The organism is Streptomyces sp. NPDC028289 (genome assembly GCF_055565975.1).
This window is the reverse complement of sequence record NZ_JBVHTI010000001.1, coordinates 281,625-396,612: the sequence shown is the minus strand read 5'-3', so window position 1 is coordinate 396,612 and position 114,988 is coordinate 281,625. Positions and strand designations below refer to the sequence as shown.

Below are 114,988 nucleotides of genomic sequence, written 5' to 3'. Positions count from 1 at the left end.
CGCTGGTAGTTGGGCAGCCCCTCCAGGAACAGGATCCGGTCGGTGAGCACCTCGGCGTGCTTCATCTCGTCGAACGACTCGTGCCGGGTGTACTTCGCGAGCTTGTACCAGCCGAAGTTCTCCTGCATCTTCGCGTGCAGGAAGTACTGGTTGATCGCGGTGAGCTCACCGGTGAGCTGCTCGTTGAGGAATTCGATGACCTCGGGGTCGCCCTGCATCGCAGAGGCTCCTTCCACGGACTGGGGTGTTTGCGGCGCATGATTGCACCGGCATAGAAGATCGTCCAGTAAGTGCGTACTTAGTAAGTAAGTGGATGCATGGCGCCAGTTGACCGATTTGTCGATCTCCGGTGGGTCTGCCTGGTCAGATGCACTGCCCGTGGTCTGTCAGGATGGAAGGCATGGGTCATCCGGTGGAGCGCGCGTCTCGGGAAACCGCGGGAGCCGCGCTTCCGCCGGGACAGCGGCTGCAGCGCGGCTGGCCGGTCACGCACTACGGCCCGGTGCCCAGGTTCCGGCCCGAGCGCTGGGAGTTCCGGGTCTTCGGCGCCACCGCCGACGGGGGCGCGCACATCTGGAACCACGAGCAGTTCACGGCCCTGCCGTACACCACCGTGGTCGCCGACCTGCACTGCGTGACGAAGTTCAGCATGCTCGGCGCGGAGTGGGGCGGGATCCCGGCGCGGACCGTCCTGGAGATCGCACCGCCCGCTCCCGAGGTCACCCATGTGATGGTCTGGGCGGAGTACGGCTTCAGCTCCAACCTGCGCCTCGCGGACTTCGCCGCCGAGGGCACCCTCTTCGCCACCCACAAGGACGGTGAACTCCTCACCGCCGAGCATGGGTTCCCGGTCCGCCTGGTCGTCCCCCACCTGTACGCCTGGAAGGGCCCCAAGTGGGTCCGTGGCGTCGAGTACATGACCGCCGACCGCCGCGGCTTCTGGGAGGAGCGCGGCTACCACAACATCGGCGACCCCTGGAAGGAACAGCGCTACTCCTACCAGGAGGGACCTGGGGACGGCCCGGAACTCTGAGCCGCCGGTGACGGGGCCGGCTCAGCTCTCCCGGAGCCGCTTGAGGCGCTCGACGTCGGCCGCGTGCCCCTCCTTGCCGCCGGGCGTCTCGATGACCAGCGGTACGCCCGCGGTCGCCGGGTGGGTCATCAGCGCGCGGAACGCGTCCTCGCCGATGTGCCCGGCGCCGATGTTCTCGTGCCGGTCCTTGTGCGCGCCCACCACGTCCTTCGAGTCGTTGGCGTGGATCAGCTTCAGCCGCCCCTCGCCGACGGTCGACACGAGAAGGTCCAGCGTCCGGTGCATCCCGCCCGGCCCGGTCAGGTCGTGGCCGGCGGCGAAGATGTGGCAGGTGTCCAGGCAGACACCCAGCTTCGGATGGGCGTCCAGCGCCTCGAAGTACGGGCCGAAGTCCCAGGTCCGGGAACAGAGGGACGCGCCCTGTCCGGCGGTGGACTCAAGGAGCAGGAACGGGTCGTCGTCGTGGGTCAGCTCGTCGAGCAGCGGCAGCAGACGCGTCCGTACCTGCTTCAGCGCCACGTCCCGGGCCCGGCCGCCGGTCGCGCTCCCGGTGTGCACCACCACCCCGAGCGCCCCGATCTCCCGGCCGCGCCGCAGGGAGTGCCGCAGCGACTCCACCGACCTGTCCACGGTCGCCTCGGTGTGCGAACCGAAGTTGATCAGGTACGGAGCGTGCACATACGCCGGGATCGACTCCTCCGCGCAGGCCGCACGGAACGCCTCGTCCTGCTTCGGGCTGCCCGCGGGGGTGGCCCAGCCGCGCGGGTTGGCGACGAAGACCTGCACGGTCTCGGCCTTCAGCTCACGGGCGTACGACAGCCCCACGGAGTGCAGACCGCCGGCCACCGGGACGTGGCCGCCGACGGGGTTGCGGGCGGGACCTGACTGCTGACTCTTCACCCGTCAAGGGTGTCACGGCGCGGCCCGCACCCGGTCAGCGGATGGTGATCGTGATCGTCGACCCCTTGGGCGCCTGCTCGCCGGCGTCCACCGACTGCTTCTTCACGGTGTCGCCGAACAGCCCGAGCAGCCCCCGGTCCTCCTTGACCTGGAAACCGGACTGCTCCAGCAGCTTGGTCGCGTCGTCGACATTGGCCCCGACCACGTTCGGTACCTCGACCAGCTCCGGGCCCTTGGACAGCGTCAGGGTCACGGTGTCGCCCGCGGCGGCCTGGGCGTCGCCCGCCGGGGTCTGCCGTGCGACCTGCCCCTGGTCGTACTCGGAGTTGACCTCGGTGGCGGACACCGTCACCTTCAGCCCGGCCTCCTGCAGCTCCTGCCGGGCGTCGTCCAGGTCGTCGCCGGTGACGTCCGGGACGTCGACCGGGGCACCCTTGCTGACGACGAGCGCGATCGCGGTCCCCGCGTGCCGCTTCGCACCCGCCCCCGGATCGGTCGAGATGACCGACCCCTTGGCCACGTCCTCGCTGAACTCCCGTGTCACCATGCCCGGTTCGAGCCCGTCGGCGGTCAGCAGCAGCCTGGCCCTGGCCAGCGTCCGCCCCTGCACGTCCGGCACGTTCACCGTCTCCGGGCCGTCGGAGATGGTGAGCTTCACCGAGTCGTTGCTGCGGATCCGCCTGCCGGCCGCCGGGTCGGTGCTGATCACCGTGCCCCGCTTCACCGTGTCGCTGTAGGCGTGCTCGACCGAACCGACGTCGAGCCCGGCCTCCTTCAGCCGGGTGGTGGCCTGCGCCTCGGTCTTCGACAGCAGCGGCGGGACCTTGGTGAACTGCCCGGAGTTGATGTACCAGACGCCGACGCCGGCGCCGAGGGCGATCAGTACGGCGACGACGAGCGACACCAGCCCGCGCCGGGACCGACGGCCCCCGCGCCGCCGGTCGGATGGGGGTGCCCCAGCGCGAGCGAAGCCGAGCGTGGGGGAGGGCGGTGCCTCGAACCTGCTGGTCCGCAGCACCCCCGCGTCCTCCTCGTTGACGGGCAGCGGCCGGGGCACCGTCAGCGACCGGGGTATGACACTGGTCCGGTCCTCGCCGATGTCGTGCGCCTCGGCCAGCGCCTGCGGCGGTACGGCGTCCAGCTGCTCGGCACGGAGCGCGCTCCGAGTCTCCCGCAGCAGGGCGAGCAGCGCGACCGCGTCGTGCGGGCGGACCCCGGGATCACGGGCGGTGCCGAGGGCGACCAGCTCGTCCAGCTCGTAGGCCAGCCCCGGCACCATGGCGGACGGCGCCGGCACGTCCTCGTGCAGGTGCTTGTAGAGGATCACCGCGGGCGAGTCCGAGTCGTGCGGCTTCTGCCCGGTGAGCATCTCGTACAGCACGACACCGCACGCGTACACGTCGACGCGCGGATCGGCGGCCCCGCTCTCGACCTGCTCGGGCGCGAGGTACGACACGGTGCCCAGCACGGCGCCGGTCGTACTGGTGACGGTGTCCACCGACCGCACCAGACCGAAGTCCGCGACCTTGACCCGCCCGTCGTCCCCTATCAACACGTTCTCGGGCTTCATGTCCCGGTGCACGAACCCGGCCCGGTGTGCGGCGCCCAGCGCGGCGAGCACCGGCTCCAGGATGTCCAGCGCGGCCCGCGGCTGCAGCGCGCCGCGCTGCACCAGCACGTCCCGCAGAGTGCAGCCGGCCACGTACTCCATGGCGAGATACACGTACGACCGGTCGGCCCCCTGGTCGAAGACCTGCACCACGTTGGGGTGGGCCAGCCGGGCGACCGACTTGGCCTCCCGGATGAACCTCTCGACGAAGGACGCGTCGGCGGCGAGCGCCGGGTGCATCACCTTCAGCGCGAGCACACGGTCCAGACGGACGTCCAGGGCCCGGTAGACCGTGGCCATCCCGCCGACGGCGATCCGTGCGTCGACGCGATACCGGCCGTCGAGCACCTGCCCGACAAGGGGGTCCTGAAGGGTCGTATCCACCCCGCGAGTGTACGAGCACCGACTGACACCCCCACAGGTGAGACCGCTCTCCCGGGGGACTTGCAGCGCACCTGTGACGGTTCACACCTGGCTGAAATATGCACCCACTCACCCCGCAGCCGCCGACGGCGACCGGCCCCCACAGGACAGCCCCGCTTCTCAGCACACAGTTTCGGGTGGTGCGTGGGTGGGAGAAGAAGGCGGGAGCGGCCCGACGTTCAGAACGCAGGGCGCTCTGGGTCCAGCACGGCCAGGCCCTCCGCGGGAGACGACGCCTCCGCCAGGTACCGACGGGGAATCCGCCCCGCCAGCCGGGCCAGCCGCCCCGCCTCCACCCCGGCCCGCATGGCGTGAGCCATCCGCTCGGGATCCTGCGCCCGCGTCACCGCCGACGCCAGCATCACCCCGGCACACCCCAGCTCCATCGCCAGCGCCACGTCCGACGCCGTACCGGCCCCCGCGTCCAGGATCACCGGCACCCGCGCGTGCTCGACGATCAGCTGGAAGTTGTGCGGGTTGCGGATCCCGAGCCCCGACCCGATCGGCGACCCGAGCGGCATCACCGCGGCGCACCCCACGTCCTCCAGTTTCCGGGCCAGCACAGGATCGTCGTTCGTGTACGGCAGCACCGTGAACCCGTCGTCCACCAGCGTCTCCGCCGCGTCAAGCAGCTCGACCGGGTCCGGCAGCAGCGTCCGCTCGTCGGCGATGACCTCCAGCTTGACCAGATCGGTCCCCAGCGCCTCCCGCGCCAGCCGTGCCGTCAGCACCGCCTCGCCCGCGGTGTAGCACCCGGCCGTGTTGGGCAGCACCCGGATCCCGAGCCGGTCGAGCACCGACAGCACGGAGCCCCGTACCCCCGGGTCCACCCGCCGCATCGCGACCGTGGTCAGCTCGGTCCCGGACGCGACGAGCGCCCGCTCCAGCACCTCCAGGCTGGGCGCGCCCCCGGTACCCATGATCAGCCGGGACGAGAACGTCGTATCCCCGAGGACGAAGGGATCGTCGGCCATGGCGCTCAGCCTCCCTGCACGGCGGTCAGGACTTCCACCCGGTCGCCGTCGGCGAGCCCGGTCGTCGCCCACTGCCCGCGCGGTACGACGGTCTCGTTGACGGCCGCGGCCACCCCGGACGGCGCCGCCGTGAGGGACCGCACGAGCGAGTCGAGAGCGGTGCCCGGGGCGATCTCCCGGCGCTCCCCGTTGACGGAGATGGTGACGGAGAGGTTCATGCGGTCTGCTCCACAAGTTCGCGGGGGACGGGGCCGAATCGCCTCGGCGTGAACGGACGGGCCTCCGCCGGCAGCTCGCCGCCGGCCAGCAGCTCCGCCATGACGTCTCCGGTGACCGGCGTGAGCAGCACCCCGTTGCGGTAGTGCCCGGTGGCCAGCAGCAGTCCGTCGAGGCGGGTCGGCCCGAGCAGCGGCGCGTTGTCGGGGGAGCCGGGGCGCAGTCCGGCCCGGGTCTCGGTCAGGGGCAGCTCGGTGATCCCGGGCACCAGCTCGTGCGCGTCGCGCAGCAGCTCGTACACCCCGCCCGCCGTCACGGTCGTGTCCCAGCCCAGCTCCTCGCTGGTCGCGCCGACGACCAGCTCGCCGTCGTCCCGGGGCACCAGGTAGACGTTCCCGCCGCGCACCACGGCCCGTACGGTCCGGCTGAGGAACGGCGCGTACCGGGCGGGCACGGTCAGCCGCAGCACCTGCCCCTTCACCGGCCGTACCGGCGGCAGCACGTCGTCGGGCACACCCGCCAGCCGCCCGCTCAGGCTGCCGCCCGCGAGCACCACCTGGCCGGCGCCCAGCGCCTCACCCGCACGGGTGCGGACACCGGCGGCCCGTTCCCGTACCACCTCCAGGCGCTCGGCCCAGTCGCGGTGGAACACCACCCCGGACCGCTCGCACGCGGCCACCAGCGCGGCCGCCAGCCGGCGCGGGTCGATCTGGTGGTCGCCGTCGGCCCGCAGCCCGCCGCGCACACCCGGCGCGAGCATCGGCTCCAGGCGCCGGCACTCCCGCCCGGACAGCCACTCGGACTCCAGGCCCGACTGCTGCTGGAGGGCGTGCAGCTCGCGCAGATGGGCGCGGTCGTCGGCGTCCAGCGCGACCGCGAGGGTGCCGCAGCGCCGGTAGCCGAGGTCGTGGCCGGTGAGCTCGGTCAGCTCGGCGGCGAAGTCGGGATAGCGGCGCGCGGAGGCCAGGTTGAGCCCCAGCAGGGTCTGCTCGCCGTAGTGCAGCTCGGTGACGGCGGCCAGCATCCCGGCCGCGACCTGCGCGGCCCCGCCGCCGGGCTCGGGGTCGGCCACGGCGACGGCGAGCCCGCGCTGGGCCGCCCGCCAGGCCGTGACCAGGCCGATGATTCCGCCCCCGATGACGAGGACGTCGGACGTACGTGAGGACATGGGCGTCCAGCCCCTCCCTTCGCCGGCATGACCCGGATCAGGTTCGTACGGTCGGAGGCCGCCAGCCTCCCTCTCAGCCCGGTGCGTCCGGGCTCCCGCGTGTGCTTCCCCGCCACCCTAGCCCGCGGCGCTCCGCCCCGGTAAGACGGCCTCGGACGGCACTGCGGACGGCACTGCGGACGGCGCTGTGGACAGTGCTGTGGAACAGGTCACTCGCCACGACCCCTGACTGACTCTTTGTCAGTTGTCTATCGTTCTTGTCTATGGTGATCAGGTGAGCGAGCAGACGCAGCGACGGAGCACGTCACAGACGCGGCGCGTGGTCGTCGTGGGCGCGGGGATGGCCGGGGTGCAGACCGCCGTCGCCCTGCGGGAGCAGGGGTTCACCGGGACCGTCACGCTGATCGGCGCCGAGCCGCACCAGCCGTACGACCGGCCGCCGCTCTCCAAGGCCGTGCTGCTCGGCAAGTCGGAGGGCTCCGCCTTCGAGGTGGACTTCGAGGCGCTCGGCATCGAGCTGGCGCTCGGCCGCGAGGCGCTGGGCGTGCGCACCACCGACCACGAGCTGGACACCGAGGCCGGCCCGGTGCCCTACGACGTCCTGGTCCTCGCCACCGGTGCCGAGCCGATCACGCTGCCCGGCACCGAGGGCGTGCCCGGCGTCCATCTGCTGCGCACCCTGGACGACGCCGAGCGGCTGCGGCCCGTGCTCGCCCGGCAGCACGACATCGTGGTCGTCGGCGCGGGCTGGATCGGCGCCGAGTTCGCCACCGCGGCCCGCGAGGCCGGCTGCGCGGTCACCGTGGTCGAGGCCGCCGACCGCCCGCTCGCGGGAGCGCTTCCCGCCGAGGTCGCCGCGCCGATGGCCGCCTGGTACGCGGACAGCGGCACCGACCTGCGCACCCACGCGCGCGTGGCGGGCGTCGAGCCCGGCGCGGTGGTGCTCGACGACGGCTCGCGGCTGCCCGCGGGCGCCGTCGTGGTCGGCATCGGCGCCCGCCCCGCCACCGCCTGGCTGGCCGGCTCCGGCATCGGGCTGGGCCCGCACCACGAGGTGCTCGCCGACGACCGCCTGCGCACCAGCGCCCCCGACGTCTACGCGGTCGGGGACTGCGCCTCCTTCCCGTCCGGCCGCTACGCCGAGCGCCTGCTCGTCCACCACTGGGACAACGCCCTCCAGGGCCCGCGCACGGTCGCCGCCAACATCCTCGGCGAGACCGACGCCGTCTACGACCCGGTCCCGTACTTCTGGTCCGAACAGTTCGGCCGCTTCGTCCAGTACGCCGGCCACCACGCCGCCGCCGACCACCTGATCTGGCGCGGGGACCCGACAGGGCCGTCCTGGAGCGTCTGCTGGCTCCGCGAGGGCCGCCTGGTAGCCCTCCTGGCGGTAGGCCGCCCCCGCGACCTGGCCCAGGGCCGCCGCCTGATCGAGGCGGGCCGTCAGATGGACCCGGAGGCCCTGTCCGACCCGGCCCGCCCTTTGAAGAACGCCACTGCAGCGCCCCTTTAGGGGCGCGGGGCTCTGACATGTGCGGCTCCGCCGCGCGGGCGTGATCAACCCCCAACGGCGCCGCACCCGAAACAACCACCCATCGCGCCCGAACCAGCAGACCGCCTACCCTTGACCCCGTGACCGAGATTGACACGAAGATCGATGCTCTCGTCCCCGCCTGGCTCACCCTCCCCGACATCGCAGAGATGATGGACGTCGAGGTGACGCGCGTGCGGCAGCTGGTCAAGGAGGGCCAGCTCATCGCCGTCCGCCGCGGTGAGAACAGGGCGCTGCACGTCCCCGCCGCCTTCATCGACGGGGACAAGGTCGTCAAGGGCCTGTCCGGGACCCTGACGCTCCTGCGGGACGACGGCTTCACGGACGAAGAGATGCTGGAGTGGCTCTTCACTCCCGACGCGACCCTGCCCGGCACCCCCGCGCAGGCGCTCAGCGAGAATCGCGGCACGGAGGTGAAGCGCCGCGCCCAGGCGCTCGCCGTCTGAGGCAGCCAGTACCGACACAACGGGGGACCACCGATGACCGACACCGCCCGCGCCCAGCTGGCCGACGCCCGGCTCTACCTGTGCACGGACGCCCGTAAGGAGCAGGGCGACCTCCCCGGGTTCCTGGACGCGGTCCTGGCGGGCGGTGTCGACATCGTGCAGCTGCGCGACAAGGGCATGGAGGCCGCCGAGGAGCTGGAGCACCTCGCCGTGTTCGCCGACGCCTGCGCCCGGCACGGCAAGCTGCTCGCGGTCAACGACCGCGCGGACGTGGCCCACGCGGCCGGTGCCGACGTGCTCCACCTGGGCCAGGGCGACCTGCCGGTCCCGGCCGCCCGGGCGATCCTCGGCCCGGACGTCCTGATCGGCCGCTCCACGCACGCCGAGTCCGAGGCCGCCGCGGCCGCCGTGCAGGACGGCGTGGACTACTTCTGCACCGGCCCCTGCTGGCCCACCCCCACCAAGCCCGGCCGCCCCGCCCCCGGCCTCGACCTGGTGCGGTACACCGCCGCCCTGGGCACCGACCGCCCCTGGTTCGCCATCGGCGGCATCGACCTCGGCAACCTCGACCAGGTGCTCGACGCGGGCGCCCGCCGGGTGGTCGTGGTCCGCGCGCTCACCGCGGCCGACGACCCGGGCGCGGCGGCTGCCGAGTTCGCGAAGCGGCTGCGGTCGCTGTAACGCCGGCGGCAGCGGCAGCGGCAGCGCGGTGCCCGGCTGTCCGGAAACTTGTCCAGTATCCGGACACGAGGTCCGTAAGAGGCCGACAATTAGGGCAAATATCCCGAGTGCGGTTGGGTGACCGCCCGCCCCTGACTAACCTGCGGGTATGGCCCTCGGAACCGCATCCACCAGGACTGACCGCGCACGCACCGTGCGCGACATGCTCGCCGGCGGCAAGACCACGTACTCGTTCGAGTTCTCGGCGCCGAAGACCCCGAAGGGCGAGCGGAACCTGTGGAGCGCGCTCCGGCGGGTCGAGGCGGTCGCCCCCGACTTCGTCTCCGTGACCTACGGCGCCGGCGGTTCCACCCGCGCGGGCACGGTCCGGGAGACCCAGCAGATCGTCGCGGACACCACGCTCACCCCGGTCGCCCACCTCACCGCGGTCGACCACTCGCTGGCCGAGCTGCGCAACATCATCGGCCAGTACGCGGACGCCGGGATCCGCAACATGCTCGCCGTGCGCGGCGACCCGCCCGGCGACCCGATGGGGGAGTGGGTGGCGCACCCGCACGGCCTGACCTACGCGGCCGAACTGGTCCGTCTCATCAAGGAGTCGGGCGACTTCTGCGTGGGCGTCGCCGCCTTCCCGGAGATGCATCCGCGCTCCAGCGACTGGGACACCGACGTCCGGCACTTCGTCGACAAGTGCCGCGCGGGCGCCGACTACGCCATCACGCAGATGTTCTTCCAGCCCGAGTCGTACCTTCGCCTCCGCGACCGGGTCGCCGCGGCCGGTTGCGAGACCCCGGTGATTCCGGAAATCCTGCCCGTCACCAGTGTGAAGATGCTGGAACGGCTGCCCAAACTCAGCAACGCGGCCTTCCCGGACGCCCTGAAAGAGCGGATCCTCACAGCGAAAGACGATCCGGCGGCGGTACGCTCCATTGGCATCGAACACGCCACGGAGTTCTGTGCGCGGCTGCTGGCCGAGGGAGTGCCAGGACTGCACTTCATCACGCTCAACAACTCCACGGCGACGCTCGAAATCTACGAGAACCTGGGCCTGCACCATCCCCCGCAGGCCTAGACCGGCCGCACCGGAGTACGACACACTGCGTAGCGGGCACAGGGAGAGGGGCGTACATGGGCTGGACGGTCCTCTACGTAGCGTTCGGCATCGTCGCGCTGTGGTTGCTCGGCGAGGTACTGCTGCAGTACAAGGCGCGGCTGCGCTGGCGGCTGCTCGCCTTCGTCGGCTTCCTCGGGGTCGTCTTCGGTGTCCTGATCCCGTCGGTCATCGTGATCGGCGTGGGTGCGATCGCCTTCGCGGTCGGCCAGACCTACGTCACCCTGTCGTTCCGCCGCGGCTTCGAGGCCGGCTGGGCGGTCAAGCGTCCCGGTGCGGACGGTGACGGCGTCGACCTGACCAAGCGCCGCCGCGGCGAGCCGGACGAGGACCCGGGTCTGGAGGCCACCGACCCGGACGCGGCCGACGCCGCCTACGCCGAGCAGCGGGGCGCCTACGCCACGGCCGACGGCACTCCGTCCTACAGCGGTGACGAGTACGACCGCGACGACGTCTTCACCCCGGCGGCCCGCACCATGGAGCCCGGCGCGGCCGAGTCCACCGCGGTGTACGAGCCGCAGCCGATGCCCGACGACACCGGCTCCTACGGCGTCTACCGCGACTCCGGCTACGCCGCCACCGGCGAGCAGCAGGCCGCCTACGCGACCGCCGGCCAGGACCAGGCGTACGCCGCCCAGGGCACCGACCAGAACTACGCCTACGACTACTCCGGCTACGGCCAGCAGCAGTACGGCTACGACACGAGCGGCGGCCAGCAGCAGTACGCCAACTACTCCGACCCGTACATCGGCAACCAGACCTACGGCGGCGGGTACGACCAGTCGTCGTACGGCACCCAGCAGTACGACCAGCAGGGCTACGCCCAGGGCCAGTACGGCGACGGCACCGGCGGCTACGGCGAGACCCCGGCGGGCGGTGTCTGGGTCCCGCAGCAGCGCGCCGACGAGACCTACGGCGGCGAGCTCCCGCAGGAGCAGCAGTACCCCTACCAGGGCGACGGGCAGGGCCAGGGGCAGCAGCAGGGCCACACGGGCAACGGGTACGACGAGCAGTACCGTTTCTGAAGCCTTCCCGCTGCACCCGGCTCACTGCGAGCCGCGGAACTCCGGCCCCTCCACGATCAGCCCGGCCACCAGCGCGCCCGACATGCCCGCGTGCGGGAGCCCGCCACCGGGGTGCGACCAGCCGCCGGCGGTGAACAGGCCCGGTAGCGCAGTGGTGTTGGACGGATGCAGCACGCCCTCCGCCGCGGCCAGCGCAGGCGGCGGAACCGCACCGCCCAAGGCGCCGGTCTCCCGCTCGGTGTCCACGGGCGTACGGACCTCGCGCCACAGCAACCGCTCGCGCAGCCCCGGCACGGCACGTTCGGTGGCGGCCACCACGCGGTCCGCGAAGGCGTCGGCGGCCCCCGGAGCGGCCCAGTCGTACCAGGCCGCCGACGGCACCGTGGCCGTCACCACCACGGACTCGTGCCCCGCGTCGGGACGCAGGGCCGGGTCGTCCGGCCGGTCCACGACGACCGTCGGCCGGTCGGGCAGCTCCCCGTGCCCCAACATGTCCAGGTCGCCCTCGGCGTCGGGGCCGTGCACCACCGTGCGGTGCACGGCGGCCGGCTCCCGCGCACCGCGCAGCGCCAGACACACGACCACCCGGCCCAGGTATCGGTCCTCGGGTTCCGGGCGCACGTCCTGCGCGCGGTACAGCTCCCTGCCCGCGACCAGGCCGCCCAGCCGCCACGGCCCCGTACCGACGACGAAGTCCGCCTCCACCACCGTCTGGTCGGCCAACTCCACCCCGGCCGCCCGGCCGTCCTTCTCCAGGACCCGTACGACCTCGGTGCCGAAGACGAACTCGACCCGCCGCTGCACACACCGCTCGTACACCGCGCGGGCCAACTCCCTTGTGCCGCCCCGCACGTACCAGGTGCCGAAGGCGTGCTCCAGGTACGGCAGCACGGCCGCGCTCGCCGGGGCGATCCCGGGATCGATGCCGTGTGCGAGCGCGTAGCCGTCCAGCAGCTCTCTCAACCGCGGGTCGCGCAGCTCCCAGGCGCCGATCTCGTAGAGCGTGCTCGCCCGACGCGTGCGCAGCAGCTTCTTGTGCGGGACCGCCGGGTACGGCTCGCGCTCGGCGAGCACCTGCCAGTTCGGCCACAGCGGCTCCTCCAGGAGCGGGCGCCGGGTGCGGTCCCAGGCCTCCCGGGCCCGCACCAGGAAGTCGCCCCAGCGCTGCCCCGCACCGGCGCCGAGGGCCTCGTCCAGGGCGGCCACGACGCCCGCGCGAGACGCGTTCGGCAGCGACACCTCCGTGCCGTCCGCGAAGACGTGCCGGGCCGACGGGTCCACCTGGACCAGCTCGACGCAGTCCTCCAGCGGCTCCTTGCCGGTCTTGACGAACAGGTCGCGGTAGACCGCGGGCAGCGGCAGCAGCCCCGGGCCGGTGTCGAAGGCGAACCCGCCGCGCTCGAACCGGCGCACCCCGCCGCCGTAGGTCTCCGTACGCTCGTACACCGTCACCCGGTGGCCCGCGACGGCCAGCCGGGCGGCCGCCGCCATGGCGCCCATCCCGGCGCCGATCACCGCAATCCGTCCCATGCCCGCGACTTTATCGACCGCCACCGACAGTCCGGTCCGGCGGGCCGTCAGCCGGGCGGCCGTCCCACCTGCGCCGCGAGGCGCCGTTCCTCCCGGCGCTGGGCCCGGCGGCGCCAGAAGCGCCGGATCCGGGAGACCAGGAACACCAGCACGATCAGGCCGGTCGCCAGCAGCACCGCGGCGATGATCGCCGCCGCCAGCGGGTGGAACATCGCGAACGACACGATCCCGGCGACCCCGAGATCCTCGGCGAAGCTCAGCACGATGTTGCTGAACGGCTCCGGCGAGGTGTTGACCGCCATCCGGGTCCCGGCCTTCACGGTGTGGCTGGCCAGGGCAGTGGAACCGCCGACCAGCCCGGCCACCACGTCGTTGACCGAGCCGCTGTGCCCGGCGAGCAACGCGCCGACCCAGGCGCCCGCCACCGGGCGGACCACCGTGTGTACGGAGTCCCACACCGAGTCGACGTACGGGATCTTGTCGGCGACCGCCTCGCACAGGAACAGCACACCCGCGACGATCAGCACCTCGGGGCGCTGCAGCGTCTCGGGGACGTCGTCGCTCAGGCCCGTCGCGCCGAAGAGGCCGAGCAGCAGCACCACCGCGTAGGCGTTGATTCCGCTGGCCCAGCCGCTGGTGAAGACCAAGGGGAGTACCGACACGGACGCGATCGTAACCAGTCGGCGGCCGTGCGTCCTGGGCCTTGGTGCGCAGACCTGAGTACACGTACCTAGGAGGCGAGTTGAGTACGCGCGCGGATGGGCCGCGACCTGCGTGAACGAGAGAGTGGAGGCACGGAAAGGGGCGCGGGGCCCGGCACCGCCGACACGGGGCGGCGGAACGGCACCTTCGCCCTTGACCGCTCCTTCCGCCGATTCGCGTCGGCGGAAGCGAGACACGGGGGAGAGGGGACCCGGGGGACGACGGGAAACCGGGGGAGCACGGGGGAGCACGGAAGGCGCCGGTCCGACGGCGGCCCGCGGGGGACGCGGCCGCCGGCGGCCGGCGCTTTCGCACGCCCACGCGCGCGTGCCGGTCCCGGAAGGGCTCAACCCTTCCCGCTCACCCGCCCCTGCAGGAGCCGGGACAGCGCCGCGTGGACGTCGTCCAGGGAGCGCTCCGGCTGGAAGGACTTCCAGTCCAGCGCGGCCACCAGCACCATCCCGACCAGTGCGGCCGCCGTCAGCTGGACGTCGATCTCGTCGCTGAACTCGCCGTTCTCCACGCCCTCGCGCAGCACGCCCTCGACGACCGCGACGGCCTGCTGCCGGACCACCATCAGCGTCGACTGCCAGGCCCGGTTGGTGCGCCACAGCTCCGCGACGTAGAGCTGGGTGAAGGCCGGGTAGCGGTCGATGAAGACGAGGCCCGCGCGGACCATCGCGTCCAGCGCGTCGACCCGGCTGCCGCCCTCCCGCGCGGTCTGCTCGGCGGCGTCCTTCAGGGAGGCGGTGAGCAGGCCCACGCCGTGCCGCAGCAGCTCCTCGAAGAGGACCGACTTGCTCGCGAAGTTGTAGTAGACCGTGCCCTTCGCGACGCCTGCCCGTTCGGCGATCTCGTCCACCGTGGTGGCCGAGAAACCCTGCTCGGCGATGAGCGTGACGGCGGCCTCGTAGAGCTTCTGCCGGGTGGCCTCACGGCGTGTGCTGCCGCCCGTGGTGCTGCTGCTTTCCATGGTCCTGATTCTCACAGGAACGGCGGCCCCCGCGGGCACGGAAGAAGAGGTCATCGATGCCTCACAGGCTCAGCTCGGGATGCAGGCGGTCCAGCGTCCACACCTGGCGGCGCCGGGCCGAGAGCGCGGTGAGCGCCAGGGCACCCGCCGTGAAGGCCACCAGGACGGCACAGGCCTGCCACACCGGTCCCAGACCGCCGCCCGTGATCAGCCGCCGCAGCGCCGACACGACATAGCTCATCGGCAGGAACGGGTGGATCGCGTTGAAGAAGCCCGGGCTGGTCTGCACGGGATAGGTGCCGCCCGCCGAGGTGAGCTGGAGCATCAGCAGGGCGAGGACGAGGATCCGTCCCGCCGCCCCGAAGCGCGCGTTCAGCCACTGCACGATCGCCGCGAAGCAGGCCGCCACCAGGAACAGGAACCCGACCGTCCCGGCCGCGCGGACCATCTCCAGGCCGATCGCCCAGTGCAGTACGGCCATCAGCGCGGCCGTCTGCAGCACCCCGACCGCGACCACCGGCAGCCAGCCCGCCAGCGCGATCCGCCAGGCCGCCGAACCGGCCGCCAGGGCACGCCGGTTGAGCGGCTGGATCAGCATGTAGGCCACCATCGCGCCGACCCACAGGGAGAGCGGGATGAAGTACGGGGCGAACCCGGTGCCGTAGTTGGGCGCCTTGTGCAGGTCGTGCGAGGCGAGCTGGACCGGGTCGGCCATCACCCCGGTGCGCTCGTCGCGGTCCTGCTTGTCGTAGTCGGGGATCTTCGCCGCGCCGTCGTGCAGGCCGCCGGCGAGCGTGTTGGACCCGTCGGCGAGCTTGTACATCCCGCCGTCGAGGTCGTAGGCGCCGGACTCGAGCCTGCCGAGGCCGCTGTCGAGGCCGGTGGCGCCGGTGACGGCCGTGCCGAGTCCGGTGTGCAGCTTCGCGGCGCCCGCGGCCACCCGAGCCGCGCCCTCGTTCAGCCTGTCGATCTTCTTGACGGCGTCGGCGACGTCCTCGGCGAGGTGCGGGGCGCGGTCGGCGAGGGCCCGCGCCTGGGTCTGGAGCGTGCCGAGGTTCGCGTCGAGCGTCTTCAGGTCGCCGTTCTGGTCGGCGATCAGCGTGTTCAGGTCGTCGGCGACGGCGGCCACGTCGTCGGCCGCGTCCCTGGCCTTCTTCAGGTCGGGGCAGACCGGGTCGGTCAGCAGGTCCGCCGAGCAGCGCGCCGCGTAGACCTGGTCCAGGGTCTCGGCGGCCGCGTGGGCGGTCTTCGCGGCCGCCGGAGCGGTCTTCACCAGGACGCCCAGGTTGTCGCGGACGGTCTGTGCCGAGTCGGCGACCAGCCGGGCGGTGTCACCGATGGTCTTCTCGTTCTGCGCCAGGTACGGGCCGACCTTGCCGTAGACCCCGTCGACCCGGTCCGCCAAAGCCTGGGTGCCGTCGGCGACCTGCCGCGAGCCGTCCTCCAGCGTGCCCGCGCCCGTGTCCAGCTTCCGGATCCCCTTGGCGAGCTTCGCGCTGCCGGTCCTGGCGTCCGTCAGGCCGTTCGCCAGGTCCTTCGACCCCTTCTCGGCCTTCCCGATGCCGCCGGCGAGGGTGTCGGCGCCGTCGGCGGCCTTCACGGTCTGCCCGTGGATGTCGGCGAACGAGACGAAGATCCGGTCCAGGAAGGACCGGGACGCCTTGGTGGACGCGGCCGAGCGCACCTCGTTGAAGACCGTGCGGGAGATCTGCCCGACGATGTAGTTGTTCGCGTCGTTCGTGCGCACCTGGAGCGCGCCGGTCTGCGGGGAGTCGCCCGCGCTGGAGGCGATGCGCGCGCTGAAGTCGGCAGGCACGGTCAGCGACAGGTAGTACGTGCCGTCCTCGACGCCCCGGCGGGCCTCGGCGGCGCTCACCTCGTGCCAGTCGAAGCTCTTGCTGTCCCTGAGCCCGGCCACGATGTCGTCGCCCGCGGTGACCCGCTTCCCGCTCGCGGTCGCCCCCTTGTCGTCGTTGACGAGCGCCACGGGGACGCGGTCGAGGCGGCCGTAGGGATCCCAGAACGACCACAGGTACAGCGCGCCGTACAGCAGCGGCAGCACCAGCAGGGCCACCAGGGCGGCACGGGGCAGCTTCCCCCGTCCGAAGCGCCTGAGCTCAAGCGCGGCCAGTCGCGGCGAGCGCATCGCCGGCCTCCTCGTCTTCCGACTCTTCCGACGCTTCCGACTCTTCGGAGGTCTCCGTCGCCCCGGTGCTTCCGGTGCGCACGACGACGGCCCCCGTCATCGCCTGTCCGCACACCGCCACCACCGTCGTCCCGGCCTCGGCGATGGACGCCAACAGCGCCCGCACCTGGTCCCGTTCGGACTCCGACAGCTTCAGGTCCGCGTCGTCCACGGCCAGCAGCCGCGGCTTCCCGACCAGCGCCAGCGCCACGGACAGCCGCAGCGCCTCGATCCGCTCCAGATCCCGTACGGCGGTCCGGGCGCCCTTGGGCAGCGACTCCAGGTCGAGCCCGGCGGCGGCCAGGGCGTCGTCGATCCGGTGCTGTGCCCGCGCCCTGCGCTCGGTGCGCGGCCGCACCAGATCGCGCAGGGAGTCGCCGAACCGGCGTTGCAGCAGGGCCCGTTCGCGCAGGTGCTCGCCGACGGTCAGGGCGGGTTCGAGGTCGGTGACCCCGGCCACGTTGGCCACCGCGCTGACCCGCCGTACCGCCGCGAGCTGCTTGGGCAGCCGGGCCGCGCCGACCGTCGCGGTGCCCTCGGTGGCCTTCATCCGGCCGGTGAGCGCGAGCAGCAGACAGGTGCGGCCGGAACCGGACGGCCCCTCCACCGCGATCAGCGCGCCGGGCCCGGCGTCCAGGGAGATCCCCCGGAACGCCCAGCCCCGCGGCCCCTTGAGCCCGAGGCGCTCGGCCGTGACAGGTACGCCGTGCACAGGTTCCCCCCTGCATTCTCTTCGGAAGCGGGCATTCTTTTGAACTGACTGGTCAGTGCAAAAACTACTCCGAACCTACGATCGAAGCAAAACCCCAGGTCAGAACGGACTGTCAGTGCCATACCCCACGATGGGCACATACGGCACCCCGTGTGAGGGCGCCGTCACTCAGACGACAGGAGGTTCGTCATGGCCAACTCGTCAGCGTCCGCCGCCCACCGGCGCCGCGCCACCGGCCCTGCCCCCTCACTGACCGGCCCGGCGAGCGATGTGCACCCCGTGCTCCGCCGGGCCACGGCCCCGCCCGCCGCCCTCGACCTGCTCACCCAGGCCCGCGCCGCACTGGACGAGGCCGAACTGCTCGACACCCCCAACGAGCGCTACGCGACAGCCCACCTGGCCGCCCTGCGCACCGCCGCGGCCGTGCTCGCCGCCCGCGCCCGCCCCGAGACCTCACCCCGGCGCCGGGCGCGGATCCGCAGTGCCTGGGAGGTGCTCCCCGAGGTCGCGCCCGAGCTCACCGAGTGGAGTGCCCTGTTCGCCTCCGGCGCCGCCCGCCGGGCCCGCGCCGAGGCCGGCATCCAGGGCGCGGCGGGCCGCCGGGACGCCGACGACCTGATACGGGACGTGGCGATGTTCCTCCGGATCGTCGAGCGGATGCTCGTCCTCCAGCCGGTCCTGCCGCAGCCGCGCCGGCAGGACGGGGAGCGGCCGGCCGGTGCCCCGGGAAGGGAGCTGCCCGACGCGGGATGACCAGGCAAGGCGGCGAAGGCATCGGGCGGCGGAGGCAATAGGGTGGAGAGCGCCTGAAGCCTTCCCTCCTCCCGCATCCCGGGCCCGGGAAGGCACCGAGTTCGCGCCGCCGGGCAACAGGCGGTGCCGCGCCGAGGAGTCAACTGCCGTGCCGGACCCCACTCGACCCCGCGCTTCTCTCCGTACCGCCGTGGTCTGGGAGGTTCTTCAGGACGCCCTCGACCGCCGGGTCAAGGCCACCGGCCGGGACGCGCTGGACGTCCTGGACACCGGCGGCGGCAGCGGCAACTTCGCCGTCCCCCTGGCCCGCCTCGGCCACCGCGTCACCGTCGTCGACCCCAGCCCGAACGCGTTGTTCGCGCTGGAGCGCCGGGCCGCCGAGGCCGGCGTGGCCGACCGGGTCAAGGGCGTCCAGGGTGACGTCCTCGGCCTGTTCGACGTGGTCGAGCGCGGCGCCCATGACGTGGTCCTCTGCCACGGCGTCCTGGAGCACGTCGACGACCCGGCCGAGGGCGTGCGCAACACGGTGGCCGCGCTGCGCACCGAGGGCGTCCTCAGCCTGCTCGCCGCCGGGCTCGGCGGGGCCGTGATCGCCCGCGCCCTCGCCGGGCACTTCACGGAGGCCAAGCAGGCGCTGGAGGACCCCGACGGGCGCTGGGGCAGCGGCGACCCGATGCCGCGCCGCTTCACCGCCGAGCAGCTCACCGGCCTGGTCGAGGGTGCGGGCCTGGCCGTGACCGCCGTGCACGGTGTGCGGGTCTTCGCCGACCTGGTCCCCGGGGTCCTGGTGGACACCGAGCCGGGCGCCCTGGACGCCCTGCTCAAGCTGGAGGCCGCCGCGGCCGAGCTCCCCGCCTTCCACGCCGTCGCCACCCAGCTGCACGTGCTCGGCGAGACACCGGGTGCCGCAGAGGTCTGAGATTCTCCTGAGACGAGCCCCCTGATCAGGGGCTCGACAGCGGATGGAGTACGCCACAGGCCCCCCGATCGAGGGGTTTGCGCCGTATGATCGAGGGAGACCAACCCGGCATGACGGGTCGGCCGCCGGGGAATGGAAGCCTCAGCGAGCCGGGACTGCCATGGCGGGTTCCGGTTGGCCAATTGGCCTAGAGGGGCGGGTTTCACGGGGGCGATTCCCTGCCTATCCTGAAGGGACCCCCCGGGTCGCCCCGGCGACTGCACGATGAGGAGGACGCCGTGCCGCTCTCGGAGCACGAGCAGCGAATGCTTGAGCAGATGGAGCGAGCGCTGTACGCCGAAGACCCCAAGTTCGCGACAGCGCTTGAGGGAAGCGGCCTGCGGACGTACACCCGGCGCCGGGTCTACCAGGCGGTGGCCGGCTTCCTCGTGGGTATCGCGCTCCTCATCGCCGGAATGGTCGTCCAGCAGGTCTGGGTCAGCGTGGTGGGATTCCTCGTCATGCTGGGCTGCGCGGTCCTCGCCGTCACCGGCTGGCGCAAGGCCCCCAAGCCCGGCGAGCAGCCCGCAGGCCCGCAGGCCCGCCGCCAGGGCCGGCCGAAGCGTTCCATGATGGACCGCATCGAGGAGCGGTGGCAGCGCCGCCGCGACGAACAGGGCCGCTGACGGCTTCGCCGGAGGGGCCGACGGGCTAGACAGAGCGTGACTGAGGGGTGACCATCGGCTGGTGGTCACCCCTCAGGCCTTGTTCGGTCGGCCGGAGCCGAGGACACCTTGCTGCGGGCCGTGAGTCACTGCGGGCCGGTGGGGGAGGCACCCTGCAAGCGCCGGTAAGCGACCCGACCCCCCGCGCGCCAGCCCCCCCCGTCAGCCCTCCTGCTCCGACGGCTTTCGCAGGGTCGGCCTGGCCGCGGCCAGCCGATCCCGCAGCCGGGACCGGGCTGCCGACGCCGCCCACACCGCGCGCACGCTGGACCGCGGAGCGAACAGCGCCCGCAGGCGCGCGGGCACACCGACCGTGCCGTTGAACGCGGCCGTCACCCGGCGGACGTCGTCCGCGAGGCCCGCCGCCGGCCGCGGCCGTGGCGCGTACAGCACCTGTTCGACCGCGTCCGCCACCCGGTGCACCGAGGCCGCGGTGGCCGGATCGAGACGGCCGAGCCGGACGATCCGGGCGGCCGCGTTACGCGGGGTCTGCGACTCGTCCGGCAGGATGCCGAAGTCCCAGGCGGTGTCGGTCAGTTCCAGCCAGACCGCCAGCGTGTGCGCCGCCACACCCTGGGGCGTACGGTCGTGCGCCCCGAGCCGGCGCGCCCGTGCCCGCTGCCGGTACAGCATCGGCGACAGCGGCACCGCCAGTACCGCGAGACCGCCGAGCGCCCACAGGGCCAGCTGCCACCACGGCGGCCCGCCGTCGCCGCTCGGCACCGCGGCCGCCGCGGACGGGCTGGCGCAGGCGTCCTGCCTGCGCAGCTGCGGCGTGCAGCTCTCGCTCTGCGAGGCCGAGGCCGAGGGCGCGGCCGAGGTGCCCTTGGAGGGCAGGGTCTCGTCCGGCAACGAGGAGCCGGGCGTCTGCGACACCGTGTACGACGGGGTCGTGCCCCGGGTCGGGGTCGGCTCGAAGCGGGTCCAGCCCACGCCCTCGAAGTACAGCTCCGGCCAGGCGTGCGCGTCCTTCAGGCCCACCGACACCGTGCCGTCGGCCTGCGGGGTGCCCGGTGCGAAGCCCACCGCGACCCGGGCCGGGATGCCCAGCGTCCGGGCCATCGCGGCCATCGCGAAGGAGAAGTGCACACAGAAACCGCGCTTCTGCTTCAGGAAGTTCGCGATCGCGCCCTCGCCCCGGCCGACCTCCACCTGGGTGTCGTACTGGAAGCCGCCCGTCACCGCGAAGTAGTCCTGGAGCTTGACCGCCTCCTCGTAGTGGTTCGCCGAGCCCGCGGTGACCTCCTTCGCCGTCTGCGCCACCACCGACGGCAGCGAGGAGGGCACCTGGGTGTACTCCTTCTTCATGGCCGCCGACGGCTCCGGCGCGGCGGCCAGCTGCTCCGCCGTCGGCTGCACGTCCAGGCTGGTGACCTGGTAGGTCTCACCGCGCGTGTTCTGCCCGTGGTCGCCGACGAGGGTCATCCCGACCGGCTCGTAGCGCCAGGTGCCGGCCACCTTCACCCCGCTCGGCGGGTACGGCATCGGCAGCCAGTCCTGGGCGTACCAGTCGGCGGCCGCGATCGTCGACTTCACCGTCGTCCGCCTGACGTCGGCGCCCAGGCCGGCCGGGGTCGGGAACGTGCCCGGCACGCTGGTGATGTGCCGCTGGGCAGGCTTCCAGGTGGTGCCGTCGAAGTCGTCCAGGGAGACGATCCGCAGGTACAGGTCGGAGACGTCGTCGTTGCTGGTCCGCACGGACAGCACCTGGCGGTCCTCGTCCACGTTGAGGCTGTCCCGCAGCGACACCAGCGGGTTGACCGCGGAGATCGTGCCGCCGTTCCCGTTGCCCACGCCGACACCGGTGCCGGCGCCGTCCAGCAGGCCGCCCTGGATCGAGGGCATCGCGAACGGCACGAACAGGGCGACGCCCAGCACGGCGAAACCGATCCGGCGCCCGGTGCGCACCGGGGCCACCGCACCGCTCTCCTGGCCGCCCGGGGCGCGCGCGGCCCCGCCGAACACCCGGCCCCACTGGGAGAGCCGGTCCCGGCCCTCGGCGAGCAGCAGCATCAGATAGCCGGCCGCCGCCACCAGGAACCACAGCCAGTCGGTCGGCCCGTCGGAGAGCCCCGCCGCCACCGAGTACAGCGCGAGCAGCGGCAGCCCGGCCGGGGCCGCGCTGCGGAAGGTCACGGCGAGGGTGTCCACGACCAGCCCGACGACCAGCACCCCGCCGATCACCATCAGCCGGATGCCGGGCGTCAGCGGCGCGGGTATCGCGTACCGGCTGACGTCGTCCGAGCCCTGCTGCAGCAGGTCGCCGAGGTACCGGAAGGTGTCCGGGCCGGGGATCAGCCCGGCGATCGCGTGACTCCGGGCGAAGACCACGGTCAGCATCAGCAGGGTGGCCAGGGCCTGCGCGGCCACGGTCAGCGACCGGGCCAGCGGCACCCGCCGGGCGGCCGCACCCACGCCCGTCTGGACCGCCAGCAGGAACGCCGCCTGGAACAGCCAGGTCACCGGGGAGACCAGCGGCAGCAGGGCGCAGGAGGCCATCAGCGTCGCCGCCGCCGCGGTGAGGGCGAGCCGGGCCCGTCCGCTCATCGCCGTGCCTCCCCGCCCAGCGCGGCCAGCCCGGCGCGCTCCCGGTCGGCCTGCCGCCACAGCTCGGCCACCGAGGCGCCGCGTGGCACGCTGACGGCCGTCCAGCCCGACTCGCGCAGCATCCGCAGCCGCTCCTCGTGCGCGTTGCCGGGGGCGGGCACGTCGGTCGGCTCCCTGACCCAGGTGTCCGGGTCCAGCACGAAGGCCACGGCGCCGCCGCTGCGCTGGCGCATCTTCACGGCCACTGTCGCCTGTTCCTCGTCGAGGTCGCCCAGGAAGGCCACCAGCAGCCCCTCGTTCCCGCCGCGCAGCACGTCGTAGGCCCGGGACAGGCCCGTGCCGTCCGAGTGGTCGATCACCGCCAGGGTGTCCATCATCAGCCCGGCCGCCTCCGCCGACTCCTGGCCGGTGCCCGCGAAACCGTCGGCGCCCTCGCCGGGCACCGAGTTGCCGGTGTCCGTCAACAGCCGGACCGAGAAGTTGCGTTCGAGCATGTGGACCAGGACCGAGGCGGCACCGGACACCGCCCATTCGAACGCCGAGTCGGGGCCCGCTCCTTCGTAGGCGCCGCCCCGGGTGTCGAGGAGCACCGTGCAGCGGGCGCGCTGCGGCTGCTCCTCGCGGCGCACCATCAGCTCGCCGTAGCGGGCGGTGGAGCGCCAGTGCACCCGGCGCAGGTCGTCGCCGTAGCGGTAGCCGCGCGGGATCACGTCGTCCTCGCCGGCCAGGGCCAGCGAACGCTGCCGCCCGTCGCCGTACCCCTTCGCCTCGCCGCTGAGCCGGATCGGCGGCAGCGGCTCGACCTTCGGGATGACCGTCAGGGTGTCGAACGTCGAGAAGGAGCGGGTCAGTTCGCACATGCCGAACGGGTCGGTCAGGCGCAGCTGGAGCGGGCCCAGCGGATAGCGGCCGCGCAGGTCCGAGCGGACCCGGTAGGACACCTCGCGGCGGCCGCCCGGCTCCACCCGGTCCAGGACGAAGCGGGGGCGCGGGCCGAGGACGTAGGGCACCCGGTCCTGGAGCATCAGCAGGCCGGTGGGCAGCCGTGAGACGTTGTCCATCCGCAGATGGACCCGGGCCTCGCTGCCGGCCGGCACCCGCGCGGGGGAGAGCCGGCGGCTGCCCGCCACCCGGTAGCGGGTGCGGTAGAGCACGGCCGCGCAGATCAGCGGCAACACCGCGAGCAGCAGCCCGACCCGGCGCAGGTCGGCCTGGCCGAGGATGTACGCGCAGATCACCGCCGCGATGCCGGCCGCGAGGAAGGACCGGCCGCGGGTGGTCAGCCCGGCCAGGGCCGTGCGGATCCCGCCCGTCTCCTCGCGGCCGGCCTCCGCCGGGGTGCCCATCACAGACTCCGCGGGGGCTGCTGGGGGTACGCCGGCACGCCGCGGCCCAGACCGCCGAAGCCGGTCTGCTGCTGGGGGGCGGCGGGGACCGGGGTGGACTGCAGGATCTCCTGCACGACCTGCTCCGCGGTGCGCCGGTTGAGCTGGGCCTGGGCGGTGGGCAGCAGCCGGTGCGCCAGGACCGCCACGGCGAGCGCCTGCACGTCGTCCGGCAGCGCGTACTCCCGGCCGCTCAGGGCCGCGGACGCCTTCGCCGCGCGCAGCAGGTGCAGCGTCGCGCGCGGGGAGGCGCCGAGTCTGAGGTCGGGGTGGGTACGGGTGGCGGCGACCAGGTCCACCGCGTACCGGCGGACCGGCTCGGCGACATGGACCCCGCGCACGGCCTCGATCAGCTTCACGACGTCATGGGCGTGCGCCACCGGCTGGAGGTCGTCGAGAGGGTTGACCGCGCCGTGGATGTCGAGCATCTGCAACTCGGCCTCGACACTGGGGTAGCCCACCGAGACGCGGGCCATGAAGCGGTCGCGCTGGGCCTCGGGCAGCGGGTAGGTGCCCTCCATCTCGACCGGGTTCTGGGTCGCCACCACCATGAACGGACTGGGCAGTTCGTAGGTCTGCCCGTCGATGGTGACCTGCCGCTCCTCCATCGACTCCAGCAGCGCCGACTGGGTCTTGGGCGAGGCGCGGTTGATCTCGTCGCCGATCACGATCTGCGCGAAGATCGCACCCGGCTTGAACTCGAAGTCCCGGCGCTGCTGGTCCCAGATGGACACGCCGGTGATGTCCGACGGCAGCAGGTCGGGCGTGAACTGGATACGCCGCACCGTGCAGTCGATGGACCGCGCCAACGCCTTCGCCAGCATCGTCTTGCCCACGCCCGGGACGTCCTCGATCAGAAGATGTCCCTCGGCGAGCAGCACGGTCAGCGAAAGCCGTACGACCTCGGGCTTGCCCTCGATCACACCCTCCACCGAACTGCGGACCCGCTCCACAGTGGCGGTCAGATCAGTGAGGCTCGCTCGATCGTCATAGGTCGTCACCCGGCCCTCCTCGGCCCGTTATTGCCCGGCCGGCGCGTCGTCTCGCACAACCGGCCCACCCCGAATCACGGACACCACGCGTGAATGGTTCCGCGCGACGTCTCACACCGCATTCTTGCTGCCGTTACCGATTCGTGTCACTCGCCTGTGGACAACTGCCCGCAGTATGTCGGTCTTGCGGCCTTTCGACCGCCTATTCGACAGCGGGCCGACAGCCTGAGGCGGGCCCGTTCCGGGGTGCGCGGTCTGCTCGGCGGGCCGAAGCGTCGCGTCGGCGCGGGGAAGGGCGGGGCAGGGCGGGGAAAGAGGAGGCGGGCCCGGCTGCATGTGGTGCGGGCAGCCGGGCGCGGGGATCCGGTCAGGCCGGGTCGATCTCGCGGAGGAGGCCGGTGCGGACGTCGAAGACGAAGCCGCGCACGTCGTCGGTGTACTGCAGGAACGGCGAGGTGCGCACCCGCTGCATGGACTGCCGGACGTCCTGGTCGACGTCCCGGAAGGACTCCACCGCCCAGGCCGGGCGCTGGCCGACCTCCATCTCCAGCTCGGTGCGGAAGTCCTCGGTGAGGGCCTCCAGGCCGCAGCCGGTGTGGTGGATCAGCACGATGCTGCGGGTGCCGAGCTTGCGCTGGCTGATGGTGAGGGAGCGGATCACGTCGTCGGTGACCACGCCGCCGGCGTTGCGGATGGTGTGGCAGTCGCCGAGCTGCAGGCCGAGCGCCTTGTGCAGGTCGAGGCGGGCGTCCATGCAGGCCACCACGGCCACGTGCAGCACGGGCCGGGCGTCCATGCCGGGGTCGGTGAAGGCGGACGCGTAGGTCCGGTTGGCGTCGACCAGGCGATCCGTCACGGTGCCGTCCGTGGTTATGGCGCCTTCGGATCCAGTGGGAACTGCTGCGGAAGTCGTCATAGTCATGACGTTACTGGTCACGCGTGGTCACGGCCTCCTGTGAGAGGGGACAAAGAACGTCATCGTGGCTTGTTGTGAGCTAACCCACACGGAGGGCAAACCAGGGCCGCACGGGTGATTCCCGATGAATCCCCGCCCCGGCCCGGACGCCGTACGCGCCGCGCAGGCCGGTTGATTGACCGCGCGACACGGTGGACTAAAGTGACGCGAAGCGGGAGGCGAGACTCTCCCCGCTGGTGAAATCCCCTGGAGACCCCGGCACGGTGCCCGGACCGTCTCCCCACGTGCGCGGTGCGCGTACCGAGCGGGCGGGGACCCGGCGGTGCGTCCCCCGTGCCGGACCTGAGAGGCCCCCTTGAGCCAGAGTCGACACGTCCCGGTGATGCTCCAGCGGTGCCTGGATCTGCTGGCACCCGCCCTGGAGCGGCCGGGCAGCGTGGTCGTCGACTGCACCCTCGGCCTCGGCGGCCACAGCGAGGCGCTGCTGACCCGTTTCCCCGAGGCCCGCCTGGTCGCCCTGGACCGCGACAAGGAGGCCCTGCGCCTGTCCGGCGAGCGGCTCGCCCCCTTCGGCGACCGCGCCACCCTGGTGCACGCCGTCTACGACGAGCTCCCCGCCGTACTCGAACGCCTCGGCATCGCGCGCGTGCAGGGCGTGCTCTTCGATCTCGGCGTCTCCTCCATGCAACTCGACGAGGCCGGCCGGGGCTTCGCCTACGCCCAGGACGCGCCCCTGGACATGCGCATGGACCAGACGACCGGCATCAGCGCCGCCGAGGTCCTCAACACCTACCCGGCCGGCGATCTCGTCCGCGTCCTGTTCCAGTACGGCGAGGAGAAGCAGGCCAAGCGGATCGTCTCGGCGATCGTCCGGGAGCGCGCGAAGGAGCCGTTCACCAACAGCGCCCGGCTCGTCGAGCTGATCCGGGACGCGCTGCCGCAGGCCGCCAAGCGCACCGGCGGCAACCCGGCCAAGCGCACCTTCCAGGCGCTGCGCATCGAGGTCAACGGCGAACTCGCGGTCCTGGAAAGGGCGATCCCGGCCGCCGTGAAGGCCCTCGCGGTCGGCGGCCGGATCGCCGTACTGTCGTACCACTCGCTCGAGGACCGCCTCGTCAAGCAGGTGTTCGCGGCCGGCGCCGCCACCACCGCGCCGCCCGGGCTGCCGGTCGTGCCCGAGCAGTACCAGCCCCGGCTCAAGCTGCTCACGCGCGGTGCCGAACTTCCCACCGAGGAAGAGGTCGCCGAGAACCGCCGGGCCGCTCCGGCGCGTCTTCGGGGAGCCCAGCGCATCAGGGAGGAAGCCGAGTGAGCGAGCGGGGTTCGCGGACCCACCGGAGGACACGTGAGTAGGAAACCCGAGCTGCGGGGGCGGGCGGCCCGGCTCGCCCGGCTCTTTCCGGCCGGCCGTGCCCACCAGGCCGCCCGCACCCCGTTCGTCCTGCTCGTCGTCCTGCTCCTCGGCGGCGGCCTGATCGGCCTGCTGGTGCTGAACTCGGCGCTCAGCGAGGGCTCGTTCAAACTCGACGACCTGCAGAAGCAGACGAAGAACCTCACCGACGAGGAACAGGCGCTGCAGCGGGACATCGACGCCTACTCCGCTCCCGACGCCCTCCAGCGCCGCGCCCGCGAGCTCGGCATGGTCCCCGGCGGCGACCCGGTCTTCCTCGGCCCGGACGGCACCGTGAAGGGCGTCCCCAGCCCTGCCGCCCTCCGGCAGACCACCGCGCCGCCCGCCCCCGAGGCGCTCGGCACGCCGTCCGCCACCGGACCCGCCCCGACGCCCGCCGGCTCCGCGTCGGTGACGGCACCGGCGGCCTCCGCGCCGGTGACGCCGTCCGAGCCGACCCCCGCCCCGGCCCTCACGCCCGGAACGCCCCCGACCACGACCCCCGGCAGGTGACGGAAGTGCCAGACACTTCTGGAAACAGGCAGCCGCCGCGCCGCCGCGTGCCCGGCCCCGCCAAGCCGCCCCGCCCCCGGGACCCCAGGGGTGCAGTCCGGAGCCGGTCCGCCCCCGGTCCCGGCGCGCGCCCGGTCCGCCGCCCGAGCGGACCGCGCCCCCCGGCCGCACCCCCCCTGCGGCTCGGCAGCCCCCGCCCCCGGCTGCGCATGGTCGGCCTCGCCCTGACCCTGGTGCTGATGGTCTTCGTCGGCCGCCTGCTCCAGGTGCAGGCCGTCGACGCCAGCGCGTACGCGGCGAAGGCCGAGCAGAACCGGTACGTCGTGCACACCCTGGCAGCCGAGCGCGGCGGCATCACCGACCGCAACGGCGTGGCCCTGGCGATCAGCGAGGACGCGTACGACATCACCGCCGATCCCACGATGTTCACCGGCAAGCAGCTCAAGGTGGGCGACGGACCCGAGCAGGCCGCCGCGCTGCTCGCCCCGATCCTCGGCAAGAACCAGGCCGACCTCGTCAAGCTGCTGCGGCCGGCCAACAAGGAACTGCGCTACGTCCGGCTCGCCACCCGGCAGACCCCGCAGGTCTGGAAGCAGATCAAGGACCTGAAGGCCGCCCTGACCACCAAGTCGGAGACCGACAAGAACACCGTCAACGTGCTGGCCGGCGTCTTCGCCGACCCGAGCAGTCAGCGCGTGTACCCGAACGGCGACCTGGCCGCCGGGATACTGGGCTGGGTCAACGCCGACGGCAGGGGCGGCGGCGGCGTCGAGCAGCAGCTCGACAAGGAGCTGACCGGCAAGGACGGCAAGATCCGCTACGCCCAGTCGGGCGGCCGTGAGGTGCCCACAGCGGGTTCCACCGAGACCCCGGCGGTGCCCGGCTCCGACGTCGAGCTGACCATCGACCGGGACATCCAGTGGGCCGCGCAGAACGCCATCACCGAGCAGGTGAAGAAGTCCAAGGCGGACCGCGGTTACGTGGTCGTCCAGGACACCCGGACCGGGCAGATCCTGGCGATGGCCAACTCGCCCGGCTTCGACCCGAACGACCTGTCGACGGCCGACGCCGACGCGATGGGCAACGCGGCCGTCCAGGACGCCTACGAGCCCGGTTCCACCGCCAAGGTGATGTCGATGGCGGCCGTCCTGGAGGAGAACGCCGCCACCCCGCTCACGCACGTGGTGGTGCCCAACCGGCTGCACCGCGGCGACCGGCTCTTCAAGGACGACGTCGACCACGCCACCTGGTACCTCACGCTCAACGGCGTGCTCGCCAAGTCCAGCAACATCGGCACCATCCTCGCCACCGGCCAGCTCGGCAAGACCCAGGAACAGGCCAACCAGGTCCTCTACTCGTACCTGCGCAAGTTCGGCATCGGCAGCTACTCCGGGCTCGACTTCCCCGGCGAGACCAAGGGCATTCTGGCCGCCCCGAACAAGTGGTCGACCTCGCAGCAGTACACCATTCCTTTCGGTCAGGGCTTCTCCATCAACGCCATGCAGGCTGCCTCCGTCTACTCGACGATCGCCAACGGCGGGGTCCGCGTCGAGCCGACCCTGGTGCGCGGCGCCAAGGGCGCCGACGGCCGCTTCACCCCGGCCGCCCAGCCGAAGAAGACCCGCGTGATCAGCCAGAAGACGGCCAAGACCCTGGCCGAGATGCTGGAGTCCGTCGTGGACGACGAGCAGGGCACCGGCGCCAAGGCGGCCATTCCCGGCTACAACGTCGCGGGTAAGACCGGCACCGCCAACCGAGTGGATCCGGCCACCGGCAGGTACCGCGGCTACACCTCGTCGTTCGCCGGGTTCGCCCCCGCCGACAAGCCCCGCATCACCGTCTACTGCGCCATCCAGAACGCCACCGCCGGCAGCTACTTCGGCGGCCAGATCTGCGGCCCGATCTACAAGCAGGTGATGGAGTTCGCCCTCAAGACCCTGCAGATCCCACCGACCGGCGCCAGGGCGGCCGACCTGCCCGTCGACTACAAACCCTGATCAGCGCCTCAGCACCTCGCACAGACCACCAGGAACGAGCTCGTGACAACGATCACCCCCGATCCCGGGAACCACGGGATGCCGCGCCCCTCGCCCGCCCTCCCCCAGCTACCGCTGGGAGGTGCCCCCAGCCCGCCACCACCCTTGCAGGACCGCGCTGCGCGCGGGCCCCTTTTTAGCTCGCAGGCGGGTGCGCCCGGTACGCTCACCGCCGTGCCACACGCTGATCAGTCCCAAACCACCCAGAAGGGCGCTTCCGTGACATATCCGGGGCCGCCCAGGCCGGTTCAGGTCTCCGCAACACCCCTCGCGGAGCTCGCCGGTCAGCTGGGTGCCGCCGAGCCGGAACCCGCGCAGAACACGGTCGACGTCACGGGCATCACCCATGACTCCCGCGCCGTCCGCCCCGGCGACCTGTACGCCGCCCTGCCGGGCGCCCGGCTGCACGGTGCCGACTTCGCCGCCCAGGCCGCCGGCCTCGGCGCGGTCGCCGTGCTGACCGACCCGACGGGCGCCGAGCGCGCCGCCGCGACCGGCCTGCCGGTCCTGGTCGTCGACGACCCGCGCGGGCGGATGGGCGAACTGGCGGCCACCATCTACGGCCGCCCGGGCCGCGACCTGCTCCAGATCGGCATCACCGGCACGTCCGGGAAGACCACCACGGCGTACCTGGTCGAGGGCGGCCTCAAGGCCGCGCGCAGCACCGGTCTCATCGGCACGGTCGAGATGCGCATCGGCGACGAGCGCATCAAGTCCGAGCGCACCACCCCCGAGGCCACCGACCTCCAGGCCCTGTTCGCGGTGATGCGCGAGCGCGGGGTCGAGGCGGTCGCCATGGAGGTCTCCAGCCACGCCCTGGTCCTCGGCCGGGTCGACGGCTGCGTCTTCGACATCGCCGTCTTCACCAACCTCAGCCCGGAACACATGGAGTTCCACTCCGACATGGAGGACTACTTCCGGGCCAAGGCGCAGCTGTTCACCCCGGAACGCAGCAGACGGGGTGTGGTCAACGTCGACGACGAGTACGGCCGCCGGCTCGCCCGGGAGGCCTCCGTACCGGTCGTCACCTACTCCGCCGAGGGTCACCCCGACGCCGACTGGCGGGCCGCGGACGTCCACATCGGCCCGATGGACTCGACGTTCACCGTCATCGGGCCCGGGGACGTCCGGATCGCCGCCAAGTCGCCGCTGCCGGGCCCCTTCAACGTGGCCAACACCCTCGCCGCGATCGTCGCCCTCGCCGCCGCCGGACTCGACCCGCAGTCCGCCGCCGACGGCATCGCCGCCGTGCCGGGCGTCCCGGGCCGCCTGGAGCGCGTGGACGCCGGACAGCCCTACCTCGCGGTCGTCGACTACGCCCACAAGACGGATGCCGTCGAGTCGGTCCTCAGGGCCCTGCGCAAGGTCACCAAGGGGCGGCTGCACATCGTCCTCGGCTGCGGCGGGGACCGCGACCGGACCAAGCGGGCCCCGATGGGCGCCGCCGCGGCCCGGCTCGCCGACATCGCCGTACTGACCTCCGACAACCCCCGCTCCGAGGACCCCCTCGCGATCCTCGCGACCATGCTCGAAGGTGCCGCCTCGGTGCCCGCCCACGAGCGCGGCGAGGTGCTCCTCTTCGAGGACCGGGCCGCCGCGATCGAGGCCGCCGTCGCCCGCGCGCACCCCGGCGACACCGTGCTGGTGGCCGGCAAGGGCCACGAGCAGGGCCAGGACATCGCCGGCGTGATCCGTCCCTTCGACGACCGCCAGGTCCTCCGCGAAGCCATCCGGAAAACCCAGGGATGAAAATCCAGAAGACCCAGGGGATGAACTTGTGATCGCCCTCTCTCTCGCCGAGATCGCAGAAGTCGTCGGCGGGCAGACGCACGACATACCGGATCCGTCCGTCCAGGTCACCGGGGAGGTCGTCCGGGACTCCCGCGAAGCGGGGCCGGGCAGCCTGTTCGCCGCCTTCGTGGGGGAGCGCGTGGACGGCCACGACTTCGCCCGGCAGGTCGTGGACGCCGGCGCGGTCGCCGTCCTGGCGTCGCGCCCCGTCGGCGTGCCCGCGATCGTCGTGGACGACGTCCAGACCGCCCTCGGTGCCCTCGCACGTCATGTTGTACGGCGGCTCGGCGCGACCCTCGTGGCGCTGACCGGCTCGGCCGGCAAGACCAGTACCAAGGACCTCGTCGCCCAGGTGCTGCGCACCAAGGCGCCGACCGTCTTCACGCCCGGCTCGCTCAACAACGAGATCGGGCTGCCGCTGACCGCCCTGTCCGCCACCGAGGAGACCAAGTTCCTGGTGCTGGAGATGGGCGCCCGCGGCATCGGCCACATCCGCTACCTCACCGATCTGACGCCCCCGAAGGTCGGCCTGGTCCTCAACGTCGGCACCGCCCACATCGGCGAGTTCGGCGGCCGGGAGCAGATCGCCCAGGCGAAGGGCGAGTTGGTGGAGGCGCTGCCCGCGGCCGAGGACGGCGGGGTCGCGATCCTCAACGCGGACGACCCGTTGGTGCGGGCCATGGCCTCCCGTACCAAGGCGAAGGTGGTCCTTTTCGGAGAGTCGGCCGAAGCGGACGTACGGGCCGAGAACGTACGACTCACGGACACGGGACAGCCCGCGTTCAGCCTTCACACACCCTCCGGTGCAAGCGATGTGACCATGCGCCTGTACGGTGAGCACCACGTGTCGAACGCGCTCGCCGCGGCCGCCGTCGCCCATGAGCTGGGCATGTCCGCGGAAGAGATCGCCCTCGCGCTCTCCGAGGCGGGCTCCCTCTCCCGCTGGCGTATGGAGGTCACCGAGCGCCCGGACGGCGTGACCATCGTCAACGACGCCTACAACGCCAACCCCGAGTCCATGCGAGCCGCGCTGCGCGCGCTCGCGGCCATGGGCACAGCCTCACAGGCAAGGGGGGGACGCACGTGGGCGGTGCTCGGCAAGATGGCCGAACTCGGGGACGAGGCGCTCGCCGAGCACGACGCGGTCGGACGGCTCGCCGTCCGGCTCAATGTCGGCAAGCTCGTCGCCGTCGGGGGAGTGGAAGCCTCCTGGCTGCAACTGGGCGCATATAACGAGGGTTCGTGGGGTGAGGAGTCGGTGCACGTGTCCGACGCACAGGCGGCGGTCGACCTGTTGCGCAGCGAGTTGCGCCCGGGGGACGTCGTACTCGTGAAGGCGTCACGGTCGGTGGGCCTGGAGAGCGTTGCGCAGGCGCTTCTGGAGTCCGGTGCCGAGGGTGTTGATGCCCGATGATGAAGCAGATCCTCTTCTCGGGTGTCATCGGTCTCTTCCTGACGCTGATCGGCACTCCGCTGCTGATCAAGCTCCTCGCCCGCAAGGGCTACGGCCAGTACATCCGTGACGACGGCCCGCGCGAGCACGCCAGCAAGCGCGGTACGCCGACGATGGGCGGTATCGCCTTCATCCTGTCGACGGTCGCCGCCTACTTCCTGTCCAAGGTGATCACCGGCTACGCCCCGACCTACTCGGGCTTGCTGGTGCTCGGCCTCATGTGCGGGATGGGCCTGGTCGGCTTCCTGGACGACTACATCAAGATCGTCAAGCGGCGTTCGCTCGGTCTGCGGGCCAAGGCGAAGATGGCCGGGCAGCTGATCGTCGGCATCTCCTTCGCGGTGCTCTCGCTGCAGTTCCCGGACGCCATCGGCAACACGCCGGCGTCCACCAAGCTGTCCTTCATCACGGACTTCGGCTGGACCATCGGCCCGGTGCTGTTCGTGGTCTGGGCGCTGTTCATGATCCTCGCGATGTCCAACGGCGTGAACCTGACGGACGGTCTGGACGGTCTGGCCACCGGCGCCTCCGTACTCGTCTTCGGCGCCTACACGTTCATCGGCGTCTGGCAGTTCCAGGAGTCCTGCGCCAACGCGATGACCCTGACCAACCCCAACGCCTGCTACACGGTCCGCGATCCGCTGGACCTCGCGGTCATCGCCTCCGCGCTGATGGGTTCCTGCCTCGGCTTCCTGTGGTGGAACACCTCGCCGGCCAAGATCTTCATGGGCGACACCGGTTCGCTCGCGCTCGGCGGTGTCCTCACGGGCCTGGCGATCCTCTCCCGCACCGAGCTCCTCGTCGCCATCATGGGCGGTCTGTTCGTCCTCATCACCATGTCGGTCGTCATCCAGGTCGGCTCCTTCCGGCTCACCGGCAAGCGCGTCTTCCGGATGGCGCCACTCCAGCACCACTTCGAACTCAAGGGCTGGTCCGAGGTCCTTGTGGTGGTCCGCTTCTGGATCATCCAGGGCATCTGTGTGATTGTCGGACTCGGCCTCTTCTACGCAGGATGGGCAGCGGCCAAGTGACCGACTGGCAGGGCAAGCACGTCACCGTCGCCGGGCTCGGCGTCTCCGGTGTCCCGGCGGCCAAGGTGCTGCACGCGCGCGGGGCGATCGTCACGGTCGTCAACGACGGCGACGACGCACGCGCGCGTGAACAGGCCGCCGAACTGGAGGCGCTGGGCGTCACGGTACGGCTCGGTGACGGCGCCACCCTGCCCGAGGGCACCGAGCTGATCGTCACCGCGCCCGGCTGGAAGCCGGACAAGCCGCTGTTCCAGGCGGCCCGCGCGGCCGGCATCGAGATCTGGGGCGACGTCGAACTCGCCTGGCGGCTCCGCGGCCCCGACGCCGCCCCCTGGCTCGCCGTCACCGGCACCAACGGCAAGACCACCACCGTCCAGATGCTGGCGTCGATCCTCAAGGCCGCGGGCCTGCGCACGGCCGCCGTCGGCAACATCGGCGTCTCGCTGCTCGACGCCGTCCTCGGGGACGAGGAGTACGACGTCCTCGCGGTCGAGCTGTCCAGTTACCAGCTGCACTGGGCGCCCTCCCTGCGCGCCCACTCGGCGGCCGTGCTGAACCTCGCCCCCGACCACCTCGACTGGCACGGCTCCATGGAGGCGTACGCCAAGGACAAGGGCCGCATCTACGAGGGCAACCGGGTCGCCTGCGTCTACAACGTCGCCGACAAGCTCACCGAGGAGCTGGTCCGCGAGGCCGACGTCGAGGAGGGCTGCCGGGCCATCGGCTTCACCCTCGGCACCCCGGGGCCCTCCCAACTCGGTGTCGTGGACGGCATCCTGGTCGACCGTGCCTTCGTCGAGAACCGGCAGAAGAACGCCCAGGAGCTGGCCGAGGTCGCCGACGTCAACCCGCCGGCCCCGCACAACATCGCCAACGCCCTTGCCGCGGCGGCCCTCGCGCGCGCCTTCGGGGTGCCGCCCACGGCCGTACGGGACGGGCTGCGGGCCTTCACGCCGGACGCCCACCGCATCGCCCACGTCGCCGACGTGGACGGGGTCGCGTACGTCGACGACTCCAAGGCCACCAACACCCACGCGGCCGAAGCCTCGTTGGCGTCATATGAGTCGATCGTATGGATTGCGGGCGGTCTGGCGAAGGGCGCGACCTTCGACGAACTGGTCGCCAAGTCGGCAAAGCGACTTCGCGGCGTGGTGCTCATCGGCGCCGATCGCGCCCTCATCCGGGACGCCCTCGCGCGACACGCGCCGGAAGTACCGGTCGTCGACCTCGACCGGACCGACACTGGGGCGATGCTCGCGGCGGTCCAGGAAGCCCGGCGACTCGCCGTCGCCGGAGACACGGTGCTGTTGGCACCCGCCTGTGCCTCCATGGACATGTTCGCCAACTACAACAAGCGCGGTGACGCGTTCGCCCAGGCGGTTCGCGAACTCGGCGCCTGACCCGGCCGCCTGCCGGGCGACCTTGGGAGGGACGCGTGGGACCGTCGACGTTCAGCGGAGGCGTTGATGCCCGGTAGCCGCACCGGCCGGCCGCCCGTACAGCGGGCGGTCCGCCGCCCCGCCGCGCCCCGCGCCTCGCGCGAGAACCCGCTGCGGCGGTTCTACACGCGCGCCCACCGGGCCTGGGACCGGCCGCTCACCGCGTACTATCTGATCCTCGGCGGCAGTCTGCTCATCATCGTGCTGGGCCTGGTGATGGTCTACTCGGCCTCCCAGATCACCGCGCTGCAGATGTCGCTGCCGGGATCGTTCTTCTTCCGGAAGCAGTTCCTGGCCGCCTGCATCGGGGGCGTTCTGCTGTTCGTGGCGTCCCGCATGCCGGTGAAGCTGCACCGGGCGCTCGCCTACCCGATCCTCGCCGGAGCCGTCTTCATGATGGCGCTGGTGCAGGTGCCGGGGATAGGGATGTCCGTCAACGGCAACCAGAACTGGATCTCCCTGGGCGGCTCCTTCCAGATCCAGCCCAGCGAGTTCGGCAAGCTCGCCCTGGTGCTGTGGGGCGCCGACCTGATGGCGCGCAAACAGGAGAAGCGGCTGCTGACCCAGTGGAAGCACATGCTGGTGCCGCTCGTTCCGGTGAGCTTCCTGCTGCTCGGGCTCATCATGCTCGGCGGCGACATGGGCACGGCGATCATCCTGACCGCGATCCTGTTCGGCCTGCTGTGGCTGGCGGGGGCGCCGACCCGGCTGTTCGCCGGGGTGCTGTCCATCGCGGGCGTACTCGGTGTGATCCTCATCAAGACCAGCCCCAACCGCATGGCCCGGCTCGCCTGCATCGGCGCCACCGAGCCGAGGAGCGGCGTCGCCGACTGCTGGCAGGCGGTTCATGGCATCTACGCCCTGGCCTCCGGCGGACTCTTCGGATCCGGCCTCGGTGCGAGTGTGGAGAAATGGGGACAACTACCCGAAGCCCACACCGACTTCATCTTCGCCGTCACCGGTGAGGAACTGGGCCTGGCGGGGACGCTGTCGGTACTGGCCCTCTTCGCGGCTCTAGGCTATGCGGGTATCCGCGTGGCCGGACGCACGGAGGACCCCTTCGTGAGGTACGCCGCGGGAGGCGTGACCACCTGGATCACCGCCCAGGCGGTGATCAACATCGGTGCGGTGCTCGGCCTGCTGCCGATCGCCGGCGTCCCCCTCCCGCTGTTCTCCTACGGAGGCTCCGCCCTGCTGCCGACCATGTTCGCCATCGGGTTGCTGATCGCCTTCGCGCGCGACGAGCCCGCTGCGCGGGCGGCGCTTGCGATGCGGCAACCTCGCTTTGGTAGAAAGCGGGGAGCCGGGGGCCCTCCGGGGCCTCGGAGATGGAACACGATGCGACGGCGTGCCTCGGCGGCGCGCTCGTCCGGAGAGCGGTGAATTTCGGTGCATGTCGTACTCGCTGGTGGGGGGACCGCCGGCCACATCGAGCCCGCGCTCGCCCTCGCGGACGCCCTGCGCAGGCAGGACCCCACCGTGGGGATCACGGCCCTGGGCACGGAGCGCGGCCTGGAGACCACGCTCGTCCCGCAGCGGGGCTACGAGCTGGCGCTGATCCCGGCGGTGCCGCTGCCCCGCAGGCCCACCCCCGAGCTGATCACCGTTCCAGGCCGGCTGCGCGGCACCATCAAGGCCGCCGAGCAGGTCCTGGAGCGCACCAAGGCGGACTGCGTCGCCGGCTTCGGCGGCTACGTCGCCCTGCCCGCCTACCTCGCCGCCAAGCGCCTCGGCGTGCCGATCGTGATCCACGAGGCCAACGCCCGCCCCGGCCTCGCCAACAAGATCGGCTCCCGGTACGCCGCCAAGGTCGCCGTCTCCACCCCGGACAGCAAGCTGCGCGACGCCCGCTACATCGGCATCCCGCTGCGCCGCTCCATCGCCACCCTGGACCGGGCCGCCGCCCGCCCCGAGGCCCGGCACCGCTTCGGCCTCGACCCCAACCTGCCGACGCTGCTCGTCTCCGGCGGCTCCCAGGGGGCCCGCCGCCTCAACGAGGTCGTCCAGCAGGTCGCCCCCTGGCTGCAGCAGGCCGGCATCCAGATCCTGCACGCGGTCGGCCCGAAGAACGAACTGCCGCAGGTGCACCAGATGCCGGGAATGCCCCCCTATATCCCGGTAAGTTACCTGGACCGGATGGACCTCGCGTACGCCGCGGCCGACATGATGCTCTGCCGCGCGGGCGCGATGACCGTCGCGGAACTCTCCGCCGTCGGACTCCCGGCCGCCTACGTCCCGCTGCCCATCGGCAACGGCGAACAGCGGCTGAACGCCCAGCCGGTGGTCAAGGCCGGCGGCGGCCTGCTGGTCGACGACGCGGAACTCACCCCGGAGTGGGTGCAGCAGAACGTCCTGCCCGTGCTCGCCGACCCGCACCGGCTCTACGAGATGTCCCGCGCGGCGAGCGAGTTCGGCCGCCGGGACGCCGACGACCTGCTCGTCGGCATGGTGTACGAGGCGATCGCCTCGAGCCGTTAGGACCGTATGACGAAAGGCAAGTGAGCAGCGTGGCCGGATCGACCACCGCCGAACGCGGTGAACGCCAGCAGGAGTCGTCCGGCCCGCCGCTCGTCCGACGGCTGCGGAACCGCCGCTTTCGTAGGATCGTCATTCTGGTGCTGTCCGTGGTGCTCCTCGGCTCCGGCTCCGTCTGGCTGCTGTACGGCTCCCCGTGGCTGCGGGTGCGCCATGTCTCCGTGTCCGGTACGGCCGTTCTGACCCCCGAGGGGGTCCTCGAGGCCGCCGACGTCCCCGTCGGGGCACCGCTGGTCTCCGTCGACACCGATGGGATCGAGGCCCGGCTGCGCCGGAAACTGCCCCGCATCGACACGGTGGACGTCGTCCGTTCCTGGCCCCGCGGAATCGGGCTGAAAGTGACCGAGCGTACTCCCGTACTGCTCATCGAAAAGGGCGGAAATTTCACCGAAGTGGACAAGGAAGGCGTCCGGTTCGCCACGGTTCCCGAGGCACCGAAAGGCGTTCCGGCGCTGGAACTGAGTCTGTCCCGGTCGGGCTCGGCCACCGCCAGCCTGCGCCGGTTCGGCACCGACCGGCTGGTGCGGGAGGCGGTCGACGTCGCGCGTGCCGTTCCGGCCGCCGTCCGCCGGGACACCCGGACCCTCAAGGTCCGTTCCTACGACGACATCTCGCTGGAGTTGGGCGGCGGCCGCGTCGTGGAGTGGGGCAGTTCCGAGAACGGCGCCGCGAAGGCGCGCACGCTCACCGCACTCCTGAAAGCCACCTCCGGTGCCCGGCACTTCGACGTGAGTGTTCCCACCGCCCCTGCGTCATCGGCGAGTTGACGCACATCAGCGCAGGCCAGCACCCTGGTTGGGCACTGCTACGGCTGATCACATAGGGTGAAAAGAAAAACGGGAGGTTCGGCGTGTTCGTTGAACGGGCGCCACTTGTCGACTTAGTGTCCTGTTCAGAAGACTTCAAGGAACGGACACACTGGTAACCCTAAACTTCAACGTTAGGGTTCGGGTCGGCGCTACGGACCGTCCCAATCGGCATCTGCCGTCCCGCGCGGGGCACCGTACGTGGACGGCAACGTAATTCGAGGCGAGAGGCCTTCGACGTGGCAGCACCGCAGAACTACCTCGCAGTCATCAAGGTCATCGGTGTCGGCGGCGGTGGTGTCAATGCCATCAACCGGATGATCGAGGTCGGTCTCAAGGGCGTCGAGTTCATCGCCATCAACACCGACGCACAGGCGCTGTTGATGAGCGACGCCGACGTCAAGCTCGACGTCGGCCGTGAACTCACCCGCGGACTCGGCGCCGGCGCCAACCCGGCCGTCGGCCGCAAGGCCGCCGAGGACCACCGCGAGGAGATCGAGGAGGTCCTCAAGGGGGCCGACATGGTCTTCGTGACGGCCGGCGAAGGCGGCGGCACCGGCACCGGCGGCGCGCCCGTCGTGGCCAACATCGCGCGCTCGCTGGGCGCCCTCACCATCGGCGTGGTCACCCGCCCCTTCACCTTCGAGGGCCGGCGCCGCGCCAACCAGGCCGAGGACGGCATCGCCGAACTCCGCGAAGAGGTCGACACCCTCATCGTCATCCCGAACGACCGACTGCTGTCCATCTCGGACCGCCAGGTCTCGGTGCTCGACGCCTTCAAGTCGGCCGACCAGGTCCTGCTCTCCGGTGTCCAGGGCATCACCGACCTCATCACCACCCCCGGCCTCATCAACCTCGACTTCGCCGACGTCAAGTCGGTCATGTCGGAAGCCGGTTCGGCCCTCATGGGCATCGGCTCGGCCCGCGGCGACGACCGCGCGGTGGCCGCCGCCGAGATGGCGATCTCCTCGCCGCTCCTGGAGGCCTCCATCGACGGCGCCCGGGGCGTGCTGCTCTCCATCTCCGGCGGCTCCGACCTCGGCCTGTTCGAGATCAACGAGGCCGCCCAGCTGGTGAGCGAGGCCGCCCACCCCGAGGCCAACATCATCTTCGGTGCGGTCATCGACGACGCCCTCGGCGACGAGGTCCGCGTCACCGTCATCGCGGCCGGCTTCGACGGGGGCCAGCCCCCGGCCCGCCGGGACAACGTCCTCGGCTCGTCCTCGGCCTCCGCCCGCCGCGAGGAGCCCGCGCCGGCCCGGCGGGAGCCCGAGCGCCCCTCCTTCGGCTCGCTCGGCAGCGTGACCCCGAAGGAGGAGCCGGAGCCGGCGCCCGAGCCGGTGGCCGACATCCCGGTCGCCCCGCCGGTCCCGCCGTCGCGGACCTACACGGACAGCGCGGCCGAGGAACTGGACGTACCGGACTTCCTCAAGTGATCCTTACGACGTGATAGGACAGCGCGAGACCGTGAGCGGCGCGCACTTCGCCTTCACCGACAGGTGGGGCGGGGTGAGCGCCGCTCCGTACGAGGAGCTCAATCTGGGCGGGGCGGTCGGCGACGACCCCGGCGTGGTACGGACCAACCGGGAGATCGCTGCCAAGTCGCTCGGCCTGGACCCCGCCCGGGTGGTCTGGATGAACCAGGTCCACGGGAACGACGTGGCCGTCGTGGACGAGCCCTGGGGAGACCGGCCGGTACCGGAGGTCGACGCGGTGGTAACCGCGCGCCGGGGGCTCGCCCTCGCCGTGCTCACCGCCGACTGCACGCCGGTCCTGCTCGCCGACCCGGCCGCCGGGATCGTGGCGGCCGCCCACGCGGGCCGGCCCGGCATGATCGCCGGAGTCGTCCCCGCGGCGGTACGCGCCATGACGGAACTCGGTGCCGACCCGGCCCGGATCGTCGCCCGCACCGGACCCGCCGTCTGCGGCCGGTGCTACGAAGTACCGGAGGCGATGCGCGCCGAGGTGGCCGCCGTCGAGCCGACGGCGCACGCCGAGACCAGCTGGGGCACTCCGGCGGTGGACGTGAGCGCCGGAGTGCACGCACAGCTCGTGCGCGCCGGAGTGCTCGACCGGGCGCAGTCGCCGGTGTGCACGCTGGAGTCGGGCGATCACTTCTCGTACCGGCGGGACCGCACCACCGGGCGGCTCGCCGGCTATGTGTGGCTGGACTGATGGGGCATGACGGACCGTAAAACCGAACTCGCCGGAAACCTGGCGAAAGTGGAGGAGCGCATCGCCGCCGCATGTGCGGCGGCCGGGCGCAAGCGGGAAGAGGTGACCCTGATCGTGGTCACCAAGACCTACCCGGCGAGCGACGTGCGGATCCTGTCGGGGCTCGGGGTGCGCCATGTCGCCGAGAACCGGGACCAGGACGCGGCCCCCAAGGCCGCCGAATGTTCGGATCTGCCCTTGGGTTGGCACTTTGTCGGTCAGTTGCAGACCAATAAAGTGCGATCCGTAGTGGGTTATGCGGATCTCGTGCAGTCGGTCGATCGCGCCAAGCTCGTGGACGCGCTGTCCAGGGAGGCGGTGCGGGCCGGGCGCGAGGTCGGCTGTCTCCTCCAGGTCGCGCTCGACGCGGGCGCGAGCGGCAGGGGGGAGCGCGGCGGCGTGGCGCCGGGCGGAATCGAAGAGTTGGCCGCCCTCGTCGCCGGCTCGCCGGGACTGCGGCTCGACGGCCTCATGACCGTCGCTCCGCTCACCGGGGAGTACGCGGGGCGCCAACGCGCGGCGTTCGAGCGGTTGATGGATTTGTCGACTGACCTGCGCCGGGCCCATCCGGCTGCGAACATGGTCTCCGCAGGGATGAGTGCGGACCTTGAGGAAGCCGTGGCCGCCGGGGCGACACATGTACGCGTCGGCACCGCGGTACTCGGAGTCCGCCCCAGGCTCGGGTAACGTCGCCAGGAAGTCGGACCACAGCAGAAAATATGGTCAATGCCGCCCAAGACGGGCACAACGGCCGTGTGGATCGCGGGACTTGGCAGTCGTCACCGATCCACCACAGAGCGGAGGACTCAGAGCATGGCCGGCGCGATGCGCAAGATGGCGGTCTACCTCGGCCTCGTGGAGGACGATGGGTACGACGGCCGCGGATTCGACCCCGACGACGACTTCGAGCCCGAACTGGACCCGGAGCCGGAGCGGGATCATCGACGGCACGAGCCGTCACATCAGTCCCACGGTTCACACCAGTCCCAAAGGGACGATTCGGTACGAGTGGTACAGCCGTCGCCCCCACGCGAACCGGTGTCGCATTCCGCTGTGCTCCCCGCGGAATCGGGACGCCCGGCGCGCATCGCCCCCGTGGCGTCCATCACACAAGAACGCGCAAGCCTGGAGAAGAACGCACCGGTGATCATGCCCAAGGTCGTGTCGGAACGAGAGCCTTACCGGATCACCACGCTTCACCCCCGGACCTACAACGAGGCCCGTACCATCGGGGAACACTTCCGTGAGGGCACCCCGGTGATCATGAATCTGACTGAGATGGATGACACAGACGCGAAGCGACTTGTCGACTTTGCGGCCGGTTTGGTGTTTGGTCTTCACGGCAGCATCGAGCGGGTGACGCAGAAGGTGTTCCTGTTGTCGCCTGCTAACGTCGATGTCACGGCGGAGGACAAGGCCCGCATCGCAGAGGGCGGGTTCTTCAACCAGAGCTGAGACGCAAGACCGGTACGAGGCACGGAAACAGGGGAGAGGGAAAGCACGGACCATGAGCGTGTTCCTGGATGTGATCTACATCGCGCTGATGTGCTTCCTCATCGTGCTCATCTTCCGGTTGGTCATGGACTACGTGTTCCAGTTCGCCCGCTCATGGCAACCCGGCAAGGCGATGGTGGTCGTACTTGAGGCCACCTACACTGTCACCGATCCACCGCTCAAGCTTCTGCGGCGGTTCATCCCGCCGCTGCGTCTCGGGGGCGTGGCGCTCGACCTGTCCTTCTTCGTACTGATGATCATCGTCTACATCCTGATCGCGATCGTTGGTCGGCTGTGATGAGCGATGTGACCTACCGTCTTGCCGATGCCGACGACTACGTTGAGGTGAAGAGATGCCGTTGACCCCCGAGGACGTGCGGAACAAGCAGTTCACGACCGTCCGCCTCCGAGAAGGCTATGACGAGGACGAGGTCGATGCCTTCCTCGATGAGGTCGAAGCCGAACTGACGCGCCTGCTCCGCGAGAACGAGGACCTGCGCGCCAAGCTGGCCGCGGCCACGCGCGCTGCTGCCCAGAACCAGCAGAACATGCGCAAGCCTCCGGAGCCGCAGGACCAGCAGGGCGGCATGCCTCAGGGCGGGATGCCCCAGCAGGGCATGCCTCAGCAGGGTGGTATGCCGCAGCAGGGCATGCCTCAGGGCGGCATGCCGCAGCAGGGTATGCGAGGTCCCGGCGCTCCGGTGCCCGCCGGCATATCGGGCCCGCCGCAGCAGCAGATGGGTGGCCCCATGGGCGGTCCCCCGCAGCTGCCGAGCGGCGCCCCGCAGCTGCCGGCCGGTCCCAGTGGCCAGGGCGGTCCGCAGGGTCCCGGTCCGATGGGCCAGGGTCCGATGGGCCAGGGCCCCGGTCCGATGGGCCAGGGTCCGATGGGTCAGGGTCCCGGCCCGATGGGCCAGGGCATGGGCCCCATGGGTGGCCAGCCCCCCATGCAGCAGCAGATGGGTGGTCCGATGGGCGGCCCCATGGGTGGTCCGATGGGCGGCCCCGGTCAGGGCCCCGGTGGCGACAGCGCCGCCCGTGTCCTCTCGCTGGCCCAGCAGACCGCCGACCAGGCGATCGCCGAGGCCCGCTCCGAGGCCAACAAGATCGTCGGCGAGGCCCGCAGCCGCGCCGAGGGTCTGGAGCGTGACGCCCGTGCCAAGGCCGACGCGCTGGAGCGGGACGCGCAGGAGAAGCACCGCGTCGCGATGGGCTCCCTGGAGTCCGCCCGCGCCACGCTGGAGCGCAAGGTCGAGGACCTGCGCGGCTTCGAGCGCGAGTACCGCACGCGTCTGAAGTCGTACCTCGAGTCCCAGCTGCGTCAGCTGGAGACCCAGGCCGACGACTCCCTGGCGCCGCCGCGCACCCCGGCCGCGGCCTCCCTCCCGCCGTCCCCGGCGCCCTCCATGGCGCCGGCCGGCGCGAGCGCCCCGTCCTACGGCGGCAACCCGTCGATGGGCGCCCCGTCCCCCGCTGCCCCGTCCTACGGCGGCCAGCAGCAGATGACGCCGGCGATGACCCAGCCGATGGCACCGGTACGCCCGCAGGGCCCCTCTCCGATGGGCCAGGCGCCGTCCCCGATGCGCGGCTTCCTCATCGACGAGGACGACAACTGACGGCGGGCGCGTAGCGCGCGTAGCCGTCGGCAGAGCACCAAAGGGCGGGGCCCCGGATTCCGATCCGGGGCCCCGCCCTTTTTACGCGGGTTGTGCAACCACCCCGCCTCTCAGGAGCGCCCACCGACCCCACCAGAGGCACGGGGAACCGCGCACGCTCAGGGCGCCGACCCGAGGGTGCGAGGGGGGTGCGCTTGAAGGGGCGCGGGGAACCGCGCATGCTCAGGGCGCCGACCCGAGGGTGCTAGGAGGCAGGTGTGCCTGAAGGGGCGCGGGGAACCGCGCACGGCGGGCGCTCCGACCCGCACACAGAAGGGGCCCGATCCCCACCGTGGAGACCGGGCCCCTTCTCGAACAGGCCGGCGGCTACGCCTTGCGCAGGCGGAACGTCAGCGAGAGCCCCTCGTCGGTGAAGGGAGCGCCGTACCCGTCATCCCCCTCGCCCTGGGAGAAGTCGGTCGCCAACACCTCGTCGGCGATCAACGCAGCGTGCTCCGCCAGCGCCGCGATCACCGCCGGGTCGGTCGACACCCACCTGAGCGCGATCCGGTCGGCCACGTCCAGCCCGCTGTTCTTGCGCGCCTCCTGGATCAGCCGGATCGCGTCCCGGGCGAGCCCGGCCTGCCGCAGCTCCTCCGTGATCTCCAGGTCGAGCGCGACGGTCGCACCGGAGTCCGACGCCACCGACCATCCCTCACGAGGCGTCTCCGTGATGATCACCTCGTCCGGCGCCAGCGTCACCGTCTCGCCCTCGACCTCGACCGACGCCGTGCCCTCGCGCAGCGCCAGCGACAGCGCGGCCGCATCCGCCGCGGCGACCGCCTTGGCGACCTCCTGCACCCGCTTGCCGAACCGCTTGCCGAGCGCCCGGAAGTTGGCCTTCGCGGTCGTGTCGACCAGCGAGCCGCCCACCTCGGAGAGGGACGCCAGCGAGGAGACGTTCAGCTCCTCGGTGATCTGCCCGTGCAACTCCCGGTCGAGCGCGTCGAAACCGACCGCCGCGACCAGCGCCCGGGACAGCGGCTGCCGCGTCTTGACACCCGACTCCGCGCGCGTGGCCCGGCCGAGCTCCACGAGCCGTCGTACCAGAACCATCTGCTTCGACAGCTCCGGGTCGATCGCGGACAGGTCCGCCTCCGGCCAGGACGACAGGTGCACCGACTCCGGCGCCCCCGGGGTCACCGGCGCCACCAGGTCCTGCCACACCCGCTCGGTGATGAACGGGGTCAGCGGGGCCATCAGCTTGGTGACGGTCTCCACGACCTCGTGCAGCGTACGCAGCGCGGCCTTGTCGCCCTGCCAGAAGCGGCGCCGAGAACGGCGGACGTACCAGTTGGACAGGTCGTCGACGAACGCCGACAGCAGCTTGCCGGCGCGCTGGGTGTCGTACGCCTCCAGCGCCTGCGTCACCTGGTCGGTGAGCGCGTGCAGTTCGGAGAGCAGCCAGCGGTCCAGGACCGGGCGGTCGGCCGGGGCCGGGTCCGCCGCGGACGGCGCCCAGTTCGACGTACGGGCGTACAGCGCCTGGAAGGCGACCGTGTTCCAGTACGTCAGCAGCGTCTTGCGGACGACCTCCTGGATCGTGCCGTGCCCGACCCGGCGGGCCGCCCACGGGGATCCGCCGGCCGCCATGAACCAGCGCACCGCGTCCGCGCCGTGCTGGTCCATCAACGGGATCGGCTGCAGGATGTTGCCCAGGTGCTTGGACATCTTGCGGCCGTCCTCGGCGAGGATGTGCCCCAGGCAGACCACGTTCTCGTACGACGACTGGTCGAAGACCAGCGTGCCGACGGCCATCAGGGTGTAGAACCACCCGCGCGTCTGGTCGATCGCCTCGGAGATGAACTGCGCCGGGTACCGGCCCTCGAACAGCTCCTTGTTCTTGTACGGGTAGCCCCACTGCGCGAACGGCATCGAACCCGAGTCGTACCAGGCGTCGATGACCTCCGGCACGCGCGTGGCCGTCCTGCCGCAGCCGTCGTGGCGGCACGCGAAGGTGACCTCGTCGATGAACGGGCGGTGCGGGTCCAGCTCCGACTGGTCGGTGCCGGTCAGCTCGGTCAGCTCCGCGCGGGAGCCGACCACGGTGAGGTGGTCCTCCTCGCAGCGCCAGATCGGCAGCGGGGTGCCCCAGTAGCGGTTGCGGGACAGCGCCCAGTCGATGTTGTTGTTCAGCCAGTCCCCGTACCGGCCGTGCTTGACCGTCTCCGGGAACCAGTTCGTCTTCTCGTTCTCCGCGAGCAGGCGGTCCTTGATCGCCGTCGTGCGGATGTACCAGGACGGCTGCGCGTAGTAGAGCAGCGCGGTGTGGCAACGCCAGCAGTGCGGGTAGCTGTGTTCGTACGGCAGGTGCTTGAAGAGGAGGCCGCGCTGCTTGAGATCCTCGGTGAGCTGTTCGTCGGCCTTCTTGAAGAAGACGCCGCCGACCAGGGGCACGTCCTCCTCGAAGGTGCCGTCCGGGCGGACCGGGTTCACCACCGGCAGGCCGTAGGCGCGGCAGACCCTGAGGTCGTCCTCACCGAAGGCGGGGGACTGGTGGACCAGACCCGTACCGTCCTCGGTCGTGACGTACTCCGCGTTCACGACGTAATGCGCCGGTTCCGGGAACTCCACGAGCTCGAACGGACGTTGATAGGTCCAGCGCTCCATTTCGGCGCCGGTGAAGGTCTGGCCCGTGGTCTCCCAGCCCTCGCCGAGCGCCTTGGCGAGCAGCGGCTCGGCGACGACGAGCTGCTCCTCGCCGTTGGTCGCGACGACATAGGTGACCTCCGGGTGCGCGGCGACCGCCGTGTTGGACACCAGGGTCCACGGGGTGGTCGTCCACACCAGGAGCGCGGCCTGACCGGCGAGCGGACCGGAGGTGAGCGGGAAACGGACGTACACGGAGGGGTCGACGACCGTCTCGTAGCCCTGCGCCAGCTCGTGGTCGGACAGGCCGGTGCCGCAGCGCGGGCACCAGGGGGCGACGCGGTGGTCCTGGACCAGCAGACCCTTGTCGAAGATCGTCTTCAGCGACCACCAGACCGACTCGATGTACTCGGGGTCCATCGTGCGATAGGCGTCGTCCAGGTCGGTCCAGTACCCCATGCGGGTCGTCAGCGCCTCGAAGGCGTCGGTGTGGCGGGTCACCGACTCCCGGCACCTGGCGTTGAACTCGGCGATGCCGTACTTCTCGATGTCCGGCTTGCCGCTGAAGCCCAGCTCCTTCTCGACCGCGAGCTCGACAGGCAGGCCGTGGCAGTCCCAGCCGGCCTTGCGGGCCACGTGGTAGCCGCGCATGGTGCGGAAGCGGGGGAAGACGTCCTTGAAGACGCGCGCCTCGATGTGATGGGCGCCGGGCATGCCGTTGGCGGTGGGCGGGCCCTCGTAGAACACCCACTCGGGGCGGCCCTCGGACTGCTCCAGGGTCTTGGCGAAGATCTTCTGCTCGCGCCAGAAGTCGAGCACGGCGTGCTCGAGGGCGGGCAGGTCGACCTGGGCGGGCACCTGGCGGTACGTCGGCGCTGTCATCTGCGAGCTTCCTCCAACGGACTTGCTGCCTTCCGTCGGAGGGACGAGAGCCTTGACTTCCGTACGCCGTGTGCGGCGCGCTCCCGCGGTACCACCCTCCTTGGCCCTCCGGACGCCGTACGCGCCGGTGAGCCCCCTCATTGGGGTCGCGAAGCCGGCTCTACTGGCCCGTGCGGGGCTTTCTTCCGGCGGCTCCGGGGTGATCTTCACGTCGCGCTCGCCCCCGGGCTTCCACCGTCCCCGGGTCGCTCTGGGCTGCGTACGGCGCTACTCGTCCCCATCCACGCTTCTCGCTCCGCCCAGTGTACGGCGCCGCACGGACAGCGGCCGACCGGTTTTCCGGGCGCCGCAGGGGCGGAGCGGTCCGCCTGCCGGGATGACCCGAATGGCGAGGTACGCGTGTTCGCATCCTGGGATGTCCTGCTCGGCGGATTACCGCGCGGGGAGCTGGGCACAACGCATGCATACCTGCTGCGTGGGGGGTGCGGGGCAGGCGGATCGGGCGGCGTGCCCCGTTGCCGCGGGACTCAAGTCGATTTATCGTCCCAGCACGATTCGCGTGCAAGATCACAATATGTGAAGGGGCTGCGGCCATGGTGGCGAAGAAGACCGCCGTACAGCAGCCGGCGCCCGGCCGGTCCAGGGGCGCGGCTGCCTCCGACGGCGACACCGAAGGGGGCGGCGGAAAGCAGGGCACGCGTGCGGCAGCGGCGGCTCCTTCCAGGAAAACACCGGGTGAAAAGGGCTCCGCCAAGAAGGAGACCGCGAAAAAGGCGCCCGTGAGAAAGGCGGCCGAGAAGAAGGCCACCGCGAAGAAGGCCGACGGGGCGAAGTCGGAGAAGGCGGAGAAGAGCGCGTCCAGGACCGCGGCGACGAAGACCGCGGCGGAGAAGAGCACGGCCAAGAAGAGCACGGCCAAGAAAGCGGGCGCGGCGCGGGCCGCGAAGCAGACGGGAGCCACGACGGTGGTTGCGAAGAAGACTCCTGGCACGGCCGCGGCGGCGGACACCGCCCTCCCCAAGGCGCGGGTCGCCACAGCGGCTCCGGGCGAACTCGCGGTGCGTCCCGGCGAGGACCCGTGGACGCCGGCGGAGGTCGCGGAGGCGCGCACCGAGCTGACGGCCGAGGCGATGCGGCTGCGCGCCGAGCTCGAGGCGTCCGAGAGCGCCCTGGCCGGGCTGATGCGGGACTCCGGGGACGGCGCGGGTGACGACCAGGCCGACACCGGCACCAAGAACATCACCCGCGAGCACGAACTGGCGCTGGCCGCCAACGCGCGCGAGATGCTCGAACAGACCGAACGCGCCCTGCAGAAGCTCGACGCGGGCACCTACGGCCTCTGCGAGAACTGCGGGAACCCCATCGGCAAGGCCCGGATGCAGGCCTTCCCGAGGGCCACCCTGTGCGTCGAGTGCAAGCAGAAGCAGGAACGCCGCTACTGAGCATCGGGGTCCCCTGGGGCGTGCCGTAGTCTCGTCCCGAGGCAGGCACCTAGGTTGAGGGACTCACGTGGCAGAGGCGGAACGCATCATCGGTACGCCGGGCACCCCGGACGACGGCGGCGAGCGGACGGCGGCGCCCGGCGCGGCCGAGGCGTCCGGTGCGGATCAGCAGTCCACCGCGGACCGGCGGCCCGGCCGCGGGCGCCGGATCGCCGTGCTCTTCGCGGTGGCCGCCTTCGCGTACGCCCTCGACCTGGTCAGCAAGATGATCGTGGTCGCGAAGCTGGAGCACCACGCGCCGATCGAGGTCATCGGCGACTGGCTGGAGTTCCACGCGATCCGCAACCCGGGCGCGGCCTTCGGCTTCGGCGGCGCCTTCACGATCATCTTCACGGTGATCGCGGCGGCCGTGATCGTCGTGATCTTCCGGCTGGCCCGCAAGCTGTACAGCTTCCCCTGGGCGGTCGCGCTCGGCCTGCTGCTCGGCGGCGCGCTCGGCAACCTCACCGACCGGATCTTCCGCTCGCCGGGGATCTTCGAGGGCCAGGTCGTCGACTTCATCGCGCCCAAGGGCTTCGCGGTGTTCAACCTGGCCGACTCCGCGATCGTCTGCGGCGGGGTCCTGATCGTGCTGCTCTCCTTCCGCGGCCTGGACCCCGACGGGACCGTCCACAAGGACTGAGGGTGGCCCCAGGGGCTTCAGGGGCTTGCGTACGGGGCCGTCGGCGCTGTCCGGCATACTCGACGGGTGAGTACGCTTCCCGAGATCCGAACCCTGCCCGTGCCCGACGGCCTGGAGGGCGAGCGCGTCGACGCCGCCATCTCCCGCATGTTCGGCTTCTCCCGCACCAAGGCGGCCGAGCTGGCCGCGGCGGGAAAGGTGCAGGTCGACGGCTCGGTGGTCGGCAAGTCCGAGCGGGTGCACGGCGGGGCCTGGCTGGAGGTCGAGATGCCGGGGGCGCCCGCGCCCGTGCAGATCGTCGCGGAGCCCGTCGAGGGCATGGAGATCGTGCACGACGACGAGGACGTGGTCGTGATCGTCAAGCCGGTCGGCGTGGCCGCGCACCCCAGCCCCGGCTGGACCGGCCCGACCGTGATCGGCGGCCTGGCGGCCGCCGGCTACCGCATCTCCACCTCCGGCGCCGCCGAGCGCCAGGGCATCGTGCACCGCCTCGACGTCGGCACGTCGGGCCTGATGGCGGTCGCCAAGTCGGAGCGGGCGTACACATCGCTGAAGCGCCAGTTCAAGGAGCGCACGGTCGACAAGCGCTACCACACGCTCGTGCAGGGCCACCCCGACCCGACCAGCGGCACCATCGACGCCCCGATCGGCCGCCACCCGCAGCACGACTACAAGTGGGCGGTCACGGCCGACGGCAAGCCCTCCGTGACCCACTACGACCTCATCGAGGCGTTCCGCGCGGCCTCCCTGCTCGACGTGAAGCTGGAGACCGGCCGCACCCACCAGATCCGCGTCCACATGGCCGCCCACCGCCACCCCTGCGTCGGCGACCTCACCTACGGCGCCGACCCGACGCTCGCCAAGCGGCTGCGCCTGACCCGCCAGTGGCTGCACGCCGTCCGGCTCGGTTTCGAGCACCCCGGGGACGGCGAGTGGGTCGAGTTCGCCAGCGACTACCCGGCCGACCTGCAGAAGGCGCTCGACCAGGTCCGCGAGGAGACCTACGGATGAGCACGCGCGCGTACGGGGTGCGGGTCGCCGGGGACCCCGCCGACCTGGAGGCGTGCTTCGCGGTGCGCAAGCAGGTCTTCGTGGTCGAACAGGGCGTCCCCGAGGACCTGGAGTACGACGAGTACGACCCCGTCGCCGTGCACGTCCTGGCGGTCCGCGAGGACGGCGTACCGCTCGGCACCGGCCGGCTGCTGCACGGCGAGCCGGCCGCGGCCAAGACCGGCGGCGACCCGTCCCTCGGCTCCCTGGGCCGCCTCGCGGTCGCCGCGGAGGCCCGCGGGCTCGGCGTGGGCGTCGCCCTGGTCCGGGCCATCGAGGGGGCCGCACGTGCGCGTGGCCTGACCGCGGTGGACCTGCACGCGCAGACCCACGCGCTGGGCTTCTACGAGCGGCTGGGCTACGAGCCGTACGGGCCGGAGTACGAGGAGGCGGGCATCCCGCACCGGGGGATGCGCAGGGTTCTGTAGCCGGCATGGCAGGCTGGAGGCCCGCTGTGTGATCGTCTACACCCGGAGCGCTGGCCGTGGATCAGTTGGCCCTTCTGTTCGTGCTGCTGCTCGGGGCCCTGGTGAGCGTTCCGGTGGGGGACCGGTTCGGACTGCCGGCGCCCGTGCTGATGACGTTGTTCGGGATCGTCCTCGCGGTCGCCGACTTCGTGCCGAACGTGAACATCCCGCCCGAGCTGATCCTGCCCGGCCTGCTGCCGCCGCTGCTCTACGCCGCGGTACGGCGGACCTCCTGGCGGCAGTTCGCGGCCAACAAACGGCCGATCTTCCTGCTCGCCGTGGCTCTGGTCTTCGTCACCACGCTGTGCGTGGCCGTCGTCGCCAACGCGATCGTGCCCGGGCTGCCGATCGCCGCCGCGATCGCGCTGGGCGCGCTGGTCGCCCCGCCCGACCCGGTCGCCGCGACCGCCGTCGCCGGACAGCTCGGGCTGCCGCGCCGGCTGGTGTCGATCCTGGAGGGCGAGGGCCTCTTCAACGACGTCACGGCCATCGTGCTCTACCACGTGGCCATCGCGGCCGTGGTCAGCGGCACGTTCTCGCCGTGGCGGGCCGGGCTGGACTTCCTGCTGTCCGCCGTGGTCGCGGTCGTCGTGGGGCTGGTGCTCGGCTGGGGCGCGAACAAGCTGATGGACGTGCTCGGCGACGCGACCCTGCAGATCGGCCTGACCCTGATCGTCCCGTACGCCTCCTACGTCATCGCCGAGGAACTGCACGGCTCCGGCGTCCTCGCCGTGCTCACCACCGCCCTGTTCATCGCCGAGTACGCGACCGACGCCGACGACGTCATGACCCGGCTCGCCGGATACACCTTCTGGGACATCGTCGACACGCTCGTCACGGGTGTCGCGTTCGGGCTGATCGGCCTGGAGCTGCACAACGCGATCCGCACGGCGTCCGGCCGCTGGGGGGAGCTGCTCGGCTGGGCGGCCGCGATCGTGGGCGTGGTGGTCGTGGTGCGGCTGGTCTGGCTGCTGCCGGCGACCTGGCTGACCAAGCGGCTGCACGCCCGGCGGGACTACGACGAGGAGATCCCGACCAGCTGGCGGGAGACCATCGTGATGTGGTGGTCCGGGATGCGCGGGGTGGCGTCGGTGGCGCTGGCCCTGGCCATCCCGCTGAAGACCGACGACGGATCCGCCTTCCCGGACCGGGACGTGATCGTCTTCATCGCCTTCGGCGTGATCATGGCGACGCTGGTTCTCCAGGGGCTGACCCTGCCGTGGCTGGTGAAACGGCTGGGGGTGCGGGCCGACACCGACCGCGAGAAGGAGATCGAGAAGGAGCTGGCGGTTCGGGCGGCGAAGGCGGCACGGCGGCGTCTGAAGGAGATCGAGCAGGTCGAGGAGTTGCCCGAGGACGTGACGGAGCAGATGCTGCGGCGGGCCTTCGAGATCGGGTTCCGGATCAGCCCCGACGTGGTCGAGGACGAGCGGCGGGAGGGCCACGACAAGCGGATGCGGCGGCTGAAGCGGTTGCGGCGGATCCAGCAGGAGATGCTGAGCGCGGCGCGGCACGAGGTGCTGGCGGCGCGGAGCGAGCCGGGGGCGGATCCGGAGATCGTGGACCGGGTGCTGCGGCATCTGGACGTGCGTAGCCTGCGCTGAGCGCTCCGCCGGCAGTGCCGCGATGGGCCGTCTGCCGTCCGCGGCGCCGTCGTGGCTGGTCGCGCAGTTCCTCCCCCAGCCTTCGGGCCGGGGGTACCCCCAGCGCCCCTTCGGGGCGCTGCCGAACCCGGGCCGTAATACAAGCACATGGCGGCTGTGGACAGTCACAGGCGCCGTCGGCTTCGTCCTCGTAGTCTCGGATCATGGCTCGGAACATTGTGATCAGTGGTGGAGGAACCGGGATCGGGCTCGCCGCGGCGCGGGTGTTCGCCGGGGACGGGGATCGGGTGCTGCTGCTCGGGCGGCGCAGGGAGGTGCTGGAGAAAGCGGGGGTGCCCGGGGCGGAGGTGTACGCCGCCGATCTGGCCGAACCCGAGCAGGTGCGCGCGGTCGCGCGGTTCGTCGCCGAGGAGTTCGGGACCGTGGACGTCCTCGTCCACAGCGCCGGAGGGAACGCGGCCCTCGCGCCGGACGCGGAGACCGGCGACCCGCTCGACGCCGCCGCGCGCGTCTGGACCGGCAACTTCCGGCAGAACACGCTGACCGCCGTGCTGCTCACGGAGGCGCTGAAGGACCGGCTGGCCGATCCCGGCGGGCGGGTGCTGTTCATCAGCTCCATAGCGGCCTTCCGGGGCTCGGGGAGCGGTTCCTACGCCGCCTCCAAGGCGGCCCTGCACCCGTACGCCCACGACCTGGCCCGGGAGCTCGGCCCGCGCGGGGTCACCGTGAACGTGGTCGCGCCGGGGTATGTCGAGGACACCGAGTTCTTCGGCGGCCCCGTCGAGGAGGCCCGGCGGCAGCGGCTCGTCGCCGAGACGTCGACAGGGCGGGCCGGCACCCCCGGTGACGTCGCCGCCACCCTGCACTGGCTGGCCTCCCCGGCCGCCGGGCACGTCACCTCGCAGATCGTCCAGGTCAACGGCGGCGCCGAACGCGGCCACTGAGGGCGAGGGAGGCGGAGCGGTCAGCGGGGGCCGGTGCGGGGCGGCTCGTGCAGGCGCCGGTTGACCGCCGCCCCGTCCTGGGAGGGGATGATCCCGCCGGGCGGCAGGACCGCGTCGGCCGTGTTGACCCGGGGCAGGGCGTACGGGTGCTCCGCGCACAGCCAGGTGATCATCTGCTCGCGGACGGTCACCCGGACCGTCCAGATGTCGTCCGCGTCCTTGGCGGTCACCAGCGCCCGCACCTGCATGGTGTTCGGCGTGGAGTCGGTGACCACCAGGCCGTAGGCCCGCCCGTCCCAGGCCGGGCACTCGCGCAGGATGTCCTGGAGCTTGTCCCGCATGGCCTCGACCGGTGCCGAGTGGTCGAGATGCCAGTAGACGATCCCGGTCATCTGCGGGGTGCCCCGCGACCAGTTCTCGAAGGGTTTGGAGGTGAAGTACGACACCGGCATGGTGATCCGGCGCTCGTCCCAGGTGCGTACCGTCAGAAAGGTCAGGGTGATCTCCTCGACCGTGCCCCACTCGCCGTCGACCACGACCGTGTCACCGAGGCGCACCATGTCGCCGAAGGCGATCTGCAGACCGGCGAACATGTTCGCCAGGGTGGACTGGGCGGCCACACCGGCGACGATGCCGAGGATTCCGGCGGAGGCCAGCAGGGAGGCGCCGGCCGCGCGCATCGCCGGGAAGGTCAGCAGCATCGCCGCCACGGCCACCACACCGACGACCGCCGTCACCACCCGCATGATCAGCGACACCTGGGTGCGCACCCGGCGGACCCGGGCCGCGTCGTGGTGGGCACGGGCATAGCGGTCGTAGGTCGACTGCACGATGGCCGCCGCGATCCGCACCACCAGCCAGGCGGCCGACCCGATCAGCACCAGGGTCAGGATCTGGCCGACGGCGACCCGGTGCTCCAGGATCAGCTGGGCCTGGTCGTAGGAGCCTCTGAGCAGGGCCGCGCACAGCACCAGCTGGTAGGGGATGCGGCCGCGGCGCAGCAGGCCCCACAGCGGCGTCTCGCTGTGCCGCGCGTCGGCCTTGCGCAGCAGTAGATCGGTCGCCCAGCCGATCAGCAGGGTGAGGACGACGGCGCCGCCGAACACGATCAGCGGGCGGAGTACGTTCTCCATCTCCATGGCTTCGAACGTAACCGGATCTGTGGGGTCCTGAACATGCCGCCCGGTGAGAAGGACGTCACGGTCGCGGTCGGAGGCAGGTCGGTACTGTCGGCGGCGGCTGGCACCATGGGCGCATGAACATCATGCTCTTTCACTCGTCCTATGGGCTCAGGCCCGCGGTGCGCGAGGCCGCGGACCGGCTGCGTGCCGCCGGGCACGAGGTGTGGACGCCGGACCTGTTCGAGGGACGCACGTTCGACACGGTCGAGGAGGGCATGGAGTTCAACGAGTCGCTCGGCAAGGACGAGCTGCTGAAGCGGGCCGTGCTGGCGGCGGCGCCGTACTCGGAGCGCGGGCTGGTGTACGCGGGGTTCTCGCTGGGCGCCTCGATCGCGCAGACGCTGGCGCTGGGCGACGAGCGGGCGCGGGGGCTGCTGCTTCTGCACGGCACGTCGGACATCGCGCCCAGCGCCTCGGTGGACGACCTGCCGGTGCAGCTGCACGTGGCCGGGCCGGACGCCTTCGAGACGGACGACTGGCTCAGCGCCTGGTACCTGCAGATGGGCCGGGCCGGCGCCGACGTGGAGGTCTACCGGTACCCGGGAGCCGGTCACCTCTACACCGACCCCGGTCTGCCGGACTACGACGAGGAGGCCGCCGAGGCCACCTGGCGGGTGGCGCTCGGCTTCCTCGACACGCTGTAGGTGACGGTTACACCGGGTCGTAGGTGCGCTCGACCTTCTGGGTGCCGCTGCGGGTGCGGTACGACCGCTCCCAGGACGAGGTGGCGTCGGCCTTCGTCTTGTCGGAGAGGACGTAGTAGTCCATCTGCGCCCGCGCGGCCGTGATGTCCAGGATGCCGTAGCCGTGCCGGTCGGTGTCGACCCAGTGCACGTGGCGGTTGGCCAGCTGGATGACCGGGGCGGCGACGGTGGAGACGACGCCGGGGGAGACCTTGAGGATGTCGTCGAGGTTGTCGGAGGTCACCGAGGTGACCACGAACTCGGTGGCGGCCGAGGCGGACAGCGGGTAGGTCCCGGCGTCCACCGGCACGTCGTTGGCCCAGGCCATGTGGATGTCGCCGGTCAGGAACACCGTGTTGCCGATCGCGTTGGAGCGCAGGTGGGCCAGCAGCTCGCGGCGGTCGTCGGTGTAGCCGTCCCACTGGTCGGTGTTGAGGCCGAGGCCGTCCTGGGGCAGGCCGAGCAGCTTGGCGAGCGGCTTGAACAGGTCGGCGGAGAGCGAGCCGATGGCGAACGGCGAGATCATCACCGAGTTGCCGACCAGCCGCCAGGTGGTGTCGGAGGCCTTCAGACCGGCCTTGAGCCAGTCGAGCTGGGCGCGGCCGGTGATGGTGCGGTCCGGGTCGTCGACCGAGCCGCTGCCCGTGGACACCTGCTGGGAGCGGAAGGAGCGCAGGTCGAGCAGGGAGAGGTCGGCGAGCTTGCCGAAGCGCAGCCGGCGGTAGGTGGTGCCGGCGATGGCCGGGCGGACCGGCATCCACTCGAAGTAGGCCTGCTTGGCGGCGGCCTGACGGGCCGTCCAGGTGCCCTCGGCGCCCTCGGTGTGGTTCTCGGCACCGCCGGACCAGGAGTCGTTGGCGAACTCGTGGTCGTCCCAGATGGCGATGACCGGTGCCTTGGCGTGCAGGGCCTGCAGGTCGGTGTCGGTCTTGTACTTGCCGTGCCGTATGCGGTAGTCGGCGAGGGTGATGATCTCGTGGGTGGGCGCGTGCTCACGGACCACGGTGTCCCGGGTGCCGTACTCGCCGGTGCCGTACTCGTAGATGTAGTCGCCGAGGTGCAGCCAGGCGTCGAGGTCGCTCCGCGCGGCCAGGTGCCGGTAGGAGGCGAAGTAGCCGGCCTCCCAGTTGGCGCAGGAGACCACGCCGAAGCGCAGGCCCGGGACGGTGGCGTCCGCCGCGGGTGCGGTGCGGGTACGCGCCACCGGGGAGTCCGTGGAGCCGGCCGAGAAGCGGAACCAGTAGTCGGTGGCCGGGGCCAGGCCGCGGATGTCCGCCTTGACGGTGTGGTCGGAGGCGGCGCTCGCGGTGGTGGAGCCCTTGGAGACGACGTTCGTCAGCGCCTTGTCGGTGGCGACGACCCAGCTGACCTCGGTGTCCGGGCCGATCCCGGAGCCCGGCGTCGCGTCGGCGGTCGGCGTCACCCGGGTCCACAGCAGGATGCCGTCGGGGAGCGGGTCGCCGGAGGCGATGCCGTGCAGGAAGGCGGGCGCGTCCGAGGCGGCCCGGGCCGGCAGTGCGGCGGCCAGCGGTGCGGCCAGGACAGCGGTCGCCGCCGCGGCCTTGACGACCGTACGGCGGCGGGGGGAGAGGGAGTGTGCACTCTCGGAAGACTGTATTGATCTGTTTCGACTGGTCACGAGCGCTCAGGTTACTGACCAGTATGAACAAGAGCAGGCGAACCGACGAAAGTTCGCCTGCTCTTCACGTGGAGCCGAGAATTCCGGTCCGGCGTCAGCCCTTGAGGGCCGCGTCCACCACGGAGTTGAAGGCCTCGACCGTCATCGGCGGGTTGCCGTTGGAGTCGGCCGTCAGCATCTTGCCGTTCATGACGAAGCTCGGGGTGCCCGTCACGCCGTCCTTGTTGGTGTCGAAGGTCTTCGACATGGCCAGCGCCCAGGCGTCGTACTTGCCGGACTTCACGTCGGCCTGGAAGGACTTGTTGTTCTTCAGCGCCGGGACGGTGTCGGCGACCTCGATGAGGTAGCTGTCGTTCTTGAACTTGTCGGTGGACTCGTCCGGGTGCCACTTCTTCGAGTACAGCGCGGTCTTGTACTCCAGGAACGCCTCGTCGCTGACGTTCAGCGCGGCGCCCATGGCGCTCAGCGCGTTCTTGGAGCCCTCGCCGCGGGAACCGATCGTGCCCTTGCCGAGCGCGTCGCCGTCGAGGAACGTGCCGCCGATGTACTGGATCTTGAACTTGCCGTCGTCGATGTCCTTCTTCACCGTCGAACCGACGGTCTGCTCGAACTGGGCGCAGATCGGGCAGCGCGGGTCCTCGTAGACCTTCAGGGTCTTCGTGGCGGTGGACTTGCCGATGACGACGGTGGTGCCGTCCGTGCCCGTCGTGTTGGCCGGGGCGACGACCTTGGCGTCCTTCTCCGACTCCCAGTAACTCGGCTTGTTGGCCTGGACGACGGCATAGCCTATGCCGCCCGCCGCGGCCAGCACGGCCACGACCGAGCAGGCCACGATGGCCTGCCGCCTGACCTTGGCACGCTTGGCCTGCTTCTCGCGCTCGGCGCGCAGCCGCTCCCGGGCCGCGTTCTTGGCAGCTGCGCTGTTCCGCTTGCTCATGTCGGTGATCTCCATAGGGGACGCGCACATGTCGTACGCGGGATACGTGTGGGGGACTCGTCGTACTCGGAGCGCTCGAAGTGTTCGGAGTACTCGGACGAGGGGCGTGCTCGGGCGGGCGGGGGCGCTCAGACGAAGGGCAGGGCGAGCGCCCCGGAGCACGGCGGTCCGCGCCGTCCCAGGGAGTGCACGAGGAGCAGGTCGCGGACGGCGGCCGGGTGCGGTGCCGGGCGCGGCAGCCGTCGTACCGGAGCCGGCCGGGCCGTGCCCGCGGCGGCCGCGAGGAGCAGCGGGCGGAAGGTGGTGGCGGCGACCGCACGCAGCAGCTGGGTCAGGGCACGCTCGCCGCGGCGCAGCCACGCGGCGGCGAGCAGACCGACGCCGACGTGCGCGGCGAGCAGCAGCCAGGCGGCGGCCGGGTCGGCGTGCGCGAGGGCCACGGCGGTGCGGGAGCCGCCGGTCATCCGGGCCAGCGGGGTGCCGACCGTGCCGCCGTGGCAGAGCACGTCGAGGCCGACCGCACGCAGCGGGCCCGCGATGGGGCCGCCCGCGCGGCCGTAGCAGGCGTGCTGGCCGGTGGTGAAGACCGTGTCGGCGGCCAGCTCCAGCGGGATCAGCAGGACCGCGATCCGGCCGAAGCCGCGCTCGCGGCCCGCCAGCGCGTACGCCGTGCCGAACACCCCGGCGGCGACCGCGGCCACCGTGGTGAACGGCAGCGGGGCCCGGGACAGCAGCACGTGCGACGCGGTGCTGAGCGTCACGACGAAAGCCGTGAACAGCGCCGCGCGCACGGCTCTGAGCTGGGTCCCGGATATGTCCATAGCGGTGGAGAGTCTGTCACGTACTCATGTAAGGGACCCCTAAAAAGGCCCTGAGAATCGGCGAAGGTTACAGCCCTGGAATGCGGCCGTTGCGGAAGAGGTCGACGAAGATCTGGTGGTCGGCACGCGCGCGGGCGCCGTAGCTGTGCGCGAACTCGGTGAGCAGCCCTGCGAAACCGTCCTCGTCGGCCGCTATCGCCGCGTCGATGGCCCGCTCGGTGGAGAACGGCACCAGGGACTCGCCGGAGGTGTCGTCGGCCGCCGAGTGCATCGACGCCGTGGCCCGGCCGAGGTCCGCGACGACCGCCGCGATCTCCTCCGGGTCGTCGATGTCGCTCCAGTCCAGGTCCACCGCGTACGGCGACACCTCGGCGACCAGCTGCCCCGCGCCGTCCAGCTCGGTCCAGCCCAGCCACGGGTCGGCGTGCGCCTGCAGGGCGCGCTGCGAGATCACCGTGCGGTGGCCCTCGTGCCGGAAGTAGTCGCGGATCGCCGGGTCCGTGACGTGCCGGGAGACGGCCGGGGTCTGGGCCTGCTTGATGTAGATCACCACGTCGTTCTCCAGGGCGTCCGTGGCACCCTCCAGGAGGATGTTGTACGACGGCAGGCCGGCCGAGCCGATGCCGATCCCGCGGCGGCCGACGACGTCCTTCACCCGGTAGGAGTCCGGACGGGACAGCGACGACTCCGGGAGCGTCTCCAGGTAGCCGTCGAAGGCGGCCAGGACCTTGTAGCGGGTGGCCGCGTCCAACTCGATGGAGCCGCCGCCGGAGGCGAAGCGGCGCTCCCAGTCGCGGATCTCCGTCATCGAGTCCAGCAGCTCGAAACGGGTCAGCGAGCGGGCCGCGCGCAGCGCGCCGAGCAGCGGGCCCTCGGCGGTGTCCAGGGTGAAGGGCGGCACCTCGTCGCTCTTCGCACCCGTCGCCAGCGCGTGGATGCGCTCGCGGTACGCGTCCGCGTACACCTCCACCAGCTCGGTGATCTGCTCGTCGCTGAGCGCCTTCGCGTACCCGATGAGCGCGATGGAGGCGGCGAAGCGCTTCAGGTCCCAGGTGAACGGGCCGACGTAGGCCTCGTCGAAGTCGTTGACGTTGAAGACCAGGCGGCCGTTGGAGTCCATGTACGTGCCGAAGTTCTCCGCGTGCAGGTCGCCGTGGATCCACACGCGCGAGGTGCGCTCGTCCAGGTACGGACCGGTGTATGTCCGCCCGCCGCCCTGGCCGGCGTGGACCGCGTCCAGGTCGTGGTAGAAGAGCGCGGCCGTGCCCCGGTAGAAGGCGAAGGCCGAGGCCGCCATCTTCCGGAACTTCACGCGGAACGCGGCCGGGTCGGCGGCCAGGAGCTCGCCGAAGGCGGTGTCGAAGACGGCGAGGATCTCCTCGCCGCGCTGCTCGCCGTTGAGCTGGGGGACCGACATCGCTGGGTGCCTCCTGGTACGGGTGATGCCTGACATGTGGCACGGATCTCTCGCCCGGACCAACGTGCGACGGTCCGCGGGAGTGCCCGCTTTCTTCGCATGAAGGTACGCGGGGCAGCCCGCCCGGTGTCAGTGCCGAGGCATAGGATTCCGCTGTCCCACCAGACTGTCCGCAGCCGGTGGGGAGATCGTCGACGCCCGCCCACCCGTCACCCGACCACCGCCCCTCAACGAGGCGCTTCGCGCCGCACTTGTTCAATTCGGAGGCCGAAACCGTGTCAAAGCCGCCCTTCACGCACCTGCACGTCCACACCCAGTACTCGCTGCTGGACGGTGCCGCGCGGCTCAAGGACATGTTCAACGCCTGCAACGAGATGGGCATGACGCACATCGCCATGTCCGACCACGGCAACCTGCACGGGGCGTACGACTTCTTCCACTCCGCGAAGAAGGCCGGGGTCACCCCGATCATCGGGATCGAGGCGTACGTCGCCCCCGAGTCGCGGCGCAACAAGCGCAAGATCCAGTGGGGCCAGCCGCACCAGAAGCGGGACGACGTCTCCGGTTCCGGCGGCTACACCCACAAGACGATGTGGGCCGTGAACAGCACGGGGCTGCACAACCTCTTCCGGCTCTCCTCGGACGCGTACGCCGAGGGCTGGCTGCAGAAGTGGCCCCGGATGGACAAGGAGACCATCGCCCAGTGGTCCGAGGGGATCGTCGCCTCCACCGGCTGCCCCTCCGGCGAGCTCCAGACCCGGCTGCGCCTCGGGCAGTACGACGAGGCCCTGAAGGCCGCCGCCGACTACCAGGACATCTTCGGCAAGGACCGCTACTTCCTGGAGCTGATGGATCACGGCATCGACATCGAGCACCGGGTCCGCGACGGCCTCCTGGAGATCGGCAAGAAGCTCGGCATCCCGCCGCTGGTGACGAACGACTCGCACTACACCTACGCGCACGAGGCGACCGCCCACGACGCCCTGCTGTGCATCCAGACCGGCAAGAACCTCTCCGACCCGGACCGCTTCAAGTTCGACGGCACCGGCTACTACCTCAAGTCCACGGACGAGATGTACGCCATCGACTCCTCGGACGCCTGGCAGGAGGGCTGCGCCAACACCCTCCTGGTCGCCGAGATGGTCGACACCACCGGCATGTTCGAGGCGAAGAACCTCATGCCGAAGTTCGACATCCCCGACGGCTACACCGAGGTCACCTGGTTCAAGGAGGAGGTCCGCCGGGGCATGGACCGCCGCTTCCCCGGCGGCGTCCCGGACGACCGGCAGAAGCAGGTCGAGTACGAGATGGACGTCATCATCCAGATGGGGTTCCCGGGCTACTTCCTCGTCGTCGCCGACTTCATCATGTGGGCCAAGAACAACGGCATCGCGGTCGGCCCCGGCCGAGGCTCCGCGGCCGGCTCGATCGTCGCCTACGCCATGGGCATCACCGACCTGGACCCGATCCCGCACGGCCTGATCTTCGAGCGGTTCCTCAACCCCGAGCGCGTCTCCATGCCCGACGTCGACATCGACTTCGACGAGCGCCGGCGCGTCGAGGTGATCAGGTACGTGACCGAGAAGTACGGCGCCGACAAGGTCGCCATGATCGGCACCTACGGCAAGATCAAGGCCAAGAACGCGATCAAGGACTCCGCGCGCGTGCTCGGCTACCCGTACGCGATGGGCGACCGCATCACCAAGGCCATGCCCGCCGACGTCCTCGGCAAGGGCATCGACCTGGACGGCATCACCAACTCCGCGCACCCCCGCTACAACGAGGCGGGCGAGGTCCGGGGGATGTACGAGAACGAGCCGGACGTGAAGAAGGTCATCGACACCGCCAAGGGCGTCGAGGGCCTGGTCCGGCAGATGGGTGTGCACGCCGCCGGCGTCATCATGTCCAGCGAGACCATCACCGAGCACGTTCCGGTGTGGGTGCGGCACACCGACGGCGTGACCATCACGCAGTGGGACTACCCGAGCTGCGAGTCGCTCGGCCTGCTGAAGATGGACTTCCTGGGCCTGCGCAACCTCACGATCATGGACGACGCCGTCAAGATGGTGAAGTCCAACAAGGGCGTCGACATCGACCTCCTGGCGCTCCCGCTGGACGACCCGACGACCTTCGAACTGCTCCAGCGCGGCGACACCCTCGGCGTCTTCCAGTTCGACGGCGGCCCCATGCGCTCCCTGCTGCGCCTGATGAAGCCGGACAACTTCGAAGACATCTCCGCCGTGTCGGCGCTCTACCGTCCGGGACCGATGGGCATGGACTCGCACACGAACTACGCGCTGCGCAAGAACAAGCTCCAGGAGATCACCCCGATCCACAAGGAGCTGGAGGAGCCCCTCGAAGAGGTCCTCGCGGTCACCTACGGCCTGATCGTCTACCAGGAGCAGGTGCAGAAGGCCGCCCAGATCATCGCCGGCTACTCCCTCGGCGAGGCCGACATCCTGCGCCGCGTGATGGGCAAGAAGAAGCCCGACGAACTGGCCAAGAACTTCACGATCTTCCAGGCTGGCGCCAAGAAGAACGGCTACAGCGACGAGGCGATCCAGGCCCTGTGGGACGTGCTGGTCCCGTTCGCCGGCTACGCGTTCAACAAGGCGCACTCGGCCGCGTACGGCCTGGTCTCCTACTGGACCGCCTACCTCAAGGCCAACTACCCGGCCGAGTACATGGCCGCCCTGCTGACCTCCGTCAAGGACGACAAGGACAAGTCGGCGATCTACCTCAACGAATGCCGCCGCATGGGCATCAAGGTGCTCCCGCCGAACGTCAACGAGTCGGTGCACAACTTCGCCGCCCAGGGCGACGACGTGATCCTGTTCGGCCTGGAGGCCGTGCGCAACGTCGGCAGCAACGTGGTCGAGTCGATCATCAAGAGCCGCAAGGCCAAGGGCAAGTACGCCTCCTTCCCCGACTACCTCGACAAGGTCGAGGCGGTCGCCTGCAACAAGCGCACCACGGAATCCCTGATCAAGGCGGGCGCGTTCGACACCCTGGGGCACACCCGCAAGGGCCTCACCGCGCAGTACGAACCGATGATCGACAACGTCGTCGCGGTCAAGCGCAAGGAGGCCGAGGGTCAGTTCGACCTCTTCGGCGGGATGGGCGAGGAGGAGACCAGCGAGCCCGGCTTCGGACTCGACGTGCAGTTCACCGACGACGAGTGGGACAAGACCTATCTGCTCGCCCAGGAGCGGGAGATGCTCGGTCTGTACGTCTCCGACCACCCGCTCTTCGGCCTGGAGCACGTGCTCTCCGACAAGGCCGACGCGGGCATCGCCCAGCTCACCGGCGGCGAGCACGCCGACGGGGCCGTGGTGACCATCGGCGGCATCATCTCGGGCCTGCAGCGCAAGATGACCAAGCAGGGCAACGCCTGGGCGATCGCCACCGTGGAGGACCTCGCGGGCTCCATCGAGTGCATGTTCTTCCCGGCGACCTACCAGCTGATCTCGACCCAACTCGTCGAGGACGCGGTCGTGTTCGTCAAGGGCCGCCTCGACAAGCGCGAGGACGTGCCGCGCCTGGTGGCGATGGAGCTGGCGGTCCCCGACCTGTCCAACGCGGGCACCAACGCGCCCGTGATCCTCACCATCCCCGCCACCCGGGTCACCCCGCCGATGGTCAGCCGCCTCGGCGAGATCCTCAGCCACCACAAGGGCGACAGCGAGGTCCGGATCAAGCTCCAGGGCCCGACCAAGACGACCGTGCTGCGCCTGGACCGGCACCGGGTGAAGCCGGACCCGGCGCTCTTCGGCGACCTCAAGGTGCTGCTCGGCCCGTCCTGCCTGGCCGGATAGGCCCCGGCTCCCGGCCGGCCGTACACGCCCGGTCGTACACGCGCGGAAGGGGCGCACCCGCAACGGGTGCGCCCCTCCCGCATGCCCGGGCTTCAACAAGCCCGCAGGGACCTGGTCAGTCCGCTCAGTTGTGGCCGAAGCTCTTCTGCTTCTTGCGCGCAACGTCGGCCGGGCTGCCCTGGATGTGCGTCACCGGCGAGTCCTGGGTCTCGCCCGACGTCCGCTGCCCGTGCTCGTGGGTCTGCTCGGTCTGCTGCGGGGTGCGGCTCTGGGAGCCACCCTTGCGGTTCTTGTTCTTGGCCATGGTGATCTGCCTCCTGTGGGGGATCTAGGGGCCGAATTCAGATTCACATAGGCTGACAACAGACGCATTTCGGATAATTACCGTCTGTAACAGGGCTTGTCGGAGAGCAAGGACCCGAAACGCCACGCCGAAGATCGAGTTCGGGCCGTTAACCCCCGCGTGGTCGGGCAGACTCGAAGGAAGCCCCGAAAGCAAACCTCCCGGAAAGAGGGTGAGTCGCGTGGACCGCTGCATCGTCCTGGTGGACGCCGGGTATCTGCTGGGTGCCGCCGCCAGTCTCCTCGCCGGTGAGCCCTCCCGATCCCGCATCACCGTCGACCACGCCGCGCTGATCCAGGCGCTGCGCGACCGCGCGGAGTCCGACACCGAGCGTCCGCTGCTGCGCATCTACTGGTTCGACGGCGCCCCCGACCGTGTCCCGCAGCCGGAACACCGCCGGCTGCGCGTGATGCCCCGGGTGACCGTCCGGCTCGGGGCGCTGACCCGCAGCGACGGACGCTGGGCGCAGAAGGGCGTGGACGCGGCCATGCACGCCGAGCTGACCGAGCTGGCCCGCAACCGTGCCTGCTCCGACGTCGTGCTCGTGACCGGCGACGGGGACCTGCTGCCGGGCATGATGGCCGCCAAGGAGCACGGGGTGGCCGTACACCTGTGGGCCGTGCAGGCCGCCGACGGCGACTACAACCAGTCCGAGGACCTGGTCGCCGAGGCCGACGAGCGGCGGGTGCTGGACCGGGCGTGGATCACCCAGGCGGTACGGGCCAAGGAGCTGACCGGGGTCTGTGCGCCGCCGCCGGTCCCGCGGCCGGAGATCGCCGCGATCCTCTCGGCGCCCCTGCCCGAGTCCTCGCTGGCGGCGGCCCCCGAGCCGGGGACCGAGGACGTGGAGCGGGCGCCCGCGGCGAGCGTCGTGGAGAACGGGGCGCCGGAGCGGGTGCCGGCGCCGAAGGGGGTGCCGACGCCCAAGGATCTCGCCGCGTTGCGGGCACCGGGCGCGCAGCCGGTCCAGCACCCGGCGACCACGGCCACCCTGCGGTGGTCCTCCGACAAGGGGTGGGTGGACCGGCCGGGGGTCGCGGCGGAGCCGGCGGAGGCGGCTTCCATGCCGACGCTGGCGCAGCTGACCACCGCGGAGCAGCGGTGGGCCGACCGGGAGGAGGACATCACGACCGTCGGCGGGGATCCGTACGAGGTCGGTCAGGTGTTCGCCCGGCGGTGGATGTCACGGCTCGGGGATCAGATGCATCTGCAGAAGCTGTCCGGGATGTATCCGCGGATTCCGCACCGGATCGACGGGGAGCTGTTGCGGTACGCGGCGCGGTTCGGGTTGCTGGCGCACAAGGACGACCAGATCGACGAGCATGACCGCTACGCCATTCGGGCGGGGTTCTGGAGAGAGTTCGATGTGCCGGCGGGGGCCGGGGAGCATGCGTCGGCGGAGTGAGTCGAGGGCACTGCGGGAGGTAGTTCGGCTGCGGGCCGGTGGGGGCTGGTCGCGCCCACGCGGAGGAGCCGCATATTGATGCAGCCCCGCGCCCCTTTGGGGCGCGCTGTCCCCACGGGGCTGGAGAGCTGAGGCGCCCCAAAGGCGAGTAAACGGGGGCGACCCCGTAGTCTCGTCCCTTGTGAGTACGGGCGTGGGTCGGGCACTTCGGCGGCAGGGTGATGTCGTGTGTGCGGTGCGTGGGCTGACCAAGACCTACGCCGCGGTCAAAGGGCGGCGTGGTGCTCCCGCCGTGCCCGAGGTGCGGGCCACCGACGGGGTGGAGCTCGATGTCCGGCGCGGGGAGATCTTCGGGCTGCTCGGGCCGAACGGGGCCGGCAAGTCGACGCTCGTACGGCAGCTCACGGGGCTGCTGCGGCCCGATGCGGGCAGTGTCGAGATCCTCGGGCACGACATCGTGCGGCACCCGGAGCGGGCCGCGCGGATCCTCGCCTACCTGGGGCAGGAGTCCAGCGCCCTCGACGAGCTGACCGTGTCCCTCGCGGCCGAGACCACCGGGCGGCTGCGCGGACTGGATGTGCGCCAGGCGCGGCGCGAGCGCGACGCCGTGCTGGAGGAACTGGGCCTCACGCCGATCGCCGGGCGGGCGCTCAAGAAGCTCTCCGGAGGCCAGCGGCGGCTCGCCTGCTTCGCCGCCGCGCTGGTCGGGGAACGGCAATTGCTGGTGCTCGACGAGCCGACGACCGGGATGGACCCCGTGGCCCGCCGGGCCGTGTGGGCCGCCGTGGACCGGCGGCGGGCCGAGCAGGGCGCCACCGTGGTGCTGGTCACCCACAACGTCATCGAGGCCGAGACGGTCCTCGACCGGGTCGCCGTCCTCGACCAGGGGCGGGTCATCGCCTGCGACACCCCCGCCGGGCTCAAGGAACGGGTCGCCGGTGAGGTGCGGGTCGAGCTGGTGTGGCGGGAGCACGCGCCGCTGGACGTGCCCGAGGTGGCCGTCCTGCGGGAGCGTGCCGTCGAGTCCGGCCGGCGCTGGACGCTGCGGCTCGCGCCCGAGGAGGCGCGTGCCGTCGTCGCCACGGTGACCGGCGGGGCCGCGTTCGCCGCCCTCGACGACTTCACCCTCGCCACGCCCAGCCTGGAGGACGTCTACCTGGCGCTGGGCGGCGCCGCACGGCAGGGGCTGGTGAAGGCGTGACGGCGAACGTGAGGGTGAACAGGACGGCTGCCGGGCGCGTACGGAAAGACGCGGCAGCGGTACGGGCCGCAGGTGCCGCACGGAAAGGGAGCAGCGCGACGTGAGTGTCGTACCCGCTGAGGTTCTGCCGGGCGGTGCCCTGGCCGTGGAGGAGACGGCGCCGGGCGGCCCGGTGGCCGAGCTGGGCCCGCGGGCGCGGCTGTGGCCGTCGCTGGCGGCCGTCTACCGTGCGCAGCTGTCCCGGGCCCGGGTGGCGCGGATCCCGCTGCTGTTCGTCGCGACCTTCCAGTCCGTCGGCATCATGATCATGATGCGCGGGGTGGTGGACTCGCGGGGCGAGGCCCAGTCCGTGGTGGCGGGCTCCTCGGTGGTCGTGGTGGCCTTCGTGGCGCTGAACCTGCTGGCGCAGTACTTCGGGCAGCTGCGGGCCAGCGGCGGGCTCGACCACTACGCCACGCTGCCCGTGCCGCCGGCCTCGGTGGTGCTCGGGGCGGCCGCGGCGTACGCCTCCTTCACCGTGCCGGGAACGCTGGTGACCGCCGCCTTCGGGTGCGTGCTGTTCGGGCTGCCGCTCGGGAACCTGTGGATCCTCCTCGCCGTGATCCCGCTCGCGGGGGCGGCTCTGGCGGGGCTCGGCGCGGCCTGCGGACTGCTCGCGCCGCGCCCCGAACTCGCCACGCTCCTCGGGCAGCTGGGCATGTCGGCGGCGCTGCTGCTCGGCGTGCTGCCGCCGGACCGGATGCCGGGGATCATCCGGTTCGCGCGGGACCTGCTGCCCTCGACGTACGGAGTGGAGGCCTACGCCCGTACCTTCGGGGCGCGGCCCGACTGGGCCGTCGTCCTCGCTGACCTGGGGGTGTGCGCGGGGGTGGGGGTCGTCTCGCTGGCCGCCGCCACCTGGGCGTACCGCAGGGCCGCCGTCCGGTGACGCGCCCCACAGGCCGACCTGGCACGATGGCATCGTGACCGCACCGTTGACGCCGCCTCCGCCGCCGCACGACCAGTCCTCGCATCAGGCCTGGCAGGCTCCGCCGCCTGCCGGGGAGGCCGCGGGGGAGTACGGACAGGACGGTCCCGGGATGAAGACCGAACTGCGGGAAGGCGCCGTGATCGCCGTCGCGGTGGCGGTGAGCGGGGTGCTGCTCGGGCTGCTGTGGCTGTGGCTGGCGCCGCACGTGCCGCTGGTGGGAGACCAGTCCGGCAAGAGCTGGGCGGTCTACCTCAAGGACAGCGAGGGGGAGCAGGCGGCGGGGGTGGACGGAACGTTCACGCTACTGGCGCTGGCGTTCGGGGTAGTGAGCGCGGTCGTGGTGTTTCTTTGGCGGCGGCGTGGGGGTGTGCCGCTGGTGGTGGCGCTGGGGGTCGGGGGGCTGCTCGGGTCTCTCCTGGCCTGGCGGCTCGGGGTGTGGCTGGGGCCGGAGCAGGATGTGATCGCCCATGCGAAGGCCGTGGGCAAGGGGGTGACGTTCTCCGCGCCGCTGAAGCTCGGGGCGAAGGGGGCGTTGCTGGCGTGGTCGTTGTCGGCGCTGGTGGTCCATCTGGGCTTGATGGCGCTGTTCGGCCCGCGCGACCCGGAGCCCCCGTACGAGGACGGCCCGTACGCCGCTCCACCGGCCTAGTTTGTCCCGCCCCCGCCGCCCCTACCCGTCCCATCCTCCAGGGGGTGGGCCCCCTTCGACCGCCCGCCACGGGGGCTGCCGCCCCCGAACCCCCGCTTCGGCCTGAACACGGCCTCGTCCTCAAACGCCGGACGGGCTGGGAGGGGGTGTCGCCCGGTTGTCGTCTTTGAGCGCTGGGTGGGCTGGGCTGGGTGGGCTGGGAGGGGGTGCCGTTCGGTAGTCGTCCTCGAGCGCCGGGCGGGCTGAGATGTGGTGACGAGCGGCTCTCGTCCTCAAACGCGTGGCGGTTGCAAGCAGTGTTCGGTGACCGGTGAGCGGGGGCCGCGGCAGCAGAGTCAGGGGCGCGGGGAACTGCGCGACCAGGTCCCGACGGCCTGCAGTCGGCCTGCTGCCCGGGGCTCTGTGTGCAGGCGCCGTCAGGGGCGCCGCGACCAGCTCCGACGGCCCGCGGTCGGGCTGTCACCCGGCGTCCGTGGGCGTGGGCTGCGGCACCGCACTTGCAGGGGGCGCGGGGAACCTCGTGAGGCCCGGCGCCCCCCCATGCGCCTATGCCGGACGGCGACCGTGGTTCGCGCGGCGCTTTTTCAGGCGCCACTTTCTTTTCCGTGTCTTCTTCGACATGTCTTCCGTACTTAACCGACCACGGAGAGTTCGTCGAGAGGTCACGCACGGCCGATGGGGGCCAGGGTCGCGTTCGTGAGGGTTGCGAGGGCGGTCGGGGCGAGTTCCACCTCCAGGCCGCGGCGGCCCGCCGAGACGCAGATCGTGGGGTGGGCCGACGCGGAGGCGTCCAGGACCGTGGGGAGCTTCTTGCGCTGGCCCAGCGGGGAGATGCCGCCGCGGACGTAGCCCGTCGTGCGCTCGGCCAGGGCCGGGTCCGCCATCGCTGCGCGTTTGCCGCCGACCGCCGTGGCCAGGGCCTTGAGGTCCAGGCTGCCCGCCACGGGGACGACGGCGACCGTGAGCGCGCCGTCGACGTCCGCGACGAGGGTCTTGAAGACGCGGTCGGGGGACACACCCATCGCCTCGGCCGCCTCCTCGCCGTAGGACGGGTGGGCGGGGTCGTGGTCGTAGGAGTGGACCGTGAAGTCCACGCCCGCCGTGGTCAGGGCCACCGTCGCCGGGGTGCCCCCGCCGCCGGACTGCTGCTTCTTCGACTTCTTCGGCATTCAGGAAACCCCGGCTCAGTTCAGACTCGTCGGCGACCGCGTCAGCTCCGCCGCGGGCAGTGACGGCAGGTTACGGATGATCGCCGTCTCGGAGCGAAGGAGTTTCAGCTCGTCGCGGAGGCGGGACGCCGTGTCGGGGGCCTGGAGGAGGCGCTGCTTGGTGGGGGTGTCGTGCATCATCGCGGCCGCGACCAGGTAGGAGACGACGGACGGCTCGTCGGGCAGGTCGACGCCCGTGGAGAGCGAGCGTTCCCGCGCGCCCGCCAGGCGCTTCTGGTACTGGCGGAAGGCCCGCAGGACGCCCTCGGCCAGCGCGCCGGCCTCGTCGCCCGGCTCCTCCGTCAGCTCCTCCAGCTCCGCCGTCAGGAACGGGCCCGACGCGTCGACGGAGACCAGACGCACCCGGTTCGTCCCGGTGGCCAGCACCTCGAACGTGCCGTTCGCCCGCTCTCGGATCGTCGCCGCGTCCGCCACGCAGCCCACCCGGTGGAAGGACTTGAGGGGGTCGGGTCCGAAGCCGGCCGCCGGGCCCCGGTCGGGCTGCGCCGTCGGGTCCGGCATGCCCGGCGCGCTCGGCGCCACCTCGTGGCCGTCGCGGATCGCCACGACGGCGAACCGGCGTGGTTCTTCCTCGGGCGTCTTCAGCAGGTCGCGCATCATGGCGCGGTAGCGCTCCTCGAAGACGTTCAGCGGCAGCACCAGCCCCGGGAACAGTACCGAGTTCAGCGGGAAGAGAGGGAGACGGACGGTGGTCACGGCGCCACAGCCTAGTGGTCATCGGCGGGAACATGTCCGCCGTGCTCGGCCCGTGGGCGCCCCGCGGCCCTCGGCGAGGGGATCAGCACGGCCTCGGGGAGCGGTTCCGTACCGGCCAGCAGGTGGGCGCGCAGGCGTACGAATTGGCTCAGCGGGTCGTCGGAGAGCCGGCCCCAGGGGAAGGACGTGACGTACGGGCCGATCAGGCGCAGCTGGGTGCGGGCGGCCTCCCAGCGCTCCAGGCGGACCAGCAGGTACATCAGCTTGTTGCGGATCTCGGCCGGCCAGGTGTCGGCCGCCGGGAACCGCGCGGAGAGCGCGATCGCCCGGTCCACCGCCGCGTCCAGGCGGGCCCGCGGCACCTCGGGTCCGCAGCCGTCGGTGAGGTAGGCGAAGGCCGCGCGGGCCGGCAGGGCCTGGACGAGCGAGTCCGGCGGGGCGTCCATCGCGGCCAGGTCGGCGAAGTCGAAGCACTCGTGGTGCGAGCCGTGCCAGTACGTGCCCAGATAGCGCAGCGCCGCCACATGGCAGCCGTAGTGGTGCGGGGCGCGGCGGACCGCCGCCTCCCACAGTTCCTCGAAATACCGGTGGCCGGCGTTCGTCCCCCGGGCGTGGTCGAGCGCGATCCGCCACGGCACCGGGTCCCGGTCGTCACCGCGCGCGGCCGCCGTGATCAGCGGGCTGAGCGGGCGCAGGAGCTCCGCGCGGGCCGGGGAGTCCCAGGACCGGTCCACCGCGAGCTGGGCCTGGACCAGCAGCACGTCCGGGTCGTGCGGGGCGGCCGCGGACCACTGGCCGAGCCACTCGGCGCGGGAGCGGGCGAAGAGGGCGAGCCGGTGCACGTACCGGTCGCGTTCCTCCCACTCGGCCGCGCCCCGGGTGCCGGCCAGCAGCTTCGCGGCGGGCTCGTACTCGCCCCGGCCGGCCGCGACCAGCGCGGGGGCGAGCCGGTCGTCGGGCGCGTCGAGGAACACCTCGTCGTCGCCCGGGAGCGGTCCGGCGGAGAGAGGCGAAGCGTTCGTTGCCCTCCGAGCGGAACGGAAGAGCGCGCGCAGCGAAGCCATGGCGTTGACCATTGAAAGTCCGCAGGTCGGCGCAGCGCCAGACGGTATGGCCAACTCCATGAAAGTTGTATGCCCGCCGGTCAAGGACGGGTAAAAGGTGACTATTGCTCACCTGTTCGGTGCCTGTCGGCGGAGTCACTCGGCTGCCCGGCGGCACCGGTGGTCACCCCCGCCTCAGCAGCCTCGTCGCCCCCGCCGCCACGGTCGTCGCCAGGATCCAGCCCAGCAGGATCATCGCCGCCGCCGCCCACTGCCAGCCGCCGGTGAGCCGCCACTGGCCGACCTGCCCCAGGTCGATCACCGGCAGCAGCAGGTCCAGGACGAACAGCGCCGGATCCCAGGCCGGGTGGCCGCCCGAGTTCATCGGCGGATGCGGGGCGTGCGCGAACGCGAGCGTGCCCGCCGCCCACAGCACCGCCATCCACACCGCCGCCCGGCCCGGCCGGTAGCCGTAGGCCACCGTCAGGTCCTGCGCGTAGCCCCAGACCTTGGCGGCCGGCGGCAGCGTCTCGCGGCGCCGCCGCTGCTTGGCGAGCAGCACCTCACGGGCGTCCTCGTCCTCGCCGGCGGCCCGCAGCACGGCCGCCAGCCGCTCGTACGGCTCCGGGTTGTACTCGGCGGTCGCCGCCGCCACCCAGTCCAGTCGCCGGGTCAGCGGGAACGGGCCCTGCGGCACCAGGTTCTCGTAGGCGAAGCCGCCCATGTGCAGCCGACCCGGGCCCGGCCAGCTGGTCGCCCGGTCGACCAGGTTGACCACCCGGGCGCCGGACAGCAGCACCCCACCGAGCTGCGGCTCCTCGCCGAGGAACCGCAGCTCCGGCGCCTGCACCCGGCGCAGCGACAGCTGCTGGTCGTCCGTGAAGGTGAACCGGGCCCGCTCCAGGTCGATGGCGTCCCCGAACCGCCCGTCGTCCAGCCGTATCCCGCCCTGGCACTCGAACCGCTGGATCCGCGTCCCGCGCGCCGGGGTCGTCCCGCTCTGCCAGGGGCCGCCCACCCCGGCCGGGGTCAGGTACAGGGTCCGGCCGACCGTCAGCTGGGGCGCGTTCAGCGCGAACCGCCCGTCCGGGTTGCGCAGCCGCGCCCCGCGCAGGCTCAGCGAGACGCCCACCTTGGCGCTGCGCAGACTCAGCTCCCCGTGCGTCTCCAGGAGCTCCGCCTGCAGGTCCTGGCCCACGGTCATGCCGTCCGCCGCGATCGACCGCCCGCTGCGGTCCCGGTACACCACCGCCTGGTTCAGCAGCAGATCGGTGCCGATGTGCGCGTCGGTCAGCCGGACCCCGCCGAGGAAGCGGCAGCGCGGCAGATGCAGGTCACCCTCCGTGTGCAGCCGGGCCGCCTCCAGGCGCGGCGCCGCGCAGTCCACGAACCGCGCGGTCGTGAAGTGCGCCTCCGGCAGCAGGATCTCGTCGTCGAACCGGCAGCCGCGCAGCTCCATGTACGGCAGGACCGTGCCGCCCGCCAGGTCCAGGGGGCCGGTGATCCGGACGCCGACCAGCTTCAGCGAGGACACCCGGCCGGCGAGCGCGGGCGGCCCGTCGAGCAGCAGCCAGCACACGATCCGGGCCCGCACGGTCCGCTCGGGACCCCACGGGTGGCCGCCGTGCGGATCGTCCACGTGCAGGTCGCCGCTGCTCAGGTCGTACACGCTGCCGTTGCGGAACGCCTGCCACATACCGGCCTCGGCCGCGGTCAGATCGTCCGGCAGATCCCCGTCCCGGACGCCGTCCCCCTCGGTCACGGCTTTTCCTTCTTCCTCAACTACTCGCGGGTCATGTTCGGTACAACCGGTGATGCCCGGTGCGTGAGATCGCGAACACAGTTGGTGAAGGTGATCTTCCGGGTTCCGGCCAGGCTATGTACCGGCCGTTGCCCCGCGTCGCGTATCGGCCACGGACCGGCGACGGGTGCAGCCGTCGGCTCACGTTCTGTATCAGCCATTGATACGCGCGGACGGGCCCCGAGTGCCGTCTGAGAGAATTGATTCCGTGATCTCCCGAATCGATCTGCGCGGCGACGCCCTTCCTGAGGGCCCCGCCCTGCGCGACCTGCTGCCCCGAGCCGACTTCGACGTCTCGGCCGCCCTGGAGAAGGTGCGTCCGATCTGCGAGGCCGTGCATCATCGGGGCGACGCGGCGCTGATCGACTTCGCCGAGAAGTTCGACGGGGTCACGCTGGAGCAGGTCCGGGTCCCGGCCGAGGCCCTGGCCAAGGCGCTGGACGAGCTCGACCCGGCCGTGCGCGCGGCCCTGGAGGAGTCCATCCGGCGCGCCCGTCTCGTCCACCGCGAGCAGCGCCGTACGACCCACACCACCCAGGTCGTGCCGGGCGGGTCCGTGACCGAGAAGTGGGTGCCCGTGGAGCGCGTCGGGCTCTACGCGCCCGGCGGCCGGTCGGTCTACCCGTCCTCCGTGGTCATGAACGTGGTGCCCGCGCAGGAGGCCGGCGTCGAGTCGATCGCCCTCGCCTCCCCGGCGCAGGCCGAGTTCGGGGGCCTGCCGCACCCGACCATCCTCGCCGCCTGCGCCCTGCTCGGCGTCGACGAGGTGTACGCGGCCGGCGGCGCCACCGCCGTCGCGATGTTCGCGTACGGCACCGAGTCCTGCCCGCCCGCCGACATGGTCACCGGCCCCGGCAACATCTGGGTGGCCGCCGCCAAGCGCTACTTCACCGGCAAGATCGGCATCGACGCCGAGGCGGGCCCCACCGAGATCGCCGTCCTCGCGGACGCCACCGCCGACCCGGTGCACGTCGCCGCCGACCTGATCAGCCAGGCCGAGCACGACCCGCTGGCCGCCGCCGTCCTGGTCACCGACTCGGTCGAGCTCGCCGACGCGGTCGAGAAGGAGCTGGAGCCGCAGGTCGCGGCCACCAGGCACGTCGAGGACCGGATCGTCCCCGCCCTCGAGGGCCGGCAGTCCGCGATCGTCCTGGTCGACGGCGTCGAGGAGGGCCTGCGGGTCGTCGACGCGTACGGCGCCGAACACCTGGAGATCCAGACGGCCGACGCCGCCGCAGTGGCCGACCGGGTGAAGAACGCGGGCGCGATCTTCATCGGGCCCTGGGCGCCGGTCTCCCTCGGCGACTACGCCGCCGGGTCCAACCACGTGCTGCCCACCGGCGGCTGTGCCTGCCACTCCTCCGGGCTCTCCGTCCAGTCCTTCCTGCGCGGCATCCACATCGTCGACTACACGAAGGACGCGCTGGCCGAGGTCGCGCACCACGTGGTCACGCTTGCGGAGGCCGAGGACCTGCCCGCGCACGGCGCGGCGATCAAGGCGAGGTTCGGATGGAAGGTACCGACGAGCAAGTGAGCTTCGGCATCGACGATCTCCCCGTACGGGACGAGCTGCGCGGCAAGTCCCCCTACGGCGCGCCCCAGTTGGACGTCCCCGTACGGCTGAACACCAACGAGAACCCCTACCCGCTGCCCGAACCGCTGGTCGAGCGGATCACCGAGCGGGTGCGCGAGGCCGCCCGGGACCTGAACCGCTACCCCGACCGGGACGCGGTCCAGCTCCGCACCGAGCTGGCCAAGTACCTGACGAAGACCGGCAACCACCCGCTCTCCGTCGAGAACGTGTGGGCGGCCAACGGCTCCAACGAGGTCATCCAGCAGCTGCTGCAGACCTTCGGCGGACCCGGTCGTACGGCGATGGGCTTCGAGCCGTCGTACTCGATGCACTCGCTCATCTCGCGTGGCACCGGCACCCGCTGGATCTCCGGCCCCCGCAACGAGGACTTCACCCTCGACGTCGGGGCGGCCTCGGCGGCCATCGCCGAGCACAAGCCGGACGTCGTCTTCGTCACCACCCCCAACAACCCCACGGGCAACGCGGTACCGGCCGAGACGGTCCTCGCGCTCTACGAGGCCGCCCAGGCCGCCAAGCCGTCGATGGTGGTGGTCGACGAGGCCTACATCGAGTTCAGCCACGGCGCCTCGCTGCTGCCGCTGCTCGAAGGTCGGCCGAATCTCGTCGTCTCCCGCACCATGTCGAAGGCCTTCGGCGCGGCCGGTCTGCGCCTCGGCTACCTCGCCGCCCACCCCGCGGTGGTGGACGCCGTACAGCTCGTACGGCTGCCGTACCACCTGTCGGCGATCACCCAGGCGACCGCGCTGGCCGCCCTGGAGCACACCGGCACGCTGCTGAAGTACGTCGAGCAGCTGAAGGCCGAGCGGGACCGGCTGGTCGCCGAACTGCGCGCGGCGGGCCTGGAGGTCACCGAGTCCGACGCCAACTTCGTGCAGTTCGGGCGGTTCGAGGACCCGCACGCGGTGTGGCAGCAGATCCTCGACCGGGGAGTCCTCGTCCGGGACAACGGCGTGCCCGGCTTCCTGCGGGTGTCCGCCGGAACCCCCGAAGAGAACGACGCGTTCCTCGACGCGGTACGTGAAGTCAAGAAGGAGCTGGACGCATGACCCGCGTAGGGCGCGTGGAGCGCACCACCAAGGAGACCTCGGTCCTCGTCGAGATCGACCTCGACGGCACCGGCAAGACCGACATCGCCACCGGCGTCGGCTTCTACGACCACATGCTCGACCAGCTCGGCCGGCACGGTCTGTTCGACCTCACCGTGAAGACCGACGGCGACCTGCACATCGACTCGCACCACACCATCGAGGACACCGCCCTCGCCCTCGGCGCCGCCTTCAAGCAGGCCCTCGGCGACAAGGTCGGCATCTACCGCTTCGGCAACTGCACGGTCCCGCTGGACGAGTCCCTCGCCCAGGTCACGGTCGACCTGTCCGGCCGCCCGTACCTCGTGCACACCGAGCCGGAGAACATGGCGCCGATGATCGGCGAGTACGACACCACCATGACCCGGCACATCCTGGAGTCCTTCGTGGCGCAGGCGCAGGTCGCCCTGCACGTGCACGTGCCGTACGGGCGCAACGCGCACCACATCGTGGAGTGCCAGTTCAAGGCGCTCGCGAGGGCGCTGCGCTACGCCTCCGAGCGCGACCCGCGCGCGGCCGGCATCCTCCCCTCGACGAAGGGCGCGCTGTAAGCGATGAACGGCCTCTCGACCATACTGATCGTCGTCGGACTCTTCCTGGTCGGCGGGATCATCTCCTTCGTCAAGCAGAAGATGCCCACCAGCCTGATCGTGCTGCTCTCGATCAGCGCCGCACTGTGCCTGGTGGCGGGCGTCATGAGGCTGGAGGTGTGGAATTGAGCGGATCCACGAAGAAGGTCGTCGTCTTCGACTACGGCTTCGGTAACATCCGGTCCGCCGAGCGCGCCCTCGCCCGCGCCGGGGCCGACGTCGAGATCACCCGTGACTTCGACAAGGCCATGAACGCGGACGGCCTGCTGGTGCCCGGTGTCGGCGCCTTCGCCGCCTGCATGGAGGGCCTGCGCGGCGCGCGCGGGGACTGGATCATCGACCGCCGGCTGTCCGGCGGGCGCCCGGTGATGGGCATCTGCGTCGGCATGCAGATCCTGTTCGCGCGGGGCATCGAGCACGGCGTGGAGACCGAGGGCCTCGACGAGTGGCCCGGCTCGGTGGAGCCGCTCCAGGCCGAGATCGTCCCGCACATGGGCTGGAACACCGTCGACGTGCCGGCCGGCTCCGAGCTGTTCGCCGGCCTGGACGCCGACGCGCGCTTCTACTTCGTGCACTCCTACGCCGTCCACGACTGGGCGCTGGAGACGCACAACGCCGCGCTGCGGGCCCCGCTCGTGACCTGGTCGACGCACGGCAAGCCGTTCGTGGCCGCCGTGGAGAACGGCGCCCTGTGGGCCACCCAGTTCCACCCCGAGAAGTCCGGCGACGCCGGCGCCCAGCTCCTCACCAACTGGATCGGAACACTGTGAGCAAGCTCGAACTCCTCCCCGCCGTCGACGTCCGCGACGGCCAGGCCGTCCGCCTCGTGCACGGCGAGTCCGGGACCGAGACCTCCTACGGCTCCCCTCTGGAGGCGGCCCTCGCCTGGCAGGGGTCGGGCGCCGAGTGGCTGCACCTGGTCGACCTGGACGCGGCGTTCGGCACCGGCGACAACCGCGCGCTGGTCGCCGAGGTCACCGGGGCGATGGACATCAAGGTCGAGCTGTCCGGCGGCATCCGCGACGACGCCACCCTCGCCGCGGCCCTCGCCACCGGCTGCACCCGGGTGAACCTGGGCACGGCCGCCCTGGAGACCCCGGAGTGGGTCGCCAAGGTCATCGCCGAGCACGGCGACAAGATCGCCGTCGGCCTGGACGTGCGCGGTACGACCCTCAGGGGCCGCGGCTGGACCCGCGACGGCGGCGACCTCTACGAGACGCTCGCCCGCCTCGACAAGGAGGGCTGCGCCCGCTACGTCGTCACCGACATCGCCAAGGACGGCACCCTCCAGGGTCCGAACCTGGAGCTGCTGCGCAACGTGTGCGCGGCGACGGACCGGCCGGTCGTGGCCTCCGGCGGCGTGTCGTCGCTGGACGACCTCCGGGCGCTGGCCGACCTGGTACCCCTCGGTGTCGAGGGCGCCATCGTCGGAAAGGCCCTGTACGCCAAGGCGTTCACCTTGGAAGAAGCACTGGAGGCAGTGTCACGATGACGTCCGATGCCGTACGGCGCGTGCAGAGCGGAAGTCCCTGGGAGGAGAGCTTCGGTTTCGCCCGCGCCGTCGCGGCGGGCGACCGCGTGGTGGTGGGCGGTACGACGTCCTTCAAGGGCACCGTGCTGTACGGGGAGGGCGACCCGTACGAGCAGGCCAGGGTGGCCTTCGCCACCGCCCTGGAGGCGATCGCCGAGTTCGGGCTCGGACCGGAGTCGGTGATCCGCACCCGCCTGTTCCTCGCGCACGCGCGCGACATGGACGCGGTGGGACGCGCCCACAAGGAGGTCTTCGACCGGGTGCGCCCGGTGACCACGTTCGTCGTGGTGACCGGCTTCGTCGACCCGCGCATCCTGGTCGAGGCAGAGCTAGAGGCATACAGAGGAGCCGTGGATTCATGACCCTGGCGGTCCGAGTCATCCCCTGCCTGGACGTGGACAACGGCCGGGTCGTCAAGGGCGTCAACTTCCAGAACCTGCGCGACGCGGGCGACCCGGTCGAGATGGCCAAGGTGTACGACGCGGAGGGCGCCGACGAGCTGACCTTCCTGGACATCACCGCGTCCTCCGGCAACCGGGAGACCACGTACGACGTGGTCCGCCGCACGGCCGAGCAGGTCTTCATCCCCCTGACGGTCGGCGGCGGTGTCCGTACCGCGGAGGACGTCGACAAGCTCCTGCGCGCCGGTGCCGACAAGGTGGGCGTCAACACGGCGGCCATCGCCCGCCCGGACCTGATCCGCGAGATCGCGGAACGCTTCGGCCGCCAGGTCCTGGTCCTCTCGGTCGACGCCCGCCGCACGGAATCGGGATCCTTCGAGGTCACCACCCACGGCGGCCGCCGGGGCACCGGCATCGACGCCGTCGAGTGGGCCCACCGCGCCGCCGAGCTGGGCGCGGGCGAGATCCTGCTCAACTCGATGGACGCGGACGGCACCAAGGACGGCTACGACCTGGAGATGATCACCGCCGTCCGCAAGCACGTCACGGTCCCGGTCATCGCCTCCGGCGGGGCCGGCGCCCTCTCCCACTTCCCCCCGGCCGTCACCGCGGGCGCGGACGCGGTCCTCGCCGCCTCCGTCTTCCACTTCGGCGACCTGAGGATCGGCCAGGTGAAGCAGACACTGCGCGAGGCGGGACACCCGGTGCGGTGAGCGGCTAGCCCTTCGGCTGGGTCAGCTGGATCAGGTTGCCGACCGTGTCGTCCAGGACGGCGGCGAGTACCGGACCCTGGTCCTGCGGTTCATGGGGGAAGCGGACGCCCAGCGTGCGCAGGCGGTCGTACTCCGAGCGGATGTCGTCCACGGAGAAGACGATGGCCGGGAGCCCCGCCGCGTAGACGGCTTTGCGGTACGGGTCCGCGAGGGGGCCCTCGCCGGGCTCCAGCAGGAGCTGGAGGTCCGGCTGGGCGCCCTGCGGGGCGCCCACCGTGACGAACAGGGTGCCGTCGCCCGGGTCCAGGCAGGTACGGGTCTCGAAGCCGAGGACGCCCGTGTAGAACGCGTGCGCCTTCGGCACGTCGTCCACGTACACGCTCGTCATCGCGACCCTGATCACCGGGAGCCCCTCAGATGCCCAGCTTCTTGGACTCCTGCAGCTTGGCGATCGCGTTCTCGTCGCCGGACACCTCGACCTTCGCCGTGCTCTGCCGGCCGAACGCGAACATCAGCAGCTCGGAGGGCTCGCCGGTCACCGTCACCACGGGGGCGCCGCGATGGGCGACCGCCGTCTGGCCGTCCGGGCGGCGCAGCACCAGGCCCGTGGGCAGGCCCCGGCCGAGCAGCCGGGCGGTGCGCTCCAGGCGGGTCCAGAGGGCTTCCTGGAAGACCGGGTCCAGCTCCCGCGGCGACCAGTCCGGCTGGGCCCTGCGGACGTCCTCGGTGTGCACGTAGAACTCGACGGTGTTGGCCGCCTCGTCCACCTGCTTGAGCTGGAACGGCGAGAACCGCGGCGGACCGGTGCGGATCAGCTGGATGAGCTCCTCGTACGGCTTCGCCGCGAACTCGGCCGTCACCTTCTCGAGGCGCGGCGCCAGCTGTTTGATCATCGTGCCCCCGGCCGCGTCCGGCCGGCGCTCGCGCACCACCACGTGCGCGGCCAGATCACGGGTCACCCAGCCCTCGCAGAGGGTCGGCGCCTCGGGACCGGCGGTCTCCAAGAGGTCGGCGAGCAGGAGCCGTTCACGCTTGGCGAAGGTCGACATACCGCCAGCCTACGACCACACGCACCGTCCGGACAGTGGACACGGACTGTGACTGTCGGTGTCGCGCGGCACAATGGCACCCATGACCAGTACGACCGGTACGACGGGCACGCCCCCGTCCAGTGGCCTCGCCCCGGAGATCGCCGCCCGCCTCAAGCGGAGCGCCGACGGACTCCTGCCCGCCATCGCCCAGCAGTACGACACCGGCGAGGTGCTGATGCTCGGCTGGATGGACGACGAGGCGCTGCACCGGACCCTCACCACCGGCCGCTGCACCTACTGGTCGCGCAGCCGCCAGGAGTACTGGGTCAAGGGCGACACCTCCGGTCACTTCCAGTGGGTGAAGTCGGTCGCCCTCGACTGCGACGCCGACACCGTGCTGGTCAGGGTCGACCAGGTCGGCGCCGCCTGCCACACCGGCGACCGCACCTGCTTCGACGCCGACGTGCTCCTCAAGGACGTCGAGCACGGCCACGAGGGCACCGATTCCGGCGTACCCGCCTCCGATCAGTAAGGTCTGCCGCCATGGACCTCGAGACCTTCCGCAAGCTCGCGACCGACCGGCGTGTCATCCCGGTCACCCGCAAGCTCCTCGCCGACGGCGACACCCCGGTCGCGCTCTACCGCAAGCTCGCCGCCGAGCGCCCCGGCACCTTCCTGCTGGAGTCCGCCGAGAACGGCCGCTCATGGTCCCGGTACTCGTTCGTGGGCGTCCGCAGCGCGGCGACCCTGACGGCCCGCGACGGCCAGGCCCACTGGCTCGGCACCCCGCCCGTCGGCGTGCCCGTCGACGGCGACCCGCTGGCCGCCCTCCGCGCCACCATCGAGGCCCTGCACACCCCCCACGCCCAGGACCTGCCGCCCTTCACCGGCGGCATGGTCGGCTACCTCGGCTACGACATCGTGCGCCGCCTGGAGAAGATCGGCCCGGGGGAGCGCGACGACCTCCGGCTCCCCGAGCTGACCATGCTCCTCACCAGCGACCTCGCCGTCATGGACCACTGGGAGGGCTCGGTCCTGCTGATCGCCAACGCGATCAACCACAACGACCTCGACACCGGCGTCGACGAGGCCCACGCCGACGCCGTGGCCCGTCTGGACGCCATGGAGGCGGACCTCTCCCGCCCGGTCGCCCAGCCGCCCGCCGTCCTGCCGCCCTCCGAGCTCCCCGAGTACACCGCCCTGTGGGGCGGCCCCGACTTCCAGACGGCCGTCGAGGACGTCAAGGAGCGCATCCGCGCGGGCGAGGCCTTCCAGGTCGTCCCCTCCCAGCGCTTCGAGACGCCGTGCACGGCGAGCGCGCTGGACGTCTACCGCGTCCTGAGGGCCACCAACCCGTCGCCGTACATGTACCTCTTCCGCTTCGACGGCTTCGACGTCGTGGGATCCAGCCCGGAGGCCCTCGTCAAGGTCGAGGACGGGCAGGCCATGGTGCACCCCATCGCCGGCACCCGGCCGCGCGGGGCCACCCCGCAGGAGGACCAGGCCCTCGCCGACGAGCTGATGGCCGACCCCAAGGAGCGCGCCGAGCACCTGATGCTCGTCGACCTCGGCCGCAACGACCTGGGGCGGGTCTGCGAGCCCGGCTCCGTCGAGGTCGTCGACTTCATGTCCGTCGAGCGGTACTCGCACGTCATGCACATCGTCTCGACGGTCACCGGAAAGGTCGCCCACGGCCGCACCGCCTTCGACGTCCTCACCGCCTGCTTCCCGGCCGGCACCCTCTCCGGCGCCCCCAAGCCCCGGGCCATGCAGATCATCGACGAACTGGAGCCGTCCAGAAGGGGGCTGTACGGCGGCTGCGTCGGCTACCTCGACTTCGCCGGCGACTCCGACACCGCCATCGCCATCCGCACCGCCCTGCTCCGCGGCGGCACGGCGTACGTCCAGGCCGGCGCCGGCATCGTCGCCGACTCCGACCCGGTCGCCGAGGACCAGGAGTGCCGCAACAAGGCGGCGGCGGTCCTGCGAGCGGTGCACACGGCCAACAGACTGGGCAAGTAGGGCGCTTATCACCCGACCCCGGGTGACCGTTCGTGCGGGGTTCAGGCGATAGTGGAGTACGTGACTGCTGTTCCTCACCCCTCTTCCGAAGCCGCCGAACCCGCCCGGTCCGGCCGCCGCAGCCTCGCCGTCGCGCTGCTCTTCGGCGCGCTCGGCGCGGCCGTGGCCCTGCTGTCCACCCGGCAGCGCTGGGCGGAGGGCACCGCCACGGTGGCCGGCGGCGACTTCCCGCTCACCGCCAAGGGCAGCGACGTCACGGGCGTCCCCGCGGCCCTCGCCATAGTGGGCCTCGCCGCGCTCGTCGCCGTCTTCGCCGTCCGCAAGGCCGGCCGCTTCCTGGTCTCCGGCCTCCTCGCGCTCTCCGGCGCCGGCATCGTCGCCGCGGCCCTGCTGGGGGCGTCCGACGGCTCGGCGCTCGACGAGAAGGCCGCCGAGGCCAGCGGCGACACGTCCGCGACGGTCGCCGCGCTCAGCCATACCGGCTGGCCGTACGTCGCCGCGGCCGGCGGCGCGCTCATCCTGGTCGCCGGGCTGCTGGCGCTGCGCTACGGGCGGCTGTGGCCGGCCATGTCCGGCCGCTACGAGCGCGGGCCGGGGGCGGAGCGGCCGCGGCGGGCGCCGAAGCCGGTCGATCCCGACCGGCCGGAGGACATCTGGAAGGCGCTCGACCGGGGCGAGGACCCGACTGGCGCGTGAGGCTTCGCCGGGGCACCGTGACAGGTCGTCGGTCGGCTGAGGGCCGGTGGGGGCTGGTCGCGCAGTTCCTCCCCCAGCCTTCGGCCGGGGGTACCCCCAGCGCCCCTACGGGGCGCTGAAAAGCCGGACGCTGAGAAGCGATGTGGCGAATCAGCCGATGTGGCGAATCAGACGCCACCCCAGCTCCTGGCACCACTGTGGGTACGGGACAATGGAGGGCGAGCGTCCGGAAGGACACGTACGAGCTCGGGCCCGTACGACACGTACCAGCAATGAGGAGCAAGTCATGGCGGGCAGCAGCCACGGTCACACCCCGGCCGCCTGGACCGGCGTCACCATCGCCTTCATCGGTTTCTGCGTCTCGGGCGCCTTCATGGTGATGGCGCAGCCGGTGGGCTTCTGGGCCGGCATGGCGATCGTGCTCCTCGGTGGCGTGGTCGGCATGATCATGCGCTCCATGGGCCTCGGCCAGCCGAAGGAGAGCGGCGCGCTCGTGTACAGCACCACCACCGCCCCGGCCGCCACCCGCGAGCCGGTCGCCGCCGAGAGCTGACCCGCACGGTTTCCCGAGGGGCGCCCCAAGACATCGGGGCGCCCCTCGCGCGCGTGTGCCGACCGTACGGGGCACAATGCGAGGCGTGAACGCCGACAGCCACAGCGCAGCCGCCCCACCGGTGACGCCCTCCCTCCGGGGCCGGCTGGCCGTGCCCGTCTCCGTGCTGGGCGCCGTCGTCGGAGCCTTCGCCTACGTCGGCAGCGTCGACCCCAACCAGCCCGGTCACTACCCGGTCTGCCCGCTCTACCGGCTCACCGGCCTGTACTGCCCCGGCTGCGGCGGCCTGCGCAGCGCGCATGCCTTCATCCACGGCGACTTCCTGGCCGCGCTGCGTGACAACGCGGCGGGCGTCCTCGCCTATCTGGCCTTCGCCGTGGTCTGGACCGTCTGGGTGGCGCGCGCGGTGCGCGGCCGGCCCGCCAGGATCGAGCTCAGGCCGGTGCAGATGTGGAGCCTGGGCGTGTTGCTCCTGGTCTTCACCGTTGTCCGGAACCTGCCCTTCGGTGGCTGGTTGCATCCTTGATCAACTGGTGGATGTCCAGGTACTGGGACCGGCGTCAACCGGATGTGAGGCCTACCCCGTCCTCCGGATACCATCGCAGTGACCATGAGTTTTCGGCCCATGGGTTTTTGACCGCCTGGAAGAACCGTCCGGAAGGGGGCCGCTCGCGTGAGTGTGCTCGACGAGATCATCGACGGAGTCCGTGCCGACCTCGCGGAACGGCAGGCGCGCGTCAGCCTCGACGAGCTCAAGGAGCGCGCGGCGAAGGCGCCGGCCGCCAAGGACGGCGTGGCAGCGCTGCGCGGTGAGGGCGTCAAGGTCATCTGTGAGGTGAAGCGCTCCAGCCCGTCCAAGGGCGCGCTGGCCGCGATCGCCGACCCGGCCGGGCTCGCCGCGGACTACGAGGCGGGCGGCGCGGCCGTCATCTCGGTCCTGACCGAGCAGCGCCGTTTCGGCGGCTCGCTGGCCGACCTGGAGGCGGTCCGGGCCCGGGTGGACATCCCGGTGCTCCGCAAGGACTTCATCGTCACGTCGTACCAGCTGTGGGAGGCCCGCGCGTACGGTGCCGACCTCGCGCTGCTGATCGTCGCCGCCCTCGACCAGCCGGCCCTGGAGTCGCTGATCGAACGCGCCGAGTCCATCGGCCTCACCCCGCTCGTCGAGGTCCACGACGAGGACGAGGTCGAGCGCGCGGTGGACGCCGGCGCCAAGGTGATCGGTGTCAACGCGCGCAACCTGAAGACCCTGGAGGTCGACCGCTCCACCTTCGAGCGGGTCGCCCCCGAGATCCCCGCCCACGTCGTCAAGGTCGCCGAGTCCGGCGTCCGTGGCCCGCACGACCTGATCGCGTACGCCAACGCGGGCGCCGACGCGGTCCTGGTCGGCGAGTCCCTGGTCACGGGCCGCGACCCCAAGTCGGCGGTGGCCGACCTGGTGGCGGCGGGCGAACACCCCGCGCTCCGGCACGGCCGGAGCTGATCACCCGCTAGGCTGAACCCGATGACTCTCACGGTGACGACGACAGTGGACCGGTACGCCCGCCTCGCGCGCGGCTGCCGGCCCCGTGGTTGCCGTGCGCCGGCCCGCCGGGTCCACGGCCGCCGCGTCCGCTACGTCATCGGCGACGAACCGGGACAGGTGAACGGCCGTCGATGGCAGCGCGCCCTGTAGGGGCGCGGGGACTGCGCGAGCAACCACTGACGGCTCGCAGCCATCGGACATATCTCCGCCCCCACGGCGAACAGTGTCTTTTTCCACACACTCACCGTGAGGTTTTCGCATGCCCAGCGATTTCTTCTTCCCTGACCCCACCGGCCAGGTGCCCAGCGTCGAGGGCTACTTCGGCGCGTTCGGCGGCAAGTTCATCCCGGAGGCCCTCGTCGCCGCCGTGGACGAGGTCGCCGTCGAGTACGACAAGGCCAAGCACGACCCCGAGTTCGCCCGCGAGCTCGACGACCTCCTGGTCAACTACACCGGCCGCCCCAGCTCCCTCACCGAGGTCCCCCGCTTCGCGGAACACGCGGGCGGCGCCCGGATCTTCCTCAAGCGCGAGGACCTCAACCACACCGGCTCGCACAAGATCAACAACGTGCTCGGCCAGGCCCTGCTCACCAAGCGCATGGGAAAGACCCGGGTGATCGCGGAGACCGGCGCCGGCCAGCACGGCGTCGCCACGGCCACCGCCTGCGCCCTGTTCGGCCTCGACTGCACCATCTACATGGGCGAGATCGACACCCAGCGCCAGGCCCTCAACGTGGCCCGGATGCGGATGCTCGGCGCCGAGGTCATCGCCGTGAAGTCCGGCAGCCGCACGCTCAAGGACGCCATCAACGAGGCGTTCCGCGACTGGGTGGCCAACGTCGACCACACCCACTACCTCTTCGGTACGGTCGCCGGACCGCACCCCTTCCCGGCGATGGTCCGCGACTTCCACCGGGTCATCGGCGTCGAGGCCCGCCGCCAGCTCCTGGAGCGGGCCGGCCGGCTCCCCGACGCCGCGATCGCCTGCGTCGGCGGCGGCTCCAACGCCATCGGCCTCTTCCACGCCTTCATCCCCGACGAGGGCGTCCGCCTGATCGGCTGCGAGCCGGCCGGCCACGGCATCGAGACCGGCGAGCACGCGGCCACCCTCACCGCCGGTGAGCCCGGCATCCTGCACGGCTCCCGGTCCTACGTCCTCCAGGACGACGAGGGCCAGATCACCGAGCCGTACTCGATCTCGGCCGGTCTGGACTACCCCGGTATCGGCCCCGAGCACTCGTACCTCAAGGACTCCGGCCGCGGCGAGTACCGCGCGGTCACCGACGACGCGGCCATGCAGGCGCTGCGCCTGCTCTCCCGCACCGAGGGCATCATCCCGGCCATCGAGAGCGCCCACGCCCTCGCCGGCGCCCTGGAGGTCGGCAGGGAACTCGGCACGGACGGGCTGATCGTCGTCAACCTGTCCGGCCGCGGCGACAAGGACATGGACACCGCCGCGCGTTACTTCGGCCTGTACGACACCGACGCCGAGGTCGCGGCCGACGCCGCCGACACCGCCGAGATCGAGGGGGACGCCAAGTGAGCGGGAACATTCAGCTGCTGGACGAGACCCTGGCCGCCGCCAAGGCCGAGGGCCGCGCTGCGCTCATCGCCTATCTCCCGGCCGGGTTCCCGACCGTGGACGGCGGCATCGAGGCGATCAAGGCCGCCCTGGACGGCGGCGCGGACGTCGTCGAGGTCGGGCTGCCGCACAGCGACCCGGTCCTGGACGGTCCGGTCATCCAGACCGCCGACGACATCGCCCTGCGCGGCGGGGTGAGGATCGCGGACGTCATGCGCACGGTCAAGGAGGCCCACGAGGCCACCGGCAAGCCGATCCTCGTCATGACGTACTGGAACCCCATCGACCGCTACGGCGTCGAACGCTTCACCGCGGAGCTCGCCGAGGCCGGCGGCGCGGGCTGCATCCTCCCCGACCTGCCGGTGCAGGAATCGGCCCTCTGGAGGGAGCACGCCGAGAAGCACGGCCTCGCGACGGTCTTCGTCGTGGCGCCGAGCAGCAAGGACGGACGGCTCGCGACGATCACGGCGGCGGGCAGCGGGTTCGTCTACGCGGCCTCGCTGATGGGCGTCACCGGTACGCGGGAATCGGTCGGGGCGCAGGCGCAGAACCTGGTCGAGCGCACCCGGGCCACCGGCACCGGGCTGCCCGTCTGCGTCGGTCTCGGCGTCTCCAACGCGGCCCAGGCCGCCGAGGTCGCCGGCTTCGCCGACGGCGTGATCGTCGGTTCGGCCTTCGTGAAGCGGATGCTGGACGCGCCGGACCACGCGGCCGGCGTCGCGGCCGTCCGCGAACTCGCCGGGGACCTGGCGAAGGGCGTGCGCGGACAGGCGTAGACCCACCGGGGTACCGCCGGACACAACGGAACATTCGGTCACTCGAACGGGTGGACCTGGGACCGGGGAGGCGCGCTGCGCCTCCCCGGTTCGTTCTGGGGGTGTGAGCGAGAAGAATCGTGACGGAAAGCGGATGGCCCGGGAGCGGCTGGCGGCCGAGCGCGAGAAGCAGCGGGCCGCGGACAAGCGACGGCGCGCGCTGATCGTGGGCGCGACCGTCGTCTGCGTCCTGGGGCTGGCGGCGGTGATCGGCGTGATCGCCGCGAACTCGGGCAAGGACAAGACCAGCGCGAGCTCCGGCCCGGTCGTGGCGCCCTCCGGCGCACAGGGCAAGGACAGCCTCGCGATCCCGGTCGGCAAGGACGGCGCCAAGGCGACGCTCACCGTCTGGGAGGACTTCCGCTGCCCGGCCTGCCAGGCCTTCGAGACGGCGTACCGCCCGACGCTCCACGAGCTGGTCGACGCCGGGCAGCTCAGAATCGAGTACCACCTGGTCACGCTGATCGACGGCAACCTCGGCGGCAGCGGCTCCCGGAACGCGGCCAACGCGGCGGCCTGCGCCCAGGACGCCGGGAAGTTCCGTGACTTCCACGACGTGCTGTACGAGAACCAGCCGAAGGAGACCGACGACGCCTTCGCGAGCAACGACAAGCTGATCGAGCTGGCCGGCAAGGTCCAGGGGCTGAACACACCGGCGTTCCAGAAGTGCGTCAAGGACGGCACGCACAACTCCTGGGTCGTCAAGTCCAACCAGGCCTTCCAGGCGGCCAAGTTCGACGGCACGCCGACCGTCCTGCTCGACGGCAAGAACATCTACCAGGACCAGACCATGACCCCGGCCAAGCTGAAGCAGCTGGTCGAGGACGCGAACAAGCAGTAAAGGGGGTAAGCGTTTCTCACGCCCCCGTTATGGAGCCGTAGCCGGGCTGGTTGCCGTCGGCCCGGTCCGGCACGGTAGCGTCGACCCTGCCATGGAAGAACTTGCCTACATTCCCAGCCCGTCGCGCGGAGTGATCCACCTCGGACCCATCCCGCTGCGCGGCTACGCGTTCTGCATCATCATCGGTGTCTTCGTAGCCGTCTGGCTCGGCAACAAGCGCTGGATCGCCCGGGGCGGGCGGGCCGGGACCGTGGCCGACATCGCGGTCTGGGCCGTACCGTTCGGCCTGGTCGGCGGGCGTCTGTACCACGTGATCACGGACTACGAGCTGTACTTCAGCGCGGGCCGTGACTGGGTCGACGCGTTCAAGGTCTGGCAGGGCGGCCTCGGCATCTGGGGCGCGATCGCGCTCGGTGCGGTGGGCGCCTGGATCGGCTGCCGGCGTCGGGGCATCCCGCTGCCGGCCTACGCCGACGCCATCGCCCCCGGCATCGCCTTCGCCCAGGCGATCGGCCGCTGGGGCAACTGGTTCAACCAGGAGCTCTACGGCCGCGAGACCCATGTCCCGTGGGCGCTGCACATCACCTCCTCCGAGGGTGGCCGCGTTCCCGGCTACTACCACCCGACCTTCCTCTACGAGTCGCTGTGGTGCATCGGAGTCGGCTTCCTGGTCATCTGGGCCGACCGCCGCTTCAAGCTCGGGCACGGGCGGGCCTTCGCCCTGTACGTCGCGGCGTACTGCGTGGGCCGCGGCTGGATCGAGTACATGCGCGTCGACGACGCCCACCACATCCTCGGCCTGCGGCTCAACGACTGGACCGCGATGATCGTGTTCCTGCTCGCGGTGCTGTACATCGTGGTCTCCGCGAAGAAGCGGCCGGGCCGGGAGACGGTGGTCGAGCCGGGCGTTTTTGACGGTGAGGGTGTCTCCGACGGTGAGGCAGACGGTGCTGGTGAGGCCGTTGAGGCGGAGGCCTCCGGCGACGGGGCCGAGGACGACACCTCCGACGAGGTGAAGGACGAGGCCGGGTCGGGGACCAAGAAGAGCTGACCTGCTGCCGTACGACGAAGAGGGCGCCCGGGATCGAACCGGGCGCCCTCTTCGTGTGCGAGGCCATGAGGGTTGCGCTGGGTCAGGCACCGCCGGAGAGCGCCGTCGGGGTTCTCGCCGTTGCGGCTGAAAGAGGTTACCGGCGGGCGGAAGAGGTCAGCGGCGGTTCAGCAGGGAGAGGGTTCTGCGGGCTGCCGCCACCACCGCCGCGTCGATGAAGCTGCCGTCGGGGAGGGCCTGGGCGCCCTGTTCCGTGGTGGCTGCCTTGATGACCGTTTCCGCCTGTTCGAGTTCGGCCTCGGTGGGGAGGTAGGCCCGTTCGATGATCGGAAGCTGCCGGGGGTGGATCGCGGCGCGGCCCAGGAAGCCCAGGGCGCGGCCGTGGGCGCAGGAGGCGGCGAGGCCGTTGAGGTCGCGGGTGTCGGGGTGGACCGACTGGGGCGGTGGGGCGAGGCCCGCCGCCCGCGCGGCGACCACGATCCGGGAACGGGACCAGTCGAGGCCGATGTCGTCCCGTACCCCCAGGTCGGCCCGTAGGTCCGCCTCGCCCAGGGAGATGCCCCGCAGGGCGGGGTGTGCGGCCGCGATGGCGTAGGCGTGTTCGATGCCGAGGGCCGATTCGAGCAGGGCGTAGAGGGGGAGGGCGGCGGTGCGGGCCGCGAGGTGGCGGATGTCCTCGGGGCTCGTGACCTTCGGGAGGCGGAGGCCGGCGAGGCCCGGGAGGGAGCGGAGGGCGTGGATGTCGGTCCGTGCCCAGGGGGTGTCCAGGGCGTTGACCCGGACGTGGACCGGGACCGGCTGGGGGTGGGCGAGGAGGTCGGCGGTGGCCTCACGGGCGTAGTCCTTGCGGTCGGGGGCGACCGCGTCCTCCAGGTCGATCACCACCACGTCGGTTCCGGAGGCCAGCGCCTTGGCGACGACATGCGGCCGGTCGCCGGGGACGTACAGCCAGGTCAGGGGGAACGGCACCGTGGTCATACGGCGCCCTCCGCGCGCAGGGCCCGTACCTGGGCCGGGGTCAGGCCCAGCTCGGCCAGGACCTCCTCCGTGTCGGCGCCGTGCGGGCGGCCGGTCCAGCGGATCGCGCCCGGGGTGGCCGAGAGCCGGAACAGGACGTTCTGCATGCGCAGGGGGCCCAGGTCGGGGTCGGGGACGGTCGTGATCGTGTTCAGCGCCTGGTACTGGGGGTCCGCCATGACGTCCCGTACGTCCTGGATCGGCGCCACGGCCGCCTCCGCCTTCTCGAACTCGGCCAGCACCTCGGCGCGGGAGCGGGTGGCGACCCAGCCGCCGACGGCCGCGTCGAGGACGTCGGCGTGCGCGGCCCGGCCGGCCCCGGTCGCGAACCACGGCTCGTCGATCAGCTCCGGCCGTCCGACCAGCCACATCACGCGTTCGGCGATCGACTGGGCCGAGGTGGAGACGGCGACCCAGCTGCCGTCCGCCGTGCGGTAGGTGTTGCGCGGGGCGTTGTTGGCGGACCGGTTGCCGGTGCGTGCCTGGACGTAGCCGAGCTGGTCGTACCAGGTGGGCTGGGGGCCGAGGACGGCCAGGATCGGCTCGATGATCGCCATGTCGACGACCTGGCCCTCGCCGGTGCGGTCCCGGGCCGCGAGCGCGGTCATCACGGCGTACGCGGTGGCCAGCGCCGCGATGGAGTCGGCGAGGCCGAACGGAGGCAGCGTCGGCGGGGCGTCCGGTTCGCCGGTGATCGCCGCGAAGCCGCTCATCGCCTCGGCGAGGGTGCCGAAGCCGGGGCGGTGGGCATAGGGGCCGAACTGGCCGAAGGCGGTGACCCGGGTCAGCACCAGGCGCGGGTTGGCGGCGGACAGCTCCTCCCAGCCGAGGTCCCACTTCTCCAGGGTGCCCGGGCGGAAGTTCTCGATGATCACATCGGCGGTGGCGGCCAGCCGGAGGAGCGTGGCACGGCCGCCGGGCTTGGACAGGTCGAGGGTGAGGGTGCGTTTGTTGCGGCCGAGCAGCTTCCACCACAGGCCCACGCCCTGCTTGGCCGGGCCGTGGCCCCGGGAGGGGTCGGGCTTGGCGGGGTGCTCGACCTTGACGACCTCGGCGCCGAAGTCACCGAGCAGGGTGGCGGCGAGGGGACCGGCGAAGAGCGTGGCCAGATCGAGGACGCGCAGACCGGTGAGGGGTGCGGACGGGGGCGTGGGCGGGGACTGGGGGTGCATCGCCTGACCTGTGGGTGCCGGGGGCGTCTTGGGCGTCTTGGGCGCCCTGGGGGTCGCACTCATGCGGTGTACTGGGTTTCGATCTCCGGGCGGTACGGCATCGACTCCGTCGCCCCTTCCCGCTGGACGGAGATCGCCGCCGCGGCCGCCGCCCAGGACAGGGCCTCGCGGATCGGTTTCTCCTCGGCCAGGGCCACCGCGAGGGCGCCGACGAAGGTGTCGCCCGCGCCTGTCGAGTCGACCGCGGTCACCCGGGGCGCGGGGATGACCAGGGGGGCGGCGTCGCGGGTGAGGTAGAGGCTGCCGGCCGCGCCGAGGGTGACGACGACCTGTGGCACCTGGTCGAGGAGCGCGGCCGCCGCGTCGCGCGGGTCGGCCCGGTCGGTGAGGGTGGCCGCCTCCCGCTCGTTCGCCACCAGCAGGTCGATGTTGTCGAGGAGCTCGGACGGGAGCGGGCGGGCCGGGGACGGGGTGAGGACGGTCCGGATGCCGTGACGGCGGGCGGCCTGCGCGCCGGCCACGACGGCCGCGAGGGGGATCTCCAGCTGGAGCAGGAGCATGTCGGCGGAGGCGATGACGCCCTCGTCGCCGGGGGAGAGATGGTCGACGGTGCCGTTGGCGCCGGGGACCACGACGATCGCGTTGCCGCCCTCGTCGTCCACGACGATGTGCGCGGTGCCGGACGCGCACTCGATCGTGCGCAGCGAGTCGGTGTCCACGCCGGAGTGTTCGAGGGTCTCGCGCATCCGGGTGCCGTAGGCGTCGTGGCCGACCGCGCCGATCATCGAGACGGTGGCACCGGCGCGGGCGGCGGCGATCGCCTGGTTGGCGCCCTTGCCGCCGGGGATCGTGCGGAACGCCCGTCCTGTCACGGTCTCGCCGAGCTGTGGGGCCTTCTCGGCGTACGCGACGAGGTCCATGTTCATGCTGCCGAGTACGGCGATGTGGGTCATGAGCGGGTCGCCTCCAGGTGAGTGAGGTGGGCGAGGGTGTCGAAGCCGGTGCCGTCGAAGCCGGCGACGGAGGTGGCGAGGCGGTTCTTGAGCGGGGTGGTCCAGCGGTCGGGGAGCGCGTCGGGGTCCCCCGCGAGCAGCCCGGCGACGGAGCCGGCGGTCGCGCCGTTCGAGTCGGTGTCCCAACCGCCGCTCACCGCGCGGCAGACGGAGCCGGTGAAGTCGCCGTCGGCGTGGGTGAGGGCGGCGGCGATCAGTGCGGTGTTGGGGACGGCGTGCACCCAGTGGTGGGTGGGGGAGTGGGCGCGGTGGAGTTCGTCCACGACCGTCTCGAAGTCCGCGTGGGTCTCCGCGAGCCGGATCCCGTGGTCGATCGCGGTGGCGAGACGGGAACGGGGCGGGACGACGGAACGGCCGGCGCGCAGACAGGCGTGCACGTCGTGGGTTCCGGTGGCGGCGGTGGCGATGACGGCCGCCGTGAACATGGCCGCGTAGACGCCGTTGGCCGTGTGGGTGAGGGTGGCGTCCCGGTGGGCCTGTTCGGCTGCGGCGGCCGGGGCGCCGGGGTTGGTCCAGCCGTGCACGTCGGCGCGGATGAGGGCGCCGATCCATTCGCGGAAGGGGTTGCGGTGGCGGGCGGTGTGCGGGGGTTCGATGCCGGAGAGGAGGTTGCGGTAGGCGACGCGTTCGGCGGTGAAGGTACGGCCGGCGGGGAGTTCGTCGAGCCAGAGGGCGGCCACGTCGGCGGTGGTGAAGTCCCTGGTGTGGCGTTGGAGCAGGAGGAGGTTGAGGAGGGGGTAGTTGAGGTCGTCGTCCTCGGGCATGCCGTCGATGTTCTCGGCGAGGGAGGTGGGGGCCGAGCGGCGGTTCCAGGGGTGGGCGGAGAGGAGTTCGGCGGGGACGCCGTGGGCCGTGAAGTAGTGGTTCAGGGGCCAGTTGCCGGTGGCGCGGGCGAGTTCGCGGATGGCGTGCAGGGGCAGCTTCTCGACGGGTTTGCCGAGGAGACAGCCGACGGCTCTGCCGAGCCAGGCGGCGTGGTAGGTGCGGGGGTGTGGGGGCCGGGGGGTGGGGACGCTTACCGGCGCTTGCCGGATGCCGCCCGCGCCCACCCTCCCCCACGCTCGGCTTCGCTCGCGCGGGGGGACCCCCATCGCCCCAGCGGCACGACCGCCCGCGGCTGGATGCGAGACGCGGCTGGGCAGCGCCCCGTCAGGGGCGCGGGGAACTGCGCGATCAGCCGCATCGCACCCGCAGTCGCACGACGGTCCGCACCGCCCTCCCCGTGGCGCAGTCGGCCACTGCGGACACAGCGCCTTGATCGCTTCCAGGTCCGTCGGCTCGTTCAACCTGCTCGGCAGGTCCGCGAGTTCGTCGAGGAGGTCCTCCGCAAGCTGGCGGAGATAGCGCGACGCCCTGTCCGGAGACGCGCCCGCTCGCGGCGGCGCGTCCGCGCCCCCCGCCGCCCGCCACCTCGCCTCGACGGCCGACGGCTCCCGCCCGTCCTGCCGGGCCTGGCGCAGCTCGTGGCCGAGCAGGTCCTCCGGCTGGACCCAGGTCAGCCGGAGCAACTCGGGCCTCCGAGGTGGCCGAAGGACTCCTCGTGCGCGCGGCGGCGTTCCTTGTCGCGGGTGAAGATCTCGCGGGTCACGGCGGCCAGCGAACGGGGCGGTTCCCAGAGATCGAGGCGGCTGGCCTCGGCCACCCGCTTCGACCAGTCCTCAGGGACCGGCGAGCCCAGCGCCCCGGCGATCGCGCCCGCCATCGTCGCGATGGAGTCGCAGTCCCGGCCGTAGTTGACGGAACCGAGGACGGCGTGCCGGTAGTCGCCGTCCGCCACCAGCAACATGCCCAGGGCGACCGGGAGTTCCTCGATGGCGTGCAGGCGGGAGGGGCGGCGGGCACCGAGGGAGGGGGACCTGTAGTCGGGGCCCACCGTGTCGTAGGGGGCGATCGCGTCGCGGAGCGGGACGAGCGCCGACTCGAAGTCGGTGTGGTGCGCCGCCGCTTCACAGACCTTCTCGATCGCCTCGCGGGTGCCGTCCTTCGCCAGGGACAGGCAGGTGCCGACCATGGAGTCCGGGGTCGCGCCGGGCGCCGTCGCCGCCGCCACCGCCGCCGCGAAGACGCCCGCCGCCTCCCTGCCGTACGACGACTGGTGGGCGCCCGCGACGTCCAGGGCCTCGGCGTACGCGGCCCGCGGGTTCGCCGCGTTGACCAGGCCGACCGGGGCCATGTACATCGCCGCACCGCAGTTGACGATGTTGCCGACGCCGGCCTCGCGGGGGTCGACATGGCCGTAGTGGAGGCGGGCCGCCAGCCACTTCTCGGCGAGGAAGATCCGGTGGAGGGGGATGGTCTCCGCCTCCAGCTCCGGGATCCAGCGCGGGTTGGTCATCAGGTCGGGGACCAGGTGGTCGGCGACGGCGTACGCGTCGAGGTGGTCGCGGACCCGGTCGTACACCCGTACCAGCGCATGGGTCATCAAGGTGTCGTCGGTGACGTGCCCGTCGCCCTTGTGGTACGGCGCGATGGGGCGGGCGGTGCGCCAGGCGTCGCCGTTCCAGGGGCCGACGACGCCGTGGACGCGGCCGCCGTGGCGTTCGAGGATCTGGTCGGGGGAGTAGCCCTCGACCGGCCCGCCGAGGGCGTCGCCGACGGCGGCCCCGACCAGTGCTCCGGTGATCCGGTCGTCGAGCGAAGCTCCGGTGCTTTCTTCTCCTTTGGGCGTCATGCACCGAATCATCCACCTGGACGGGCCGGTTGCGTGGCTTCCAGGAGTTCGGCGAGTTCCACGAGGTCCGTGCCGGTGAGGCGGGGGAGGGCGCAGCCGGAGAGGATGCGGCAGGCGTCTCGCCAGGACGGGGGGATCGCGTCGCCGCCGCCGAGGGCGCCGGTGAGGGCGCCGGCCAGGGCGGGGGCCGAGTCGGCGACCCTCGACAGACACGCGGCGGCGGGTACGGCCTCGGCGATCCGGCCTCGGGAGGCCGTGGCGAGGGCGAGGGCGACCGGGACGGTTTCGGCGGCGGCGATGCCGTAGCTGTAGACGTGGTCGACGATTTGGTGTTCGAGGAGGGGGATCAGGGCGAACGCGGAGTCCGCGGTGCCGGCGAGGGTGAGGGCGTGCCGGGCGTTGCGGCCGATCTCGGTGGCCTCGGGGAGTTCGGCGAGGGCCGCGGCCGCGCAGGTCTCGACCTCGGCGCCGGCGAGGGCGAGGGCGATGGCGGCGGCCATGGCGCGGGCGCCGTGCACTCCGTCGCCGTCCTGGGTGTAGCGGGCGTCGAACTCGGCGAGGTCGGCGGCGCGTTGGGGGTCGCCGGGGTGGGCGACGGCGAGGGCGCAGGCGCGGACGCAGGCGGCGTCGTCGAAGTAGTGCGGGTTGTCGTGGCCGGTGGCGGGCGGGCGCAGGCCGGTGGCGAGGTTGCCGAGGCCGGCGCGGACGGAGATGCGGGCGCGCAGGGGGAGTACGGCCGACTCGATCTCCGGGGCGCGTTCGGCCGCGGCGGCGACCTCGGAGGCGACGGCGGTCCAGGTGAGGTCGATGGCGGCGCGGGTGCGGAGCTCACGGCTGAGGTCGCCGAGGAGGGTGTCGTCTCCGGCGCGCAGGACGGCTTCCGCGGCGAAGGCCGCCCACTCGGCGTCGTCGGAGGGGCCGAGGCGGAGGGGCTCGGGCGGCTGGTTGAGGGCGATGGGGACGGGGAGGGTGGTGGTCGCGTTCTGCTCGGCGAAGGTGTCGAGTTCGCGGGTGAGGCGGCGGGTCCATTCCGGCATCCGGGATGCGCGGTGCCGCGCGGAAGGCCAGCCGGCGGCGTCCCCTGCGGCGAGCCCGAGGAGGAGCCCCTCGATACGACGCCGGTTCACCGAAGCCCCTCGCCACAGCCGGCCCCCAGGGGGCTCCGCCCCCTGGACCCCCGAGACCTCGACCACCCACCACCCGACTCGGTCGGCAGAAAGGCGGGCGCCGGGGGTTGCGGCTCGGTGGGGATGGGGGCGGGTGGTCGGGGGTCTGGCTCGGCCGGCAGCAGGGCTGGTGTGGTGGGGCCGGATGGTTCGAGGTGTGGCTCGGTCGGCAGGAGCGCTGACGTGGTGGGGTGTGGCCCGGTCGGGATGGGGCGGGGTGGTTCGGGGGGCGTCTTGGCTGGCAGGAGGGCTGATGTGGCGGGGTGCGCCTCGGTCGGCAGGCAGGCGGATGTAGCGGGGTGCGCCTCGGTCGGCAGGAGTGCTGACGTGGGGGGGTGTGGCTCGGTCGGGATGGGGGCGGGTGGCTCGGTCGGGAGAAAAGCCGGCGGCGTGGGTCGTGGGCCGGTCTGTTCCGACGCCGCTGCCAGCAGCAGGTCGGCCACCTCGAGGACGTGGTGTCCCGCCATGGAGGGCAGGCAGCTCCCCCGGGCCGGGCCGATCGCCGCCCTCCATTCCTGGGGGATCGCCGTCGCCCCGCGCGTCGCCCCGGCCAGGGCGCCGGCCACCGCGGCCGTGGTGTCCGCGTCGCGGCCCATGTTGACGGCCGTCAGTACCGCGTCCCGGAAGTCGCCGTCCGCCGCCGCGTACGCGCCGAAGGCGAGGGCCACGGCCTCCGGGGCCAGGTCGGTCCACGGGTAGCCGCCGATGACCACCGCGGAGCGGACCGCCCGTTCGCCGCGGTGGGCGACCGACACCGCGCGGCGCAGGGAGCGGGCCGTCCAGGAGTCGTCGGGTACGACGGCGAGCGCGGCCGCCACCACCGCCGTCGGCGGGGCCCCCGCCATCGCCGCCGCGACCCCGGCCGCCACCGCCTGGCCCCCGTAGATGCCCTCGCCCTCATGGCTCACCGAGCCGTCGACGGCGACCAGGCGGGCCGCCTCGGCGGGGCGGCCCGCCGCGAAGACGCCGAAGGGTGCCGCCCGCATGGCCAGGCCGTCGCTCCAGGCGTGCCGGTGCTGGGCGGAGATGGGGGCGGCGAGGCCCCGGCGCAGGTTCTCCAGGGTGCCGCGTTCGCTGAAGCCGGCGCCCTTGAAGGGGCCCTCGGCGCGGTCGGCGATCCACTCGTGCCAGGCCGCCTCGACATGGGCCGGGGTGAGTGCCGAGCCGTGGCGGGCGAGGAGGAGGCCGGAGAAGATCGCGTACTCGGTGTCGTCCGTACCGGCGGGACGGTCGGCCACGTATCCCGTGATGCGGCCCCAGCGGGCGCGGATCTCGGAGGGCTTCATGTTCTCCGCCGGCGCCCCGAGCGCGTCGCCCACGGCCAGGCCCAGGAGCGCGCCCCGCGCCCGGTCGTGCAGCTCCGGGGCGCGCTCGTCGGGGGCGGGGGCCGGCGGGGTGCAGACGATCGATGACATGGGCGGGCCTCTCCGGGAGGGGCTTCGCGCGGGGGCGCGGAACCGTTTGCGGATGTGTCCCACCAACGGCGGTTGACCGCAGCCTGAAGGCCCTCTACATCACCCGGTCGACATCTGTGCACAGCCTCGCACGTGTGAGCGGAGAGAGGTAAAGCCGCAGGTTAGCCGAGCCTTTCCTTGCTGGCGGCAGGGAATGCCGGGGCGTAACGTCAGCGTTGTCGAAAGATAGAACTTGTCCAAACTTAGCTTTGCCTCAGCTTATTCGGGGCACACAGCGAGACCTCTGGGGGACCCCTCATGGCCGTCATCGAGACGCAGGCGACTCTGCACGAAGCCCACCGTGACAACCACACCCACCGGGATGTGAACGGGGGCTGGCTGCGGCCCGCCGTCTTCGGTGCCATGGACGGGCTCGTCTCCAACCTCGCCCTGATGACCGGTGTGGCCGGCGGTGCCGTCGGCCACCAGACCATCGTGATCACCGGGCTCGCGGGACTGGCCGCCGGCGCCTTCTCGATGGCCGCCGGCGAGTACACCTCCGTCGCCTCGCAGCGCGAGCTCGTCGAGGCCGAGCTGGACGTGGAGCGCAGGGAGCTGCGCAGGCACCCGCAGGACGAGGAGGCCGAGCTGGCCGCGCTGTACGAGGCGAGAGGCGTCGAGCCGGCGCTGGCCCGGGAGGTCGCCCGGCAGCTGTCCGCCGACCCCGAGCAGGCGCTGGAGATACACGCCAGGGAAGAGCTCGGCATCGACCCCGGAGACCTGCCCTCGCCGCTGGTCGCCGCGGTCTCCTCCTTCGGGTCGTTCGCGCTGGGCGCCCTGCTGCCCGTACTGCCGTTCCTGCTCGGTGCGACCGCGCTCTGGCCCGCCCTGCTGCTGGCCCTCGCCGGGCTGTTCGGCTGTGGTGCCGTGGTGGCCAAGGTGACCGCGCGGAGCTGGTGGTTCAGCGGTCTGCGGCAGCTCGCCCTGGGCGGTGCGGCGGCCGGTGTGACGTACGCCCTGGGCACCCTGTTCGGGACGGCCGTAGGATAGGGAATCTGGTAGCTATGCGTTGGGCCGCATAAATACCCGTTACTCGCTGGTTTCGAATGCTTAACCACCGGGCATGAGCCGTAAGCGCCGCAGGCAATGACGCCTGCCGTGCACCCGTGGGGGTGGCGCGACGCTCGCCCCCGCCCCGCGGACCGATGGACACGGATCTGTCCGGATCGGTCCCCCACCACCTTGGCCGCCCTGAGCGGTACCCCGCCGTAAACCCCTGCGGCGTCCGCATGTTGGAACGGTGTATCCAGTTCCCGAGAATCGCTTCATCATGTAACCTGCGTGAAATTTCGCAACAAAAACGCAGAGGGCCAGCGTCGTCCCTCGGCACCTGCTATACGCCACTGACGACGACGGGAGAGCCGATGCGTACGCCGCGCCAGCCGTCCCAGCACTCCACGAACGGCCGAAACTGGTCGTTCATGGATGCTCGCCCTGCTGCGCAGGGTATGTACGACCCCCGCAACGAGCGCGACGCCTGTGGCGTCGGCTTCGTGGCCACCCTCACCGGCGAGGCGAGCCATGCGCTGGTCGAGCAGGCACTCACGGTTCTGCGCAACCTGGAGCACCGCGGCGCGACCGGCTCCGAGCCCGACTCGGGCGACGGCGCGGGCATCCTCTCCCAGGTGCCCGACGCCTTCTTCCGCGAGGTGGCCGGATTCGAACTGCCGGCGGCCGGTTCGTACGCCGTGGGTATCGCCTTCCTGCCCGAGGACGGCACGCAGGACGCCGTCTCGCAGATCGAGACGATCGCGGCGGAGGAGGGCCTCACGGTCCTCGGCTGGCGCGAGGTTCCGGTCGCCCCGGGGCTGCTCGGTGCCACCGCCCGCTCCACCATGCCGGTCTTCCGGCAGGTCTTTGTCGCCGACGGCGCCAGCGAGGGCATCGCGCTGGACCGCAAGGCGTTCGTGCTGCGCAAGCGCGCCGAGCGCGAGGTGGGCGTCTACTTCCCGTCGCTGTCCGCGCGGACCATCGTCTACAAGGGCATGCTGACCACCGGCCAGCTGGAGCCCTTCTTCCCGGACCTGTCCGACCGCCGCTTCGCGTCCGCGATCGCGCTCGTGCACTCCCGGTTCTCCACGAACACCTTCCCGTCGTGGCCGCTCGCGCACCCCTACCGCTTCGTCGCCCACAACGGTGAGATCAACACCGTCAAGGGCAACCGCAACTGGATGCGGGCCCGTGAGTCGCAGCTGGTCTCCGACCTGTTCGGCCCGCAGGAGAAGCTCGACCGCGTCTTCCCGATCTGTACGCCCGACGCCTCCGACTCGGCGACCTTCGACGAGGTGCTCGAACTCCTGCACCTGGGCGGGCGCTCGCTGCCGCACTCCGTACTGATGATGATCCCGGAGGCGTGGGAGAACCACGACTCCATGGACCCGGCCCGCCGCGCCTTCTACGGCTTCCACGCCACGATGATGGAGCCCTGGGACGGCCCCGCCTGTGTCACCTTCACCGACGGCTCCCAGGTCGGTGCCGTTCTCGACCGCAACGGTCTGCGTCCCGGCCGCTACTGGGTGACCGACGAGGGCCTGGTCGTCCTCGGCTCCGAGGTCGGCGTCCTCGACATCGACCCCGCCAAGGTGGTCCGCAAGGGCCGGCTGCAGCCCGGCAAGATGTTCCTCGTCGACACCGTCGAGCACCGCATCATCGAGGACGACGAGATCAAGGCGTCCCTCGCCGCCGCGCAGCCGTACGCGGAGTGGCTGGAGGCCGGCGAGATCGAGCTGAGCGACCTGCCCGAGCGCGAGCACATCGTCCACACCCACGCCTCGGTCACCCGCCGCCAGCAGACCTTCGGCTACACCGAGGAAGAGCTGCGCGTCATCCTCGCGCCGATGGCCAAGGCCGGCGCCGAGCCGATCGGCTCCATGGGCACCGACTCGCCGATCGCGGCGCTGAGCGAGCGCCCGCGGCTGCTCTTCGACTACTTCACCCAGCTGTTCGCCCAGGTCACCAACCCGCCGCTGGACGCCATCCGCGAGGAGCTCGTCACCTCGCTGCGCTCGTCCCTCGGCCCCTCGGGCAACCTGCTCGACCCGAACGCCGCGTCCTGCCGCTCGGTCGTGCTGCCCTTCCCGGTGATCGACAACGACGAGCTGGCCAAGCTCATCCACATCAACGCCGACGGCGACATGCCCGGCTTCAAGGCCGCGACCCTGTCCGGCCTGTACCGGGTCTCCGGCGGCGGCGACTCGCTCGCCGCCCGCATCGACGAGATCTGCGCCGAGGCCGACGCGGCCATCGAGAACGGCGCCCGCCTCATCGTCCTGTCGGACCGGCACTCGGACGCCGAGCACGCGCCGATCCCGTCGCTGCTGCTCACCGCGGCCGTCCACCACCACCTCATCCGCACCAAGCAGCGCACCCACGTGGGCCTGCTGGTCGAGGCCGGTGACGTCCGCGAGGTCCACCACGTCGCCCTGCTGATCGGCTTCGGCGCCGCCGCCGTCAACCCGTACCTGGCCATGGAGTCCGTCGAGGACCTGACCCGCGCGGGCACCTTCCTGCCGGGCATGGAGGCCGAGCAGGCCATCCGCAACCTGATCTACGCCCTCGGCAAGGGCGTCCTGAAGGTCATGTCCAAGATGGGCATCTCCACGGTCGCCTCCTACCGCGGCGCCCAGGTCTTCGAGGCCGTCGGTCTCGAAGAGGGCTTCGTCGACAAGTACTTCAACGGCACCGCCTCCAAGATCGGCGGCGTCGGCATCGACGTCATCGCCAAGGAGGTCGCGGCCCGCCACGCCAAGGCCTACCCGGCCTCCGGCATCGCGCCGGCCCACCGCGCCCTGGAGATAGGCGGCGAGTACCAGTGGCGCCGCGAGGGCGAGCCGCACCTGTTCGACCCGGAGACGGTCTTCCGCCTCCAGCACTCGACGCGCGCGAACCGCTACGACATCTTCAAGAAGTACACGGACCGCGTGAACGAGCAGTCCGAGCGCCTCATGACGCTCCGTGGCCTGTTCGGCTTCAAGTCCGACCGTCCGTCGATCTCCGTCGACGAGGTCGAGCCGGTCTCCGAGATCGTCAAGCGGTTCTCCACCGGCGCCATGTCGTACGGCTCCATCTCGCGCGAGGCGCACGAGACCCTCGCCATCGCCATGAACCAGCTGGGCGGCAAGTCCAACACCGGTGAGGGCGGCGAGGACCCGGACCGCCTCTACGACCCGGCCCGCCGGTCCGCCATCAAGCAGGTCGCCTCCGGCCGCTTCGGCGTGACGAGCGAGTACCTGGTCAACGCGGACGACATCCAGATCAAGATGGCCCAGGGCGCCAAGCCCGGCGAGGGCGGCCAGCTGCCCGGCCACAAGGTCTACCCGTGGGTCGCCAAGACCCGGCACTCCACCCCGGGCGTCGGCCTGATCTCCCCGCCGCCGCACCACGACATCTACTCCATCGAGGACCTGGCCCAGCTGATCCACGACCTGAAGAACGCGAACCCGCAGGCGCGGATTCACGTCAAGCTGGTCTCCGAGGTCGGCGTCGGCACGGTCGCGGCCGGTGTGTCCAAGGCGCACGCGGACGTCGTGCTCATCTCCGGCCACGACGGCGGTACGGGTGCCTCCCCGCTGACCTCGCTGAAGCACGCGGGCGGCCCCTGGGAGCTCGGCCTCGCCGAGACCCAGCAGACCCTGCTGCTCAACGGCCTGCGCGACCGCATCGTCGTGCAGACCGACGGCCAGCTGAAGACCGGCCGCGACGTGGTCATCGCCGCGCTGCTCGGCGCCGAGGAGTTCGGTTTCGCGACCGCGCCGCTCGTCGTCTCCGGCTGCATCATGATGCGCGTCTGCCACCTCGACACCTGCCCGGTCGGCGTCGCCACCCAGAACCCGGTGCTGCGCGACCGCTTCTCCGGCAAGGCCGAGTACGTGGTGAACTTCTTCAAGTTCATCGCCGAGGAAGTCCGCGAGATCCTCGCCGAGCTGGGCTTCCGCACCATCGAGGAGGCCGTCGGCCACGCCGAGGCGCTCGACGTCACCCGTGCCGTCGACCACTGGAAGGCGCAGGGCCTGGACCTGGCCCCGCTCTTCTACGTGCCCGAGCTCCCCGAGGGCGCGGCGCTGCACCAGACCGTCGCGCAGGACCACGGCCTGGAGAAGGCCCTGGACAACGAGCTGATCAAGCTCGCCTCCGACGCCCTGGCCGCCTCCAGCGCCACCGACGCCCAGCCGGTGCGCGCCCAGATCAAGGTGCGCAACATCAACCGCACGGTCGGCACCATGCTCGGCCACGAGGTGACGAAGAAGTTCGGTGGCGCCGGCCTGCCCGACGACACCATCGACATCACCTTCACCGGCTCGGCCGGCCAGTCCTTCGGCGCCTTCCTGCCGCGCGGTGTCACGCTCCGCCTGGAGGGCGACGCCAACGACTACGTCGGCAAGGGCCTCTCCGGCGGCCGTGTCATCGTCCGTCCGGACCGGGCGGCCGACCACCTCGCCGAGTACTCCACCATCGCGGGCAACACCATCGCGTACGGCGCGACCGGCGGCGAGCTGTTCCTGCGCGGCCGGACCGGCGAGCGGTTCTGCGTCCGCAACTCCGGTGCGCTGGTGGTCTCGGAGGGCGTGGGCGACCACGGCTGCGAGTACATGACCGGCGGCCACGCGGTGGTCCTCGGTGAGACGGGCCGTAACTTCGCGGCCGGCATGTCGGGCGGTGTCGCGTACGTCATCGACCTGAACGTCGACAACGTCAACGTGGGCAACGTCGACGCCGTCGAGGCCCTCGACGACGCCGACAAGCAGTGGCTGCACGACGTGGTGCGCCGGCACGCCGAGGAGACCGCCTCCACGGTCGCCGAGAAGCTGCTCGCCGACTGGGACGCGGCCGTGCAGCGGTTCAGCAAGATCATTCCTGGCACTTACAAGGCAGTGCTCGCCGCCAAGGACGCCGCCGAGCGAGCGGGTCTCTCCGAGACCGAGACCCACGAGAAGATGATGGAGGCGGCGATCAATGGCTGACCCGAAGGGCTTCCTGAACCACGGCCGTGAGGTCGCCAAGACCCGCCCCGTCGCCGACCGTGTCCGGGACTGGAACGAGGTCTACGTCCCCGGCTCCCTGCTGCCGATCATCAGCAAGCAGGCCAGCCGGTGCATGGACTGCGGCATCCCGTTCTGCCACAACGGCTGTCCGCTCGGGAACCTGATCCCCGAGTGGAACGACTTCGCCTACCGCGAGGACTGGACGGCCGCCTCCGAGCGCCTGCACGCCACGAACAACTTCCCGGAGTTCACGGGCCGCCTGTGCCCGGCCCCGTGCGAGTCGGCGTGCGTGCTCGGCATCAACCAGCCGGCCGTGACGATCAAGAACGTCGAGGTTTCCATCATCGACAAGGCGTGGGACGCGGGCACCGTCGCCCCGCAGGCCCCCGAGCGCCTGTCCGGCAAGACCGTCGCCGTCATCGGCTCGGGCCCCGCGGGCCTGGCCGCCGCCCAGCAGCTCACCCGGGCCGGCCACACCGTCGCCGTCTACGAGCGCGCCGACCGCATCGGCGGCCTGCTCCGCTACGGCATCCCCGAGTTCAAGATGGAGAAGCGGCACATCAACCGCCGCATCGAGCAGATGCGCGCGGAGGGCACCCGCTTCCGTACCGGCATCGAGATCGGCCGCGACCTCAAGGCGACCGACCTGAAGAAGCGGTACGACGCGGTCGTCATCGCCGCCGGTGCCACGACCGCCCGTGACCTGCCGGTCCCCGGCCGCGAGCTCAAGGGCGTCTACCAGGCCATGGAGTACCTGCCGCTGGCCAACAAGGTCCAGGAGGGCGACTACGTGGTGTCGCCCATCTCGGCCGAGGGCAAGCACGTGGTCGTGATCGGCGGCGGCGACACCGGCGCGGACTGCGTGGGCACCGCCCACCGCCAGGGCGCGGCCTCCGTCACCCAGCTGGAGATCATGCCCCGGCCGGGCGAGGACCGGGCGCCGCACCAGCCGTGGCCGACCTTCCCGATGCTCTACAAGGTCACCTCGGCGCACGAGGAGGGCGGCGAGCGGGTCTACTCCGTCTCCACCACGCACTTCGAGGGCGACGAGGACGGCAACGTCCAGTGGCTGCACCTCACCGAGGTGGAGTTCGTCGACGGCAAGCTGACCCCGAAGCCGGGCACCGAGCGGAAGATCCCGGCCCAGCTGGTCACCCTGGCCATGGGCTTCACCGGCACCGACCGGGTGAACGGTGTCGTGGACCAGTTCGGTCTCGAGCTCGACGAGCGCGGCAACGTCGCCCGCGACGCCGACTTCCAGACCAACGTGCCGGGCGTCTTCGTCGCCGGTGACGCCGGCCGCGGCCAGTCCCTGATCGTCTGGGCGATCGCCGAGGGCCGCTCGGCCGCCAAGGGCGTCGACCGCTTCCTCACGGGCGCGAGCGACCTCCCGGCCCCGATCCGCCCGACGGACCGCTCGCTGATGGTCTGACCCACACCCCAACAGACGTCCCGTACAACGGCGTACGGAACACTGACGGCGCCTGCCCCACAGTCCCCGACCGGACGACTGGGCAGGCGCCGCCGCCTTTCCGTGATCAAGTAACCTCGGCCTCCTGAACCAGGGCGAGGGGGAACAGGACATGGCCGCGATCAGTCTCAGCAAGGTGGAGCAGACCGCGCCCGCGCTGGTCGGCTCGTACAGGTCGGCCGGGATCTCCCTCACCAAACACGGTCTCGACGGACTGCGCGCCGCCGTCTACCTGGTCGTCGACTACTCCGGCTCGATGAAGCCGTACTACGCGGACGGCAGCGTGCAGGCGCTCGCCGACCGCGTCCTCGGGCTCTCCGCGCATCTGGACGACGACGGCCGGGTGCCCGTCGTCTTCTTCTCCACGGACATCGACGCGGTCACCGACATCAAGCTGGCCGAACACACGGGCCGGATCGAGAAGATCGCGGCCGGGCTCGGGCACATGGGCAAGACCAGCTACCACCTGGCCATGGACGCCGTGATCGACCACTACCTGGACAGCGGGTCCACCGCGCCCGCCCTGGTCGTCTTCCAGACCGACGGCGGCCCGATCAACAAGCTCGCCGCGGAACGCTACCTGTGCAAGGCGGCCAGGCTGCCGCTGTTCTGGCAGTTCGTCGGCTTCGGCGACCCGCACAGCAAACAGTTCGACTTCCTGCGCAAGCTCGACGAGCTGGCGGTGCCGGGGAAGCGGGTGGTGGACAACGCGGGCTTCTTCCACGCCGGTTCGGCTCCGGGGAAGGTACCGGACGGCGAGCTGTACGACCGTCTCGTCGGCGAGTTCCCGCAGTGGCTGGCGGCGGCGCGGGCGGCGGGCATCGTCGGGGCGGGCGTCGGGGCGGGCTGAGTTTACGTCGCACCGTTGGCTGTAGCGCTCCGGCGTGCCACCCTGAGGGGTGATCCGGCGGGGAGGCGGGCGACGTATGGACGACGGCGCACGAACGGTGAACGGACAGACACGGGTGGGAAGTTCCGCGGATCGGGCGGAGCCGCCCGGCAAGGGTGAGAAACTCGCGGACTGGGCGGACGGCCGGCTCGGGATCTACGCCCTGGCCAAGGCGAACATGCGCAAGGTGTTCCCGGACCACTGGTCCTTCATGCTGGGCGAGGTCTGCCTCTACAGCTTCCTCATCCTGATCCTCACGGGCATCTACCTCACCCTGTTCTTCGAGCCCAGTGGCGCCGAGGTCGTCTACCACGGCACCTACCAGCCGCTGAACGGCATCATCATGACCAAGGCGTACGAGTCGACGCTGCACATCAGCTTCGACGTGCGCGGCGGCCTGCTGATCCGGCAGATCCACCACTGGGCGGCGCTGGTCTTCGTGGCCGGCATGGTCGTCCACATGATGCGGGTGTTCTTCACCGGCGCCTTCCGCAAGCCCCGCGAGATCAACTGGCTGTTCGGCTGGACGCTGCTGTTCCTCGCGATCCTGACCGGTCTGACCGGCTACTCGCTCCCCGACGACCTGCTCTCCGGCACCGGCGTCCGGTTCGCCGACGGCGCGATCCTGTCGATCCCGATCGTCGGCTCGTACATCTCGATGTTCCTGTTCGGCGGGGAGTTCCCGGGCCACGACATCATCTCGCGGTTCTTCCCGATCCACGTGCTCCTGCTGCCCGGGATCATGCTGGGCCTGGTCGTCGCCCACCTGATCCTGGTCTTCTACCACAAGCACACCCAGTACCCGGCGCCCGGACGCGACCAGAAGAGCGTGGTCGGCATGCCCTTCCTGCCGGTCTACATGGCCAAGGCCGGCGGCTTCTTCTTCCTCGTCTTCGGCATCCTCGCGCTCATCGGCGGCATCGCCACCATCAACCCGGTGTGGGCCTTCGGCCCCTACCGCCCCGACCTGGTGACCACGGGCGCCCAGCCCGACTGGTACCTCGGCTTCTCCGAGGGCCTGATCCGTGTCATGCCCGGCTGGGAGATCAACGCCTGGGGCCACACCCTGGAACTGGGCGTCTTCATCCCCTTCTCGCTCTTCCCGCTCTTCCTCCTGGCCATCGGCGTCTACCCGTTCATCGAGGCGTGGATCACCGGCGACAGACGCGAGCACCACATCCTCGACCGACCGCGCAACGTCCCCGTCCGCACCGCCCTCGGCGTGGCCTGGCTCAGCCTCTACTTCGTCCTCCTGATCGGCGGTGGCAACGACGTCGTCGCCACCCATCTCCATCTCTCCATCAACTCGATCACCTGGTTCGTCCGGATCTCCGTCTTCGTGGTCCCCGTCCTCGCCTTCGTCACCACCAAACGCATCTGCCTCGGCCTGCAACGCCGGGACCGCGACAAGGTCCTGCACGGCAGGGAGACCGGCCTCATCAAGATGCTTCCGCACGGCGAGTACATCGAGGTCCACGAACCCCTCAGTCAGGACCGCCTGTTCGTCCTGACCCAGCACGAGCAGAACCCGCCGTACGAGATCGGCCCGCTGGAGGACGCGAACGGGGTACGGCGCAAGGTCACCGTCTCCCAGCGGGTACGGGCGAGCCTGGCCAAGGGCATGTTCGGCCCGGACACCCACATCCCGAAGCCGACGAAGGAGGAGTACCGGGAGCTCACGAGCGGGGATCACCACTGATCGCCGCGAGCTGGAGCGCCCCGTCCTTTGCTTTTAGGGGCGCTGGGGGTACCCCCGGCCGAAGGCAAGGGGAGGAACTGCGCGACCAGCCACCCACCACCCGCAGCTAACGACGATCGAGAACCACCCTTCCGCAGTCCTCCGGATCCCCCCAAGCACCGCGCAGCGCCCGCGCCTTGGTCAGCCACAACGACAGGTCGTACTCCGCCGTATAGCCGATCGCCCCGTGCAGTTGGAGCGCCGCCCGCGCTCCGGCGTACGCCGCCGCGCAGGCGCTGAGCTTCGCCGCGGCCACATCCGCCGGACTCATCGTCACTGCAGCCCCGAACACCATCGGCCGCGCGAACTCCAGCGCTATCCTCACGTCGGCCAGCCGATGCCTGACCGCCTGGAACGACCCGACGGGCACGCCGAACTGAGTCCGCTGCTTGACGTACGCCACGGTACTGTCGAGCAGGGCCAGCCCCACCCCGAGCGCCTGCGCGGCCGTGGCCAGCCGGGCCCAGGTCAGTGCCTCCGCCCACGGCGGCTCCGCACGGAGCAGCTCACCGACCGGAAACAGCGGGGTGAGTCGGCGGGCGGGATCCAGGGACCGGCGCACCGCGCCCGCACCGGAGGACAGCCGCAGCCCCTCCGGCGTGGCTGCGAGCCGCACATCGGCCGCGTCCCCGTCCAGCGCCGACCCGTACCCGTGCTGCTCGAACGCCACCGTCACCACCGACTCGCCCGACGCGATCCCCGGCAGGAACCGCTTGGCGAGGCCTTCCCCGTCGTCGAGCAGCACCGCCGCCGCCACCGTCTCCGCCAGCGGCCCCGGCACCGCGTGCCGCCCCAACTCGACGAACGCCACGGCGAGGTCGATGGGCAGGCGACCCACTCCGCCGTACTCCTCCGGCACCGCGAGCCCGAACACCCCCGCTGCGCCGATCCGGCCCCACAACGCCCGCCCGCTCGCCTGCTCGCCGCGGCTCCAGTCGCGTATCACCGCCGGGGTGTCCGCAGCCGTCAGCAACGCCCGCAGGGCGTCGGCGAAGTCCCGCTGCGCGGTGTCGAGGAGGAAGCGCATGTCAGCGGCGTCCCTTCGGCAGGCCGAGCAGCCGCTCGGCGATGATGTCGCGCTGGATCTCGTTGGTGCCCGCGTAGATCGGGCCGGCGAGGGAGAAGACGTAACCCTCCGACCACGGCGTGTCGGCCAGCTCGCCCTCCGCGCCCAGCAGGTCGAGCGCGGTCTCGTGCAGCGCCAGGTCCAGCTCCGACCAGAACACCTTGTTCAGGCTGGACTCCGGGCCGAGCGCCTCGCCGTCCAAAAAACGGGCGGCGGCCGCGTAGGTGAAGAGCTGGTACGCGCGGGCGCCGGCGACGGCGTCGGCCACCCGGGCCGCGGCCGACTCCGGTGCGCCCCGCGCCTGCCAGAGGTCCCGCAACCGGTCGGCGGCGGCCAGGAACCGCCCTGGCGACCTCAGCGTCAGCCCGCGTTCGTTCCCCGCCGTCGACATCGCGATCCGCCAGCCCTGGCCCGGCTCTCCGATCACGTCCTCGTCGGCCACGAACACCTCGTCCAGGAAGAGCTCCGCGAACGCGGGCTTCCCGTCGAGACGGCCGATGGGGCGCACGGTCACCCCCGGCGCGCGCAGGTCGAACATCAGGTAGGTGAGCCCCTGGTGCGGCTTGGGCGTATGCGGCTCACTGCGGAAGAGGCCGAACGCGCGGTCGGCGAAGGCCGCCCGTGACGACCACGTCTTCTGGCCGGTGAGCAGCCAGCCGCCGTCCGTCCGCACGGCCTTGGACGTGAGCGAGGCCAGGTCGGAACCGGCTCCGGGCTCGGACCACGCCTGCGCCCAGACCACCTCGCCGGTCGCCATCGACGGCAGCACCCGCGCCCGCTGCTCCTCGGTCCCGTGGTCGAACAGGGTCGGTGCGAGCAGGCTGATGCCGTTCTGGCCGACCCGGCCCGGCGCGCCCGCCGCCCAGTACTCCTCCTCGAAGACCAGCCAGCGCATCAGTCCCGCGTCCCGGCCGCCGTACCGCTCCGGCCAGGACACCACCGACCAGCGGTCCGCGGCCAGTTCGGCCTCCCAGGCGCGGTGCGCCGCGAACCCCTCCGCCGTCTCCAGGGAGGGGAGCGGGCCGTGCGGCACATGGGCCCGGAGCCAGGCGCGGGCCTCGGCGCGGAACTCCTCGTCCGCCGGGCTGTGGGTCAGGTCCACGGTCGCCGTCACCATCCTTCCCTAACAAGTGTTTGGTAGGTTAGCGTGGGCCCATGACAGGCGTCGAGAGTCCGGAGTACGTGCCCGCGCACGGGCTGCTCGAAGGACGTACCGCCGTCGTCACGGCCGCGGCCGGGGCGGGCATCGGCGGCGCCACCGCGCGCCGCTTCCTGGAGGAGGGCGCCCGCGTGCTGATCAGCGACGCCCACACGCGGCGCCTGAAGGAGTACGCGGCCGAGCTGGCCGCCGAGCATCCGGGCGCCGTGACCGCCTTCCCGTGCGACGTGACCGACGAGGCCCAGGTCCGTGGCCTCTTCGACACCGCCGCACGGGAGCACGGACGGCTGGACATCGTCGTCAACAACGCGGGGCTGGGCGGGACATCGGCCCTCGTCGACATGACGGACGACCAGTGGACCCGGGTCCTGGACGTCACCCTGAACGGCACCTTCCGGTGCTCGCGCGCCGCCTTGCGGCTCTTCCGCGAGAGCGGGCAGGGCGGCGTGATCGTCAACAACTCCTCCGTCGTCGGCTGGCGGGCCCAGGCCGGCCAGGCCCACTACGCCGCCGCCAAGGCCGGAGTGATGGCGCTGACCCGGTGCGCGGCGATCGAGGCGGCCCCGTACGGCGTGCGGGTCAACGCGGTGGCACCGAGCCTCGCCATGCATCCGCACCTGGTCAAGGTGACCTCGGCCGAGCTGTTGGAGGAGCTCACCGCACGCGAGGCCTTCGGGCGGTACGCCGAGCCGTGGGAGGTGGCCAACGCGATCGTCTTCCTGGCGTCCGGCTACTCCTCGTACCTCACCGGAGAGGTCGTCTCCGTCAGCAGCCAGCACCCGTAGGACGAGAATGTACCCGTGCCGACCAAGAAGAAGCCCCAGGTGACCGCGGCCCCCGCCCGGCGCCGCGAACTCCTTGAGACCGCCGCCGAGGTCTTCGCCGAGCAGGGCTACAACGCCACCACCGTGCGCAAGATCGCGGACCACGCGGGCATGCTCGCCGGCAGCCTCTACTACCACTTCGACTCCAAGGAATCGATGCTGGAGGAGATCCTGCGGACCTTCCTCGACGAGCTCTGGGACGGCTACGACACCGTCCTGGAGGCCGGGCTCGGTCCCCGCGAGACCCTCGAAGCCCTGGTCACCGAGTCCTTCCGGGAGATCGACCGGCACCGCGCCGCCGTCGCCATCTACCAGAAGGAGAGCAAGCAGCTGGTCGCGCAGGAGCGGTTCGGCTTCCTCGCCGAGTCGCAGCGCAACTTCGAGAAGGCATGGCTGTCGACGCTGGAGCGCGGGGTCGCCGCGCGCGTCTTCCGCGCCGACCTCGACGTCCGCCTCACCTACCGGTTCGTGCGCGACACCGTGTGGGTCGCCGCCTCCTGGTACCGGCCCGGCGGACAGCACAGCCCGGAGGAGATCGCCCGGCAGTACCTGTCGATGGTGCTGGACGGGATCGCCGTCCGTGAGTAGCCCACCCATTCGTTGAAAGCCCCTTTCTGCCGAGGGAGTTGCTGAGATGGCCGAGGCCTACATCGTGGAAGCGGTGCGCACGCCGGTCGGGCGGCGCAAGGGCGGACTGAGCGGGGTCCACCCGGCCGATCTGGGCGCCCACGTGCTGACCGCCCTGGTGGCGCGGTCGGGCGTGGACCCGGCCGCCGTCGAGGACGTCGTCTTCGGCTGCCTCGACGCGGTGGGGCCGCAGGCCGGTGACATCGCCCGGACCTGCTGGCTGGCGGCCGGGCTGCCCGAGGAGGTGCCGGGCGTCACCGTCGACCGCCAGTGCGGCTCCTCTCAGCAGGCCGTGCACTTCGCCGCGCAGGCCGTGCTCTCCGGCACCCAGGACCTGGTGGTCGCCGGCGGAGTCCAGAACATGTCCCAGATCCCCATCGCCTTCGCCTCCCGCCAGGCCGCCGAGCCGCTCGGACTGTCCGAGGGCCCCTTCCTGGGCAGCGAGGGCTGGCGGGCCCGGTACGGCAGGCAGCCCGTCAACCAGTTCGCCGGTGCCGAGATGATCGCCGCCAAGTGGGGCATCAGCCGCCGGGACCAGGAGGAGTTCGCCCTGAACTCCCACCGGAGGGCACTGCGCGCCATCGACGAGGGCCGCTTCGAGCGGGAGGTCGTGCCCTACGGCCCGGTCGCGGTGGACGAGGGGCCGCGCCGCGACACCTCCCTGGAGAAGATGGCCGCCCTGAAGCCGGTCGTCGACGGTGGCACCATCACCGCCGCCTGCTCCTCCCAGGTCTCCGACGGCGCCGCTGCCCTGCTCCTCGCCTCCGAACGCGCCGTCCGCGAACACGGGTTGCGCCCGCGGGCCCGCGTCCACCACCTCTCCGTCCGCGGCGAGGACCCCATCCGGATGCTCTCCGCGCCGATCCCGGCCACCGCCCACGCCCTGAAGAAGACCGGGCTCAGCATCGACGCGATCGACCTCGTCGAGATCAACGAGGCCTTCGCCCCGGTCGTCCTCGCCTGGCTCAAGGAGACCGGCGCCGACCCCGCCAGGGTCAACGTCAACGGCGGCGCGATAGCCCTCGGCCACCCGCTCGGCGCCACCGGCGTCAAGCTGATGACAACCCTCCTGCACGAACTGGAGCGCACCGGCGGCCGGTACGGTCTGCAAACCATGTGCGAGGGCGGAGGGCAGGCGAACGTGACGATCATCGAGAGGCTGTGAGCCCTCACTTGAGGGCCATGAGCCGTTCGCGTGTCTCCTCCGCCTCCTCCATGATCCGTCCCACCAGCTCCGCGCACGACGGCAGGTCGTCGATCACCCCGGCGACCTGCCCGGACGCCATCACCCCGAGATCCGTACGGCCGTCCACCATCGCCGACCTGAGCAGCATCGGCGTGTTCGCGGCCAGCAGCACCTGACTCCAGGACAGCTCCTTGCCGTGCCGCAGGGCCAGGCCGTCCCGCACCATCTGCCGCCAGGTGAGCCCGGACAGCTTCCGGAACCCCGCCGCACGCCGGATCGCGTGCAGCAGACCGCGGGCCCGGCCCGTGCGCTCCAGCGCGGTCACCAGATCGGTCCGCAGCATCCGGTGCGGCAGTCCGTCCACCGCCCTGGTCACCGTGACGTCCCTGACCGTCGCCGCCAGATATCTGGCCTTCACCGCGTCCGGGACCGGCGAGTCCGAGGTGAGCAGGAACCGGGTGCCCATCGCGACCCCCGCCGCGCCGTACGCCAGTGCCGCCACCAGCCCACGGCCGTCGAAGAACCCCCCGGCGGCCACCACCGGTATCCGCACCGCGTCCACCACCTGCGGCAGCAGCACGCTCGTCGCCACCTCGCCGGTGTGGCCGCCGCCCTCGCCGCCCTGCACGATCACCGCGTCCGCGCCCCACGCCGCCACCTTCTGGGCGTGCCGCCGCGCCCCCACGGACGGGATCACCACCACGCCCGCCTCCTTCAGCTCGGCTATCAGCTCGGGGGAGGGGGCGAGCGCGAAGGACGCCACCCGCACACCCCCGTCGATGATCAGCCGGACCCGGTCGCCGGCGTCGGCCGCGTCCGCCCGCAGGTTCACCCCGAACGGGGCGTCCGTACGGCACCGCACCTCGGCGATCGCGGCCCGCAGCTGGTCGAGGGTCATGGTGGCGGAGGCCAGGATGCCGAGGGCCCCGGCATCGGCCGTCGCCGAGACCAGACGGGGGCCGGCCACCCAGCCCATCCCCGTCTGCACGATCGGATGCCGGATCCCGGCCAGCCGGGTCAGTGCCGTCTCCATCAGCCGGCGACCTCCTTCGTCCGCGCGCCGGCCGGATCCAGCACCTCGCGGATCAACCGCAGTTCCTCCGCGCCCGGTTCCCGGGTGTACGGCACCTCGTCCGGGACGGCCAGCTCGAAGTCCGTCGCCTCCCGCACCTGGTCGACGCTCACCCCCGGATGCAGCGCGGCCAGCCGCATCGAGCGGTCCGGGGTCTCGAAGTCGAGGACGCCCAGGTCGGTGACGACCCGCGGGATCCGGTGGAAGCGTTCCGTGCCCGGATGCGCGGCGACCCGGTCGTACCCCACCCCGCACACCATGTCGACCTTCGCCACGAACACCCGCCGGGAGTGCTTGGGGACCCAGTAACTCGTCGGGTTGTTCAGGGTGTTGAGAGGCGCTCCGCGCACCCCCAGCAGCTGGCGGCGGGGCCGGGACCAGTCGCCGATGCAGGAGATGTTCTGGTTGCCGTACCGGTCGAGCTGGCTCGCGCCCATCATCACGTGCCGGCGCCCGCCGGACACCAGGGCGAGGTGCTGCCGGTAGGGCAGCCAGCCCTCGGGCGTCCCGTCCGGGCGGACCAGCAGGGCCTCGCCGTCGGTCAGCAGCAGGTCCGGTGCGAAGGTCAGCCGGGCCAGGCGGGCGCCCAGGGAGGGGATCAGGCCCATCGGGCTCGCCAGGATCTCACCGGAGCCGCGCCAGGCCTCGGCGCAGGCGATGACGCAGTACTCGGAGCGCAGCACCTGCGTGTGCGGTGTGTCCGTCACCCCTGTCCCTCCTTTCCTTCCTGTTCCTCCTGCCAGTTCCGCACCGCCGACCGGTACGCCTGCTCGTCCCCGGCCAGGAACCGTCCGGAGAACTCCGCCCAGGACGTCGTCGCGTACAGCCGCTGGAAGTCCTCGTCCCGCCCGTAGTCGGGCGCGCAGGACGTGAAGTGCGCACCGCCCGGAGCCTCCACGACCCCCGTCACGTTCAGCCGTTTGACGAGCAGGGACTGCGGGGCCGCCTCCTTCGTCAGCTCGGCCGTGTCCACGATCCGTTCGCAGGAGACGTAGGCCGCGTCCGCCGCCTCGCAGAACAGGTCGTCGAAGTACGGGTCCGGGCCCAGGTACTGCCCGTTGCCCAGCCGGTCGGCGCGGTTGACGTGGACCAGCGCCGCGTCCAGGTGCAGGGCGGGCATCGCCACGAACGTCTCCCCGTCGTCGTACG

The 114,988-nt window shown here is 71.7% G+C and carries 103 protein-coding genes, 1 pseudogene and 1 riboswitch (2 of these 105 only partly in view); of the genes and pseudogenes, 64 read left to right on the top strand and 40 right to left on the bottom strand.

Annotated features, from left to right (window positions below; genetic code table 11):
- Positions 1–218, bottom strand: the beginning of a protein-coding gene (bfr, locus tag ACZ4UV_RS01825) for a bacterioferritin (RefSeq protein WP_351490433.1). Its footprint begins 265 nt before the window's first position; only the first 218 of its 483 coding nucleotides appear in the window; the start codon lies at positions 216–218; its stop codon lies beyond the left edge, outside the window.
- A 182-nt stretch (positions 219–400) separates the two neighbouring features.
- Between bfr and ACZ4UV_RS01820 the strand changes: the two genes are divergently transcribed.
- Positions 401–1,033 carry a sulfite oxidase-like oxidoreductase gene (locus tag ACZ4UV_RS01820; RefSeq protein ID WP_451017299.1) on the top strand — a complete coding sequence of 211 codons (633 nt, stop codon included), beginning with the start codon at positions 401–403 and terminating at the stop codon, positions 1,031–1,033.
- Between the two features lie 21 nt (positions 1,034–1,054).
- On the opposite strand, the gene ACZ4UV_RS01815 is transcribed toward ACZ4UV_RS01820, so the two are convergent.
- From ACZ4UV_RS01815 to thiO, 5 genes are all read right to left on the bottom strand, one after another.
- On the bottom strand, positions 1,055–1,933 hold the full coding sequence (locus tag ACZ4UV_RS01815) for a deoxyribonuclease IV (protein WP_451017298.1): 879 nt from the start codon (positions 1,931–1,933) through the stop codon (positions 1,055–1,057).
- Between the two features lie 34 nt (positions 1,934–1,967).
- Positions 1,968–3,926 carry a Stk1 family PASTA domain-containing Ser/Thr kinase gene (pknB, locus tag ACZ4UV_RS01810; RefSeq protein WP_467835298.1) on the bottom strand — a complete coding sequence of 653 codons (1,959 nt, stop codon included), beginning with the start codon at positions 3,924–3,926 and terminating at the stop codon, positions 1,968–1,970.
- A 218-nt stretch (positions 3,927–4,144) separates the two neighbouring features.
- Positions 4,145–4,939, bottom strand: a complete 795-nt coding sequence (locus ACZ4UV_RS01805; protein WP_467835296.1) for a thiazole synthase — start codon at positions 4,937–4,939, stop codon at positions 4,145–4,147.
- 5 nt (positions 4,940–4,944) lie between these two features.
- The gene (thiS, locus tag ACZ4UV_RS01800; protein WP_351490443.1) at positions 4,945–5,157 is read right to left on the bottom strand and encodes a sulfur carrier protein ThiS; all 213 of its coding nucleotides are present in this window, start codon (positions 5,155–5,157) and stop codon (positions 4,945–4,947) included.
- Positions 5,154–6,323 (bottom strand): glycine oxidase ThiO, encoded by a 1,170-nt coding sequence (gene thiO, locus ACZ4UV_RS01795; protein ID WP_451017296.1) that lies wholly within the window; start codon positions 6,321–6,323, stop codon positions 5,154–5,156. The genes thiS and thiO overlap by 4 nt, the downstream gene beginning before the upstream one ends.
- A riboswitch (TPP riboswitch) is annotated at positions 6,321–6,432 on the bottom strand. (Overlaps the previous gene by 3 nt.)
- Positions 6,433–6,597: 165 nt before the next feature.
- Between thiO and ACZ4UV_RS01790 the strand changes: the two genes are divergently transcribed.
- The 5 genes from ACZ4UV_RS01790 to ACZ4UV_RS01770 all read left to right on the top strand — a co-directional run bounded on the left by ACZ4UV_RS01790 (position 6,598) and on the right by ACZ4UV_RS01770 (position 11,138).
- A complete protein-coding gene (locus ACZ4UV_RS01790; RefSeq protein ID WP_451017295.1) occupies positions 6,598–7,836 on the top strand; it encodes an NAD(P)/FAD-dependent oxidoreductase in 1,239 nt (412 codons plus the stop codon).
- Positions 7,837–7,955: 119 nt separating this feature from the next.
- Positions 7,956–8,321: an Rv2175c family DNA-binding protein gene (locus ACZ4UV_RS01785; protein ID WP_451017294.1), complete on the top strand. Its 366-nt coding sequence runs from the start codon at positions 7,956–7,958 to the stop codon at positions 8,319–8,321.
- A 33-nt stretch (positions 8,322–8,354) separates the two neighbouring features.
- Positions 8,355–9,002 carry a thiamine phosphate synthase gene (gene thiE, locus ACZ4UV_RS01780; RefSeq protein ID WP_451017293.1) on the top strand — a complete coding sequence of 216 codons (648 nt, stop codon included), beginning with the start codon at positions 8,355–8,357 and terminating at the stop codon, positions 9,000–9,002.
- A gap of 148 nt (positions 9,003–9,150) precedes the next feature.
- The gene (gene metF / locus ACZ4UV_RS01775) at positions 9,151–10,074 is read left to right on the top strand and encodes a methylenetetrahydrofolate reductase [NAD(P)H] (protein WP_451017292.1); all 924 of its coding nucleotides are present in this window, start codon (positions 9,151–9,153) and stop codon (positions 10,072–10,074) included.
- Positions 10,075–10,130: 56 nt separating this feature from the next.
- Positions 10,131–11,138, top strand: coding sequence for an SCO2102 family sporulation regulator (locus ACZ4UV_RS01770; RefSeq protein WP_467835291.1), 1,008 nt, complete (start codon positions 10,131–10,133; stop codon positions 11,136–11,138).
- Between the two features lie 21 nt (positions 11,139–11,159).
- On the opposite strand, the gene ACZ4UV_RS01765 is transcribed toward ACZ4UV_RS01770, so the two are convergent.
- The 5 genes from ACZ4UV_RS01765 to ACZ4UV_RS01745 all read right to left on the bottom strand — a co-directional run bounded on the left by ACZ4UV_RS01765 (position 11,160) and on the right by ACZ4UV_RS01745 (position 17,240).
- On the bottom strand, positions 11,160–12,668 hold the full coding sequence (locus ACZ4UV_RS01765; RefSeq protein WP_451017290.1) for a phytoene desaturase family protein: 1,509 nt from the start codon (positions 12,666–12,668) through the stop codon (positions 11,160–11,162).
- A gap of 47 nt (positions 12,669–12,715) precedes the next feature.
- The gene (locus ACZ4UV_RS01760) at positions 12,716–13,330 is read right to left on the bottom strand and encodes a DUF4126 domain-containing protein (protein ID WP_451017289.1); all 615 of its coding nucleotides are present in this window, start codon (positions 13,328–13,330) and stop codon (positions 12,716–12,718) included.
- A gap of 386 nt (positions 13,331–13,716) precedes the next feature.
- The gene (locus tag ACZ4UV_RS01755; protein ID WP_390038069.1) at positions 13,717–14,343 is read right to left on the bottom strand and encodes a TetR/AcrR family transcriptional regulator; all 627 of its coding nucleotides are present in this window, start codon (positions 14,341–14,343) and stop codon (positions 13,717–13,719) included.
- A 61-nt stretch (positions 14,344–14,404) separates the two neighbouring features.
- Complete coding sequence (locus ACZ4UV_RS01750; protein WP_467835287.1) at positions 14,405–16,489, bottom strand: YhgE/Pip family protein; 2,085 nt, start codon at positions 16,487–16,489, stop codon at positions 14,405–14,407.
- Positions 16,461–17,240, bottom strand: coding sequence for an ATP-binding cassette domain-containing protein (locus ACZ4UV_RS01745; protein ID WP_467835284.1), 780 nt, complete (start codon positions 17,238–17,240; stop codon positions 16,461–16,463). Before ACZ4UV_RS01745 ends, ACZ4UV_RS01750 begins: the two co-directional genes overlap by 29 nt.
- Positions 17,241–17,429: 189 nt before the next feature.
- Here ACZ4UV_RS01745 and ACZ4UV_RS01740 point away from each other — a divergent pair, with 189 nt between their 5' ends.
- From ACZ4UV_RS01740 to ACZ4UV_RS01730, 3 genes are all read left to right on the top strand, one after another.
- Positions 17,430–17,993 (top strand): SAV_6107 family HEPN domain-containing protein, encoded by a 564-nt coding sequence (locus tag ACZ4UV_RS01740; RefSeq protein ID WP_451021871.1) that lies wholly within the window; start codon positions 17,430–17,432, stop codon positions 17,991–17,993.
- Positions 17,994–18,141: 148 nt separating this feature from the next.
- Positions 18,142–18,912: a methyltransferase gene (locus ACZ4UV_RS01735; RefSeq protein ID WP_390038075.1), complete on the top strand. Its 771-nt coding sequence runs from the start codon at positions 18,142–18,144 to the stop codon at positions 18,910–18,912.
- A gap of 278 nt (positions 18,913–19,190) precedes the next feature.
- On the top strand, positions 19,191–19,577 hold the full coding sequence (locus tag ACZ4UV_RS01730) for a DUF3040 domain-containing protein (RefSeq protein WP_093504067.1): 387 nt from the start codon (positions 19,191–19,193) through the stop codon (positions 19,575–19,577).
- A 201-nt stretch (positions 19,578–19,778) separates the two neighbouring features.
- Here ACZ4UV_RS01730 and ACZ4UV_RS01725 read toward each other — a convergent pair whose 3' ends face one another.
- The 4 genes from ACZ4UV_RS01725 to ACZ4UV_RS01710 form a co-directional block, all read right to left on the bottom strand.
- A complete protein-coding gene (locus tag ACZ4UV_RS01725; protein ID WP_451021870.1) occupies positions 19,779–22,163 on the bottom strand; it encodes a transglutaminase TgpA family protein in 2,385 nt (794 codons plus the stop codon).
- Positions 22,160–23,509: a DUF58 domain-containing protein gene (locus ACZ4UV_RS01720; RefSeq protein ID WP_451021869.1), complete on the bottom strand. Its 1,350-nt coding sequence runs from the start codon at positions 23,507–23,509 to the stop codon at positions 22,160–22,162. The genes ACZ4UV_RS01725 and ACZ4UV_RS01720 overlap by 4 nt, the downstream gene beginning before the upstream one ends.
- The gene (locus ACZ4UV_RS01715) at positions 23,509–24,549 is read right to left on the bottom strand and encodes an AAA family ATPase (protein WP_390038081.1); all 1,041 of its coding nucleotides are present in this window, start codon (positions 24,547–24,549) and stop codon (positions 23,509–23,511) included. The genes ACZ4UV_RS01720 and ACZ4UV_RS01715 overlap by 1 nt, the downstream gene beginning before the upstream one ends.
- Positions 24,550–24,907: 358 nt before the next feature.
- The gene (locus tag ACZ4UV_RS01710) at positions 24,908–25,456 is read right to left on the bottom strand and encodes a beta-class carbonic anhydrase (RefSeq protein WP_351497005.1); all 549 of its coding nucleotides are present in this window, start codon (positions 25,454–25,456) and stop codon (positions 24,908–24,910) included.
- Between the two features lie 355 nt (positions 25,457–25,811).
- On the opposite strand from ACZ4UV_RS01710, the gene rsmH reads away from it, so the two are divergent.
- The 16 genes from rsmH to ACZ4UV_RS01630 all read left to right on the top strand — a co-directional run bounded on the left by rsmH (position 25,812) and on the right by ACZ4UV_RS01630 (position 43,774).
- Positions 25,812–26,768: a 16S rRNA (cytosine(1402)-N(4))-methyltransferase RsmH gene (rsmH, locus tag ACZ4UV_RS01705; RefSeq protein WP_467835279.1), complete on the top strand. Its 957-nt coding sequence runs from the start codon at positions 25,812–25,814 to the stop codon at positions 26,766–26,768.
- 33 nt (positions 26,769–26,801) lie between these two features.
- Positions 26,802–27,359 (top strand): cell division protein FtsL, encoded by a 558-nt coding sequence (gene ftsL / locus ACZ4UV_RS01700; protein WP_451019393.1) that lies wholly within the window; start codon positions 26,802–26,804, stop codon positions 27,357–27,359.
- 209 nt (positions 27,360–27,568) lie between these two features.
- Positions 27,569–29,356 (top strand): peptidoglycan D,D-transpeptidase FtsI family protein, encoded by a 1,788-nt coding sequence (locus ACZ4UV_RS01695; protein ID WP_451019392.1) that lies wholly within the window; start codon positions 27,569–27,571, stop codon positions 29,354–29,356.
- Positions 29,357–29,614: 258 nt separating this feature from the next.
- Positions 29,615–31,144 (top strand): UDP-N-acetylmuramoyl-L-alanyl-D-glutamate--2,6-diaminopimelate ligase, encoded by a 1,530-nt coding sequence (locus tag ACZ4UV_RS01690; protein ID WP_467835275.1) that lies wholly within the window; start codon positions 29,615–29,617, stop codon positions 31,142–31,144.
- Between the two features lie 28 nt (positions 31,145–31,172).
- The gene (locus ACZ4UV_RS01685) at positions 31,173–32,600 is read left to right on the top strand and encodes a UDP-N-acetylmuramoyl-tripeptide--D-alanyl-D-alanine ligase (RefSeq protein ID WP_451019390.1); all 1,428 of its coding nucleotides are present in this window, start codon (positions 31,173–31,175) and stop codon (positions 32,598–32,600) included.
- Positions 32,600–33,670 carry a phospho-N-acetylmuramoyl-pentapeptide-transferase gene (gene mraY, locus ACZ4UV_RS01680; protein WP_451019397.1) on the top strand — a complete coding sequence of 357 codons (1,071 nt, stop codon included), beginning with the start codon at positions 32,600–32,602 and terminating at the stop codon, positions 33,668–33,670. Before ACZ4UV_RS01685 ends, mraY begins: the two co-directional genes overlap by 1 nt.
- Positions 33,652–35,070: a UDP-N-acetylmuramoyl-L-alanine--D-glutamate ligase gene (murD, locus tag ACZ4UV_RS01675; RefSeq protein WP_451019389.1), complete on the top strand. Its 1,419-nt coding sequence runs from the start codon at positions 33,652–33,654 to the stop codon at positions 35,068–35,070. The genes mraY and murD overlap by 19 nt, the downstream gene beginning before the upstream one ends.
- A 66-nt stretch (positions 35,071–35,136) precedes the next feature.
- On the top strand, positions 35,137–36,492 hold the full coding sequence (gene ftsW, locus ACZ4UV_RS01670; protein ID WP_451019388.1) for a putative lipid II flippase FtsW: 1,356 nt from the start codon (positions 35,137–35,139) through the stop codon (positions 36,490–36,492).
- A gap of 6 nt (positions 36,493–36,498) precedes the next feature.
- Positions 36,499–37,587 carry an undecaprenyldiphospho-muramoylpentapeptide beta-N-acetylglucosaminyltransferase gene (gene murG / locus ACZ4UV_RS01665; protein ID WP_294009199.1) on the top strand — a complete coding sequence of 363 codons (1,089 nt, stop codon included), beginning with the start codon at positions 36,499–36,501 and terminating at the stop codon, positions 37,585–37,587.
- Positions 37,588–37,616: 29 nt separating this feature from the next.
- Positions 37,617–38,411, top strand: coding sequence for a cell division protein FtsQ/DivIB (locus ACZ4UV_RS01660; protein ID WP_467836462.1), 795 nt, complete (start codon positions 37,617–37,619; stop codon positions 38,409–38,411).
- A 278-nt stretch (positions 38,412–38,689) separates the two neighbouring features.
- Complete coding sequence (gene ftsZ / locus ACZ4UV_RS01655; protein ID WP_181807665.1) at positions 38,690–39,886, top strand: cell division protein FtsZ; 1,197 nt, start codon at positions 38,690–38,692, stop codon at positions 39,884–39,886.
- Positions 39,887–39,896: 10 nt separating this feature from the next.
- Positions 39,897–40,625, top strand: coding sequence for a peptidoglycan editing factor PgeF (pgeF, locus tag ACZ4UV_RS01650; RefSeq protein ID WP_390038097.1), 729 nt, complete (start codon positions 39,897–39,899; stop codon positions 40,623–40,625).
- 6 nt (positions 40,626–40,631) lie between these two features.
- Complete coding sequence (locus tag ACZ4UV_RS01645; protein ID WP_451019387.1) at positions 40,632–41,351, top strand: YggS family pyridoxal phosphate-dependent enzyme; 720 nt, start codon at positions 40,632–40,634, stop codon at positions 41,349–41,351.
- 126 nt (positions 41,352–41,477) lie between these two features.
- On the top strand, positions 41,478–42,119 hold the full coding sequence (locus tag ACZ4UV_RS01640) for a cell division protein SepF (RefSeq protein ID WP_390038101.1): 642 nt from the start codon (positions 41,478–41,480) through the stop codon (positions 42,117–42,119).
- 52 nt (positions 42,120–42,171) lie between these two features.
- Entirely contained in the window at positions 42,172–42,456 is a 285-nt protein-coding gene (locus tag ACZ4UV_RS01635) for a YggT family protein (RefSeq protein ID WP_046729537.1), read from the top strand.
- Positions 42,457–42,511: 55 nt separating this feature from the next.
- On the top strand, positions 42,512–43,774 hold the full coding sequence (locus ACZ4UV_RS01630; RefSeq protein ID WP_467835267.1) for a DivIVA domain-containing protein: 1,263 nt from the start codon (positions 42,512–42,514) through the stop codon (positions 43,772–43,774).
- A gap of 366 nt (positions 43,775–44,140) precedes the next feature.
- Here the strand turns inward: ACZ4UV_RS01630 and ileS are convergent, their stop codons facing one another.
- Positions 44,141–47,284: an isoleucine--tRNA ligase gene (gene ileS, locus ACZ4UV_RS01625; protein WP_467835264.1), complete on the bottom strand. Its 3,144-nt coding sequence runs from the start codon at positions 47,282–47,284 to the stop codon at positions 44,141–44,143.
- A gap of 593 nt (positions 47,285–47,877) precedes the next feature.
- On the opposite strand from ileS, the gene ACZ4UV_RS01620 reads away from it, so the two are divergent.
- From ACZ4UV_RS01620 to ACZ4UV_RS01595, 6 genes are all read left to right on the top strand, one after another.
- On the top strand, positions 47,878–48,726 hold the full coding sequence (locus ACZ4UV_RS01620; protein WP_467835261.1) for a TraR/DksA family transcriptional regulator: 849 nt from the start codon (positions 47,878–47,880) through the stop codon (positions 48,724–48,726).
- Positions 48,727–48,793: 67 nt separating this feature from the next.
- Positions 48,794–49,408 (top strand): signal peptidase II, encoded by a 615-nt coding sequence (gene lspA / locus ACZ4UV_RS01615; protein ID WP_351497033.1) that lies wholly within the window; start codon positions 48,794–48,796, stop codon positions 49,406–49,408.
- 66 nt (positions 49,409–49,474) lie between these two features.
- Positions 49,475–50,419 carry an RluA family pseudouridine synthase gene (locus ACZ4UV_RS01610; protein WP_451017107.1) on the top strand — a complete coding sequence of 315 codons (945 nt, stop codon included), beginning with the start codon at positions 49,475–49,477 and terminating at the stop codon, positions 50,417–50,419.
- Positions 50,416–50,886, top strand: coding sequence for a GNAT family N-acetyltransferase (locus tag ACZ4UV_RS01605; RefSeq protein WP_467835257.1), 471 nt, complete (start codon positions 50,416–50,418; stop codon positions 50,884–50,886). Before ACZ4UV_RS01610 ends, ACZ4UV_RS01605 begins: the two co-directional genes overlap by 4 nt.
- Positions 50,887–50,942: 56 nt before the next feature.
- The gene (locus ACZ4UV_RS01600) at positions 50,943–52,529 is read left to right on the top strand and encodes a Na+/H+ antiporter (protein WP_351497039.1); all 1,587 of its coding nucleotides are present in this window, start codon (positions 50,943–50,945) and stop codon (positions 52,527–52,529) included.
- Positions 52,530–52,732: 203 nt separating this feature from the next.
- Positions 52,733–53,473 carry an SDR family NAD(P)-dependent oxidoreductase gene (locus ACZ4UV_RS01595; RefSeq protein ID WP_351497041.1) on the top strand — a complete coding sequence of 247 codons (741 nt, stop codon included), beginning with the start codon at positions 52,733–52,735 and terminating at the stop codon, positions 53,471–53,473.
- Positions 53,474–53,493: 20 nt separating this feature from the next.
- On the opposite strand, the gene ACZ4UV_RS01590 is transcribed toward ACZ4UV_RS01595, so the two are convergent.
- Complete coding sequence (locus ACZ4UV_RS01590; RefSeq protein WP_451017110.1) at positions 53,494–54,606, bottom strand: mechanosensitive ion channel family protein; 1,113 nt, start codon at positions 54,604–54,606, stop codon at positions 53,494–53,496.
- Between the two features lie 122 nt (positions 54,607–54,728).
- On the opposite strand from ACZ4UV_RS01590, the gene ACZ4UV_RS01585 reads away from it, so the two are divergent.
- Positions 54,729–55,298, top strand: a complete 570-nt coding sequence (locus ACZ4UV_RS01585) for a dienelactone hydrolase family protein (protein ID WP_467835253.1) — start codon at positions 54,729–54,731, stop codon at positions 55,296–55,298.
- A gap of 7 nt (positions 55,299–55,305) precedes the next feature.
- Here ACZ4UV_RS01585 and ACZ4UV_RS01580 read toward each other — a convergent pair whose 3' ends face one another.
- From ACZ4UV_RS01580 to ACZ4UV_RS01565, 4 genes are all read right to left on the bottom strand, one after another.
- Positions 55,306–56,976 carry an alkaline phosphatase D family protein gene (locus ACZ4UV_RS01580; protein WP_451017103.1) on the bottom strand — a complete coding sequence of 557 codons (1,671 nt, stop codon included), beginning with the start codon at positions 56,974–56,976 and terminating at the stop codon, positions 55,306–55,308.
- Positions 56,977–57,070: 94 nt separating this feature from the next.
- Positions 57,071–57,913 (bottom strand): thioredoxin domain-containing protein, encoded by an 843-nt coding sequence (locus ACZ4UV_RS01575; RefSeq protein WP_390038121.1) that lies wholly within the window; start codon positions 57,911–57,913, stop codon positions 57,071–57,073.
- Positions 57,914–58,041: 128 nt separating this feature from the next.
- Positions 58,042–58,734, bottom strand: coding sequence for a hypothetical protein (locus tag ACZ4UV_RS01570; protein WP_451017102.1), 693 nt, complete (start codon positions 58,732–58,734; stop codon positions 58,042–58,044).
- Between the two features lie 67 nt (positions 58,735–58,801).
- Positions 58,802–60,151 carry a DUF2252 domain-containing protein gene (locus ACZ4UV_RS01565; protein WP_351489539.1) on the bottom strand — a complete coding sequence of 450 codons (1,350 nt, stop codon included), beginning with the start codon at positions 60,149–60,151 and terminating at the stop codon, positions 58,802–58,804.
- A 275-nt stretch (positions 60,152–60,426) separates the two neighbouring features.
- Between ACZ4UV_RS01565 and dnaE the strand changes: the two genes are divergently transcribed.
- Complete coding sequence (gene dnaE, locus ACZ4UV_RS01560) at positions 60,427–63,966, top strand: DNA polymerase III subunit alpha (RefSeq protein WP_390038124.1); 3,540 nt, start codon at positions 60,427–60,429, stop codon at positions 63,964–63,966.
- A 124-nt stretch (positions 63,967–64,090) separates the two neighbouring features.
- On the opposite strand, the gene ACZ4UV_RS01555 is transcribed toward dnaE, so the two are convergent.
- Positions 64,091–64,270, bottom strand: a complete 180-nt coding sequence (locus tag ACZ4UV_RS01555) for a hypothetical protein (protein ID WP_390038126.1) — start codon at positions 64,268–64,270, stop codon at positions 64,091–64,093.
- Between the two features lie 220 nt (positions 64,271–64,490).
- Here ACZ4UV_RS01555 and ACZ4UV_RS01550 point away from each other — a divergent pair, with 220 nt between their 5' ends.
- From ACZ4UV_RS01550 to ACZ4UV_RS01535, 4 genes are all read left to right on the top strand, one after another.
- Positions 64,491–65,714 carry an NYN domain-containing protein gene (locus ACZ4UV_RS01550; RefSeq protein WP_390038128.1) on the top strand — a complete coding sequence of 408 codons (1,224 nt, stop codon included), beginning with the start codon at positions 64,491–64,493 and terminating at the stop codon, positions 65,712–65,714.
- Between the two features lie 226 nt (positions 65,715–65,940).
- Positions 65,941–66,915 carry an ABC transporter ATP-binding protein gene (locus tag ACZ4UV_RS01545; protein ID WP_390038129.1) on the top strand — a complete coding sequence of 325 codons (975 nt, stop codon included), beginning with the start codon at positions 65,941–65,943 and terminating at the stop codon, positions 66,913–66,915.
- A gap of 100 nt (positions 66,916–67,015) precedes the next feature.
- Positions 67,016–67,843 (top strand): ABC transporter permease, encoded by an 828-nt coding sequence (locus ACZ4UV_RS01540; RefSeq protein WP_467835247.1) that lies wholly within the window; start codon positions 67,016–67,018, stop codon positions 67,841–67,843.
- 34 nt (positions 67,844–67,877) lie between these two features.
- Complete coding sequence (locus tag ACZ4UV_RS01535; RefSeq protein ID WP_351489526.1) at positions 67,878–68,534, top strand: AAA family ATPase; 657 nt, start codon at positions 67,878–67,880, stop codon at positions 68,532–68,534.
- Positions 68,535–69,196: 662 nt separating this feature from the next.
- On the opposite strand, the gene ybaK is transcribed toward ACZ4UV_RS01535, so the two are convergent.
- The 4 genes from ybaK to ACZ4UV_RS01515 all read right to left on the bottom strand — a co-directional run bounded on the left by ybaK (position 69,197) and on the right by ACZ4UV_RS01515 (position 73,264).
- Positions 69,197–69,703 (bottom strand): Cys-tRNA(Pro) deacylase, encoded by a 507-nt coding sequence (gene ybaK, locus ACZ4UV_RS01530; RefSeq protein WP_390038132.1) that lies wholly within the window; start codon positions 69,701–69,703, stop codon positions 69,197–69,199.
- Positions 69,704–69,718: 15 nt separating this feature from the next.
- Positions 69,719–70,459, bottom strand: a complete 741-nt coding sequence (locus ACZ4UV_RS01525) for an LON peptidase substrate-binding domain-containing protein (protein WP_351489521.1) — start codon at positions 70,457–70,459, stop codon at positions 69,719–69,721.
- 11 nt (positions 70,460–70,470) lie between these two features.
- Positions 70,471–71,535 carry a hypothetical protein gene (locus ACZ4UV_RS01520; RefSeq protein WP_467835242.1) on the bottom strand — a complete coding sequence of 355 codons (1,065 nt, stop codon included), beginning with the start codon at positions 71,533–71,535 and terminating at the stop codon, positions 70,471–70,473.
- 151 nt (positions 71,536–71,686) lie between these two features.
- Positions 71,687–73,264, bottom strand: a complete 1,578-nt coding sequence (locus tag ACZ4UV_RS01515) for an oxidoreductase (protein ID WP_451017099.1) — start codon at positions 73,262–73,264, stop codon at positions 71,687–71,689.
- Positions 73,265–73,511: 247 nt separating this feature from the next.
- Between ACZ4UV_RS01515 and hisD the strand changes: the two genes are divergently transcribed.
- Genes hisD through hisF form a run of 8 tightly spaced genes read left to right on the top strand, consistent with a single transcriptional unit; the run spans position 73,512 to position 79,217 of the window.
- Entirely contained in the window at positions 73,512–74,837 is a 1,326-nt protein-coding gene (gene hisD / locus ACZ4UV_RS01510) for a histidinol dehydrogenase (RefSeq protein ID WP_451017098.1), read from the top strand.
- Entirely contained in the window at positions 74,834–75,943 is a 1,110-nt protein-coding gene (locus tag ACZ4UV_RS01505) for a histidinol-phosphate transaminase (protein ID WP_351489553.1), read from the top strand. Before hisD ends, ACZ4UV_RS01505 begins: the two co-directional genes overlap by 4 nt.
- Complete coding sequence (gene hisB, locus ACZ4UV_RS01500) at positions 75,940–76,533, top strand: imidazoleglycerol-phosphate dehydratase HisB (protein ID WP_028422551.1); 594 nt, start codon at positions 75,940–75,942, stop codon at positions 76,531–76,533. Before ACZ4UV_RS01505 ends, hisB begins: the two co-directional genes overlap by 4 nt.
- A 3-nt stretch (positions 76,534–76,536) precedes the next feature.
- Positions 76,537–76,701 (top strand): hypothetical protein, encoded by a 165-nt coding sequence (locus tag ACZ4UV_RS01495; protein WP_351489512.1) that lies wholly within the window; start codon positions 76,537–76,539, stop codon positions 76,699–76,701.
- Complete coding sequence (gene hisH / locus ACZ4UV_RS01490; protein WP_451017097.1) at positions 76,692–77,342, top strand: imidazole glycerol phosphate synthase subunit HisH; 651 nt, start codon at positions 76,692–76,694, stop codon at positions 77,340–77,342. The genes ACZ4UV_RS01495 and hisH overlap by 10 nt, the downstream gene beginning before the upstream one ends.
- Positions 77,339–78,064 carry a bifunctional 1-(5-phosphoribosyl)-5-((5-phosphoribosylamino)methylideneamino)imidazole-4-carboxamide isomerase/phosphoribosylanthranilate isomerase PriA gene (gene priA, locus ACZ4UV_RS01485; protein ID WP_351489507.1) on the top strand — a complete coding sequence of 242 codons (726 nt, stop codon included), beginning with the start codon at positions 77,339–77,341 and terminating at the stop codon, positions 78,062–78,064. The genes hisH and priA overlap by 4 nt, the downstream gene beginning before the upstream one ends.
- Positions 78,061–78,465: a RidA family protein gene (locus ACZ4UV_RS01480; protein ID WP_391377265.1), complete on the top strand. Its 405-nt coding sequence runs from the start codon at positions 78,061–78,063 to the stop codon at positions 78,463–78,465. Before priA ends, ACZ4UV_RS01480 begins: the two co-directional genes overlap by 4 nt.
- Positions 78,462–79,217, top strand: a complete 756-nt coding sequence (gene hisF / locus ACZ4UV_RS01475; RefSeq protein ID WP_351489501.1) for an imidazole glycerol phosphate synthase subunit HisF — start codon at positions 78,462–78,464, stop codon at positions 79,215–79,217. Before ACZ4UV_RS01480 ends, hisF begins: the two co-directional genes overlap by 4 nt.
- Before the next feature lie 4 nt (positions 79,218–79,221).
- Here hisF and ACZ4UV_RS01470 read toward each other — a convergent pair whose 3' ends face one another.
- Positions 79,222–79,620, bottom strand: coding sequence for a VOC family protein (locus ACZ4UV_RS01470; RefSeq protein ID WP_390038149.1), 399 nt, complete (start codon positions 79,618–79,620; stop codon positions 79,222–79,224).
- Between the two features lie 10 nt (positions 79,621–79,630).
- Positions 79,631–80,266, bottom strand: a complete 636-nt coding sequence (locus tag ACZ4UV_RS01465; protein WP_467835235.1) for a TIGR03085 family metal-binding protein — start codon at positions 80,264–80,266, stop codon at positions 79,631–79,633.
- A 73-nt stretch (positions 80,267–80,339) separates the two neighbouring features.
- On the opposite strand from ACZ4UV_RS01465, the gene hisI reads away from it, so the two are divergent.
- From hisI to lgt, 11 genes are all read left to right on the top strand, one after another.
- The gene (gene hisI / locus ACZ4UV_RS01460) at positions 80,340–80,780 is read left to right on the top strand and encodes a phosphoribosyl-AMP cyclohydrolase (protein WP_390038653.1); all 441 of its coding nucleotides are present in this window, start codon (positions 80,340–80,342) and stop codon (positions 80,778–80,780) included.
- An 11-nt stretch (positions 80,781–80,791) separates the two neighbouring features.
- The gene (locus ACZ4UV_RS01455; RefSeq protein ID WP_390038153.1) at positions 80,792–82,270 is read left to right on the top strand and encodes an anthranilate synthase component I; all 1,479 of its coding nucleotides are present in this window, start codon (positions 80,792–80,794) and stop codon (positions 82,268–82,270) included.
- A 51-nt stretch (positions 82,271–82,321) separates the two neighbouring features.
- Positions 82,322–82,966 carry a TIGR02234 family membrane protein gene (locus ACZ4UV_RS01450; protein WP_467835232.1) on the top strand — a complete coding sequence of 215 codons (645 nt, stop codon included), beginning with the start codon at positions 82,322–82,324 and terminating at the stop codon, positions 82,964–82,966.
- Positions 82,967–83,252: 286 nt separating this feature from the next.
- A complete protein-coding gene (locus tag ACZ4UV_RS01445) occupies positions 83,253–83,519 on the top strand; it encodes an HGxxPAAW family protein (RefSeq protein ID WP_467835230.1) in 267 nt (88 codons plus the stop codon).
- Positions 83,520–83,595: 76 nt separating this feature from the next.
- Entirely contained in the window at positions 83,596–84,045 is a 450-nt protein-coding gene (locus tag ACZ4UV_RS01440) for a DUF2752 domain-containing protein (RefSeq protein WP_351489485.1), read from the top strand.
- A gap of 147 nt (positions 84,046–84,192) precedes the next feature.
- Entirely contained in the window at positions 84,193–85,002 is an 810-nt protein-coding gene (trpC, locus tag ACZ4UV_RS01435; RefSeq protein ID WP_390038159.1) for an indole-3-glycerol phosphate synthase TrpC, read from the top strand.
- Positions 85,003–85,023: 21 nt separating this feature from the next.
- Positions 85,024–85,194 (top strand): tryptophan biosynthesis modulator TrpM, encoded by a 171-nt coding sequence (trpM, locus tag ACZ4UV_RS01430; protein ID WP_366358037.1) that lies wholly within the window; start codon positions 85,024–85,026, stop codon positions 85,192–85,194.
- Positions 85,195–85,303: 109 nt separating this feature from the next.
- Positions 85,304–86,587 carry a tryptophan synthase subunit beta gene (trpB, locus tag ACZ4UV_RS01425; RefSeq protein ID WP_451015807.1) on the top strand — a complete coding sequence of 428 codons (1,284 nt, stop codon included), beginning with the start codon at positions 85,304–85,306 and terminating at the stop codon, positions 86,585–86,587.
- Positions 86,584–87,402 (top strand): tryptophan synthase subunit alpha, encoded by an 819-nt coding sequence (gene trpA / locus ACZ4UV_RS01420; protein ID WP_451015806.1) that lies wholly within the window; start codon positions 86,584–86,586, stop codon positions 87,400–87,402. Before trpB ends, trpA begins: the two co-directional genes overlap by 4 nt.
- Positions 87,403–87,505: 103 nt before the next feature.
- On the top strand, positions 87,506–88,282 hold the full coding sequence (locus ACZ4UV_RS01415; RefSeq protein WP_390038165.1) for a DsbA family protein: 777 nt from the start codon (positions 87,506–87,508) through the stop codon (positions 88,280–88,282).
- Between the two features lie 91 nt (positions 88,283–88,373).
- A complete protein-coding gene (gene lgt, locus ACZ4UV_RS01410; protein ID WP_451015805.1) occupies positions 88,374–89,333 on the top strand; it encodes a prolipoprotein diacylglyceryl transferase in 960 nt (319 codons plus the stop codon).
- A 156-nt stretch (positions 89,334–89,489) separates the two neighbouring features.
- On the opposite strand, the gene ACZ4UV_RS01405 is transcribed toward lgt, so the two are convergent.
- From ACZ4UV_RS01405 to ACZ4UV_RS01375, 7 genes and pseudogenes are all read right to left on the bottom strand, one after another.
- Positions 89,490–90,311: an HpcH/HpaI aldolase/citrate lyase family protein gene (locus ACZ4UV_RS01405; protein WP_451015804.1), complete on the bottom strand. Its 822-nt coding sequence runs from the start codon at positions 90,309–90,311 to the stop codon at positions 89,490–89,492.
- Positions 90,308–91,522, bottom strand: a complete 1,215-nt coding sequence (locus tag ACZ4UV_RS01400) for a CaiB/BaiF CoA transferase family protein (protein WP_467836454.1) — start codon at positions 91,520–91,522, stop codon at positions 90,308–90,310. The genes ACZ4UV_RS01405 and ACZ4UV_RS01400 overlap by 4 nt, the downstream gene beginning before the upstream one ends.
- Before the next feature lie 59 nt (positions 91,523–91,581).
- Positions 91,582–92,475, bottom strand: coding sequence for a ribokinase (rbsK, locus tag ACZ4UV_RS01395; protein ID WP_390038171.1), 894 nt, complete (start codon positions 92,473–92,475; stop codon positions 91,582–91,584).
- Positions 92,472–94,043, bottom strand: a complete 1,572-nt coding sequence (locus tag ACZ4UV_RS01390; protein WP_467835222.1) for an ADP-ribosylglycohydrolase family protein — start codon at positions 94,041–94,043, stop codon at positions 92,472–92,474. The genes rbsK and ACZ4UV_RS01390 overlap by 4 nt, the downstream gene beginning before the upstream one ends.
- Positions 94,031–95,206, bottom strand: a complete 1,176-nt coding sequence (locus tag ACZ4UV_RS01385; protein ID WP_467835219.1) for an ADP-ribosylglycohydrolase family protein — start codon at positions 95,204–95,206, stop codon at positions 94,031–94,033. The genes ACZ4UV_RS01390 and ACZ4UV_RS01385 overlap by 13 nt, the downstream gene beginning before the upstream one ends.
- Before the next feature lie 8 nt (positions 95,207–95,214).
- A complete protein-coding gene (locus tag ACZ4UV_RS01380) occupies positions 95,215–96,663 on the bottom strand; it encodes an ADP-ribosylglycohydrolase family protein (protein WP_467836451.1) in 1,449 nt (482 codons plus the stop codon).
- Between the two features lie 136 nt (positions 96,664–96,799).
- Positions 96,800–97,787: pseudogene (locus ACZ4UV_RS01375) on the bottom strand (ADP-ribosylglycohydrolase family protein); the annotation flags it as partial.
- A 297-nt stretch (positions 97,788–98,084) separates the two neighbouring features.
- Here ACZ4UV_RS01375 and ACZ4UV_RS01370 point away from each other — a divergent pair.
- From ACZ4UV_RS01370 to qcrB, 5 genes are all read left to right on the top strand, one after another.
- Positions 98,085–98,816 (top strand): VIT1/CCC1 transporter family protein, encoded by a 732-nt coding sequence (locus tag ACZ4UV_RS01370; RefSeq protein WP_351489454.1) that lies wholly within the window; start codon positions 98,085–98,087, stop codon positions 98,814–98,816.
- 431 nt (positions 98,817–99,247) lie between these two features.
- Complete coding sequence (gene gltB, locus ACZ4UV_RS01365) at positions 99,248–103,786, top strand: glutamate synthase large subunit (RefSeq protein ID WP_467835216.1); 4,539 nt, start codon at positions 99,248–99,250, stop codon at positions 103,784–103,786.
- Positions 103,779–105,239, top strand: a complete 1,461-nt coding sequence (locus ACZ4UV_RS01360) for a glutamate synthase subunit beta (protein ID WP_390038181.1) — start codon at positions 103,779–103,781, stop codon at positions 105,237–105,239. Before gltB ends, ACZ4UV_RS01360 begins: the two co-directional genes overlap by 8 nt.
- 151 nt (positions 105,240–105,390) lie before the next feature.
- A complete protein-coding gene (locus ACZ4UV_RS01355; RefSeq protein ID WP_467835214.1) occupies positions 105,391–106,128 on the top strand; it encodes a vWA domain-containing protein in 738 nt (245 codons plus the stop codon).
- A 76-nt stretch (positions 106,129–106,204) separates the two neighbouring features.
- A complete protein-coding gene (gene qcrB, locus ACZ4UV_RS01350) occupies positions 106,205–107,866 on the top strand; it encodes a cytochrome bc1 complex cytochrome b subunit (protein WP_451022540.1) in 1,662 nt (553 codons plus the stop codon).
- Between the two features lie 106 nt (positions 107,867–107,972).
- Here the strand turns inward: qcrB and ACZ4UV_RS01345 are convergent, their stop codons facing one another.
- Both ACZ4UV_RS01345 and ACZ4UV_RS01340 read right to left on the bottom strand, forming a co-directional pair.
- Positions 107,973–108,932, bottom strand: a complete 960-nt coding sequence (locus ACZ4UV_RS01345) for an acyl-CoA dehydrogenase family protein (protein ID WP_451021166.1) — start codon at positions 108,930–108,932, stop codon at positions 107,973–107,975.
- A gap of 1 nt (position 108,933) precedes the next feature.
- Positions 108,934–110,073: an acyl-CoA dehydrogenase family protein gene (locus tag ACZ4UV_RS01340; RefSeq protein WP_390038656.1), complete on the bottom strand. Its 1,140-nt coding sequence runs from the start codon at positions 110,071–110,073 to the stop codon at positions 108,934–108,936.
- A 53-nt stretch (positions 110,074–110,126) separates the two neighbouring features.
- Between ACZ4UV_RS01340 and ACZ4UV_RS01335 the strand changes: the two genes are divergently transcribed.
- Genes ACZ4UV_RS01335 through ACZ4UV_RS01325 form a run of 3 tightly spaced genes read left to right on the top strand, consistent with a single transcriptional unit; the run spans position 110,127 to position 112,746 of the window.
- Positions 110,127–110,915, top strand: a complete 789-nt coding sequence (locus ACZ4UV_RS01335) for an SDR family oxidoreductase (RefSeq protein ID WP_451021165.1) — start codon at positions 110,127–110,129, stop codon at positions 110,913–110,915.
- Between the two features lie 15 nt (positions 110,916–110,930).
- A complete protein-coding gene (locus ACZ4UV_RS01330; protein WP_390038191.1) occupies positions 110,931–111,542 on the top strand; it encodes a TetR/AcrR family transcriptional regulator in 612 nt (203 codons plus the stop codon).
- A gap of 46 nt (positions 111,543–111,588) precedes the next feature.
- The gene (locus ACZ4UV_RS01325; RefSeq protein WP_451021164.1) at positions 111,589–112,746 is read left to right on the top strand and encodes an acetyl-CoA C-acetyltransferase; all 1,158 of its coding nucleotides are present in this window, start codon (positions 111,589–111,591) and stop codon (positions 112,744–112,746) included.
- Positions 112,747–112,750: 4 nt separating this feature from the next.
- On the opposite strand, the gene ACZ4UV_RS01320 is transcribed toward ACZ4UV_RS01325, so the two are convergent.
- The 3 genes in view from ACZ4UV_RS01320 to ACZ4UV_RS01310 are tightly spaced (each overlapping or abutting the next) and all read right to left on the bottom strand, a layout consistent with a single transcriptional unit that may run on beyond the window.
- Positions 112,751–113,800, bottom strand: coding sequence for an NAD(P)H-dependent flavin oxidoreductase (locus ACZ4UV_RS01320; RefSeq protein ID WP_451021163.1), 1,050 nt, complete (start codon positions 113,798–113,800; stop codon positions 112,751–112,753).
- Entirely contained in the window at positions 113,800–114,546 is a 747-nt protein-coding gene (locus ACZ4UV_RS01315; RefSeq protein WP_467835206.1) for a CoA-transferase subunit beta, read from the bottom strand. Before ACZ4UV_RS01315 ends, ACZ4UV_RS01320 begins: the two co-directional genes overlap by 1 nt.
- Positions 114,543–114,988 carry the 3' portion of a CoA transferase subunit A gene (locus ACZ4UV_RS01310; protein ID WP_451021161.1) on the bottom strand. Its footprint extends 421 nt past the window's final position, so only the last 446 of its 867 coding nucleotides appear in the window; its start codon lies off the right edge, out of view; it ends in the stop codon at positions 114,543–114,545. Before ACZ4UV_RS01310 ends, ACZ4UV_RS01315 begins: the two co-directional genes overlap by 4 nt.

Coding starts and splice junctions, on each gene's coding strand:
- ACZ4UV_RS01820 (WP_451017299.1), top strand. CDS start 401: ATGGGTCATCCGGTGGAGCGCGCGTCTCGGGAAACCGCGGGAGCCGCG.
- ACZ4UV_RS01805 (WP_467835296.1), bottom strand. CDS start 4,939: ATGGCCGACGATCCCTTCGTCCTCGGGGATACGACGTTCTCGTCCCGG.
- thiS (WP_351490443.1), bottom strand. CDS start 5,157: ATGAACCTCTCCGTCACCATCTCCGTCAACGGGGAGCGCCGGGAGATC.
- thiO (WP_451017296.1), bottom strand. CDS start 6,323: ATGTCCTCACGTACGTCCGACGTCCTCGTCATCGGGGGCGGAATCATC.
- thiE (WP_451017293.1), top strand. CDS start 8,355: ATGACCGACACCGCCCGCGCCCAGCTGGCCGACGCCCGGCTCTACCTG.
- metF (WP_451017292.1), top strand. CDS start 9,151: ATGGCCCTCGGAACCGCATCCACCAGGACTGACCGCGCACGCACCGTG.
- ACZ4UV_RS01770 (WP_467835291.1), top strand. CDS start 10,131: ATGGGCTGGACGGTCCTCTACGTAGCGTTCGGCATCGTCGCGCTGTGG.
- ACZ4UV_RS01765 (WP_451017290.1), bottom strand. CDS start 12,668: ATGGGACGGATTGCGGTGATCGGCGCCGGGATGGGCGCCATGGCGGCG.
- ACZ4UV_RS01755 (WP_390038069.1), bottom strand. CDS start 14,343: ATGGAAAGCAGCAGCACCACGGGCGGCAGCACACGCCGTGAGGCCACC.
- ACZ4UV_RS01750 (WP_467835287.1), bottom strand. CDS start 16,489: ATGCGCTCGCCGCGACTGGCCGCGCTTGAGCTCAGGCGCTTCGGACGG.
- ACZ4UV_RS01740 (WP_451021871.1), top strand. CDS start 17,430: ATGGCCAACTCGTCAGCGTCCGCCGCCCACCGGCGCCGCGCCACCGGC.
- ACZ4UV_RS01725 (WP_451021870.1), bottom strand. CDS start 22,163: ATGAGCGGACGGGCCCGGCTCGCCCTCACCGCGGCGGCGGCGACGCTG.
- ACZ4UV_RS01720 (WP_451021869.1), bottom strand. CDS start 23,509: ATGGGCACCCCGGCGGAGGCCGGCCGCGAGGAGACGGGCGGGATCCGC.
- ACZ4UV_RS01710 (WP_351497005.1), bottom strand. CDS start 25,456: ATGACGACTTCCGCAGCAGTTCCCACTGGATCCGAAGGCGCCATAACC.
- ACZ4UV_RS01695 (WP_451019392.1), top strand. CDS start 27,569: ATGGTCGGCCTCGCCCTGACCCTGGTGCTGATGGTCTTCGTCGGCCGC.
- mraY (WP_451019397.1), top strand. CDS start 32,600: ATGAAGCAGATCCTCTTCTCGGGTGTCATCGGTCTCTTCCTGACGCTG.
- murD (WP_451019389.1), top strand. CDS start 33,652: ATGGGCAGCGGCCAAGTGACCGACTGGCAGGGCAAGCACGTCACCGTC.
- ftsW (WP_451019388.1), top strand. CDS start 35,137: ATGCCCGGTAGCCGCACCGGCCGGCCGCCCGTACAGCGGGCGGTCCGC.
- ACZ4UV_RS01645 (WP_451019387.1), top strand. CDS start 40,632: ATGACGGACCGTAAAACCGAACTCGCCGGAAACCTGGCGAAAGTGGAG.
- ACZ4UV_RS01640 (WP_390038101.1), top strand. CDS start 41,478: ATGGCCGGCGCGATGCGCAAGATGGCGGTCTACCTCGGCCTCGTGGAG.
- ACZ4UV_RS01635 (WP_046729537.1), top strand. CDS start 42,172: ATGAGCGTGTTCCTGGATGTGATCTACATCGCGCTGATGTGCTTCCTC.
- ACZ4UV_RS01630 (WP_467835267.1), top strand. CDS start 42,512: ATGCCGTTGACCCCCGAGGACGTGCGGAACAAGCAGTTCACGACCGTC.
- ileS (WP_467835264.1), bottom strand. CDS start 47,284: ATGACAGCGCCGACGTACCGCCAGGTGCCCGCCCAGGTCGACCTGCCC.
- ACZ4UV_RS01620 (WP_467835261.1), top strand. CDS start 47,878: ATGGTGGCGAAGAAGACCGCCGTACAGCAGCCGGCGCCCGGCCGGTCC.
- ACZ4UV_RS01605 (WP_467835257.1), top strand. CDS start 50,416: ATGAGCACGCGCGCGTACGGGGTGCGGGTCGCCGGGGACCCCGCCGAC.
- ACZ4UV_RS01595 (WP_351497041.1), top strand. CDS start 52,733: ATGGCTCGGAACATTGTGATCAGTGGTGGAGGAACCGGGATCGGGCTC.
- ACZ4UV_RS01590 (WP_451017110.1), bottom strand. CDS start 54,606: ATGGAGAACGTACTCCGCCCGCTGATCGTGTTCGGCGGCGCCGTCGTC.
- ACZ4UV_RS01585 (WP_467835253.1), top strand. CDS start 54,729: ATGAACATCATGCTCTTTCACTCGTCCTATGGGCTCAGGCCCGCGGTG.
- ACZ4UV_RS01575 (WP_390038121.1), bottom strand. CDS start 57,913: ATGAGCAAGCGGAACAGCGCAGCTGCCAAGAACGCGGCCCGGGAGCGG.
- ACZ4UV_RS01570 (WP_451017102.1), bottom strand. CDS start 58,734: ATGGACATATCCGGGACCCAGCTCAGAGCCGTGCGCGCGGCGCTGTTC.
- ACZ4UV_RS01565 (WP_351489539.1), bottom strand. CDS start 60,151: ATGTCGGTCCCCCAGCTCAACGGCGAGCAGCGCGGCGAGGAGATCCTC.
- ACZ4UV_RS01555 (WP_390038126.1), bottom strand. CDS start 64,270: ATGGCCAAGAACAAGAACCGCAAGGGTGGCTCCCAGAGCCGCACCCCG.
- ybaK (WP_390038132.1), bottom strand. CDS start 69,703: ATGCCGAAGAAGTCGAAGAAGCAGCAGTCCGGCGGCGGGGGCACCCCG.
- ACZ4UV_RS01520 (WP_467835242.1), bottom strand. CDS start 71,535: ATGGTCAACGCCATGGCTTCGCTGCGCGCGCTCTTCCGTTCCGCTCGG.
- hisB (WP_028422551.1), top strand. CDS start 75,940: ATGACCCGCGTAGGGCGCGTGGAGCGCACCACCAAGGAGACCTCGGTC.
- ACZ4UV_RS01495 (WP_351489512.1), top strand. CDS start 76,537: ATGAACGGCCTCTCGACCATACTGATCGTCGTCGGACTCTTCCTGGTC.
- ACZ4UV_RS01480 (WP_391377265.1), top strand. CDS start 78,061: ATGACGTCCGATGCCGTACGGCGCGTGCAGAGCGGAAGTCCCTGGGAG.
- hisF (WP_351489501.1), top strand. CDS start 78,462: ATGACCCTGGCGGTCCGAGTCATCCCCTGCCTGGACGTGGACAACGGC.
- ACZ4UV_RS01465 (WP_467835235.1), bottom strand. CDS start 80,266: ATGTCGACCTTCGCCAAGCGTGAACGGCTCCTGCTCGCCGACCTCTTG.
- hisI (WP_390038653.1), top strand. CDS start 80,340: ATGGCACCCATGACCAGTACGACCGGTACGACGGGCACGCCCCCGTCC.
- ACZ4UV_RS01455 (WP_390038153.1), top strand. CDS start 80,792: ATGGACCTCGAGACCTTCCGCAAGCTCGCGACCGACCGGCGTGTCATC.
- ACZ4UV_RS01445 (WP_467835230.1), top strand. CDS start 83,253: ATGGCGGGCAGCAGCCACGGTCACACCCCGGCCGCCTGGACCGGCGTC.
- ACZ4UV_RS01440 (WP_351489485.1), top strand. CDS start 83,596: ATGCGAGGCGTGAACGCCGACAGCCACAGCGCAGCCGCCCCACCGGTG.
- trpM (WP_366358037.1), top strand. CDS start 85,024: ATGACTCTCACGGTGACGACGACAGTGGACCGGTACGCCCGCCTCGCG.
- trpB (WP_451015807.1), top strand. CDS start 85,304: ATGCCCAGCGATTTCTTCTTCCCTGACCCCACCGGCCAGGTGCCCAGC.
- lgt (WP_451015805.1), top strand. CDS start 88,374: ATGGAAGAACTTGCCTACATTCCCAGCCCGTCGCGCGGAGTGATCCAC.
- ACZ4UV_RS01405 (WP_451015804.1), bottom strand. CDS start 90,311: ATGACCACGGTGCCGTTCCCCCTGACCTGGCTGTACGTCCCCGGCGAC.
- ACZ4UV_RS01400 (WP_467836454.1), bottom strand. CDS start 91,522: ATGCACCCCCAGTCCCCGCCCACGCCCCCGTCCGCACCCCTCACCGGT.
- rbsK (WP_390038171.1), bottom strand. CDS start 92,475: ATGACCCACATCGCCGTACTCGGCAGCATGAACATGGACCTCGTCGCG.
- ACZ4UV_RS01385 (WP_467835219.1), bottom strand. CDS start 95,206: ATGACGCCCAAAGGAGAAGAAAGCACCGGAGCTTCGCTCGACGACCGG.
- ACZ4UV_RS01370 (WP_351489454.1), top strand. CDS start 98,085: ATGGCCGTCATCGAGACGCAGGCGACTCTGCACGAAGCCCACCGTGAC.
- gltB (WP_467835216.1), top strand. CDS start 99,248: ATGGATGCTCGCCCTGCTGCGCAGGGTATGTACGACCCCCGCAACGAG.
- ACZ4UV_RS01360 (WP_390038181.1), top strand. CDS start 103,779: ATGGCTGACCCGAAGGGCTTCCTGAACCACGGCCGTGAGGTCGCCAAG.
- ACZ4UV_RS01355 (WP_467835214.1), top strand. CDS start 105,391: ATGGCCGCGATCAGTCTCAGCAAGGTGGAGCAGACCGCGCCCGCGCTG.
- qcrB (WP_451022540.1), top strand. CDS start 106,205: ATGGACGACGGCGCACGAACGGTGAACGGACAGACACGGGTGGGAAGT.
- ACZ4UV_RS01345 (WP_451021166.1), bottom strand. CDS start 108,932: ATGCGCTTCCTCCTCGACACCGCGCAGCGGGACTTCGCCGACGCCCTG.
- ACZ4UV_RS01335 (WP_451021165.1), top strand. CDS start 110,127: ATGACAGGCGTCGAGAGTCCGGAGTACGTGCCCGCGCACGGGCTGCTC.
- ACZ4UV_RS01325 (WP_451021164.1), top strand. CDS start 111,589: ATGGCCGAGGCCTACATCGTGGAAGCGGTGCGCACGCCGGTCGGGCGG.
- ACZ4UV_RS01320 (WP_451021163.1), bottom strand. CDS start 113,800: ATGGAGACGGCACTGACCCGGCTGGCCGGGATCCGGCATCCGATCGTG.